The following is a 114,743-nucleotide window of genomic DNA, read 5'->3' as shown; positions in this document are numbered from 1 at the left end:
CACGCCTACGAGTCCGTGGGCACCGCCTTCCCCGGCGGGCGGGTACTCGCCTGCACCGCGTGCACAGTCCTCGGCAACACGGACGAAGAAGATCAGCCGGCGGCCATCGCCGGTCTCGCCACCGGCCGGGCACAGGACATCACGTTCGTCCTCGACCGGCTGACCGCCGCGACGCCGGCCTGGCGCCACGCCGGACTGATCGACCGTGGCCGGATCGGGATGGCGGGCCACTCCATCGGCGGCAACGCCACCGCGGCGACCATGGCCACCGACTCCCGGGTCGACGCGGGGCTCAACATGGACGGCACCTTCTTCGCGCCGGTACCCGCCGATGGCCTGAACGGGCGCCCGTTCCTGCTGCTCGGCACGCCCGCCCACAGCCCCGGCGGGGCCGACGTCACCTGGGATCGCGACTGGCGGAGCCTGGACGGCTGGAAGCGCTGGCTCACCGTCACCGGCACCGAGCACTTCGACTACAGCGACATCGCGGTGCTGGCCGACCAGGCCGGTCTCCCGGACACCGCCTCGCCGCTGCCGGGCGACCGGACCGCGCAGATCGTGCGCGACTACGTCGGCGCCTTCTTCGACCTGCACCTGCGCGGCATCGCGCGGCCGCTGCTGGACGGCCCGGACGCCGGCCATCCGGAGGTCGTCTTCCACCAGCCCTGACCCCATCGTGGTCATCGGCGGCCGCGCCGGGAATCCCGGACGGCGGCCGTGACGCGGGTGATCGCGAGTGCGCAGGCCAGGACGATCACCGCGATCATGGTCCGCCCGAGGTCGGGCATCCAGAGCAGGGCCTGGCCGAAATCGAAGCCCATCATGGCCGGCGTAGCAGCGACGCCGGCGACCAGGGCCGCGCAACCGGCGATCCATCCGAGGACGATCATCGGTACGCGACGCGCCCGGACCCGGCGCGGACGTACGACTCGGATCGACGACCAGATGACGGCCGCTCCGAGGATCCCGGCCAGGCCGACCGCACCGTAGAGGGTGGCGGTCAGAGCCGGGTCCCCGGCGGCCGGCCGGCCCGGGCTCGCGCCGCCGTGCGCCATCCGGGCCACCGCGAACGCCGCCTCGGCCAGCGGGCCGTCCATCGCGGGGCTGTAGCTGTTCGCCAGGACGACCACGCCGAGGCCGGTGCCGGGTGCCAGGATGACGTGGGCGAAGTATCCCGGGGCGGCGCCGGCATGCCAGACGACGCGGGTGCCGGTGTCGTCCAGCCGGCTGTCCCGCCAGCCGAGGCCGTACCGCCCGGCGCCGCCGGTGTCGGCCTGCCCGGTGTGCATCCGGGCGACGGTCTGCTCGGACAGGAGGCGGGTGCCCGCGTACCGGCCGCCGGCGAGGTGGGCGATCAGGAAGTGACTGAGGTCGTCGAGGCCGGCGGCGAGGTAGCCGTAGGGCACGCCCGACGTGTCGTAGGGCGCGTCGAAGCGGCGGGGACGGCCGAACCAGTAGCGGTGGCCGGCGGGCAGCCCGATCCGGTCGGCCTCGGCCGAGGTGGCGGCGCTGTCCGGCATGTCGAGCGGGTCCAGCACCGCCCGGCGCAGGTACGTGCCGAACGGCTGGCCGGTGACCGTCTCGACCAGCGCGCCCAGGACCATGTAGTTGGCGTCGCTGTACTGGTGTGCCACGCCGGGCGCGGTCGCCGGCCGGACTGTCGCGAGGTCACGGACCGACCTGGCGAGGCCCTCGGGCGTGTTGTCGAACCGGTCCGTGCGGCTGGCCCACCGCGGCAGCCCGCTGGTGTGGGTGAGCAGGTGCCGCACGGTGATCCGCTCGGCGGCGTCGTCGTCGGCGAGCCGGAACCAGGGCAGGTGGCGGCGCACGGGGTCGTCGAGGCTCATCCGGCCGGTCTCGACCAGCCGCATCACCGCCGTCGCGGTGACCGGTTTGGAGACCGAGCCGAGCAGGAACGGGGTGTGCGCGGTGATCGCCGCACCGTCGCCGTCGACGCCCCACGTCGCCTGCCGCACGATCCGGTTGCGGTCGACCAGGGCGTACGCCAGCCCGGGGATCCGGTTCTCCTCGCGGTGCCGCTGAAGGTACGCCTCGATGCGGTCGCCGGCGCCGGTCGCCGGCGTCCCGGCGTGGGCGGGCGTGGGCGCCGTGATGACGGCGCACGTCGCGGCGAGCAGCACAGCCAGCGTTCTCGTAGTCCGCATCACTACCTCCATAACCATATGGCCGTATGGTTATCACGTATACCGTACTGCGATATGGTTATGCAATGGCTCGCACCGCGGATCATGAAGCGCGCCGTCGCCAGGTCGCGGCGGCGGTCGAACAGCTGGTGGCGACCGAGGGCTTCGGAGCCGTCACGGTGGCCCGGACCGCGACCGCCGCGGGCATCTCGGTCGGCCTGGTGCAGCACTACTTCCCGACCAAGGACGACATGCTGCTGAACGCGTTCACGCACGTTCGCGGCCGGATCGAGGAGCGGGTGCTGGCCGACGCCGACCGCGCCGACAAGGCCGGCGCCCGGATCGAGGACATCCTCCTCGGCGTCCTCGTCGAGCTGCTGCCGCTCGACGAGCGCCGGCGCCGCGAGTGCCGGGTCGAGCTGGCCTTCACCGGCCGCGCGGTGGACAACCCGCGGCTGGCGGACGCCCTGGGCCGGAGCAATGCCCAGGTCCGGGGCCGGCTGGCGCAGGCGGTGCACAACGGCAAGGAGTGCGGCGAGGTGCTGCCGGACGTCGACGAGGCGGCGGCGGCCGCACGCCTGCTGGCCATGCTCGACGGGCTCAAACTGCACGCCTACAGCGATCCGGCCGCGATCACGCCGGCGGCGGCGCGTGCCGCCCTGGCGGAGCAGCTGAGCCGGGTGTTCACCGGCCCGTGCCACCACCGCGCCGGGTGACCGTTGCTACCGCCCGGAGCGGCCCGCCTCGCGGAGCCGGTCGGCCAGGGCCGTGACCTCGCCGCGGAGTTCGTCCGGGGTTTCGATGGTGAAGTCCCAGCCCAGGCCGGCGAGCATCTGCGCCGTGCCGTCGAGTCGCTCGGCGCGGGCGGTCAGCCGTACGCCGTGAACCGCCTGCGTGAGCGTGGCGACCGTGGGCGGGATGCGCCGCCGGGCCTCGTCCATACCGGTGTGCAGCAGCACCGACACCTCGTGCCGCCAGGCGCCGGCGGCGAGCCCGGCGGCGACGTGGGCGCCCGGGTCGAAGCCGGTCGGTGCCTCGAAGGTGCCGTCGAGCACGACGGCCGCGCTGACCCGGTCCAGGCGGAACGTGCGTACCGCGTCGCGGTCGTGGTCGTGCCCGGTGATGAACCACTTGCCGCCGTGGAAGACCAGCCCGTACGGATCCAGCCGGCGCTCCACCCCGGTGGCCCCGGGCTTGGCGTAGGTGAAGGTGACCGGGTGGCGGTCGCGGGCGGCGCCGGCCAGCGTGAGCAGCGTGCCGGTGGCCGGCTGGGAAGCGGCCGGCGCCGGCCGGTTCGCCGCGAAGTCGAGCGTGGCCAGCAGGGCGTCGGTGCGGGCCCGCAACGCTCTCGGCAGCACCCGCTGGATTTTGGCGAGGGCGGTCTCGCCGGCGGTCACGGTCGCGGTCAGGCCGCTGCGCCGGCCGGCGACCAGACCGAGCAGTACGGCGACGGCCTCGTCGTCGGTGAGCATCAGCGGGGGCAGCCGGTAGCCGGGTGCGAGCGCGTAACCCCCGTAGCGTCCGCGCCGGCCCTCGACCGGGATGCCGAGGTCGGCGAGGTGTGCCGTGTAGCGCCGGACGGTGCGCTCGTCGACACCCAGCTGCTCGGCCAGATGGCCGACCGTGGCGCCGGCGGGGCTGGCCTGGAGCAGCTCGAGCAGGCCGAGCACCCGGCCCAGCGATTGTGGCATGGGCCACACTCTATACCGGGCGGAACCTGCCCGGTATTCGGCCTACCGTTCTTCTCATGACGACATACGTGCTGGTACCGGGTTTCTGGTTGGGTGGCTGGGCGTGGGACGCGGTGGCCGCGCCGCTGCGGGCCGAGGGGCATGAGGTGCACCAGTTCTCGCCCGTCCTGGACCGGGGCACCACGGCGGCCGACCACATCGAACAGCTGGTCGGTGTGCTGCGGGACCTGGAGGACGTGGTACTCGTCGGGCACAGCTACGGCGGCATGGTGGCCACCGCTGCCGCCGACCAGGCTCCGGAGCGGGTGGCGCGTCTGGTCTACGTCGACTCCGGACCGCTGCCCGACGGCATGTCGCAGGCCGACTTCGACGGGTCGCGGCCGCAGCCGGTCGACGGCATGCTGCCGGTGCCCGAGGAGGCGCCGCCGATGGCCGAGGGCTTCGACTGGGCGGTGGTCCGCGAGCACGGCCGGCCGCAGCCGGCCGCCACGGCCACCGACCCGGTGCATCACGGGGCGGGGTGGCAGGCGGTGCCGCGTACGGCGATCATGTGCTCGTTCACCGAGGCGCAACTGCGTGAGCTGGCCGCAAGTGTGCCGGCGTTCGCGTTGATGGTCGGCGGCGACTGGACGTACCAGGAGCTCAAGACCGGGCACTGGCCGATGTTCTCGGAGCCGCGGGCGCTCGCGTCACTGCTGCTCACGGCGGCCTGAACGGGCGTTCTGGTATCGACGTGCGTCGAGGGGTGCGGCTCGCGTACAGTCCTCGGGTTGTGATCAGATTTTCGCACCGCCCTCTGGCGGTGGTGGCGCTCGGCGCCACCCTGTTGTCGGCCGGCGCCTGCAACACCTCGGACAGCAATTCTGGCGCGGCGGGCGCTTCGGCGTCCGCCGCGAGCAATACCGCTGAGATCTGCAAGTCCAGCGGCGAAGCCGCCCGGACCGCGGTCATGGGCTTGCTCGGCAAGATCGCCGTCATCGCGAAGGGCAACGACGCGCCCACCGATGCCGAGATGACCGAGCTCTACCAGAGCACCTTCGGCGCCCTGCGGGACGACCTCAACAAATCGAGCGCCGAGGCGACCGATCCCGAGTTCGCCGTGGTCCTCAAGGACATCGCCGCCGAGGCCGGCAAGCTCGCCACGGCCGCCGACCCGGTCGCGCTGGGTAACGAGGGCTTCCAGACAGCGCTCGGCAAGCTCGAGACCCACTGCCCGAGCGATTCCCGTTCGTCGGCCGCCCCGAGCGGCGCTCCCGGTGGTGCCGCCGGCGCCGCGGTCGGTGCCAAGGGCAGCGCCTGCGAACTGCCGGTGACCTTCTCGGCCGCCGAGAAGTGGCAGCCCAAGAAGGTCGAGGTCGACGAGGGCGACCCGCTTGCCGAGCTGGCTCGTAAGGGCTCGCTGCGGATGGCCTGCGAGATCAACGGCCGGCCCGCCGGGCTCACCGCGTTCGTGCGGGTGTGGATCGATCCGAAGGGCACCACCGCCCGCAAGGCGCTGAAGCAGATCCTGACCGGGGCGAAGACCCGCAAGGTCACCTACGCGAAGATCAAGCTCGGTGGGCGCGACGGGGTGGAGCTCAGCTATCAGCTCTTCTCGGAGCTGCTGGAGGAGTACAGCGACCGGCAGGCGTTCGCGGTGAAGACGCCGGGTGGTGTGGTGGTCGTGGAGCTGAGCGGCCTGGGCGGCGACGACCCGGCCGTGCAGGCGGCGTACGACCTGGCCAAGAGCACGCTGACGGTCCAGGCCTGACCGGGGTCAGGGCAGTACGACGCAGCGGCGGCAGCGGGCCTCGTAGGTGTAGGTGCCGTCGTCCGGCAGCGCGGTCGACGGCGCCAGCTCCCGGATCATCGGCTTGCCGCTCTCCAGGACCTGGGTGTGCGTCGCGTCCAGGGAACGGCACACGTCGCACACCGCCCGCCGGTAGATCACCCTTTCCGGTGCCAGTTCGAACAGGGCTCGTACCGGTGCGAACAGCTGACCCCGGTGGTCCAGGTCGATGCCGGCGACCACCACCTTGATCCCGCGGCGGACCGCGACACCGAGCACGGCGATGTCGTCGACGGTGAACATGTGGATCTCGTCGACGCCGATCACCTCGGCCTCGCCGTCGGCGGCGCCGGCCAGGGAGTGCACCTTCACGGTTTCCAGGCTGCCGCCGGAACGGGACGTCACCGAGGTGTCCCGGCCGTGCCGGGCCGACTGGTAGACGCAGTGCGGGATGCCGGCGTGCTGCAGCGGAGACAGCAGGCTGATCATCTCCAGCGACTTGCCGCCCTTCATCGGGCCGAGGATCACGGTCAGGTCCATGCCGCAGACCGTGCCACCGATCATCCGCGGAGTCGACACCGGCCACCCACCCGGAGACAACAACCACACCGTGCGAGCTTCGTGGTTCAGCCGTCTGCCGTGACGGACGCCCGCAGGTGGTCGAGGGCCGCGGCGCGCACGCCGGCCATGACCGGCTCGCCGGTCAGTGCGGTGGCCCGGACCGGAACGTGCCGGGGCAGCCGGGCCGTCGCCGCACCGATGTCGCCGAGCAGTGCCGGGCCCCACGAGCCGCCCACGACGACCTCCTGCGGATCGGCGAGCGCGATCACCGCGGCCACCACGCCGGCGACGGCCGTGCCGATGACCTCGCGCGTGGTGGCGCCGCTGCCGAGCAGCCGGCCGACGTCGATCGCCGTCGAGCCGTGGCGGCGCAGACCCAGTTCGCCGAAGAGCTCGATGAACCGGACCGCGCGCCCGCCCGGACCGGCGGTCACCAGGTGGGCGATCTCGCCGGTCAGCCCGGACCGCCCGCGCCGGATCTCGCCGTCGTTGACGATCGCGCAGCCCAGGCCCTCACCCAGGTACAGATAGGCGAAGTCGCGCAGGTGCTCGGCACCGGCGCTGTCGCGCTCCGCCGAAGCGGCCCAGTTCACGTCGTTGTCGACGACGACCGGCCCACCGGCGAAGGGTGCGAGGACGGCGACCGGGTCCAGCTCGCCGACCAGGAACGGCGCGTCGGGCAGCTGGACCAGGCGGCCGGTCGCGCGGTCCACCGGGTCGGCGGCGCTGACGACGGTCGCCCGGACCGGGTGGTCAGCGGCGTCGCGCACCTCGGCGGCCGCCGATCTCAGCGCGGCGGCGACGTGGTCCGGCCGGGCGGGCCGGTCGACCTCCCGCATCGTACGAGCGAGAGCGTCGCCGTAGACGTCGAGGCACTCGGCCACGACACCCTCCGGAGCGATGGTGACCGCCAGAGCGACACCCACCGCCGGAGCGAGCGCGTAATACGAACCCACCCGGCCGCGGCCACGCCCGCCAGGGGTGCGCTCCCCGGTGTCGGCGACGAGCCCGCGCTCGGTCAGCCGCCGCACGCTCTCACCAGCGGTCGGCTTGGAGATGCCGATCTGGGCGGCCAGCTCGGCCCGCGTCAGCCGGCGGTGCCGCATCAGTGCCCGCAGCACGTGCACGTCGGTCACCGACCGGACCAGGTCCAGTGACGGCTTGGCGGAGTCCATGTGCCGATTCTAGTCAGGGCTCTTGTCTTGAAGAGAAGGGTCGTCTACGTTTTCAAGTAAGGAGAGCTGACTTGAAAGGGACTGCCATGACCCTGCCGCATTGGGAAGAGACGCCTGCCGATCTGCGTGCCGCGACCCGCGAGATCAAGGTGGCGTTGCGCGAGCGGATCGCGGCGTCCGGCCGCACCGTCGACGAGGTCTTCGCCGTGGTCGAGCGGCGCGTGCAGGCCGCCATCGACGACATCGCCGCCGCCCGCCGCCGCGGCGAGACCGTCTGGCCCGTGATCGACTACGCCGACATCGCCGCCGGCACCGTCACCGCCGCCCAGGTCGAGCAGTTGCGCCGTCGGGGCTGCCTCGTCGTGCGTGGCCACTTCGACCGCGATCAGGCCTTGCGATGGGATCAGGACATCGTCGACTACGTGGAGGGCAACCGCTTCTTCGAGGATTACCGGGGCCCCGGCGACGACTTCTTCGGCAGCGTGGGCTCCAAGCCCGAGATCTACCCGATCTACTGGTCACCCGCCCAGATGCAGGCCCGCCAGAGCGAGCGCATGGCGACCGTGCAGGCCTTCCTCAACAGCCAGTGGAAACACGAGTCCGACGGCGTCCAGTGGTTCGACCCGACCCGTGACTCCCTCTACCCGGACCGGATTCGCCGCCGCCCCGAGGGCGCCGACTCGGCCGGGCTCGGCACCCACCTTGACCCCGGCACCCTCGACCTGTGGATGACACAGGCCTATCAGCAGGCGTTCCGGCACCTGTTCGACGGCAGCGTCGAGCAGTATGACCCGTGGGACGCCGCCCACCGCACCACCGGCCCGCAGTATCCGGGCTCCACCATGTGCTCGGCCTTCCGCACCTTCCAGGGCTGGACCGCCCTGTCCGACATGGACCACGACCAGGGCGTGCTGCACACCGTGCCGATCCCCGAGGCGATGGCCTACCTGATGCTCCGCCCGCTGCTCAGCGACGTCCCCGACGACGACATGTGCGGCGTCACCGTCAACCAGGTCTTCCCCGCCGGCCACAAGTGGCACGCCCCGCTGATGGAGGCCCTCGCCGGCATCCCCGACGTCAAGGCCGGCGACTCGGTCTGGTGGCACTGCGACATGATCCACAGCGTCGCTCCGGTCGAGGCCCAGAAGGGCTGGGGCAATGTCATGTACATCCCGGCCGCACCCTGGTGCCCGCGCAACGAGACCTACGCGGCTTCGGTTCGCGACGCGTTCCTCAAGGGCGAGAGCCCCAGCGACTTCCCGGCCGAGCACTACGAGCGCGACTGGCCCAATCGCTTCCAGCCGACCGACCTCAACGACATCGGCCGGCGTGGTCTCGGCCTTGGTTGAGGCCACTTTCCTCGCCTGGCCGGAGCTTCTGGCCGCGGGCCAGCACGAGAAGGCCGAGCATGGATGCCGCGGCACCGGCGACGATGAGCAGCGCCATCGGCACCGCGGTGTGCTCGCCGCCGAGGCCGGCGATCGGCGCGATCGCGCCGGCGGCCACCCACTGGACGAAACCGAGGATCGCGGAGCCGGTGCCCGGGTGCTCGGGCACCTCGGCGGAGGCGAGGGCGCCGCCGTTGGGGCCGATGAGGCCCTGCGCGGTCATGAGCACGAGGAAACAGACGACCGCCAGCAGCAGCGGTGTGCCGAACCAGAGCGAGCCGGTGAGCATCGCCACACCGGCGGCGAGGGCGGCGATCTGGCCGACCAGGATGACCTTGCGGGTGTCGACCCGCCCGGCCAGGCGGGCGGCCACGAGCGCAGCCACCGTCATGCCGGCGGCGTTGGCGGCGAAGTCCACCGAATAGGCGACCGGCGACATCCCGTTCATCGACTGCAGCACGAAGGCCGAGGTCGCGACGTAGGCGAACAGTGCGCCCATCGCCGAGCCGCTGACCACCAGATATCCGACGTACCGGCGGTTGGCGAGGACCTGCCGGCCCGCCACCGCGAACGCGCGCAGTCCGCCACCGTGCCGGCGTTCGGGTGGCAGCGACTCGGGCACGGCGGCGAGCGCGGCTACCACCATCGCCACCCCGAGCGCGGCCACCGTCCAGAACGACATCCGCCAGTGCGACAGCTGGAGGATGACCGCGCCGATCAGCGGACCGGCGATCGGGGCGATGCCGCCTACCCCGGCGACCACGTTCAGCAGGCGTACCAGGCGGGCGCCGGTCGCCAGGTCGACGATCACCGCGCGGCCAATCACCATGGCCCAGCCACCACTGAAACCCTGGACGAACCGGGCGGCCATCATGACGCCGATCGACGGGGTGAGCGCGCAGACGACGGAGGCTGCCGCCATCAGCACGATCGCGGCGATCAGCGGCCGGCGGCGGCCGCGCTGGTCGGAGACCGGTCCGCCGACCAGCTGGCCCAGTGCCATGCCGACGAAGAACGTCGTCAAGGTGAGCTGGACCTGCGTCGCCGTGGCCGACAGGTCTCCGGCGACCTGCGGGAACGCAGGGACGTACATGTCGGTGGCGAGCGGCGCGATCGCGGTCAGGAAGATGACGGTCGCCACCAGGCCCGAGGTGACCCGGGCCTGGCGACGGTCACGTTCCGAGGGCATCCCCGCGCCGGCCGTGTGCGGTGCGAGCCGTGCGGAGGTCACGGCTGCAGCAGGACCTTGATGGCTTCCCGCCGGTCCATGGCCCGATAACCGTCGGCGGCCTGGTCGAGCGGCAGGGTGAGATCGAAGACCTTGCCGGGGTCGATGGTGCGGTTGGTGATCAGGTCGATCAGGTGGGGCAGGAAGCGGCGTACCGGGGCGGGGCCGCCGTGCAGGTGCACGCCGGAGAAGAACAGCTCGTCGCCGGGAAGGGAGACGTCGTGGGCCACGCCGACGTAGCCGACGTGCCCGCCCGCGCGGGTGGACTGGATGGCCTGCATCATCGACTCCTGGGTGCCGACCGCCTCGATCACCGAGTGGGCGCCGAGCCCGCCGGTGAGTTCCTTGATCCGGGCCACACCCTCGTCGCCGCGTTCGTTCACGACGTCGGTAGCGCCGAACTCCAGCGCGAGCTTCTGCCGGGACTCATGTCGGCTCATCGCGATGATCCGTTCGGCGCCGAGCTGCTTGGCGGCCATGACGCCCAGCAGGCCGACAGCCCCGTCGCCGACGATCGCCACGGTCTTGCCCGTGCCCGCCTGAGCGGCGACGGCGGCGAACCACCCGGTGCCGAGCACGTCGGAGGCGGCGAGGAGGCCAGGGATCAAATCTCCGGACGGCGTCTCCGCGGTGGGGACGAGGGTGCCGTCGGCGAGGGTGATCCGGGCGTACTCGGCCTGCGCTCCACCGGGGGCGGCGGACTGGGCCTGCACGCAGTGGGTGTGGTAGCCGGCCCGGCAGATCTCGCAGGTGTTGTCAGAGGCAAAGAAGGAACCGACGACGAACTGCCCCGGACGCACGTTACGGACGTCGCTGCCGACCTCCTCGACGAAACCGACGTACTCGTGGCCCATCGGACGCGGTTCATCGACCCGTTCAACGCCGCGGTAGGGCCACAGGTCCGACCCGCAGACGCAGGTGGCGGCCAGACGGATGATCGCGTCGGTCGGTTGCTCGATCCGCGGATCCGGGCGCTCCTCGACGCGAACCTCACCGGGGGCGGTCATGACGGCAACACGCATGAGCGAAGCTCCTTGCAGATGGTGGGTGTCGCCATCCAGCAAAGCGCCGCAGCGCCGCACGAGGAAGTCACCGGTGATGGGTGTACTGCCAGTACATCCCAGATCAGCACCGCGCGGCGATCTCCCCGCGCCGGCCGCTTCGTGGGTCGAGGTTTGCTTGCCGGTCCCGCTTCGTCGGGTACGCGTGACCGGCGTCCCGCCGAAGCCGACGCGTGCCCGCTCTCCCCGCGCGAGCTGGGCTTTCCGTCACCGCCCCAGCGCGGCCGCCGGGAAACACCAGTCCGTCCCGCTGCGCGAGTACCGGGCGCGGTGGCTCGCCACGCGGCCGGGCTGTCTGCCGCGGGGTTTGCGGGCCGGGGCGGCGCGTGCGAACGACCTGGCCGCGGACGGGCGGGCCGTAGGGGCCGCGATTGCCCGCGTTTGCCGCCGTAATCGCCGGATGATGGTGTTTCCCGGCGGTCGCGCTGGGGCCGTCAGGGGAAGCTTGGCTTGCGCTGGGAGGGCGGGGACGGGGTCGGCTTCGGCGGGACGACCGGTTACGCGTACCCCGAAGAAGCGGGACCGGCAAGACCAGGCTGAGTGGGCACTGCTGGCCGTGATCAGCAGGCCCGGCCCAGGAAGGGCTAGCCCACGTCGGCCGCGACGCGGGCTAGCCCACGTCGGATGCGACGCGGTCGTAGACGTGGCGGATGAATGCGCGCATGTCCGCGCAGTGCACGGATGGGGCGCGGAAGCCGACGCCGGGGCGGTAGCGGTGGGCGTAATGGCCGCCGCCGCAGAAGGCTACGGCGGGGCAGGCCTGGCATTCGTCGGACAGGGCGGCCCGGCCGATCTGGCGGGCCACGATGCCGGGGTCGTCCAACGCGGCGTCGAGTTCGTCGCGGATCACGTTCAAACCGGTGGCGCAGGCGCCGGGGTAGGCGCTCTTGAGCGCGTCGACCTGTTCGATCGCGCCGTCCGACTCGACGACCAGTACGCCGGATGGGCTGAGCCCGATCTGCTCGCTGCGGCTGTCACCGCCGAGTACCAGGCTGATCGTGTCGTCGAAGAGGCGGATCCGCACCGGCGAACGGTCGGCGTACCAGCGGTCGAAGACGGCGATCAGCCAGCCGGCGTACGGCGTCGCGCCGGGCGGCCTGGTCGGCGGATGTTCCCAGTTCAGGTGCGGGAGCAGCAGGTCGATGGCCGGTGGGTCGAAGGTGAGCAGCTGCTCGTAGCAGGCGATCGGGTCGGTGCCGGGGTCGACTGTGCACAGCAGGCCCGCGTACGCGGCGCGGTTCTCCGGCCTGCGCAGCAGCTGGAGGCCGCGCGCCACCGCGGCGAAGCTGCCGCGCCCGGTGCGGGTGCGGCGGTGCCGATCGTGGTCGGCCGGCGTGCCGTCGACGCTGACGCCGACGCTGATGCCCTGCTCGACCAGCACCGCGACGGTGGGCGCGTCCAGCAGAACGCCGTTGGTCTGCATGCTGAACTCGACCCGGCAGCCCGGCGGGAAGACGTCGCGCGCGGCTCGGACGAGCCGCGCCAGCTCGGCCGGGCCGTAGAGCAACGGCTCGCCGCCGTGCAACACGATCCGTACGCCGGAGAGCCGGTGCCGCCGTGCGTGGCCGGCGAACCGGGCCAGAGCCGCGTCCCGCACCGCGTCGGACATGGTGCGCGGCCGGTCCCGCCAGCTCTGGTCGGCGAGCTCGTAGACGTAGCAGTAGTCGCAGGCGAGGTTGCACCGCTGGTGAACCTTCAGGACCAGCTCACGGAAGGGAACCGGCGCGTGGCCCGCGGCCCGCAGCGCGGCGACGTCGAGTTCGGCGTACGGCCAGGGCGCCGCCCGCGCGTGCGCCGCCCGGATGTCATCGACGAGTACGGCCCGGCCCGCGGCGGGACGTGAGCCGGCCTTCATCCCGCCATCGTATTCCGGACCCGTCACCCGAGGTTGTGACCCCGGCGCGCGTTTTCCGGCCCCGATGACCGGGCACCGTTCGACGGTGATGAACACCGGGGACCTGATGGACGGGCGGTTCCGGCTGCGTGAGCAGCTCGGCGCCGGCGGTATGGCGGTGGTCTGGCGTGCCCACGACGAGGTCCTCGGCCGCGACGTGGCGCTGAAGGTGCTTTCCGCGGACCTGGCCCAGGACCCGGCGCTGCTGGCCCGCATTCGCGACGAGGCGCGAGCGGTGGCCCGGTTGCGCCACCCGAACGTCGTGGACGTGTACGACTACGGCGAAGTGCCGGGCCCGCAGGGCCGGCCGTTGCCGTACGTCGTGATGGAGGTGGTCGAGGGCCGATCGCTGTCACGGCTGCTCACCGCCGGTGCCCTACCGTGGCGGCTGGCGGTCCTGATCGGCGCGCAGGTCGCCGCGGCGCTCGCCGCCGCACACGAGCGGGGCGTGGTGCACCGGGACGTGAAGCCGGGCAACGTGGTGGTCGGCGGCGCCCGGGTCAAGCTGGTGGACTTCGGCATCTCGGCGGTGTCCGGCGACGACGACCGCAGCGCCGGCCTGCTGCTCGGCACCCCGGCCTACCTGGCCCCGGAGCGCCTGGAGAAAGGGGTCGTACGCCCGGAGACCGACGTGTACGCCCTGGGCCTGATGCTCTACCGGGCGCTGGCGGGCCACCTGCCCTGGCAGGCGTCGACGACCACCGAGATGCTCATCGCGCATCGCTACCAGGAGCCGGACCCGCTGCCTCCGATCGTCGGCCTGCCGGACGACGTGGCCGCCCTGTGCCGGCGGTGCCTGGACAAGAGCCCCGACCGGCGTCCCGGTGCCGCCGAGGTCGCGACGGTGCTGGCCGCGGCGGCCGGCCTCAGCCTGGACACGCTGGCACTTCCCGGCGCGCCGACCGGCACCGCACTGCCGGACGATGAGGTGCCGACGCGGACCGTTGTGCTGGCCGGCGCCGCCGCCTCCCGGGCGCTGGCCACCCGGCTCGCCGCCGCGGCACGGCGCTGGCGGGAGCTGCCGCACCGCCGCCGGATCGGTGTCGCGGCGGGCGCCGCCGCGTTGCTGCTGATTCCGGCCGCCGCGGTGACCCTGTCCGACAGCCCACCCGGCAAGCAGGTGAACGCCGGCGTTCCGGCCGCCGCTCCGCGACCCGCTGAACGGGCGCCCGAGTGCGCCGTGGGCTACGTGGTCTCCGGGACCACTGACGGCCGGTTCACCACAAAGGTCAGCATCGCCAACACCGGAACGGTGGGGATATCGGCGGCAATTCTCACCTTCGCCCTGCCCGGCGGGCAGCAGCTGCGTTCCGGCGCGCCCGGCACCTGGCGGCAGAACGGCCGCGAGGTCTCCGCGCAGGTGGGCGATCTCGCGGCCGGGGGCAGCCGCACGGCCACGTTCCGCGGTACGTACCAGGCGGTGAACGCCCTTCCGGACCGGTTCGAGCTCAACGGGACGACCTGCCAGGCGGCCCTGTCCGTGGCGGGGGTGACCACCAAGCCACCGACCACCCGGACCGTCGTCCGGAGCAGCGAGAGCCGCGAGAGCAGCGGGAAGGACGCCGCTAAGGAAGAGGGGAAGAAGAAGGAAAAGGCGGAGAAGAAGGAAAAGGACGAGGACGAGTAGCCGTCTGACGTCCGCTTGCTGACAGCTGCCTTGACCAGCCCCGTCGCGGGTTCCCATGAGGGCATGACCAGGTTTGCTCGCCGGTCCCGCTTCTTCGGCGGGACGCCGGGCGCGCGTACCCCGAAGAAGCCGGACCGGCAGGCGGAGCTCGACTCAAAGGGGTCTTAAACCCTGATCTCCGGGCCGCACTCTCCCCGGCTGTTGCAGACGTGGAAGCTGCGGAACTTGGAGTTGGCGCTGACCGGGCGCTTGTGCCAACAACCGGCACCCCCGAAGGCCATTACGCTTCCGCCGATCTCCTGACCGGGGACGACGGATTCGGTGTACCAGACCTTTCCCCACGCCACGCTGGGTTGCACGCACACCTGTGCGATGTCCGGGGTGACGGTACCCCGTACCCCGTAGACGGACTGTTCCGCGGCTGAGGCCGGGAGGGCTGTGGCGAACACCGAGACCGCCGACGCCGTGATGGTCACCGACAGCATCGCCAGGGCTCTGGAGCGACTCCGAAGCATGTTTACCTCGCCCGTTTGGGCGCTGCCGCCGACAGCGGGCGCCGGTGACGCGGACTCTATGAAGCGAGGCTCCGCGACGCCGGCCCGTATAGAAGGTCTCTATGCCGGTGCTAGCAGGACTTCTTGAAGACCGGCAAATGGAGAGTGCGTGACTTCTTCGACTTGACCTCGGTGACCTTGACCCGGCTGAACACCTTGCGGCAGTCGGACAGCCGCACCCGGTTGAACTTCAGCTTCACCTTGGTCTTCTCGTAGTTGGCTGCCGCGCAGTCCGGAATGCAGGTGTTGACGTTCTGCACGGCGGTGGCATAGCCGGTGCTCCTGGTCAGCGAGGACCAGCGCACGTTGCTGAAGTGGACGTCCTTGTAGGGACGGAAGTTTTTCGGCTTGATCTTGATCTTGTCATAGTCGTAGTCGACGACCACGCCGGGCTTGGCCGCGGCTTCAGCCGGGCCGGCCACGGAGATACCGGTGAGCGTCAGGGCGGCTGCCGTCGCGACAGCGGCAAGGCGGTGCGGTTTCACAGATCTGTCCCCCGTATCGATGCGATGTCGGGGGCCAGTCTTCCGATCATGACGCGGTGTGGCCGGGAAGCTGCGGACCGTGGCACGAATCCGGGGGCTGCTCGCTGGCGTCCACGATGCCGTAACGAGCCATGATCTCAGCCCGCCGGGAACGGTTGACCGCGCGCACCCGGCGGCCGACGAGCAGCCCGTCGATCAACGTCCACACGCCCAGGCCGCCGAGCGTGAACAGCATCGCCACCGAGCGGCCGGTGTCGCCGAGATAGAACCGGTGCCCGCCGAGGACGCCGGTCACGCACCACAGGGCGTACGCCACGCTCGGATCCTTCTTCACCGACTCGTACTCGAACTCGGCGCGGAGCACCTGGTACTTGAGTGCGGTGCCGGGCTCGCTGCTCATCCGGGCAACGATAGCGATCTGGGGCGGGATGCCGAGATGTTCGTCAAGAAGTGTCACAGAACGCCGGGCTGTCTTGACTCAAGTGTGAAAGCAGAGCGAAGGGAGAACCGAGTGACCCGGGCCGAGGAGTTCGAACAGCTGCGGCCGCTGCTGTTCGCGATCGCGTACCGGATTCTGGGCAGCGTCAGCGAGGCCGAGGACGCGGTCCAGGAGACCTGGCTCGGCTACCAGGATTATCCGGCGGAACCCGAGTCGGCCAGGGCGTTCCTGTCCACCGTGGTCACCCGGACCTCGATCAACGTGCTGCGCTCCGCGCGGGTGCGGCGGGAGACGTACGCCGGGCCGTGGCTCCCCGAACCGCTGCTGGCCGACCCGTACCAGGATCCGGAGCGGTCCGCCGAGCTGGCCGACTCGGTCTCGATGGCGGCCCTGTTGCTGCTGGAGCGGCTCAGCCCTCTCGAACGGGCGGTCTTCGTGCTCCGGGAGGTCTTCGCCTTCGGCTTCCCCGAGATCGCCTCGGCGGTGGGCCGCTCGGAGTCGGCGTGCCGGCAGCTGGCGGTGCGGGCTCGCCGCCACATGGACGCCGGCCGTCCCCGGTTCGAAGCCGACCGGAGGGAGCGCGAGCAACTCGCCGATCGCTTCTTCGAGGCGTTCCGGGAGGGTGACCTGGACGCGCTCCGCGAACTCCTCGCCGCCGATGTGCAGATGACCAGCGACAGTGGCGGCAAGGCGCCCCAGCTGCCGAAGCCCGTCGTCGGCGTCGACAACGTGGCCCGGGTCCTGGTGGCGGTCGCCGAACCGCTGGCCCGCATCGGCGTCGTCGTGGACCCGCGGCCGGTGAACGGCCAGCCGGGCGCGATCCTGCGCGACCGGGACGATCGGCCCTTCAACACCTTGGCACTCGACATCCTCGACGGGCAGATCCAGGCGATCCGCATCGTGATCAATCCCGACAAGCTCGGGCACCTCGGGCCGGTGGGGGATGCCTGGGCGCTCTCCCGCGCGTTCAACCAGGCCCGCCGTCCCACCAGTGAGAAATGAACTAGGGAGTGACCGTATGGACCTCAACGTCTGGCTGTGGATCGTGGCCGGCTTTCTGGCGACGATCCTGTTGATCAGCACATCCAAGATCTTCGTGCCCCGGGAGAAGATAGCCGCGGCCGGTGGTCACGCCGCGCAATGGGTGCTGGACTTCAGCCCGGGCGCCCTGCGAGCGATCGGAACCCTGGAGATCCTGGCCGCGGCGGGACTGATCCTGCCCGCCGTGCTCGACATCGCGCCGGTCCTGGTACCGGTCACGGCCGTCTGCGTGGCGTTGCTGTTCGCCTGCGCCGCGGCCATGCGCCTGCGCCGTGGTGAACGGGCGACGATCGCGCTGGACCTGGTCTATCTCACTCTGGCCGTCTTCGTGGCGTGGGGCAGGTTCGGTCCGGAGTCGTTCACCGGGCTGGCCAGTTAATCGACTCGAGGAACTCCCGTACGGCGACGACCATCAGGCCGAGCACGGCTATCGAGTCGGTGAGCGGGCCGGGGACGTACAGGCCGTGGTCGGCCTCGTCGACCTCCAGCACGTACCGGGAGAGGTCGCGCGCCAGCTTGCCGTTCCAGCTCTCGTCGGCGGTGCCGCCGACCAGCAGGAACGGTGCCTTGGCCCGGCGCAGGGCGGTGGTCACCCACGGTGCGTGCAGCAGCGGCGTGAGCCACACCGCCGGCATCGAGCGCTCGGCGGCCAGCACCGCGGCGTTCGTGCCGAGCGACTTGGCGATCAGCAGCGGCCGGCCGCCGAGCGTGTCGAGCAGCGGGCTGACCTCGCCGGCCACCCAGTCCTCCAGCTTCGGGTCGAACATCGTGGGCGGTTGCTCTGACCAGGAGTGCCGGTGCACCTGAGCGCCGAGCCGTTCGGCGACGTCGCCGGCGTACATGGTCAGCGGTGCCCCCGGCCCGAACATGCGGCCCGGAATCACGACAGCGTCAGCCATGTCCGGAACGCTACCGGGCGTCCGCCTGGCGGAGCGAGCCGAGCGAGAAGCCGAGTTCGGCGAGCAGCGCCGCGCCTCGCGGGGCGTGCTCGCCGCCGGCCAGCACCAGGCTGCGGGCCGCCTGGTAGCGGCACCCAGCCGCCTCGAACGCCGCCGCGGTGGCCAGCACGCGTTCCACGTCACCGTCGAGCAGGGCCTGGGCCCGCGCCACCATGGCCTCGGCGACCGGATTGCCGGCCACCGTCGCCCGGGCCGCCATCAGCCGCTCACCGGCGGACGGGAGGCCGGCGAGCACACCGGCTTCGGCGCGCAGCGCCACGTACCAGTGCAGCCAGATCCAGGTCACCCACTTCCACACCTCGTCGGGTTCGGGTGCCAGCCGTTGCGCGGCCTGAATCGCCTGGCCACGGTGCAGCAGCAGCATCGCGTCGAACACCGGCCCGTAGCCGAGGTCGCGGCCCGGTGAGGTGCCGACCCGGTCCAGGATGGCCGTCCATTCCCGGTAGGCGTCGTCGTCGCCGCACAGCCCGTGGATCATCGCGGTGCCGGCCACCGCCGGACCCAGGTACGACCGGACCGGGCTGCCGGCCCGCTGCCACGCGTCACGGAAGCGCAGGCTGCTGGCGCGTACCTGCTCGGCGTCGCCGGCCAGCGCACCGGTCATCAGCAGCCAGTTGGTGGCGCGGTGACCGACCTCGGCCAGCAGCGGATGATCGGCGAGCTGCCGTGACCAGCGGCGGGCGCCCGCCAGGTCGCCGGCGCCGAGGGCGGTCTCGGTGGCGTCACCGAGCGCGTCGAGCACCTCGTTGCTGCCGGCCGGGGTGGCCGGTGCGGCCGCCAGCAGGGTGATCCGGCGCCGGGCCGTCGCCGCGGTGCCGAACGTGTCGCCGGCCCAGCTGTGTGCCCCGGTCAGCGCACCGAGCGCGGCGGCCTCGGCGAGCGGGTCGCCGGTGCGGTGGGCCAGGTCGACGGCTCGTTCGGCGTACGCGATGGTCTCCGGCACGGCGTTCTCGGCCGGACCCTGGGCGGAGCCGAACGCGTCGGTGAGCACCGCGGCCTCGGCGAGCGCGACCGCCGCCCGGGCGGCCGGGTCCTCACCGGCCAGTTCCCGCGCCTGGTCGACGAGCGCGACCACCTCGTGGTGCGGCGGGACGCGTTCGAACTTGCCGGAGAACCGGTACGTCTCGGTGGCCGCGGTCGCCAGGTCGCCGGCCGCGCCCGCGGTGTCGCCGGCCAGGCGGGCGGCGGCCGCGGCGGCGAGCCGCAGCCGGTGCATGTCCTCGCCGCGCATCCGCAGTCCGGCCACGGCCGCCGCCTGCCGCAGCATCGCCGCGGCGGTGACCGGGTCGGCCGCCAGCGCGGCCGCCTGCTCGAATCGCTGCTGGGACTCACTGATCGACGTACGGGTGAACGTCAGCTCCGCCAGCAGCCGGGCGAGACGGTACGCGTCCCCGCGACGCCCCGGCTGCTCACCCGCCCAGGCGAGCGCCGCCCGCAGGTCGTCGGCGACCCGGTCGAACCGGGCCCGCCAGTCCGGACCTCCCGTGCCAAGCCCGTCCGCCTCCTCCAGGCACCAGCGCAGATGCCCGCTCCGGGCGTCGTCCAGCTCACCGCTCCCGGCGAGCTGCTCGGTCCCGTACTGGCGGATCGTCTCCAGGGCCCGGTACTCGGTGCCGCGTTCGGTGGCGGTCACCGTCAGCAGGCTCTGCTCGGCCAGCCGGGCCAGCCCGTCCACCACGACGCCCGGCGCGGATCCGGTCACCCGGGCCACCACCGGTACGGTGAACGGCGCCACGAACACCGACACCCGGCGCAGCAGTTCCCGGTCCTCCGGTTCCAGCAGGGCGTGACTCCAGTCCAGCGCCGCCCGTACCGAGCGGTGCCGGTCGTCGGCCCGTGGTCCACCGGCGAGCAGCCGCAACTGGTCGGCGAGGCCGGCGGTCAGCCCGTCCGGGCCGAGGGTGGGCCAGCGGGCGGCGGCCAGTTCGATGGCGAGGGCCATCCCGTCGAGCCGCGCGCAGACCGCGGCGATGTGGTCGCGCAGGCCCGGCGGGGGCGGTCCGCCGACCGAGGCCGCCCGGTCCAGGAACAGCGCGACCGCGTCCGAGTCGCCGTCGGCGCCCAGCGACAGCGGCGGCACCGGGTACACCCGCTCGAACGGCACCATGAGCCGGGCCCGGCTGGTCGCCAGCACGGTCACCCGCGGGCAGGCCGCGAGCAGCCGTTCCAGGAACGGGGCGACGCCGTCGCGTACCTGCTCGCAGTTGTCCAGCACCAGCAGGGCCCGCTGGTCGCCCAGCGCGGCGGCCACCGATTCGTCCAGGCCCTGGCCGGGCTGCTCGCCGACGCCCAGCGCGCCGGCGACCGCGGCCGCGACCATGCCGGGGTCGCTGACCGGCACCAGGTCGACGAACCACACGCCGTCCGGGTGGTCCCCGGCGGCGCCGGCGGCCACCGCCAGGGCGAGCCGGGTCTTGCCGACCCCGCCCGGCCCGACGGCGGTCACCTGCCGATGCTTCTTGATCATTTCGGTGAGGGCGGCCCGCTCCGGCAGCCGGCCGATGAACGAGGTCAGGGGCGCCGGCAGCACCGGCGCGGCGGCGCGGCCGGCCGAGGTGGGCACGGACGCCCGCTGCGCGAGCGCCCGCCGGTCCGCGACGTTCAGCTTGCGCAGCAGCGAGGAGACGTGGCTTTCGACGGTACGCACGGAGATGAACAGCCGCGCCCCGATCTCGGCGTTGCTCAGGTGCTGTCCCACCAGCTCCAGCACCTCGGCTTCACGGGCCGAGACCTCTTCCGTCGTCACCATGGCGCCGATTCTTCCGTACCCTGTCTCGCCTTTGATCCGTGCTCCTTTCCGTGCTCGGCACGGATGCCAGGCGGGCATCGCCCGGCGAGGCTGATCCCATGAACGAACTCCGCTCCGACGCCCGATCCTGGTCCTCGTCGATCGCCCGGCTGCTGCGCAACCCGGTGCTGCGCCGGGTCCTGCCCGCCACCCTGGTCTCCGCCCTCGGTGACGGCATGAGCATGGTCGCCGTGGCGTGGCTCGCCGTGCAGATCGCGCCACCCGGGCAGGCCGGCATCTGGACCGGGCTGGCCGTGGCGGCGTACGCGCTCCCGGCTCCGCTGGGGGTGATCCTGCTGGCGCGGCCGATGCGCACGTTGCGCGCATCGCAGCTGATGGCCGCCGACGCGGCCCTGCGGTCGGTCGCGCTGGGCGCGGTCGCGATCCTGGCGATCACCGGCACGCTCAACCCGATGGTGTACGTGCTACTGCTGGCGGTCTCCTCGGTGCTGCACGCGTGGGGGAGTGCCGGGGCCTACACGCTGATCGCGGAGCTGCTGCCGGACGAGGAGGACCGGGTCACCGGCAACTCGTTGCTGTCCACGTTCGCCCAGGGCTCGTTCGTCATCGGCCCGGCGCTGGCCGGCGCGCTGACCGCGGTGACCGGTCCGGGCTGGGTGATCGGTCTGGACGCGGTGAGCTTCGCGGTGCTGGCCGTCGCCGCCGCGTCGGTCGCCGCCCGGCCGGACGGCGGCGCCGCGGTGCAGCCGTCCGAGTCCACGGCCGGGGCCTGGCGCACCATCGCCGACCGGCCCCGCCTGCTCGGGCTGCTCGCCGTCACCTGCGTGTTCTTCTTCCTGTACGGCCCGGTCGAGGTGGCCCTGCCGATCCACGTCGCACACGGGCTGCACGGCTCGCCCGGTCTGCTCGGCCTGTACTGGACCGTCTTCGGCGTCGGCGCGACCATCGGCGCCCTCGGCGCTTCGCTGCTGCGGCGCCGGCCGCCGTGGCAGGTCGTGGTCGTCATCATCATCGGCTGGGGTGCCGCGCTGCTGCCGGTCGGTCTGACCGACGCGATCTGGCCCGGCATGCTCGGACTCGCGTTCGGTGGGCTGATCTACGGACCGTTCACCGCCATCTCCACCGCGCTGTTCCAGAGCAGCGCCCCGCCGCGGGCGCTGAGCGGGGTGCTGGCCGCCCGTACCGCGTTGACCACCCCGTCGACCGCGCTCGGCACGCTGGTCGGCGGCCCGATCGTCACCGCCGTCGGCGGTCGCGTCACCCTGCTGCTGTCCGGTCTGCTGACCGTGGCGCTCGGCGTGGCGGTCGCGGCCGTCCTGCGTCTGACCCGGCACAGCCGCCTTGCACCGGATTCGAATCATTGAGAGAGTCCGATGAATGTCCGGGCGGCACGTCATGCGGGGATGACCGATGCGGGATGAGCGTTGGGAGGCGTTGCGGCGCCTCGGCGACGACAGCGAGGCGCTGTTGCGCACCGCACGCGCGGCGGCTCAGGCCCCGGCCGAGCCGGGGACCGACGCGAGCGGCTCGGTGACCGCCACGCTCGATGCCGACGGCCGGGTGACCCGGGTCGCGGTGGCAGCCGACTGGCGTCGTCGAGTCGATGCGGACCGACTGGCCGAGGCGGTCGCCGAAGCCGTGCGCGATGCCTCGATGCGGCGGCTGGCCGCGTGGGGCACGGTGTTCGGCAGTGACGCCGACGGCGTTCCCGCCGCGACGCCGGATCCCGCCGAGTCCCAGCAGCGGCTGCCGGAGCCGGGTGACGACCTCAACGCCGCGCTGACCGGACTGCTGGAGTTGTTCGAGGCGGTCGAGCGCGGCATCGACGAGGTCTCCGAAGGGCTCCGGACCACGCTCGACGCCACCCACACCGGGCGCAGCGCCGACGGTTACGCCGGGGTGTCGCTGAGCGGCGGCGGTGACGTGCTCTCGGTGCGTCTCGACCCGGCCTGGCTGCGGGAGGCGCCCGCGGCCGACATCGGGCGGCAGGTCGTGATGGCCTTTCATTCGGCGTACGAGCTGGTCGCCGCGCATGGTGTGCAGCGGCTCATCGCGGACAGCGCGCTGGGCGAGGTGCAGCGCGCGGTGCAAGATCCGGTCGGTCTGGCGCGCCGCCTGCGGATCGATGGGGAGGGCTAGCCGGATGACGCTCAAGGCCGCCCTCGACGCGTTGCGCACTGATGCGGCGTCGTGGGATCGCGTTGCCGAGGTGACCGGACGGGCCGGTTTCGAGGCGGGGAACCTGACCCTCGGTGCGGAGGACCTGTCCTGGGCGAGCCTGCCGAGCGGGCTGCTGGACACGTACACCGAGCTGCAGGACAAGGTGGTCCGGCTGCTGGACGAGGCGACCGGGGTCTATCGCGATCTGAGCGTCACCCTGGACCGGGTGACCCATGCGTACGAGGTGGACGACGAGAAAGCCGCGCGGCGGTTCGAGGGAGTGTGGGACGTCCGTGACTAGCACGATCAGTTCCGGCACCGAGGCCGCGCTGCTCGCGCGGATCCGATCGACGCTGGACCGCATCGACGCCAAGACCGTCGAGTTGCGGCTGGCCGTCGACAGCGGGATGCGGTTCGTCCCGCCGCCGTTGCGGAACCGGGTGGCCGCCGGCTGGCCGGACTTCTGCGCGCTCATGCGGCGCATCTGGGACAACCTCACCACGATCCTGTCCAACATGGGCTCGCCGTACCGGCTCTACACGACCGCCAACGCCTGGAGCGACCGCGTCGGTGTGCCGGTCAGTGGTCAGGTGCAGACCGCCGAGGCGGGGCTGCTTCTGGTGGACGACAACTGGGACGGGGACGCGGCGGACGCGTACCGGCAGATGCTTCCTCTCCAGAAGGCCGCCCTGGACAAGATCAAGTCCACGATCACCGACGGCGTCTCCACCGCGCTGATGACGGTGGCGGCGGGCATCGTCGCCTTCTGGGCCGGACTGGTGGGTGCGGCGACCGCGCTGGCCGTCGGCATCCTGGGCGCTCTGTCCTCCACCGCGACGATCATCGGGATGCCGGCCGCGCCGTTCATCGCGTGCGGAGCCGCCGCCACCGCGTGCGTCTCCATGATCGGTGCCGCGGAGGTCCTGAAGGCGTTGTGCTCGACGGCTAACAGCACGCTGCGCCAGAAGTTCGACGACACCGGGTTCCACGGGGGCCACTGGCCGCCGGCGGTGCGGGGCTGACCTCGGATGACGGCCACCCGCTCCAGCGGCGCGAGCAACCGGGTCCTCGGCTCGCTGACGATTCTCCTGATCCTGGCCGACGCGGCTTTCATCGTGATCTGCTCGATCGTCTGGCGGGCGTACCGGGACGGGTCGATCGCCGCGGCGGACGCCGCGGCCTTCACCCTGCTCGGGGTCTCCGCCGCGGTGAGCGCGGCCATCCTGGCCGTCGCGGCGACCGCCCTCTTCCGGGGCGCCCGGGGTGACCGGCTGGCTCAGGCGGCGACCGGGCTGGCGGGACTCCGGCTGGTCGGTCTCGCCGTCGCCGTCGCGGTCATCGCCGTCACCCTCGGTTTCTCGGCGGTCGCCGGGCCGGCCGAGACGTTCGCGATCATCCTGGCCGGCGGCGAGGCGCTGGCGGTACTGCTGGCGACCGGTGTGGCGCTGCGCCGCACTCGCCATGCGGGGTGAGCCCGAGCCCGGTCAGACGATGCCCCCGTTGGCCCGCAGCAGCTGGCCGTTGACCCAGCGGCCCTCGGGCCCGGCCAGGAACGCGACCACCCGGGCGATGTCGGCCGGGGTGCCCAGGCGCTCCAGCGGCGGCTGCTTGGCCATCCGGTCGACGGTCTGCTCGTCCTTGCCGTCCAGGAACAGCTCGGTCGCGGTCGGCCCGGGTGCCACGGTGTTCACCGTGATGTCGCGTCCCCGCAGCTCCCGCGCCAGGATGAGGGTGATCGCCTCCACCGCGCCCTTGCTGGCGGCGTAGGCGCTGTAGGTGGGCAGCCGCAGCCCCAGCACCGACGAGGACAGGGTCACGATCGCCCCACCGTCACGCAGCCGCCGCGCTGCCTCCCGCGCCACCACGAACGTGCCCCGGATGTTCGTACGGTGCAGCTCGTCGAGCTCGGCGAGATCCAGCTCGGCGAGCGGGGCGAGCGACATCCGCCCGGCACTGTTCACCACCACGTCGACGCCGCCGAAGGTGGACTCGGCGAGGTCGAACATCGCGGCCACGGCCTTCTCGTCGGCCACGTCGGCCTGAGCGATGACGGCCCGCCCGCCCGATCGGATGATCTCCGCGGCGACCTCGTCGGCCGCGGTCCGCGACCCGGCGTAACCCACCACGACGTCGAGCCCGGAAGCCGCGAGGGTGGTGGCGATGGCACGCCCGATGCCCCGGGAAGCTCCGGTGACGACTGCTACACGCTGCTCGGTCATGGATCCATCTCCTGATATCGGTGATACGTGCTTCGCGTATCGGCGATAACATCACCGTATCACTACTATCGCGTTGGCGTATCATCGATTCTGTGACGACAGACACCGTGCGTGCGGCGATGCTCGACGCGGCCGAGAGGCTGCTGGCCGCTTCCACCGACTACGACATCTCCACCCGCGCGGTCTGCGAGGCCGTCGGCGTCACCCAGCCCGTGCTGTATCGGATCTTCGGCGACAAGCAGGGGCTGCTCGACGCGGTCGCCGACGCCGGCATGGAGCGCTACGCCGCACAGAAGGCAGCGCTCGAGAAGACCGGTGACCCGATCGCCGACCTGACCGCCGGGTGGGACGACCACATGGCGTTCGCCCGCGACCACCCGGCGCTCTACCAGCTGATGTTCACTCCACGGCCGGAGTCCGGCGCCGCCACCTACCGGCGCGTGCTCGATCTGCTCGAAGCCACCCTGGTGCGCTGTGCCGCGGTGGGCGCCCTCACCACCGACCCGGCGAACGCGGCCCGGCTGATCCTGGCGGCGAACGTGGGCGTGGCCCTGAGCCAGATCGCCCGGCCGAGGCTCTTCAGCGATCCACGGCTGTCCCACGAGGCCCGGGACGCGGTCTTCGCCGCCGTCCTGACCGAACCGTCCCCGCGCGGCCAGGCCGACCCGGTACGCGCCGCGGCCCGGCAACTGCGGTCGCAGCTCGCCCTCTCCGGCACCACCGCGCTCGAGGACGCCGAAGCGGCTCTGCTCGACCGCTGGCTGGACCGCATCGCCGCCGAACCGTAGGGATCCGGGTCAGGAGCCGTCGCGGTGCAGCAGGAGCCAGGCGTCCGCGGGGAACAGCTTGCGCGCCATTGTCCAGGTGAAACGGGAGTAGTACGGGCGAGCCGCAGCCTCGTCGATGATGCGGGGATCGTTCACCCGGTGGTCGCGGCCCTTCCAGCGGATGGTGCACTCGCCCGCTGCCAGCACGTTGCGGGCCCAGTTCGTGCCGGCGCCCCACGGCAGGTTGATGATGAAGCTGTCCGGTGTGGCGATGACCGCCACGGGCACGGTCAGGCTCCGGCCGGTGACGCGCCCGCGATGGTGCACCACCGCCCAGATCGGGAACCAGCGCCGCCCGGCCAGCACCCGGACGGCCGGTGCGGTGGCGCGGGCGAGACGCCAGGACGTGTTCTTCGGTACGGCCGATGCGGAGGAGGTCATACCTCGATCCTCCACTGCCGACCGTGGTGTCCGCGTCACGGTGATCCGGCAGGCCCGATGGCGGAATTCCGTCAGTCCGGGGTGTGCCGCAGCGCGTACGCGACGGCGTCGGTCCGGCCGCGCGCGCCGATCTTGCGGTAGAGATTCGCCAGATGGCGCTCCACGGTGTGCACCGCGATGCCCAGCCGGCGGGCGATCTCGCTGTTGGAGTCGCCGGCTGCGAGCAGTCGCAGAACTTCGCCTTCCCGGGGTGTCAGCATCTGCGCCGCGGTACCGGCCGCTGGGCGGCTCACCCGACCGGTCGTCACGAATTCGGTGACCAGCCGGACATCCGCGGCCGGGTCCTCCAGGAACAGCGTCGGGGTCGAACCCGGCCGTTCCACCAGCCGCGCGTCCGGCAACCCGCCGGTCAGGCGCCGGGCGACCTCGACCGGGATCTGCTGCTCACCCTGGCGATGCAGGACCAGGGTGGGCGCACGCACCCGACCCAGTTCCGCGGTGACGTCGATGTGTTGTGCCGCCTCGAACCACGCCTTGGCCACCGGCGCGGTGGTCGCCGTACGGAACGCCTCCGCGGTCCAGCGCCCCGACGGCGCCGAGTCCCAGCCCAGCCAGGCGGTCGCGGCCGCGTCGGCGAACAGCCCCCAGTCCTGGTCGACCAGGGAGAGCAGGGCCTGGGTCTGCGCCGGGCGCATGGCCTCGCGCAGCCGCGGCGCCCCGCCGAACAGCACCATCCGCTCCACCCGGCCGGGCTCGCGCGCCGCGAAGGCGATGGCGGTCGCGACCGAGTGGTAGTAGCCGAGCAGCGAGGCCCGCTCGATGCCGGCGTCGTCCAGCACGGCCTGGAGGTCGCGCAGGTGGGCGTCGACGCCGAGGTCGGTCAGGTCGATCCTGCGATCCGAGCTGCCGGTGCCCCGGCCGTCGTAGAGCACCACGGTCAGGTGCCGCGACAGTCCGAGGTAGGCCGCGCGTACGACCGGGATCCGCCACTGCGCGACGATGTTGCTCAGCGACGGCATCCAGACCAGCACCGGACCGCGCCCGAAGACCTGATAGCCCAGCGTCACACCGTCGCCGGTACGGGCGAAGCGCACCTCGGGCAGGTCGTCCACCACGCCAGTATCGCCTCCCCGCACCCGCGTCATCCGTGACGGGTGAGGACAGTCCGGCCGGTGGCGGGCACGCTCGCAGCCATGGCGGGGGTGACCGAGGCGGATCTCGACCGGATGGTCGGGCGGCTCTTCCTCGACACGCGCAGGCAGCGGTCCGCCTTCTGGGTGCTGCTCGTCCTCGCGGCGATCATCGCGACCGCCGGCGTGGTGGCCGATTCGGACGCCACGGTGATCGGCGCCATGATCGTCGCGCCGCTGATGACCCCGATCCTGGGCACCGGCTTCGGGCTGGTCCTCGCCGACCGCCGGCGGATCCTGGCCAGCGCCCTGCTCGTGGTCAGCGGCGCGGTGCTGGTCGTCCTGATCGGCTTCGGGCTGGGGCTGCTGGTGGCCGGTCCGGTCGTCGCGGACACCAACTCGCAGGTCGCCGGCCGGGTGCACCCGGAGCTCATCGATCTGGTGGCGGCCCTCGCGACCGGCGCGGTCGGCGCGTTCGCCCTGGTGCGTTCGGACGTCTCGGACACCCTGCCGGGAGTGGCGATCGCGATCTCGCTGGTCCCGCCGCTGGCCGTGGTCGGTCTGACCCTGGAGTCGGGTGCACCCAGGCAGTCCGCGGGTGCGCTGCTGCTGTTCGCCACCAACGTCGCCGCGATCATCGCGACCGCCACCGCCGTGCTGATCGGCTACCGGGTGCGCTACGCGGCGATCAGAGCGGGCCGGCCGGTCGGGCGGCTGCGCCCGCTGACCTTGGCCGTCGTGGGGCTGGTCGTGGTTCTGGTGGCGATTCCGCTCACCCTCAGCAGTGCTCAGGTGTTCCGCGATCAGGCGATCGTGTCGGCCGCGCAGCCCGTGGCGGAACGCTGGGCCCGGTCGCGGTCCTGGGACGTCGTCAACGTGACGGTCCAGCAGGGAGTGCTGCGGGTGACGGCTGCCGGACCACCGCCGCCGGCCGACGACACGTCGTTGCGGCAGGCGCTGGACGACGCGGGGCTCGCCGATGTCCCGGTGCGGCTCTCGCTCGTCTACGGAGAAGCCCGCGATCTGCCCTGACTGGATATCGGCAGACTGCAATACGCTCGGCGGTCATGCGGAACCCGCCTCGGTGGACAGTGCAGTCGATCCCCGGCCAGTCCGGCCGGACCGCCGTCGTGACCGGCGCCAACAGCGGCATCGGCTACCACACCGCCCGCGAACTGGCCCGCCGCGGCGCCCACGTGGTGCTGGCCTGCCGTGACCCCGCGCGCGGCGGCGCCGCCCTCGACCGGATGCGCGGCGAGGTGCCCGGCGCTCACCTGGAGCTGCGCCGGCTGGACCTGGCCGATCTGTCGTCGATCCGGGCGTTCGCCGCCGGGTGGGACCACGACCGGCTCGATCTGCTGGTCAACAACGCCGGGGTGGCGATGGTCCCGTACGCGGTGACCGCCGACGGGTTCGAGTCGCACTTCGGCATCAATCACCTCGGTGGCTTCGCGCTGACCGGTCTGCTGCTGCCGCGCCTGCTCGCCGCGCCCGATCCCCGGGTGGTCACGGTGAGCAGTGAAGGGCAGCGCTATGCCCGCTTCGACCTGGGCAACCTCAACGCCGAGCGCCGCTACCGGGCGTCCGACGCCTACGTGATGTCCAAGCGGGCCAACCTCTATTTCGCCGTGGAACTGCAGCGCCGGGTGGACGCCGCCGGGCGGAAGCTGCGCAGCATGGCCGTCGCGCCCGGGCTCACCCGTACGAACGTGCTCACCGGCGGCGTGCACCGCAGCAGGGGGCGTCTCTACGCGGCGGCCCTCGGCCTGATCATGCGGGTGGCCTTCCGGCCGGGTCCCGAAGGGGCGAAGACCTCGCTGTACGCCGCGACCACGCCCGACCTCCCCGGCGGCAGCTACATCGTTCCGGACGGGCTGCTGCAGTTCTGGGGCGAGCCCACCCGCCGTACGCGCGAGCGCGCCATCCACGACACCGACACCGCCGCTCGCCTGTGGGAACTGTCCGAACGCCTCACCGGGGTCAAGTATCAATAAACCGCCTATATCCTGCTAAAGCTGTGCAAAACTTCTGGAATGCTCTGGTGGGGAAAACGCCGTGCGCCGCTCTGGGCCCGGCTCGGTGTCGTCTTCGGAAGCCTGCTCCTGGTGCCGGCCGGCGGCGCCCTGGTCGCGGCACGGGCGGGGCTGGCCGGGCATTCCCCGGCGCAGGCGATCCCGGCGGGTGCGCTGAACCTCCTGCTGGTCGGCATCGACCCACGCGGTACGCACATCGCGCCACTCGCCGACACGATCATCGTGGCGCACATCCCGGCGGACCGGCGCGCCGCGTATCTCTTCTCGCTGCCGCGCGACCTGGTGGTGCGGATCCCGGCCTTTCCCCCGACCGGCACACCCGCGACCCGCGGCAAGATCAACGGAGCGATGGCGCTGGGCAGCCGGACCAGCACCGGCGAGTACCGCCCCGCCCAGGGCTACGAACTGCTCGCCCGGACGGTCGGTGACGTCACCGGGATCAGGCGGTTCGACGCCGGCGCGATCATCAACTTCGGTGGCTTCCGCAAGGTGGTCGACGTGATGGGCGGCGTCCGGATGGTCATCGACCAGACCGTCGTGTCCGAGCACCGCAAGCCGGACGGGAGCCCGCGGGACCGCCTGCCGTCCTGCCAGGCGCACCAGAAGTGCCTGCGCCCGTACACCGGGCCGCAGAAGGTGTACTCGCCGAGCGACCGGCCGGTGCGCCTGGAGGGCTGGGAAGCCCTCGACTACGTGCGGCAGCGCTACGGACTGCCCCGCTCCGACTACGACCGCCAGCGGCACCAGCGGCAGTTCCTCCGGGCGGTGGTGAAGCGGCTCAGCCAGGATCCGGGCATGTTGCTGAAGGTCGCCGGCGCGGCCGGCGACTCGTTGACCTTCGTCGGTGGCGGGCGCACCATCGCCGACTGGGCGACGGCGCTGAAGCGGATCGACGCCAACGACATGACGACGGTCGGCCTGCCCGGGCAGGCGCTCTTCGAGGGCGGCACGTATCGGGGCGAGCGGTTCCCGGTGCGGGTCGGCGCCTTCTTCACCGCCGTCGCCGAGGGCCGGGTGGCGCAGTTCCTGCTCGACCACCCCGGCATGGTCACCCTCGACAGATAGTGGGGCGGCCGCGATGCACAGCATCGGGGTTACCCGAAAGGAACGAGATTGTCCCTTCCCGACCTGACGACGTACGCGCCGCACCGGTCGACGCCGGACGCCGACTTCGAGGGCACCGCTGTGCCCGGCCTGCACGCTGACTTCTTCCGCCGCCCGGACGGCGACCGGATCGCCTCGGTCGGCCGGTATTCCTACCGGGGCCGCGAGGTGCTGATCGCGTGGGGCTACGTCGATGAGCAGCACTGCCGCCGGCACGCGGTGCACGACCCCACCCGCGGCTGGCAGCCGGTCGTCGAGGGCTGCCCGGACGTGCGAATCGTGCGCGCCGGGGACGAGGTGGTCGGGCTGGAGGTGCGTACCCCGGAAGGGGAGTGGCTGCGCGCCGGCGAACTCACGCCCGGCCGGTGATCAGGAACCGCATCCGCACCTGGTGATCGGGTGGAACAGCAGATGCAACTCGCCCTCCAGGTCGAGCCGGCGGATGCCGATGCCGTAGACCGGTTCGAGGACCTCGGGGTCCAGCACGTCGGCGGCCGGCCCGGCCGCGACCACCCCGCCGGTGCCGAGCAGCACGAGGTCGTCGCAGTAGCGGGCGGCCAGGTTGAGGTCGTGCAGCACGACGATCGAGCAGGTGCCCAGGCCGCGGACCAGGCGCAGGATCTCGTGCTGATAGCGGATGTCCAGGTGGTTGGTGGGCTCGTCGAGCAGCAGGTGGGTCGCCTCCTGGGCCAGGGCCCGGGCGATCAGCACCCGCTGCCGCTCCCCGCCGGAGAGCCCGGCGAACGGCCGGGCCGCCAGGTGGGTGGCGCCGACCCGGGTCAGGCAGCGGGCGGCGATCTCGTGGTCGTCGCGGCCGGTGCGCTGGAAGGCCGACAGATGCGGATTGCGGCCGAGCAGCACCATCTCGGCCACGGTCAGCGCCGTCTCGCCGCCGGTCTCCTGCACTACGACGGCCATCCGGCGGGCGGCCTCGCGCGGGGTCAGGGTGCCCAGTTCGCCGCCGTCGACGGTGACCTTCCCGGTGGAGCTGCGCAGTGCCCCGTAGAGCAGGCGCAGCAGGGTGGTCTTGCCGCTGCCGTTCGGGCCGATCAGGCCGAGCACCCGGCCGGGGCGAGCGGTGACGGTGACGCCGTCGATGACGGGGCTGGCGCCGTAGCGCCAGGACACCCCGGACGCCTCGATCACGCCGGCGCCTGGAAGCGCTCGACGATCCTCTCCAGACCGTCGACGGACAGCGGGGACGGCGGCTCGGTGAAGTTGAACAGCTGGGTCATGACGTTGCCGTCGCTGACGGCCTTGAGTTTCGCCGCGCCGGGCAGCCCGGTCACCGCCGCCTCGACCGCCTTCGGGTCGCCGTCGCTGTGCAGCAGGATCAGCACGTCCGGGTTGCGGCCGAGCAGCTCCTCCAGGGTGACCTCGAAGACCCGCTCGTTGCTGCCGGCGAACACGTTGGTGAACCCGGCCGCCTCCAGCTGCGGGTGCGCCATGCTCGTCGAGCCGTACGCGTACGTCACGCCCCCGCCGACCGTCGGGTAGAGAACGGCCGCGGTGCGCGTACCCCGCTCGGTTCTGATCCTGGACATGCGCTCCTTGAGCGCCGTGATCGCGCGCGCCGCTTCGGCCTCGCGGTCGAAGACCTTGCCGTAGGTCGTCATCTGCGCGTAGATGTCGTCGAAGGCCGGCACGGCGGTGGCGCCCGGGCAGAGCGCGGGTTCTTCGAGCAGCGGGATGTCCACGGCGGCGAGGGTGTCGCGGGAGAGGTTGTCGACCTCGCCGAGCACCAGGTCGGGCTGCTGGCTGATCACCACCTCCTTGGAGATCTGGAGGTGGCCGCTGGTGTCGGTCCGGTCGGTGAGCAGCGGGATCCGGTCCAGCTCGGAGAGAGTCGCGGCGTCGTAGTACTCCGCAGGGTACCGCCCGGCCCGCGCGGTCACCCGGTCCATCACGCCGAGCGAGTGCAGGTAGGGGACGGCCGCGCTCTTGAGCAGCACGACCCGTTCCGGCGCCTTGTCGAAGGTGACGGCCACACCGCAGTTGTCGACGGTGACCGTGCCGGACGGCTCACCGGTGGCGGCAGCGCCGCATCCGGCGAGAAGCAGGAGCGAGGCGGCGGCCGGGAGTGCCTTCATGTCAGATTCCCTTCGTGGCGTGCAGGCGGCGGATCAGGACCAGCAGGAAGGGTGCGCCGAGCAGGGCGGTGATGATGCCGATCGGGATCTCCTGCGGTGCGAGCAGTACGCGGGCGATCACGTCGGCCCCGAGCAGCAGGATCGCGCCGAGAAGCGCGGCGACCGGCACCACGCGGACGTGCGGGGCGCCGACGAGGCGGCGGGCCAGGTGCGGGACGACGAGCCCGACGAAGCCGATGCTGCCGGAGGCGGAGACCAGGACGCCGACGCAGAGCGAGACGATCACGAGCAGGCGTACCCGGAAGCGGTCGGGGGAGACGCCCAGCGTGTGTGCGGTCTCGTCGCCCACGGCGAGTGCGTCGAGCTGCCGGCCCACGACGGTGAGGTAGGCGACGGTGCCGCCGATGACGAGTGCGGCGACCGCCAGCAGCGCGTCCCAGCGGGCCAGGCTCAGCGAGCCGAGCAGCCAGAACATCACCGACCGGGCGCCTTCCGCGGACCCGGAGGCGAAGATCAGGAAGCTGGTGGTGGCGTACAGGGCGTAGCCCACGGCGACGCCGGCCAGCAGCAGCCGGACCGAGGTGACCCGCCCGCCGCCGCGGGCGATCAGGAAGACCAGCAGGGAGGCGGCGAGGGCGCCGAGGAACGCGCTGGTGGGCAGGGCGTGACTGCCGAATGCGGCGCCGGCACCGAACAGGATGGCGGCCGCGGCGCCGCTGGAGGCGCCGGAGTTGATGCCGAGCAGGTACGGGTCGGCGAGCACGTTGCGCACCATCGCCTGTAGTGCCACACCGCAGACCGCCAGGCCGGCGCCGACCAGCATGCCGAGCAGTACGCGCGGCAGCCGGACCTGCCACACGATGGCTTCCTGCGGCGGCGTCCATGTCACCGTGCCGGCGCCGGACAGCTGGTGGCCGATGATCCGGGCGACGGTGACCGGGCTGATGGCGACCGCCCCTGTGCCGACCGCGATCAACCCGGTGGCGAGCAGCCCGGCGGCCAGGCCGAGCAGCCAGAGGGCGGTCCGTCGCTGCTGCACGCCGACCCCGAGCACGTCGGTGGACAACCTGAGCCCCTTTTGCTGTTGCCAATGATGTGCAACAACCTAACAGTGCGGATCATGGGGCGTCAGGCGCGGGTGACCCGGCGCGAAGAGCCGGGTCACCCGCGAAGGGGGGTCAGCTGCCGCTGATGGTGAACTGGGAGCCCGGCTGGATGACGATGTTGCCGTCGGCCGAGTTGGTGATCGTCACGTTGGACAGGACTGCGTTGCCGCGGGCTCCGGACATCGCCAGGATGCCGGCGCCGTTGTTCGACTTGTCGATCTTCACGTTGGTGATCTGGACGTTCGGCATGTTGCCGCCGCCGTTCTTGAACTGGATGCCGTCGTAGGTGGAGTCGATGATGTCGGTGTCGCGGATCGTCACCCCGACGATGTCCTTCGTCGACGGGAACAGCGTGATCGCCCCGAACTCCTGGTCCTCGTTCCAGAACGCGCCACCCGTACGGTAAAGGCCGTTGTTGGCCAGCAGCGTCGTGCCGGAGAAGGGCAGCGGGCTGTGGTCGGTGGCCAGCATGATGCCCGGGTAGTTGGCGGTGTCGGACACCAGGTTGTTCTGCGCCGAGTTGCCGTAGCCGCCGTAGATCGCGATGCCGTTGGCCCGCCACGGCAGCTGGATGGTGTTGTTCAGGAAGTGGTCGTTGTGGTTGATGTCCACCGACTGGTCCTTGACGTACGGGTTGGCCCAGATCGCCAGGGCGTCGTCACCGGTGGTACGGAACGACGAGTTGAACACCCTCGAGTTGCGGGTGCCGTTGGAGAAGTTGATGCCGTCGGCGAACGTGTTGCGGATCCGCATGCCGGTGAACTCGAGGCCGTCGCCCGGGTTCCAGTAGGCCGGCGTGTCCGAGTAGTCGCGGCCCACCCAGGCGCCGACGTTGACGTGCTCGATCCACACGTTGCTGATCTTCGTGTTCTTGCCGAACCGGCCGTTGAGGCCGTGTCCTCGGTTGGCCCGGTTCTGCGTGTTGCCGAAGATCGCGATGTCGGAGATCTGGGTGTTGTCGTCGATGTCGAAGCCGACGTTGCCCTCGTGCGGGTGGTTGATGTTGCCGGTCACCTGGTGCGGCTGGGTGTTGGAGTAGAGCTGCGAGTGCCACATGCCGGCGCCGCGGATCACGACGTTGCGGATGCCCTTCTGGTTCCACTGCCCGCGGGTGGGGTCCGGCGAGAGGATCTTCTGCTCCTGCCGCCACTGGCCGGCCGGGATCCAGACGCAGCTGATCACGCCGTTCTCGTCGTCGGTCACCGCGCGCTGGATGGCGGCGGTGTCGTCGAGACCGTCGTTGGGTACCGCGCCGTACTGGGTGATCGAGGTGCAGCCGGCCGGCTGTGACGCCGCCGGTGCCACCTGCTCCAGGTCGATCAGGTCGATGATGTAGAACGCCGCGCTGTCGCCCGCGTCGCGCTGCAACTTGAACCGGGTGCCCGCCGGGTACGACGCGGACAGCAGCGCGTGCGACTCGTCGAAGAGCCGCCGGGCGTCGGGACCGGGGGTGTTGGACAGCGACTCGGTGTCGTCGGTGGTGCCGTACAGCCAGCTGTTGCGCGACGACAGGGTCAGCTTGCGGTTGAAGACGTCGTTGACGTAGAGGCTGATCGTCGCCTCCTGGCCGCCGCCGGAAGCGGAGTCCGGGATGGAGTTGCGTACGACGATCGAGTTCGCCTGGTTCGTGGAGGTGAACTCGACGAACTGCCCGGTGCTGTTGAGCCGCACCGACTGGCGGCCGGACGACTCGGTACCGAAGTTGGTGTGCCCGAAGGTGCGCAGCGGGTCGGTCTGCACCAGCGCGCCCTGGTAACGGGCGGCCTCCGCCTCGTACTCGGTGTACGGCACCGCGGCGCCCCGGCCGACCACGAGCGGCCGGGCCAGCGTGTTGTTGTTCTCGTTGGTCTCGGCGACCGCGCCGGCCGAGTCAGCCGTCGCGGTGGCGGTGGCACCGCCGCTGGTCGCCGTCCAGGTGCCGCCGATGGTGACGGTCGAGGTCGCGCCGGCCGCGATCGCCGGGGTGGCCCCGGTGAGGGTCGTGCCGCCGACGACGAGCCGGGTGGTGCTGGCGCCCGCTGTGCTCGTACCCCGGTTGGTGACGGCGACGGCGAAGCTGACCGCCGCGCCCACCGCGGGGTTGGCCGGGTTGGTGTTGATCGCGGTGACCTGGAGGTCCGGGCCGGGGGCCTGGGCCACGACCAGCTGGCTGCCCGCGGTGTAGGTGTTGTTGTCGTTGTTCTGCTCGGCGACCGTGTTGGCCGGGTCGGCCACGGTGGAGACCGTGTAGCTGCCCTGCGCCTTGGCGCCGACGTTCGCCGACACGGTGGCCGAGGCGCCCGCGGCGAGCGCGGGCACGTCCGCGCTGCCGGCGACGGTCCCGTTGAGCCGGAAGTCGGCCTTGCTGGCGGGGGCCGCGGCGGTGCCGTTGTTCTTCACGACGGCACTCAGCGTGATCGCGGTGCTTTCACTGGGCGTGGCGGGCGACCAGGTGGTCGAGGTGACGATCAGGTCCGGGTTCGGCGCCCAGGCGCCGATCACCTGGAGGTCGGCGACCTGGCCGCCGGGAGCGCCGGTGTTGCTGAAGAACTGCAGGCGTACGTCCGACGCGCGGCCACTGACCGGGATGGTCACCGTGTTCTGGTTGGTGGACGGGTTGAAGCCGTAGTCGGCGCGGGCCTTGAGTTCGGCGAACCCGGTGGCGGTTCCGGCGCGGCCGAGCACCTGGATGTTCTGGGTACGCGGGCCCCATACCGGGTCCGGGTTGAGCTTCACGACGATTCCGGTGATGTCCGCGTCGGAGCCGAGCTTCACGGTGAGCGTCGACGGGAAGCCGGCGGACTCCCAGTAGCTGGTCGGGCTGGCGTCGTTCGCGTTGGTGGCCACGAACGTGTGCACAGACGACGAGGCCTCGATCGCCTTGTTCGCCGCGAGGTTGCTGCCGGTCGGCGGGTCCGGATCCGGGTCGACGGGGCCGGCTACGCCGTACACCTCGAGTTCGGCGAGCTGCCCGGCCGGCCAGCCGGTGTTGGCCGTGATGTGCACCCGCACGTAGCGGACGCTCGCGGCCGCGAAGTTGATCGTCACGGCGTTGCCGGTGGCCGGATTGAACACCCGCCCGGCGGAGGCGGAGAGCGTGCTGAAGGTCGAGCCGTTGGCGCTGCCCTGCACGCTGAGCGTCTGCGTACGGGTGGCCCAGGCGGTGGCCGGCGGCAGCTTCAGCACCACCTGGTCGATGCTGACGGTGCTGCCGAGATCGACCTGAACCCACTGCGGGAAGACGTTGTTCGGGCTCTCCCAGTAGGAGTTCGGGTTGCCGTCGCTGACGGCGGAGGCCGGCTGCGCCCCGAGCGAGCCGCTGGCCGAGGCCGCTTTTCCGGCCGCCAGGTTGGGGCCGCCCGCGGCATGGGCGGCCGGCGGTGACATGCCGAGGCTGATCAGGCCGGCCGCGAGGGCCGCGGCGATCAGCCGTCTACCGAATCTGGTGAGCGTCATGGGATCCGTCCTGTGCTTCGGGGCGCACGGCAGCGCGGCACCAGGCCTGCGTCCTGCTGCGCGAGAGGGGGATTCTTCCGGTGGCTGTAGTGTAAAATTTCGTTGTCTTGCCCAGTTTTTGCGGCAAGGGGCATTCAATGTTTCAGATGTGTCACTGGTTCGTCAACGTTGTGGCAGCGCTCGCCGGCTCGGCGCACGAAAAAGCCGGCCGTCGATGCGTCGACGGCCGGCTCGGAAGCGCCTGATCCCTACGTGCCGGGCGTACCCAGGCGGATGATCCCCGGCTCATAACGCCCTTCGCCCAGCCACCGCGCCATGTCGTCGGCGAGCCGGCGCAGCCGGCGCGGATCGAACTCGTCGTCCGGAGCCTCGAACGGCAGCCGGGCGACGGCGAAGACGCGCGACAGCAGCCCGGTACCGCCGCGGTCGACCATGGCCAGCTCGCCGTCGCCGGCGACACCCCACGCGGTGCCCGGCCGCTCGGCGATGACGACCGCACCGAGGTACGCCGTGAGCAGCTCCACCGTCACCCGGTACCACGGCTCGAACGGCACCCGGCCGCGCCGGATGTCGCCGCTGCTCTGCACGCCGTAGTACGGGATCGCAAGCGCGGGTCCGGTGTCCGCGAAGGTGCTCCGGAAGCGGTCGGGTGTCTCCCGCAGCCGGGCCCACACCTCGTCCAGCGAGCGCCGGGACCGGTCCATGGGCACGCCGGTCATCCGGTGCAGCAGGTCGATCCGCCCCGCCATGTCCGCCGGCCAGGCCGCCAGCGTCCGCTCATCGGCGACGCTGAGCCGCGGGTCGTCCCCGGTGGTCAGCGCCGCCACGCCCAGCTTCTCGACCAGCCGCACCACGTACGGCCGCTGCCGTGGCAGGCTGTACTCGTAATACCGCTGGTACACCTCGCGGGCCTCGGCGAGCCGGCCACGCGCGACGAGCACCCGCCCGTGCAGCTCTCCCTCATGGCCGGGGTACGGCCGGCGGCCGGCCGCCTCGACCGAACGCCCCTCCTGCCAGCGGGCCAGCATGGCGTCCACGGAGGGCAGCGCGTCCAGAGCGGGCAGCACCTGACCGGTGACGACCTCGGCGAGCGCCGCGTCGTCGGCCAGATCGAGCGTGCTGTACACGGCGGTGACGTGCTCGCGGTCCGGCAACGTCAGCCGGACCCCGGCCGTGATGCTGATCATGTGCTGGCCCGGCTCCCGGCCGAACCCGTGGTCCAGGGTGATGACGTGGGTGAGCTCGGCGTCGGCGACCCGGGTCAGTTGCCAGCCGTCGCGCTGAAACCCGGGCGCCAGATCGCCGACGGTGCCCGCCGCCCGGTTCATCGCGGTCATCCACGGGCGCTGCTCCTTCGCCGCCGCGTCCCACCAGCGCCGCAAAATCGAGGTCAGGCGCGCGGCCGGCACGCCGGGCGCGTCGATCTCGACGATCTCCCGCTCGACGTGCTCGACGGAGGTGACACCACGGACCGTCGGGAGGAACTCGACCGCTTCCGCGACCAGGTCCTCCCGATCCGACGCGACGACCTCCTCGAAGAGGAGCACATGCGACACCGGGCCGCCGCGCTGCTCACTGATGTGCCACTCGTCATCCACGGCGGTCAGTATGCCGTCACCCCTCGTCGGGCAGCTGCCCCTTGGCGTCGTCGTAGCCGGCCGGCGCGGGCGCCTCGGCCGGGGTGTAGATCACCCGGATCACCCCGGTCGGGAACACCTCGGTCGCCGTCACCTTCAGGTGGTACGCGGTGTCACCGTCGTCGAACAGCCGTTTGCCCTTGCGCGCCGCCACCGGGTGCACCAGCAGCCGCAACTCGTCGATCAGGCCGGCCGCGAGCAGCTGCTGCACCACCGAGACCGAACCCGGGATCAGGATGCCCCTGACGCCGGCGTCGGCCTTGAGCGCGGTCACCGCCTTGACCAGATCCCCGTCGATCAGCTCGCAGTTGCGCCAGGAGAACTCCAGCCGCTGCCGGGACACGACGACCTTGCGCATGTCCCCGATCTTCTTGGCGAACGGCGCGTCCTCGCCACCGGCCGTCTCCCGGTCGGGCCAGGCGCCGGCGAAGCTGTCGAACGTCTCGCGGCCGATCAGCAGCACGTCAGAGGTCTCGTAGTCCTCGGTGACGGCGCGGCCCATGTTGTCGTCGAAGTACGGGAAGTGCCAGTCCGGGTCGATCTCGGCGACCCCGTCGGCGGTGATGAACAGCGTGGAGATGACCTTCGCCATTGTCGTGGTCCCTTCGCATCAGGTGGTTTCGGTGGGTAGACCGCGGCCACCTCCGAAACTAATCGGCCGCCGGTGAGGAGATCACGCCGTACGCAACGCCTCGGTGGGTGAGAGCCGCGCCGCTCGTACCGCCGGATAGAGGCCGGCGCACCCGCCGATCAGCACGGCCGCGATCAGGCCCGCGCCGACCGCGCCCGCCGGCACCAGGGTGGGCCAGCCTCGTACCGTCGCCACCGCGTAGGTGATCGCCGCACCCAGGGCCACCCCGGCCGCGCCGCCGCCCGCGCCCAGCAGCAGCGACTCCACGAGGAACTGCGCGGCGACGTGCCGCCGGGTGGCGCCCAGCGCACGGCGCAGGCCGATCTCGCCGCGCCGCTCCAGCACCGAGATCACCAGTACGTTGGCGATGCCGATCCCGCCGACCAGCAGCGCCACCGCGCCGAGGCCGAGCAGCAGCACGGTGGCGCCGTCGGTGACAGCGAGCCGGGCGGTGAGCGCCTCGGACGGCCGGCTCACCGCGACCTCCTCGGGGTGGGCCGGGTTGGCCGCCCGGCCGAGCAGACCGGCCACCTCGCTGGTGCGCTCGGTCCGGGCCCGCACGAAGATCCGGGTCGGGTTGCCCTCGTACCCGAAGTCGGCGGCCGCCACCGGAGCGCCGATCAGCGCCGACGTGTCCAGTTCGGGGGCGAGCTCGACCGGCGCCATGATCCCGACCACGGTGTACCAGCGCTCGTCGAGATAGATCCGCGGATGGCCGGTGACGTCCCGGATGCCGAGCGAGCCGGCGGCGTAGTGGCCGAGCACCACCGCCGGGTAGCGGGCCAGCGCCGCGTCCAGGAAACGTCCGTCCACGAGCGTGCCGTCGAGGGTGGTGAGCAGTGCCGGATCGGTGACGCGTACCGCCAGCCCGCCGGTCCGCCCGCTGGGAATCCGATCGTTGCGGTAGACCGGCACGTCGAGCATCGCGGTGGCCGCCGAGGAGAGCACCCCATCGGTACGCGCGACGGCCGTACCCGCGGTGACCGGCAGCTCGGCCTCCTCCCCGCGAAGCGTCTTGCCGTTCGCCACGGTCAGCAGGTTGGTGCCCACCCGGTCGATCTGTGCGAGCACGTCGGCCTGACTGGACCGGGTGACGCCGAGCACCGCCACCATGGCGGCGATGCCGATCGCCACGCCCAGGATGGACAGCGCCGCCCGGCCGGGCCGCGACCGCAGGCCCACGGTGCTCACCGGCAGCAGGTCGGCGACCCGGAGACGGGATCTCACGACACACCGCCGCTGTCCTGCACCACCAGGCCGTCGCGCAGTTCGATGCGCCGCCGCATGGCACCGGCGACCCGCTCGTCGTGCGTGATCACCACGATGGTGACGCCGTCGTCGTTGAGCTCGCGCAGCAGGTCGACGATCTCCGCGCCGGTGACCGAGTCGAGGTTGCCGGTGGGCTCGTCGGCGAGCACCACGGCGGGTCGCCCGACCAGCGCGCGGGCGATCGCCACCCGCTGCCGCTCACCGCCGGACAGGTGTGCGGCGGGGAAACCGGCGCGGTGACCGAGCCCGACGCGTTCCAGGGCGGTGTCCGCGGCCCGCCGGCGTTCGGCGGCCGGCACCCCGCGATAGAGCAGCCCGGTCGCCACGTTGTCCGCCGCGGTCAGGCGTTCCAGCAGGAAGAACTGCTGGAAGACCACCCCGAGGCGGTGGGCGCGCACGCCGGAGAGCTGCCGGTCGCGCATCTTCTCGACGGGGAGGCCGGTGATGCGTACCGAGCCGCCGGACGGCCGGTCCAGACCGGCGGCAAGGTTGAGCAGCGTGGTCTTCCCGGAACCGGACGGCCCGGCGACGGCGACCAGTTCGCCGCTGTGCACGGTGAGGGTGACGCCGCGCAGCGACTCCACCGGCGGGGTGCCGGGGTAGACCTTGCGGGCGTCGAGAAGCTCCAGGACGGCGGTCATGAGGCCGGCACCTCCACCGACTGACCCTCGGTGAGCCCGCTGGTGATCTCCACCTGGCCGGTGCTCTCGTCGAAGCGGCCCGGCTCCACCGCCACGATCTGCCCGCCGGCCAGGCGGACCTGGTAGCCGCCGCCGGACCGGGCGAGCAGCGCGGCGATCGGGATCAGCAGCACGTCGTCGCGGGTGCCGGTGATGATGTCGACGTTCACCGGTGCCTGGTCCAGGCCGAAACCGCGAGGTACGCGGACCGCGATGGTGAGCGGGACCGTGGCCAGATCCGGGTTCGCGGACTGCGGCGGGCCGTTGCCCTCCTCCTCGTCGGTGGCCGCCGCCACCTGGCCGACCTCGGTGACCCGTCCGGGAATCGCGTCCACGTCCGGCAGAGATACCTCGACCTCGTCGCCGGCCCGTACGCTGCCGCGCTCCGAGGTGTCCAGCTGGGCGATCACCGCCCGGTTCGTCGACGTTCCGGTCAGGACCGTCGCTCCGGGTGCGACCGCGGCGCCGACCCGGACCGGCACCTCGGTGACCCGCAGCGGTGCGGGCAGGAAGACGACCTGGCCCTGGGTGAGGCGCCCGGTGCGCTGGTACGCCTTACGCCCCCAGGACGCCTCCCAGCGCCGGATCGCCGCGGCCGTCGCCGCGCTGAAGTGCCGGTCCACGGTCATCCGCCGGTCCGGGTCGAAGCCCATCGCGACCAGATTGCGTTCGAGCTGGCGTACGTCCGGGCCGTCGGTCATCCCGTACCCGAAGTCGCGGTAGGCCGGGACGCTGCCCAGCAGCAGCCGGACCGGCGCGTCGGCCACCCGGAAGAGGACACCGCCGCGGCGGATCGTGTCGCCCGGGCCGGGCGCCGCGGTCAGCACACCCGGTGCGCCCTGATGGTCGACCGTGTAGGAGCCGGCGTACCCGAGCACGCCGCTGATCTGGACGCGCTCGGTGAGCGTGCCGCGGGTGACCTCGGCGGTTCCGGTGGCGACCGTGACGGCGGGCGCCTCGGCGGCGTCCGGTCCGGACCGTGCGGCGTACGCCACGCCGGCGGCGAGCGGCGCGGCCACCGCGACCGCCACTACGGTGCCGATCCCGCGCCGGCGGCTCACTTCTTGCCTCCGCCGTTGTCGATCACCTTGATCGCACCGCTCCAGATGTGCCGGCAGGCCTCGTCCGCGGCGTTCCTTTTCGCTGACGGCCGTCCGTCGCTCAGCGAGGTGCCTCGCAGGTCGAACTCACCCTGGGCGTTCGGGTCCGGGAAGTCGGGGAAGCCGTGCTCGCGGAAGCACTTGGCGTACTCGGCCAGCTTGCGCAGGTCCTCGGCGGAGACCTGCTGCCGGGGGCGCTGCGCCGACGCCGGGATCCGCTCCTGGATCGACTCGCACGCCTCGATGATCTTCGGATACTTGGCCAGCTCCGATTTCCACTCGAATCCGCGCTCAGGCGGGTAGCTGATGTAGCCCTCGGAGCTGAGCTGCGGATCCGGCATCCGGGTGAAACCCTTGCCGCGCAGGCACTGGACCCACTCCTGCGCGACGGCGAGGGCCTGCTGCCGGCTCGCCGAGGCGGACGCCGACGGGTTGGCGGCCGCGGACGGGGAACCGGCGGAGTCGCACCCGGCGCCACCGGCTCCGGCCGCGAGCAGTGCGACCAGGAAGGCCGCGGACATCGTCGGACGCGGGCGGCTCATTTCTTGCCTCCATCCGGGCTGATCACCTTGATCCGGCCGTCCCAGATGTGCTTGCAGGCCTGGTCGGCGACGTCGATCTTCGCCTGCGGGATGCCGTTCTCCAGCGAGGTGCCCTCCAGGTCGAACTCGCCGTCCTTGTTCGGGTCCGGGAACTCGGGGATGCCGTTCTGCCGGACGCACTTGGCGTACTCGGCGAGCTTGCGCAGGTCGTCGGCGGTGATCTCGTCCTTAGGGCGGAACGCGTTCGGCGGGTACCGGTCCTCGATCGGCTTGCAGGCCTCGATGACGCCGGGATGGTTCCGCAGGTCGCCCTTCCAGTCGTACCCGTCGGCCATCGGGAAGGTCAGGTACCCGTCCGGGGTGAGCTGCGCGTCCGGCATCCGGGTCATGCCTTTGTCGCGCATGCACTTGACCCACTCCTGGCCGAGGGCGAGCAACTGCTGCCGGTCCGCCGAGGCGGACGGCGACGGATCCGGCGAGCCGGCGCGCGAGCCGATCGAACCGCATCCGGCCGCCCCGGCCGCGAGTATCGCGGTGATGAGCAGTGTGGAGCCTGTTCTCGTCATGGCTTCACGGTGGCCGCGTCAGCCCTCGAACTCGTCCGACCGGAGTCGGTCATCCGGCCGCCGTTGGTACCGCTGATGTAGCACCTGAGTCGGACGCCCCGCCCGGATCGACTTCCTACGATGGTGGCGTGTCCAGGTACGTGCCGCGCCACTTCCTGACCGACGCCGCACTGGCGCTGGCCCTGATCGTGCTGACCGTCGGGCCCGGGCTCGCCAGGGGATACCTGGCGCCCGTCAAGCTGGGTGACTCGCGTGACTTCCTGGATCGGACCGGCCTGCCGCTGGACGGCGTCTGGTGGCTGTGTGCGGCGCTGATCGCCGCCGGCTTGCTGATCCGCCAGCAGTGGCCGATCCCGGCGCTGGCCCTCGCCGGGGTCGGCACGTTCGGTCACCTGATGTTGCAGAGCAAGCTGGCACTCATCGATCTGGCGCTGCCGCTGGTGCTGTACTCGGTGGCCGCCGCGGCCCGCAGCCGGCGGATCTCACTCGCTCTTCTCGGGCTCACCGTGGTCCTGACCTACACCGCGATCCTGGGTGGCCGGTTGCACCACGAGCAGCAGCAGACCGCGATCATCGAGCAGGCCGCGCGGAAGCGGCTGGAGGTGGGCCAGACCGGTAAGACGCCGGTGGCCGGCAAGGTGATCGACGAGAAGTTGCCGGCACCGGTGCTCTCGCCCGAGCAGCTGGTCGACGCGGGCCAGCAGGGGATGGAGCAGATGCTGCTGCTGATCGTGGCGTTCGCGGTCGGCGACGCGATGCGCAGCCGGCGGGCGCACCTGGCCGCCGTCGAGCAGCGCACCGCCGATCTGGCCCGGGAGGAGCGGCAGCGGGCGGCGCTGGCGGTCGCGGCCGAGCGTGCCCGGCTCACCCGGGAGCTGCACGACGTGGTGGCACACGGGATGTCGGTGATGGTGGTGCAGGCGCAGGGCGCGGCCGCCGCGCTGGACCGGCATCCGGAGCGGGCCGCCACGGCGCTGCAACACGTGATCGAGGTCGGCCGGGCCTCGCTGGCCGAGATGCGGCAGCTGCTCGCCGCCGGGCGCACCGACCCGGCCGAGGACGCACGGCTCGCCCCGCTGCCGGGGATCGGCTCGGTGCCCGGGCTCGTCGACCAGCTGCGGTCCACCGGGATGCGGGTGGAGCTGTACGTCGACGGGGTTCCCGGGGTGGTGCCGGCGGCGGTCGACCTGTCGGCGTACCGGATCGTGCAAGAGGGGCTGACGAACACGCTGAAGCACGCGGGTCCGGGCGCAGGCGCGGCGGTGCGGCTGGAGTTCGAGCCCGATCGGCTGCGGGTGGCCGTGGCCGACGACGGGAGCGGCCTGGCGGACGGTGCGGACGGGCGGGGCAACGGGCTGCGCGGCATCGCCGAGCGGGTCGCGATGCTGGGCGGCACCCTGGAGACCGGGCACGGCGACGGCGGCGGGTTCCGGCTCCGCGCGACGCTTCCGCTGCGGGTGGACGGGCGCGAGCTGGTGGCGCGATGACCGTACGCGTGGTGCTGGTCGACGATCAGACGCTGGTACGCACCGGGTTCCGGCTGGTCCTGGACGAGGCCGGCGACATCGAGGTGGTGGGGGAGGCTGCGGACGGGTCGCAGGCCCTGGACGTGGTTATGCGTACCCGGCCGGACGTGGTGCTGATGGACGTCCGCATGCCCGGCGTGGACGGGATCGAGGCCACCCGGCGGATCCGTGCGTGCGCGTACCCCACCAAGGTGATCATCTTGACCACCTTCGACCTGGACGAGTACGTGCTCGCCGGTCTCCGGGCCGGCGCCAGCGGCTTCCTGCTGAAGGACGCGCTCGCCGCCGACCTGGTGTCGGCGGTCCGCGTGGTGGCCGCCGGCGAGTCGGTCGCCGCGCCCAGCGTCACCCGCCGCCTGATCGCGCACTACCTCGGCAGCGCACCGATCCGGCCGGCCGTCGCCGAGCGGCTCGCCGTGCTGACCGAGCGCGAGCGGGAGGTGCTGATCCTGGTCGCCCGAGGGCTGTCCAATCCGGAGATCGCCGCGGCGTTGTTCCTGTCCGAGAGCACGGTGAAGACACACCTCGGCCGCATCCTGGCCAAGCTCGACCTGCGCGACCGGGTACAGGCGGTGATCCTCGGCTACGAGTGCGGCCTGGTCGGCGCCGACCCGCCGGCGACGAGGTGAGCGGGTTCGGCGGCGCACGTTCCGGGTAGCGAAGGTGAACGTGCCGGCCGCCCCGAGGGAGCGAATACATGAGCGCAGCCGACGACTCGGGCTACATCGGCTGGCTGCGGGACAACTCCATGCTCGCCCACGCCGAGCGCACCGCCGGGCGGTTCTCCGGGGTCGGCAGATGTGGCAGAGCCCGTTCGCCAACCCCGATCCGGCGTGGCACGCTCGGTGCCGGTGCGCTGCGGCTGGACGCCAACGGTTTCCTCGGCGTGGAGAAGAGCCGTACGCCCGGGGCCCCGGCCTGGTCCACGCGCTGGCCACCGGCGACACCGAGTTCCTGCGCCTGACCCTCACCACCGCGCTGCGCGCCGGCCTGCAACCGATCCGCCTGGTGCACGCCCTCCAGAATCACGACGAGATGACCTACGAGCTGGTGCACTTCACCAGCAACCACGCCGCCGACCACTATCCGTTCCGTGGCGGGCAGTTCTCCGGCAGCGATCTCGCCGCCACCGTGCGCGCCGAGCTATCGAACGGCTCACCGGCCCACGCGCGGAGTACAGCCGAACCTTCACCACCAACGGGATCGCCACGATCATCGCCGCGTCGCTCGGCTACACCGATCCCACCGACCTGGACCCGGAGCAGATCGACCGGATCAAACGGGCGCACCTGCTGCTGGCCATGTTCAACGCGCCGCGGCCTGTACGGCTCGTTGCCGCGGCAGCTGCGTGAACCCGGCTCGTTCGTCACCGGCCTGCGCCGGATCCTGGACCTGCGATCCCGGTCCGGCATCGCCACCGCGACGCAGCTCGACGTCCCGGCCGCCTCCAGATGACCGTGCTGAACTTCGCCGCCCGGCCCGCCACCGGCTGGTTCACCTACACGCACCTGCCGCCGAACGCCACGGTGACCGACATGTCCACCGCGGCGGTGATCGGCGAGATCGACGCCCAGCACACCGTGACCGTGTCGCTGGGACCACACGAGGAACGATTCCTGGAGGTGTCCACGTAGGGGGAGCTAACTCCCCTGCGAATCGGGTGGCTCACCGGAGTGTCTGCGCGCCCCGATCGGCGAAGGCTTACCTGCATGACATCCACACCTGCCGAAATCCGCGCCGCCTTCCTGCTCTGGATGGGTGCGCTCGCCGCCGGCTGCCTCGAAGTAGCCCTGCACGACGTCGAGCCGTCCGGCCTCGCGATGCGGCTGACCATCTACGCGATCGTCGTCGCCGTGGCCCTGCGCATGCGGGCCGGCCGCAACTGGGCCCGGCTGGCGCTGGCGATCGGCCTGGGCGTGTTCGGCACCCTGTCGCTGGTGATCGAGCCGATCACCTGGCTGCTCGAGGGCCATGCCCTCCCGGACCTCGATCTGACCGGCGTGCTCACCGCGACCAGCCGAACGCTGCACGTGCTGTGCGTCTGGATCGCGGTGCCGCTGATGTTCACGCCGCGGGCCAACGCCTACTTCCGGCGGCGGCGCGGCGAGCGCGGCCGAGACCGCAGCCACGCCGTCGCCGCCGCGAGCACCGACTAAGGGCTTCCGTGGTCAGGGTCCCCAAGCGGTGATCTCGATTGGCCCACGCTCAATGCTGTCTGAACGGCCGCCAGACAGCACCCACGTTGGGCCAAGACCCTGACCACGAAGGAAACCATCCGGGGTACGCGTGACCGGCCGTCCCGCCGGAGCCGGCCCGTCCCCGCCCTCCCGGCGCGGGCTGTCCGCCGGGCCAGGCCCCAGCGCGGCCGCCGGGAAACAGCGCAACCCCGATGAGTCTCGCCCGCCCCGCCGGTCTTAGAGGTGAATCGATACCCGCGACACGGAGGGACGAGATGAGACGACTGCTCATTGCACTGACGGTGGCGCTGCTCACCGCGGCTCCGGCTACCGCGGCCTCGGCCGCGCCGGCGGACGACGGGCGACGCTCCTACACCGGCACGATCGGCGGCGCGGACTACCGCGTCGAGATGCCCGAGCGCTGGAACGGCACGCTGCTGCTCTACAGCCACGGCTACTTCCCGGCCGACTTCGGGCTGCCCCTGTTCGTGACCAACGCGGCCGAGAGCGAGCAGTGGCTGCTCGAGCACGGCTTCGCGCTGGCCGCGTCCCAGTACCAGAACGACGGCATCGGCTATCTGATCGAGCCGGCGATGCGGGACCAGCTGGCCCTGCTCGACTGGTTCGAGGCCGAGGTGGGCCGCCCGGAGCGGACCGTGGTGAGCGGGCAGTCGCTGGGCGCGACGATCGCCACCCTGCTCGCCGAACGCCATCCGCGGCGCTTCGACGGGGTGCTCACGCTCTGCGGTGTCTACGACCCGCTGAACACCTTCAACTCCGCCCTGGACATCAACTTCACCGTCCGTACGCTGCTCGCCCCGGGTGAGGACATCGACCTGGTGCACGCCGACGACCCGGTGGCCAGCCGCGAGGCGCTGATCGCCGCGGTCAACCGGGCGCGGGTCACGCCGGAAGGGCGGGCCCGGCTCGCCCTGGCCGCGTCGTTCGGCAACGTCACCGGCTGGTACCGGTCCCTGGAGCCGAAGCCGGCCGACCTGACCGGCTGGATCCAGCAGCAGACCGAGTGGATCACCTGGGCGAAGATCTGGGGCAACGGGCCGACCGCGTTCGCCGACATCGAGCGGGTGGCCGGCGGTAACCCGCTCGGCAACACCGGGATCGACTACGCCAAGCAGCTCAAACGGTCCAGCCAGCGGGAGGTCGTGCTTCAGGCGTACCGGGAAGCGGGTTTGAACTTGACCTCGGACCTGGCCGCTCTCGCGGCCGCGCCGCGGATCGCGCCGGAGCGCGACGCGGTCCGCTACATGTATCGCTACGGCGTGCCGACCGGGCGCACGCCGGCACCCGTGCTGTCGCTGCACACCACCGGCGACGGCGGTGCGCCGCCGGACCAGGAGCGCTGGTACGCCGAGCAGGTCGACGACCCGGCCGACCTGCGCCAGCTGTGGGTGGAGCGCGGCGGGCACTGCTCGTTCAGCGCGGCCGAGGAGGTCACCGCCCTGCGTGCCCTGCTGACGAAGCTGGACACCGGCCGGTGGCCGGACCTGCGTCCGAGCCGGCTCAACGCCGCGGCCGGCCGGTTCGACCCGCACTACCAGCAGGTTCTCGACCTGGGCGGCAACGGCAAAGCGGTGATGCCGCCGGCGTTCACGCGTTACCGTCCGCCGGTGACGTTGCGGCCGTCGCGAACGGGGTAAACGACATGCCGTGGATGCCCTCATCTTCGGTGTGATCGCCTCGAGCGCACTGGTTCTGGGCGCCGTCTTCGGCGCCCGGATCCAGCTGCCGAAACCGGTCCTCGCGATCATGCTGTCGTTCGCCGCCGGAGCGCTGATCACCGCGCTCTCGTTCGAGCTGTTCGAGGACGCGTACGAGCACGGCGGTATCTGGCGCGCGGCGATCGGCCTGATCGTCGGCTCCGTCGTCTTCACCGTCCTCAGCGCGTGGCTCGACCGCGCTGCCGAGGGCCGGCACCCGGAGTCGCACGGCAGCGAGAAACTCGACGTCGACGCCGCGGCCGAGGAGAAGGCGCCGAGCACCGCCTCGACCTCCGGGGCAGCCGGCCTGGCTCTGCTGGCCGCGGTCACCCTGGACGGCGTACCGGAGAACATCGCCCTCGGTGTGTCGCTCGGCCAGGGAACCGGCGGGCTGGCGTTGCTGGCGGCCATCTTCGTATCGAACTTCCCGGAGGCCCTGGTGGGCAGCGCGTCCATGCGCGCGCAGGGCCGCTCGCAGAAGTTCATCCTCGGCACCTGGTTCGCCTGCGCGGCGCTGCTCACTCTCGCCGTGGTGGTGGGTGCCGGGCCACTGTCCAACTCCGCACCGGAGACCATCTCCCTGCCGCTGGCGTTCGCGGCCGGCGCGGTCCTGGCGTCGCTCGCGGACACCCTGATGCCGGAGGCGTACGAGAAGGGCGGCCCGCTCGTCGCCATCAGCACCACGGCCGGCTTCGTGCTCTCCTTCGTCCTGGCGACGCTCTGACGCCTCTCCGGCACCAGGCTGCTGGTGATCTGATCACCAGCAGCCCCTCCGGCAGGTCAGTGCCGGGTGCGCCGGGTCAGCAGCAGACCGAGCGCGATCATGCCGAGCCCGAGAACGAGGTGCAGCCAGTCGTCCGCGGTGTTGACCGGGACGAAGTTCGCGGCGCTGTCCTGCCCGACGACCAGCCCGTACAGCCAGAGGACCAGATAGATCGCGCCGCCGCCGATCAGGTAGGCGCGGGCGCCGGACACGCTGCGGGCCAGGACCAGCCCGGCCGCGCCGAAGAGCAGGTGCACGATGTTGTGCAGGATGGACACCTGGAAGATGCCGAGCAGGTGTGCCCCGGAATGATGCCCGGCGAAGGTCATGTCACCGTAGTCGGTGGTCAGGCCCGGGATGAAGCCGGCCAGGCCGACCAGCAGGAAGGTGGCGGCGACGGCGAGCGCGGCAGTGCGTACCGGGCTGCGGGCCGACGTCACGCCGCCGGCAGTCGGGTTGATGGTCATCGCATGGTCCTCTCTAGGGGGACGGATCGGTTTCCCCGCCGATCCGTCGGCAAACCCATCGATAGCGATGCGCATGGGCCGGCGCCCGTTCGGGCGCCGGCCCTTCCGCGCGTCGCCGGTACGTCTACTCCATCGCGCCCTTGATCTTGTTGACCACGTTGGCGACACCCTGGGCGTGCGCGCCCGCCCCGGTGCCCGGCTTGCCCTTGCCCATCGACCCGTCGTAGGTGACGAACAGCTTCGGGTCCGGAGCCGGCCCGAGCGGCTTGTCGTCGGTGAGCGGCTGCGCGTCCGGCACGTACACGATGTCGCCCTTGCCGTTGAGCGCCGGACCGCGCGCCCACCGGCCCTCCCCGGCCGTGCTCTCCGGGTCGAAGCTGTAGAACGTGTGGTTGGCCTCCGGGTGCTCGTGCTCGGCGTTGGAGTCCTCGATGCCGTTCTCGGTGAAGCCGTCCTCGATCAGCTGCTCGATGCCGAGCAGCCACTGCTGCTGGTGGTACGTGTCACGGGCCAGGTTGAACTGGAGCATGTCCTTGACCCCGCGGTCGTCGGTCATGTTGTAGATCCGGCTGGTCTGCAGCCGGCTCTGCGCCTCGGCTGCCACGTTGGAGCGGAAGTCGGCGAGCAGGTTGCCGCTGGCCACGATGTATCCGGCGGTCCACGGCACGCCCTGGCTGTTCGTCGGCATCGGGCCGCCGCCGGTGACGATGGCGTGCTGCGGGTTCTGCCCGCCGAGCACCGCGGCGAGCAGCGGGTTGGCGGCCGCCGCCTTCTCGGTGGCCTCCGCGGGCGCGCCTTCCAGCAGCCGAGCCAGCATGGTCGTGAGCATCTCGACGTGACCGATCTCCTCGGTCGCGATGTCCATGATCATGTCCTTGTACTTGCCGGGCACCCGGCACGACCAGCCCTGCCACAGGTACTGCATCATCACGGTCATCTCGCCGAACTGGCCACCCACCAGCTCCTGCAGCTTCGCGGCGAAGAACGCGTCCGGCTTCTCCGGCTTGGCCTGGAACTGCAGGTAGTCCACGTGCTTGAACATCGGTTGCTCCTCTCGGGGGGTGCGGGGGAGTGCGGCACGAGCTCTGGCTACCCGGTTCTCCGGCCTTGCGGGGTCATTCGCGGCCTGGGTGGGCCGCCCGGCGCGGGCAACCCCCGGCGCATGGTGGTTCTCGATCTGGCAGTACCGCTGCGCGACCGGCTGGTACGGGTGGCCCCGTGGTTCGGTCCGGCCTTCGTGGCCGCGATCGCGTACGCCGACCCCGGCAACTTCGCCACCAACTTCACCGGCGGAGCGACCTTCGGCTACCAGCTGGTCTGGGTGATCGTCGCGGCCAACCTGATGGCCATCCTGATCCAGTCCCTCTCCGCCAAGCTCGGCCTGGTGACCGGCCGCGACCTGCCGCAGTGGTGCCGGGAGCGGCTGCCCCGGCCGGTCAACGCCGGGCTCTGGGTGCAGGCCGAGCTGGTCGCCATGGCCACCGACCTGGCCGAGATCATCGGCGGGGCGATCGCCCTGTACCTGCTGTTCGGCATCCCTCTGCCGATCGGTGGCCTGATCACCTGTGTGGTCGCGTTCGCGCTGCTCGGCCTGCACAGCCGTGGCGCCCGCCGGTTCGAGACCGCGATCACCGGGCTGCTCGGCGTGATCGCGCTCGGGTTCCTCTACACCGGACTGCGCTCCGGCGTCGACGCCCGGGAGGCCGCCACCGGGCTGGTGCCGTCCTTCGCCGGCACCGACAGCATGGTCCTGGCCACCGGCATCCTCGGTGCCACGGTCATGCCGCACGTCATCTACCTGCACTCCGCGCTGACCACCAACCGTGCGGTCAGCGACCGGCGACGCCGGGCCTCCGCTCTGCGCTACCAGCGGGCCGACACGATCCTCGCGCTCGGCGCCGCCGGCCTGGTGAACCTGGCCATGCTGCTGATCGCGGCGAGCCTGTTCCACGGCTCCGGGATCGCCGGCACGGACACCCTGGAAGGCATCCACCACGGACTCGGCGTGGTCCTGGACCAGCCGGCCGCCCTCGCGTTCGCCGTCGCCCTGCTCGCCTCCGGCTTCGCCTCGTCCAGCGTCGGCACCTACGCCGGGCAGGTGGTCATGCGCGGCTTCATCGGGCGCGGCATCCCGCTGACCCTGCGCCGCCTGCTCACCATGGCCCCGGCGATGATCGTGCTGCTGCTCGGTGTCGACCCGACCGTCGCCCTGGTCTGGTCGCAGGTGGTGCTCTCGTTCGGCGTGCCGTTCGCCCTGGTGCCGCTGATCTGGCTGACCCGGCGGCGGGACGTGCTGGGCGAGCACGCCAACCATCCGATCACGACAGCGGTCGCCGTCGTGGTGGCCGCCCTGATCATCGCGCTCAATCTGTTTCTGCTGAGCCGGACGCTGGGTTAATCCATCGAGATCCGGGAATCCGCCGCCGCATGTTTCGCTACAGCAGGCCGGCGCTGCCGGCGAGCGCGGCCGCCTCGGTCCGGCTCGACACCCGCAGCTTGCGCAACAACGTCGCAGTCAGGCGCTTGACCGTACGGTCGGACACGTGCAGCTCGTCCGCTATCGCCCCGGTCGACGCGCCGCCGGCGATCAGGCGCAGCAGCCGCCGGTCGGCCTCGTTGAGCAGATCCGCCGCCGGGTGGAGGGCCGGAGTGCCGGTCAGCGACGGCAACAGGCCCGCCGGCATCACCGCCCAGCCGTCCACCGCGACGAGCAGCAGCGGCAGCAGGCCGGCGGGTTCGCTGCTCTTCGGCAGGAATCCCACCGCACCGGCACGTAACGCCTCGACCGCCACCGACGGATCGTCGTCGCCGGACATCGCAAGCACCCGTACCCGTGGCGCCGCCCGCCGGATCGCGGTGATCGACTGGATGCCGCCGGGCCGTGGCATGTGGATGTCCGCCAGCACCAGGTCCGGCACCGCGTGCCGGACCAGGCTCACCGCGTACGCGGCGTCGCCGGTGCTCGCCACCACCCGAGCGCGGCCCTCGCTCACCTCGGGCAGCAGCAGCTCCAGACCGCGGACGAACAGATCATGGTCATCGATGATCGCCACCCGAACCGTTTTGCCCATGCCGGACGGATGCCCGCCGGAAGCCGACTCATGCGCCTGATCCGTCCCCGTCGTGCGCCCGATCCGGACATGTTTCTGGTACGCAGTGTCTGTCACGAGTTGCGGCCACCGATAGCGACGCTTACCGCGCTGGTCCGCGCGCTGGAGCAGGACCAACCGGAACCACGGCGCGGCGAACTGGCCCGGCTGGCCGCCGAGCACGCGGCGTACGCGCAGGCCATTCTCGGACAGGCGGCGTCGGCCGCGACCGGGCTGGCAGCGGCACCGGCGACCGCTGTCCCGCTGGCGGACACCCTGCCGGGCGTGGCCGCCACCGCCCCGTCCGAGCGGCTCGGCCTGCTGGTCAGCCGGGCCGCCGGTCAGTGGCCGGTGCATCCCGAGCACACCCGGCAGATCCTGATCAACCTGATCGGCAACGCGACCCGGCACTCCACCGGGCCGGTCCGGCTCGTCGCCCGCCGCTGGGGCCGCAGGCTGCGCCTGGCCGTCATCGACCCGGGTGCACCGACACCGGCACTGATGTCGGCGCTGAACCGCCGCACCCCACCCCTCACCGACCGCGGCCTGGGGCTCTGGGTGGTTCGCCAGCTCGTCGCCGCGCGCGGCGGCACGATCCGGGCCCGGGCGATGTCACCGGCCGGACTCTGCGTCGAGGTCGGGCTGCCGCGCTACCGCCGGTGACCTGGGCGGGCCACGGGTGGCCCCGGCGGGCCGCGCGGAGGGGAACACGACCCGCATGCCTTGCCTGATGCTGCGTACGCTCGTGGTGGCCCCATGGCTGCTCGCCCTGCTCATTCACGCCGACGCCGGCCCGCGCCCGGTCGTGCTCGCGCTGGCCCTGGTCTCGGTCTGGGCGGTCCCGCTGGCCCGCGACTGCCGCCGGACCCGAACGTCGTTCACCCCCTGAGGTGAGGCGAGTGGGGCCCGGGCACGCTACCGTTCGGTACGGGTCCGGGCGTGGCTGTGGTGGGGAGAACGCGTAGGTGATGGGCGGCACTGGCCACGATCGGCTTCCCACTGCGGGGATCGACGTCTTCACCGGTGGTGGGGAGGTCGGCCGGGATCTCGCCGCGGTGGACTGGGAGTCGACGCCACTGGGACCGCCGGCCGGCTGGCCGCAGAGCCTCCAGACCGCGGTCAGCATCCTGCTGTCCTCCCGGTTCCCGATGTGGATGGCGTGGGGACCGGAGCTGACCTTCTTCTGCAACGCCGCCTACCGCCGCGACACGCTGGGCCGGAAATATCCGTGGGCGCTCGGCCGGCGGGCGAGCGAGGTCTGGGCGGAGATCTGGGACGACATCGGCCCGCGGATCGCCACGGTGCTCGGTACCGGGCAGGCGACCTGGGACGAGGCGCTGCTGCTGTTCCTGGAGCGCTCCGGGTACCGGGAAGAGTCGTACCACACGTTTTCCTACAGCCCGCTGCGTGACGACGACGGCGCGCTCGTCGGCATGCTCTGCGTGGTCAGCGAGGAGACCGAGCGGGTCCTCGGCGAGCGGCGCATGGCGACCCTGCGTGACCTCGGCTCGGATCCCAGCGTGGTCCGCACCGAGCTGGAGATGCTCACCTTCGTCGGCCAGCAGCTCAGCCGTAACCCGCGCGACCTGCCCTTCACCCTGACCTACCTGTTCCAGGACGACGGCCGGGCCCGGCTGGCGGCGGCAACCGGCATTCCGGCCGGGCATCCGGCCGCCCCGCTCACCGTCGGGATCGAGGGTGCCGGGGAGGTCTGGCCGGCGGCGACGCTGGCCCGGGCTGAATCCGCACTCGTCGACCTGGACGACGCCGGTCTGCCCGGCGGTGACTGGCCGGAGCCGCCCACGCAGGCGCTGCTGGTGCCGCTGCTGCGACAGGGCGCCGCACCGTACGGCTTTCTGGTGGCGGCCCTGAACCGGTATCGCGCGCTGGACCATGCGTACCGGGGGTTCGTCGAGCTGGCCGCCGGGCACGTGGCGGCCGGGATCGCGAGTGCCCGCAGCTACCAGGCACAGCAGCGGCGGGCCGAGGAACTGGCCGAGCTGGACCGGGCCAAGACCGCGTTCTTCTCCAACATCAGCCACGAGTTCCGTACCCCGCTGACCCTGATCATGGGCCCGGTGCAGGAGCTGCGCGCCTACCTCGGCGACGCCAACGAGCGGGTCCGCGAAGAGCTCGACGTGATCAACCGCAACGCGCTGCGGCTCGGCAAGCTGGTCAACACCCTGCTGGACTTCTCCCGCATCGAGGCGGGCCGGATGCAGGCGCGGTACGAGCCGGTCGATCTGGGCGTCAGCACGGCCGAGCTGGCCAGCGCCTTCCGGTCGGCCGTCGATCGGGCCGGGCTGGCGTTCGAGGTGGACTGCCCACCGCTGTCCCCGGCGGTCTACATCGACCGCGGCATGTGGGAGAAGGTCGTCCTCAACCTGCTCAGCAACGCGCTCAAGTTCACCTTCGAGGGTTCGGTCCGGGTGGCGGTGCGCGCCGAGGAGGGTCAGGCGGTCGTCACCGTCGCCGACACCGGCATCGGTGTGGCGGAGAAGGAGATGCCCCGGCTGTTCGAACGGTTCCACCGCATCGAGAACGCCCGATCGCGCTCCAACGAGGGCAGCGGCATCGGCCTGGCCCTGGTGAAGGAGCTGGTGGCGCAGCACGGCGGCACGATCACCGCGGACAGCGAGGTCGGCAAAGGGACCGTCTTCACCATCCGGCTGCCGTTCGGCGCCGGTCACTTGCCGGCCGACTCGCTGGGCCCGGCCGCCGGGGCGGTCGCCGTGTCGGCCACCGCCGATCCGTACGTGCAGGAGGCGCTCCGCTGGCTGCCGAACGGCGTGGAGCGTCCCGAGGTGGCCTCGCCCGCCCCGGCGAACGCCAACCCGGTGAAGGTGCTGGTCGCCGACGACAACGCGGACATGCGCGACTACCTGGTCCGGCTGCTGCGCACCGCCGGGCACCGGGTCGACGCGGTCCGCGACGGCCAGGAGGCGCTGGTGGCGGTCCGCGTCGACACCTACGACCTCGTGGTCAGCGACGTGATGATGCCCCGCCTGGACGGTCTGCAACTGGTCGCCGCCCTGCGCGCCGATCCGCGTACCGCCGGCACCCCGGTGCTGCTGCTGTCGGCCCGGGCCGGGGAGGAGGCCTCGATCGAGGGCCTGGAGGCCGGCGCCGACGACTATCTGGTCAAGCCGTTTTCCGCCGCCGAGTTGCTCGCCCGGGTGCGCGCGAACGTCGAACTCGCCCGGCTGCGCACCCATCACGCCCGGTGGCGTACCGCGCTCGTCGACTCGCTCCAGGAGGCGTTCTTCGTCTGCGACGAGAACGGCGCGGTCATCGAGATCAACGCCGCGTTCACCGACATCCTCGGCTTCGGTCCGGAGGGCCTGCCGTACGCCCCGATCCATCCCTGGTGGCCGCGGGAGGAGGTCGACGCCGAGGCGTACCAGCTGGTCGCCGACGCCTTCGCCACCCTGCTGCGGCAGACCCACGGCAGCTACACCATCCCGGTGGACCACCGCGACGGGCACCGCCTGTGGGCCGCGGCCGCCTTCAACCAGGTGGTCGACCCGGACAACGGGCGCCGGGTCATCGTCGGCACCTTCCGTGACGTCACCGACGAGCACTACGCGATCCAGCGGGAGAGCGCGCTGGCCGGGCTCAGCCTGCGCCTGTCCGAGGCCGACGACCTCGCCGACGGCCTGCGCGGCGCCCTCGACGAGCTGCACGAGCTGTGGCACGCGAGGTACGTGCTCGCCGCGGTCTTCGAGGACGACTCCGCCGACCCCGCCGTGACCGCGACCGATCCCGGGCTGCGCTGGGCCGGGCTGCCTGAGGCGCGCCGGGAGACCCTCACCGCGCTGCGGGACCGCCCGCTGCTCACCCCGGTGGCCGAGCGGACGGCCGGCGCCGGGATCGTGCTGGAACATCCGCGGGGGACCCTGGTGCTCTGGGTCGAGCTGGGCGAGAAGCGCCCGTTCACCGAGCAGGACCGGACGCTGCTGGCCCTGCTCGCCGGCCACATCGGTCAGGGCCTGCGCCGCGTGCACCAGATCGACCAGCAGCGGGAGACCGCGCTCGCCCTGCAACGCGCCATCCTCGGCCCGGCCGAGCTGCCGATCGGTTTCGCCGTCCGCTACGAGCCCGCCACCCGCCCGCTCAAGGTCGGCGGCGACTGGTACGACACCGTGCGACTGCCGGACGGCCGGATCGGGATCGTGGTCGGCGACTGTGTCGGCCACGGTCTGCCGGCCGCCACGGTGATGGGGCAGCTGCGCAGCGCCTGCCGGGCCCTGCTGCTCCAGTTCGCCAGCCCGGCGCAGACGCTGACCGCCCTGGACCGGTTCGCCGCACAGCTGCCCGGAGCGCCCTGCGCCACCGTCTTCTGCGGTGTCCTGGACCCCGGCACCGGGCACCTGCGCTACTCCAGCGCGGGCCACCCGCCGGCGGTCGTGGTCGACGCCGCCGGCGCACCGCACCTGCTGGATCGGGGACAGTCCCGCCCGATCGCGGTCAGCTCCGACGGCCCCCGGACCGAGGCCGAGTTCACCGTCCCGCCCCGAGCCACCCTCATGCTCTACACCGACGGGCTTGTCGAACGCCGCCGGTACCCGGTCAGCGCCGGTATCGAGCGGGCCACGGCCGCCATCCAGGCCGGCCAGCGCACACCCGTCGAGGAACTCGCCGACGACGTGATGACCCGGCTGGCCCCGGCCGACGGCTACGACGACGACGTCGCCCTGCTGCTGTACCGCCACCCCGCGCCCCTGGAGATCGAGTTCCCCGCCGACGCGGCACGCCTGGCCCAGGTGCGCGGTGCCCTGCGCGGCTGGCTCGAGCTCTGCGGGGTCGACCGGATCATGGCCCAGAACGTGCTGGTCGCCGCCGGCGAGGCGTGCGCCAACGCCATCGAGCACGGGCACCGCGACGCGCCGGCCGGCCGGATCCGGCTGAGCGCGACCGCCACCGTCGAGGATTTGCGTCTGGTCGTCGTGGACAGTGGTCGATGGAAAATCCCGCAGTCCGCGCTGGACACTCACCGGGGGCGCGGGCTGATGCTCATGCGTGCTCTGATGCAGGAAGTCACCGTCACCACCGGCCTGGCCGGCACCACCGTTGAGATGCAGGCAAGGATCAGCCCATGACCACCCAGCTCAGCCTCACCACCGGTCCGCGCTCTGACGGAGTCATGGTTCTGACTCCTGTCGGCGAGATCGACATGAGCAACGCGGGCACTTTCGCGGCCGCCCTCGCCGAGGCGCTCGGGCGCGCCGGTAGCGATCAGCTGGTGGTCGACCTCACCCGGGTGGAGTACATCGACAGCGCCGGGCTGGCCGCCCTCTTCGAACACGTCGAACGTATCCAGCTGGTGGCCGGCCCGTTGCTGGCCCCGCTCCTGACCATCGCCGGCCTGGCCGACCTGACCACCGTCGAAGGCTAGATCTAGAGCAGTTCGGCGAGGGACACCGCCGGGTCGGCCAGCGCTTGCTCGTCGACCGCGCGGCCGGCCCAGCCGGCCCGGACCAGCGCCTGGATGTCGTCCTGTACCTCCCAGACGTCGGCGTTCAGGCCGGCCAGCACGTGGCCGCCGGCGACCCAGAAGGCCAGGAACGGCCCGGCCGGGTCGCCGCGGAGGACGACCCGCTCGTAGCCGCCGGTCTCCACCCAGCCCGCGTACTCCATGCCCCGCTCGTACTGGTCGGTAAAGAAGTACGGCACCCGGTCGTAGCGCACCGCCTCGCCGAGCATGGCGCGGGCGGCGGCCCGGCCGCCGTCCTGCGCGTTGGCCCAGTGCTCCACCCGGATCCGCCGGCCGAGCAGTGGATGCTCGATCGCTGCCACGTCACCGGCGGCGAAGATGTCCGGATCGCTGGTACGCAGGCCGGCGTCGACCACCACGCCGTTGTCGACGGCCAGCCCGGCGCGCTCCGCCAGTTCGGTGGCGGGCGTGACCCCGACGCCGGCCAGCACCAGGTCGGCGGGCAACTCCGTGCCGTCGGTGAGGACGACCGCGGAGTCGCGGATCTCGCGTACCGCCGCTCCGAACCGGAACGTCACCCCGTGCGCGCGGTGCAGGGCGGTGAAGACCTCGGCGATCTCGTCGCCGAGGATCCGGCGCAGCGGCGCCCGGTCCTGCTCGACCACGGTCACCTCGGCGCCGTGCGCGCGGGCCGCCGCGGTCGCTTCCAGGCCGATCCAACCGGCGCCGATCACCACGACCCGGCGGGCCGCGGGCAGGTCGTCCAGCAGGCGGTCGGCGTCGGGCAGCGAGCGCAGATACCGTACGCCCGCGTGTTCGGCCCCCGGCACGTCGAGGAGGCGTACCCGCGAGCCGGTGGCGAGCAGCAGCCGGTCGTAGGTGACGGACTCGCCGCCGGCCAGGATGACGGTGTGTGCGGCCGGGTCGAGGCCGGTCGCCCGTACCCCGAGTCGCAGGTCCACATCGTGTGCGGCGTACCAGCCGGCGTCGTGCACGTACGCCTTCTCCCGGGGCGCGGTGCCCAGCAGGTACTCCTTGGACAGCGGCGGCCGCTCGTACGGTCGCTCGCTCTCCTCCCCGATCAGCATGATCGGGCCGGTGTAGCCGGCCGCGCGCAACTCCTCGGCCGCCTTGGCCCCGGTCAGTGACGCGCCCACGATGACGTGCATCTCAGCTCACCTCTACCGCGACCAGCAGCACCAGCACCAGCGTGGCGACCGCGAACAGCCCGTGCCCGGCCACCACCGCGACCGGGAAGTGCGCTTCCGCGCGGTCGCCGTGCCGGGCCGGCAACCAGCGGGCGAACATCGCGAACCCGAGCAGCGCCACCGGCAGCAGCAGCCCGAAGGCCGTCCAGGCCAGCGTCCGGTTGTCCCACACCAGGTAGCCGATCCAGACCAGCAGCCCGATCACCGCCAGCGCGAAGTGGCCGAAGACCAGCCCCGGCGCCAGCCGGGACCCGCTGTCCGGATGGTGACCGCCTTTCGCGACCCAGCGGGCGAGCAGGACGAACCCTCCGGTTGCGGTGATCAGCCAGGTGATGAGTGCGGCGCCGGCCATCAGGAACCCTCCTTCGTGTGCTGCTGAATCGCCTCGGCGGCCACCCGCACTCCGTAGCGGTAGGCCAGTTCTCCGCCCAGATATCCGCCGGCGGTCAGTCCGGCCAGGCTTGCCGCGGACAACGCGAGCGGACCCCAGCCGACCGGTTCGCCGCCGGCTTGGTCGCTGGTCGCGCGCCAGAGAAACCCGATGGCGTACGCGACGACGACAGTCCCGTTGATCGCCATGTGAGTCACGGCGACCCGGAACACCCGGGTGCCCGCGCGCAGGGTGAGCAGGTCCAGGACACCGGCCAGCGCCGCCGCCACGGCGCCCAGCACCCCGATCCCGATCAGCCACCGCGCCCCCGTGACCAGGAATCCCGGGTCGCCCACCAGGTGGGAGGCGATGTCGAAGACGAAGCTGGCGATCCAGGCGCCGATCGGCACCGCGACGAGCGCCGGGTGCAGCGGGTGACCGTCCACGGTGACCTCCAGCATTTTCATCAACGACCGCTGGTGTTATTCACCATCCTGGACCCGGGCCACGTAAGATTTCCACTAACGAGGGTTGGTGATAATCGCTGATGGTGCACACACCCGATCCGTGGACCGCCGCCGCGGCACTGCTGGACTCCTCCCGCCGTGCCCTGTACGACGCCGTCCGCCGCGCCGGCCGCCCGGTCGCCCGCGACGAGGCCGCCGCCACCACCGGCATGTCCCGTGGCCTGGCCGCCTTCCACCTCGACAAGCTCGTGGACGCCGGCCTGCTCACCGCCCGCTACGAGGCACCCGGCGACCGCCCGCGCGGCCGCGGCCGTACCCCGAAGGTCTACGAGGCCACCGGCGACGGCGTCACCGTGACCGTGCCGGAACGCCGCTACCAGCTGATCGCCGAGATCCTCGCCGCCGCGGTCGACGACGACCCGGCGCACGCCGACGCCGCCGCCTCCCGGCACGCTCACCAGCGCGGCCACGACCTCGGCGCCGCCTGTGCCGCCGGGGGAGCGGCCCTGCCGGAGGCGCTGACCGGCCTCGGCTACGAACCGGAGGCCGCCGGTGGTGAGGTGCTGCTGCGCAACTGCCCGTTCCACGCCCTCGCCGGCGCGCACACCGCCCTGATCTGCGGCCTCAACCAGGCCTTCCTGGCCGGCCTGCTGACCGGTATGCGAGTCACCGACCGGCAGGCCGTCCTGGCACCGGACCCGGGCCGGTGCTGCGTGGCGCTGACCGGCACGGGAGGTGGGACGGGATGAGCAGCCTGCCGATCGCCGCGCACGCGCTGCTGTCCGATCGCCACTCCGCCGCCCTGGTCACCACCGGCGGATCGATCGACTGGTTGTGCTGTCCCCGGTTCGACAGCCCGTCGGTGTTCGGCCGGCTGCTCGACCCCGGGGCCGGCCACTGGTCGATCTCGCCGGCCGGCGAATACACCGGTACCCGCCGCTATCTCGACCGCACCCTGGTGCTGGAGACCACCTTTCGGACCGCTACCGGTGCGGTGAGCGTGACCGACGCGTTGACGATGGGGCCGGACAACCACGGGCACGAGCTGGGCCGTGGCGTACCGCACCTGCTGATCCGCAGTGTCACCGGGCTCACCGGGCAGACCGACATGAACGTGAGCTACCAGCCGCGCCCCGAGTACGGCCTGCTGCGGCCACTGCTGTCCCACGTCGACGGCGGGGTGACCGCGCGAGGCGGCGCCGAGTGGCTGGTCCTGTCCAGCCCGGTCCCGCTCGACCTGGCCGACTCCACCGCCACCGCACGGTTCACGCTCCGGGCCGGCGAGACCGTACGGTTCTCGATGCACCGCTCGACGCTGGAGGCGAAGCCGGCGCGGATCTGGTCGCCGGACGAGCTGGCGGACCGGCTGGCCGCGACGGTGGCGGCGTGGCGGTCCTGGTCGGACCTGCACCAGAACTACGACGGCCCGTGGCGTGACCTGGTACGGCACAGCGGCCGGGTCCTTCAGGCCCTGACCTTCCAGCCGACCGGCGCCATCGTCGCGGCCGCCACCACCTCGCTGCCCGAGCAGCCCGGCGGCGCCCGTAACTGGGACTACCGGTACTCGTGGGTGCGCGACGCCAGCTTCACCATGGAGGCCTTGTGGGTGGCCGCCTGCCCGGACGAGGCGAACGACTTCTTCGCGTTCCTGACCACCGCGGCGGCCGGCGCTGTCGGCGAGGGCACGCCTCTCCAGATCATGTTCGGGGTCGGCGGCGAGCACGATCTCACCGAGCGTACGTTGCCGCACCTGTCCGGCTGGCGCGACAGCCGCCCGGTCCGGGCCGGCAACGACGCCTGGCGGCAGGAGCAGATCGACGTCTACGGCGAACTGCTCGGTGCCGCCCACCGGCTCGCCGACCAGATCACCGACATGGACGACGACATGCGCGGTTTCCTGGTCGCGCTCGCCGACGCCGCCGCTCGCCGCTGGCGGCAGCCGGACCAGGGCATCTGGGAGGTACGCGGCGAACCCCGGCACTTCGTCTACTCGAAGGTGATGTGCTGGGTCGCGCTCGACCGGGCCGTGAAGCTGGCGGACCGCCTGCACGCCGGCGACCGGGTGGCGGCGTGGACCGCCGCCAAGGAGGAGATCCGGCGGGCCGTCCTGCGGGACGGCTGGAGTGACTCCGCCGGGGCCTTCACCCAGTACCCGGGCTCCGGCACCCTGGACGCGTCGAACCTGATGATGGCGATCGTCGGTTTCCTGCCCGCCGGCGACCCGCGCATGCTGGCCACCATCGAGGCGATCGCCGACCGGCTCACCGACGAGCGTGGGCTGGTCTACCGGTATCGCACCGAGGACGGGGTCGACGGTCTGACCGGGGGCGAGGGCACTTTCCTGTTGTGCACCTTCTGGCTGGCACACGCCCTGGCGATGGCGGGGCAGCCGGAACGGGCCCGGGAGGTGTTCGCGCGTGCCGCCGGTTACGCCAACGACGTGGGGTTGCTCGCCGAGGAGGTCGACCCGGACACCGGTGAGCTGCTCGGCAACTTCCCCCAGGCGTTCAGCCATCTCGGCCTGATCAACGCGGCCTGGGCCATTCAGCAGGCCGAACAGCGCCGGTGACAGCGATGGGCCGCGGCCGAACCGGCCACGGCCCATCAACTACTGTTCGTCACCGCACCCGGTCGAGCATGCGCTGCCAGCGGCTGCGCGGACGGCGTGCCTGAGCGATCTTGCGACCGCCGATCACACCGGCCGCGGTGACGGCCGCGAGCCCCAGAGCGGTGGCCGAGGCGACGGCGGGCCGCTTGCGCACGGTCTCGCCCGCCTGGGTGGTAGCGCTCTTCAGCCGCGAGCCGGTCAGCCGATCCTGGGTGGCGTCGACGTCGGTACCTGCGGCGATGTTCTGTCGGGCACCGACAGTGCTGTCGTAGGTGGTCATCGTGGCCTCCCTGGGTGTGACGGTTGTGGTTCCACCAGAGTTGTGCCCACTCTCGGCCGGGCTAACCCTCACCAGCTGATCATGAAGCGCCCGGCCGGTACGGTGTGTCGAAGCATCGGAGAGGGGCGGTACGCGATGGCGGTGCCCAGGCCGGGACAGCCGGTACGCGGTTCGAGCACCGGCCGCCCGCTGATGGCGGCACTCGACCTGTTCGGCCGCCGATGGAACCTGCGCATCATCTGGGAGCTGCGGCACGGCCCGGTCGGCTTCCGCGCCCTCCAGCAACGCTGCGACAACATGTCCTCCAGCGTCCTGCGGCAACGGCTCACCGAACTGCTCGGCGCCCACCTGGTCGAGCAGCAGCCGGACACCAGCTACTCCCTGACCGAGCTCGGCCACGGCGCCTACCGGGCCTTGCGCCCGCTCGGCAAATGGTCCGACGAGTGGGCCTCCGCCATGGCCGAGCAGACCGGCGACCGGATCTCGTCGTGAGCCGCCGGCGCGGCGGTCACAGCCGCGCCGGCGGCCACCGGCACGGCCGGCTCGGGTGTGGCTTTCGCCGCGACCGGCTCGCCCGGGATGGCGGCGATGCCGGCCAGGATGAGCGCGCCACCGACCATCTGCAGCGGCGTGAGCGCCTCATCCACCACCAGCCAGGCGAAGATCGAGGCGAAGACCACCTCGAGCAGGCCGACGAACGACGCGAGGCGCGAACCGAGCCGGCTCGATCCGAAGATCCCCGAGGCGTACGCGATCGCGGTGGCGAAGACCGCGACCACCGTCAGCGGCACCCACCACGGCGCCGACGAGCCGAGCAGGTGCACGTCCTCGAGGGTCACCCGGAGCGGCACCAGCCCGATCGCCCCGGCGGTGCCGAGGGTGAGGCCGCCCAGCAGCAGGCCGGTGCCGGCCAGCGCCACCGGGGGCAGACCGTCGGCGGGGCGCGCGGCGACCACGAAGTAGACCGCGCAGCCGATCGCGGCGGCGAACGCGAGCACGATGCCGATCGGATCGACCGCCTGCAACGCACCGGGGCCGATCACCAGGACCAGGCCGCCGATCGCGAGCGCCGAACCGAGGAGCACGGCCGGCCGCGGCATCCGCCGGGTGGCCGCCCACGCCCAGAGCACCAGCAGCAGGGGTGCCAGGTATTCCACCAGCAGCGCGGTGGAGACCGGGATGCGGTGGATGGCCGCGAAGTAGGCGAGCTGGGTGAACGCGACGGCGATGACGCCCATCCCGGCCACCCGCCAGCGCGCCCGCCACAGCGCGTCCCAGCGGCCGCGCAGCGACAACAGCACGAACGGCAGCAGCAGGGTCCCACCGAGCAGGGCGCGGGCGGTGACCGCGGCGGCCGGCGACCAGCCGGCCTCGAGCAGCGGTTTGATGAACGCGCCGGACGTGGCGAAGGTGGCCGCCGAGGTCACCGCGGCGACCAGGCCGACGGACTGCTGCGAGAGCTTCACGGCTATCCCCTGTCATGAGCTAAATTAGCTTCGTCCCTGACGCTAGGCCGGGTCCCGTGAGGAGTCAAATTGCTTTTTGCCCCTGACGCCGAGGAGGCGCTGGAGTTCGTCGTCGCACTCGTCAACACCGAGGCGGACGCGTCCCGCTCCGGCGCCGACGAACTCGTCACCGTCGACCAGCTCACCGACCTGCTGGCCCGCTACGGCTACTCGGGGCGCATCGACCGGGACCAGGCCGAGCTGGCGGCGGTCCGGGAGGCCCGCGGGCAGCTGCGCCGGGCGTGGACGCTGGGTCGGGACGACGCCGTCGAGGCCGTCAACCGCATGCTGCGCGAGGCCCGGGCGCTGCCGTACCTGACCCGCCACGACGGCTCGGACTGGCACCTGCACGCCACCGAGCCGGACGCACCGCTCGCCGAGCGGATCCGGGTGGAGGCCGCGCTCGCGCTCGTCGACGTCATCCGGACCAAGGAGACGGGCCGGCTCCGGGTCTGCGGCGCCGACGACTGCACCGGGGTCTTCCTCGATCTGTCCCGCAACGGTTCCAAGCGTTTCTGCAGCGTACGGTGCGGAAATCGGATGAATATGATCGCTTTCCGGGCACGGCGGGCGGAGAGCTGACAACCGGGAGCCGCCGGTCGTATCGCTGACTTCACAGTCTCCTTAGTGCTGTACGGCCTGCGGCGGAGCGGCGACTACCATGTCGGCGACGTCCCAGGCAGGTTCACCGCCGCACCCGCCCAAGGCGGAACAGCACCCGACAGCCTTGGAGATCGCGTGACCAGTGCTGACCTCGTCACCCTCCTGCGCCAGGCCGGTGTCGACGACATCCTGACGGACGCGGCGCACCGGTCGGCGTACGCGAGCGACGCGTCGCTGTACCGGGTGGTTCCGCAAGCGATCGTGCGGCCGCGCCACGACGAGGACGTGGCGGCGGCCCTGCGGGTGTGCCGTGAGCTGGGGGTGCCGATCACCGCCCGGGGCGCGGGCACCTCGGTGGCCGGCAACGCGATCGGACCGGGGCTGGTGCTGGACTTCAGCCGGCACATGAACCGGGTCCTCGAGGTCGACCCGGAGACCCGGACCGCGCGGGTGCAGGCCGGTACGGTGCAGGCCACCCTCCAGGCGGCGGCCAAGCCGTACGGCCTGCGGTTCGGCCCGGACCCGTCCACGCACACCCGCTGCACGATCGGCGGGATGATCGGCAACAACTCGTGCGGGTCGCGCACCCTCGGCTACGGCCGGACCTCGGACAACGTGGCGGCGCTGACGGCGTTCACGATCGACGGCGAGCAGCTGATCACCGGGCCGCGGCTGCAGGGCGCGGAGAAGGTCACACACGCGCTCCGCGAACTCATCGCCGCCAATCTGCAGACCGGCCGCACCGAGTTCGCCACCTTCGGGCGCCAGGTCTCCGGCTACGCGGTCGAGCACCTGCTGCCGGAGAACGGCTTCAACCTCACCGAGTTCCTGGTCGGCAGCGAGGGCACCCTGGCGGTGCTCACCGAGGCGACGGTGAAGCTGGTCGCCGACCCGGCGCACCGCACGCTCGTCGTGCTCGGCTACCCGGACTTCGGCACCGCCGGCGACATCATCCCGACGATCCTGGAGTTCAAGCCGACCGCCTGCGAGGGCCTCGACCACCGGATCTGTGACGTGGTCCGGAGCCGCCGCGGCCCGGACGCCGTCCCGCCGCTGCCCGGTGGCACGGCCTGGCTGATGGTGGAGATCGCCGGCGACGATCCGGACGAGGTCCGCGACCGGGTCTCCCGGCTCGTCGCGGCGGCCGAGGCGGTCGACTCCCTGATCGTCGAGGACACCGCGAAGGCCGCCCCGCTGTGGAAGATCCGCGAGGACGGCGCCGGGCTGGCCGGCCGCGCCCCGTCCGGGCTGCCCGCGCACGCCGGCTGGGAGGACGCCGCGGTGCCGCCCGCGCGGATCGGCGCCTACCTGCGGGACTTCGACGCGCTGACCGAGCGGCACGGGCTGTCCGCGATGCCGTACGGGCACCTCGGCGACGGCTGCGTGCACGTCCGCCTCGACTTCCCGCTGGACAAGCCGGGCGGCCCCGGTAAGTTCCGGGCGTTCCTGGAGGACGCCGCCGACCTGGTGGTCAGCTACGGCGGGTCACTCTCCGGCGAGCACGGCGACGGGCGGGCCCGCAGCGAACTGCTGAGCCGGATGTACTCGCCCGAGGCGATGACCCTGTTCCGGCAGATCAAGCACACCTTCGACCCGGACAACCTGCTGAACCCCGGCAACCTGGTCGATCCGGACCCGGTGGACGCCAACATCCGGGTCTCCCAGGCCCGGCCGGTCACCACCAAGCTGGCCCTGGCGTACCACCACGACGGCGGCGACTTCAACCAGGCCGTGCACCGGTGCACCGGCGTGGGCAAGTGCCGGGCCGACACCACGGTGCTCGGCGGGGTGATGTGTCCGTCGTACCTGGCCACCAGGAACGAGAAGGACTCGACCCGCGGGCGGGCTCGGGTACTCCAGGAGATGCTCGACGGGGACCTCGCGCCGGATTGGCGCTCGGAGGCCGTACACGATGCCCTGGATCTCTGTCTGTCCTGCAAGGGCTGCGGGTCGGACTGTCCGACCGGGATCGACATGGCGGCGTACAAGTCCGAGGTTCTGCATCAGAGCTTCAAGGGCCGCGTGCGGCCGCGCTCGCATTACTCGCTGGGCTGGCTGCCGCGCTGGTCGCGGCTGGCATCGCGGATGCCGCGCCTGGCTAACCTGATGACCAGCCTGCCCGGCCTGCGTGGCCTCGCCCTCTTCCTGGCCGGGGTCGACAAGCGGCGCAACATCCCGGCCTTCGCCGACAAGACCTTCCGGTCCTCCTACCAGCCGGTCGGGACCGGCAAGCCGGTGATCCTGTTCGTGGACAGCTTCACCGACCACTTCTCCCCGGAGATCGCACGGGCCGCCGTCGACGTGCTGGTCGACGCCGGTTACGCCCCGCGGATCACCAGCCGTACGGCGTGCTGCGGCCTGACCTGGATCTCCACCGGCCAGCTCGACGCCGCCCGCCGCATCCTCGGCAACACCGTCGCCGAGCTGCACGAAGCGGCGAAGCAGGGCATCCCGATCGTCGGCCTGGAACCGTCCTGCACCGGCGTTCTGCGCGGCGACGCGGTGGAGCTCGTCGACAACGACGCTGCCCGGGCGGTCGCCGAGGCGACCATGACGGTGGCCGAGCTGCTTGCCGCCACTGACGGTTACACCCCACCAAACCTCGACGGGGTACGGGTGATCGCACAGCCGCACTGCCACCACCACGCGGTGATGGGCTGGGATGCCGACGCCAGACTCCTCAAGCGGGCCGGCGCCACGGTGAAGCGACTCGGCGGCTGCTGCGGCCTGGCCGGCAACTTCGGCGTCGAACGCGGCCACTACGAGGTGTCGGTGCAGGTGGCCGAGCAGCAGCTGCTGCCCGCACTGGAGAAGGCCGAGGAGGGCGACATCCTGCTGGCCGACGGCTTCTCCTGCCGTACCCAGGCCACCGACCTGGCCGGCGCCGAGGGCAAACACCTGGTCCAGCTCCTCCAGGAGCACGGCCGCCGGGCGAACTGACGCCGCACGTCGCCTACCGGTCGTCGCGATCGTCTCGCTCGCGCCGTTCCAGCCGGAGTTCGCGCTGGTGGACGAGGTCTTCGCGGATGTCCTCCCAGTCCCGCCGGGCGTCGAGGGCGTCGCTGCGCTCGTCCAGGAGCCGGTCGCGTTCGTCGGCCAGCAGCTCCCGGTCGGTGAGGCGTTCGTCGCGCTCGTCGTCCGGCAGGTCGGTGATCAGGGCCGGGCTGACGTCGCTGATCTCCGCCAGCCACCTCAGGTACGGCGACGGCCGGAGCAGGGTGAAGGTCGTCTGCTGGCCGGCGCAGCGGTCCTGAGCGCGCAGCAGCACGCGCAGGTCGGCGACGTCGACGAATTCGAGCCGGGCGACGTCGACCACGACATGGCGGGTCCGGGCGGTGAGCCAGCCACCGAGCAGGTCGAGTCCGCGGTCAACGGCGGTGAGTTCCCCGGCGAGGACGACGGTCAGGGTGTCCGCGCTGCTGTGCCGGGCCACCGAGAGCAGGGGCTCGGTGCCGTCGGGCTCGTCGCCGTCGGATGGGTTCATGAGGTGTCCCGGAATGGGTCGAGACTCATGCAGGCCCCGACCACTTTACCGATGTCGCACGGCAGCGCACCCTAGCTGGTCGCCGCGGTTCGCACCATCCGCCACCCGCGTGTGACGAATTCCCCTTATCCTTCGGACCGTCTGACGGGCTCGTTAGCCTGGGTCGGGTGACTGCCGGCAAACCGCTTCGTGAGAATCGTGTCATCCGCAGCGCGGTGCTGCTGACCCTGTGCGGTCTGCTCGCCGGGCTGGTGGTCGCGGCCGCGTCGTTCCCGGCCGTCGCGATGTCCGGCCTGGCCGCCAAGGCCGGCTCGGAGGAGCTGGAAGAGCTGCCCACGGAGCTTGTCGCGCAGTCGTCTCCGCAGGTCTCGCGCGTCTACGCGGCCGACGGCCGGACACAGATCGCGGTCATGTACGACGAGTTCCGCAGCGACGTCCCGCTGGACAGCGTCTCGCAGCACATGCGGGACGCCATCGTGGCGGCCGAGGACCACCAGTTCTTCGAGCACAACGGCGTCGATCTGAAAGGCATCGCCCGCGCTTTCGTCAACAACAACCAGGGCGGCGCGCGGCAGGGTGCGTCCACGCTGACCATGCAATACGTGCGGATGGCGCTGGCCTATTCGGCGACCAATCCGCAGGAGGTCGTGAACGCCACCAAGGACACCGCGTCGCGCAAGCTCGCCGAGATGAAATACGCGATCCAGGTCGAGAAAGAACTGACCAAAGAACAGATTCTCGAGCGCTATCTCAACATGGCGCCGTTCGGCAACGGTGCGTACGGCATCAGTGCCGCCAGCCAGGTCTACTTCGGCAAGCAGCCGGCCGAGCTGACCGTGGCCGAGTCCGCCCTGCTGGCCGGCATGGTCAAGGCGCCGACCGCGTTCGACCCCACCACCGACACCGGTTATCCGCAGGCCCTGGACCGGCGGGACTACATCATCGGCAACATGCTGGAAATCGGGCAGATCACCGCCGCGGAGGCCGCCACCGCGAAGAAGGCCGGGATTCCCCGCAAGACCAAGCGCCCGACCAGCGGCTGCGTCTCGGTGGCGAAGAACCAGTGGGGCTTCTTCTGCGACTACTTCTACCGCTGGTGGCTGGGCCAGAGCGCGTTCGGCTCGACGGCGTACGAGCGGGACCGCCAGCTCAAGAGCGGTGGCTACCAGATCGTCACCTCCCTGGACGTCACCGCCCAGGCCGCCGCCCGCAAGGAGATCACCGAGCGGCAGAAGGACACCGACCCCAACGCGCTGATGCTGGCCGCCGTCGAGCCCGGCACCGGGGCGGTCCGCGCCCTCGCGGCGAACCGCAAGTTCAAGATCGACGACGCGGACGACCCGCAGAACCCGCTCTCCTCGAACCCGGAGCAGGCCGACGAGGGCATCCGCGGCACCTATCCGAACACCACCAACCCGATCATCACCGGCAGCGCGGACGTCGCCGGTTACCAGGCCGGCTCGGTGTTCAAGATGTTCACCATGGTCGCCGCGCTGGAGTCCGGCCTGGGCCTGGACACCACGATCTACTCGCCGCAGCGCTACAAGTCCGGCTACCTCGACTCGGCCGCCCCGCCCGGGTGCGGTGGCTACTACTGCCCGAGCAACGCCTCGGCCAGCGAGGCCGGCAACTTCAACATGTGGACCGCCTTCGGCCGGTCGGTGAACACCTACTTCGTGCCGCTGCAGGAACGTGTCGGCGCGGAGAAGGTGGTCGACGTGGCGAAACGGTTCGGCGTGCAGTTCCGGGCGTCCGACGACGCCACCCGGGCGAACGACCCGGAGCAGGCCCACGAGTGGGGCGCCTTCACCCTGGGCGTCTCCGCGTCCACACCGCTGGACATCGCCAACGCGTACGCGACCCTGGCAGCCGACGGCAAGTACTGCGCGCCGACCCCGGTCGAGTCCATCACCACGGCGGACGGCACCCGGGTCGACGCCGGCCGGCCCGACTGCGTCCAGGCGACCACCACCGGGGTGGCCCGCAAGGCACTCGACGCCGCCCGCTGCCCGGTCGGCGACCGGGCCCAGCTCGGCTCCTGCGCCGGCTCGACCGCGCCGCAGGTGCGCGGCGTGGTCGGCCACCCGGTCTTCGGCAAGACCGGCACCACCGACAGCGACAAGACCGCCGCCCTGGTGGTCGGTACGCGCTCGCTGGTGGTCGCCGGCTACCTGGCCAACCCGGACTGGGCCAGTCACACCGACCGCATGTCGCACAGCATCGTCAACCCCGCGGTGTACGAGACACTCGCCGACTACATGCGCGACCGGCCGGTCGAGGACTTCCCGGCGCCCTGACCGCGCCGATGATCGTCAGAGGTCGATAGGATCGGCGCAATGATCTGCGCTTGATCCGTGTACGTCAGAGATCCCGGGAGTGCTCCGTGATCAAGAGTGCGAACTTCTGGCTGGCCCTGTCGACCGGGACGGTGGGTGCCGTGACTGCCGCGGCCGAGCTGTCCGGCGCCGACAATCCGTCGGTGCTCACCGTGGCCCTCTGGTGCGTCACGGGCGCGGGTCTGCTCACCCTCGCGCTGCTGAACTACGTCCGGATGCGGTCGTCGCCGCCGGAGCGGGCGGCCGTTTCGGGATTCGTGCGGGCCGGCCGCGTTCATGGCGAGGTGACGGGCGCGCAGGTCGCGGATGTCCCGGCGGCCGGGGTCTCCGGCGTCGCCGTCGTCGAGCACGTCGCCGAGAACGGCCGGGTGGTCGGGTTGCGAATCGGCGATGGACGATCAGCCGGAGAGTGAACTCGTACCCCGTGGGTGGGTCGTCGCGGGCGTCCAGCGGTGGCTCGCCGAGGGTGGCACCGCGACCCTGCTCATAACCGGTGCTCCAGGCTCGGGGAAGACCACGGTGGCCGGTCAGCTCGCCGATCTCCCCGACGTCCGCTATCAGCACTTCTGTGACTGGCGGCGCGACTCCACGCAGAATCCGCTCCAGTTCGTGGCCGCGCTCGCCGAGGCGCTGGCGGCGGGTAGCGAGGCGTACGCCCGGGCGCTGCTGGACAGCACGTCGCAGTGGGGACATCGGTTCGAGGGCCGGGTCTATACCGGGTACGCCGGTTCCGGCTCCGTGCAGCAGGGCCTGGTCATCGAGAGAGTCGAACTGTCCGGGCTCTCCGCACACTCCGCGTTCGAGCAGATCATCCGGGTCCCGCTGCGACGGTGTGAGGTGACCGGGATCGTTCTCGTCGACGCCGTCGACGAGTCGCTCGCCTTTGACGAGCACCACAATCTGGTGAGCCTCCTGGCGCACGTGGCGAGGGAACCGGCACCCGGACTGCGGTTCATCGTCACCGCCAAGTCCGGCGAGGAGCGGGTACGGCAGCGGATCATCGCGGATCGCCTGGATCTGGTCGAGGACTGCCCCTACGAGGTGGATCCCGATCTCGTCTCCTACACCGAGGCGCGGTTGCGGCACGTGCCGGAGCAGGACCGATCCAGACTGGTCAGGAAGGCTGTGCGGGCGGCCGAGGGGCTCTTCCTGTACGCCCGTCACGTCACCGTCTCGACGGATGCCGCCGCCGGAACCCTGCCGGCGGGTCTCCCCGGCGTGTACCGCACGTACCTGTCCCGCGAGCTGGCGCCGGAGGTGAGCAGCTCGGACTGGCGGTTGCGGTATCGGCCCGTTCTGGGACTGCTCGCGGTCAGCCGGGGCGACGGTCTGAGCCCGGGCCAGATCTGCGGCGCGACCGGGCAGAGCGAGTCCGAGGTCGACGACGTGCTGCATATGCTGCGGCCGTTCGCGCCGGCCACCGCGACGGGGACCGTCCGCGTCTATCACCGCTCGTTCGCCGAGTTCCTGCTGAACGATGAGGTGTACCAGGTCTATCCGACCGAAGCCCATGCGCGGCTCGCCCGGTATCTCCTCGGCGAGGACCCGGTGCGAGATCCGTACGCGCTGGCTCACCTGCCGTTCCATCTGATGCACGGCGGCCTGCTCGCGCAGCTGGTGGAGACAGCTCGCTGCACGGAGTTCCTGGCGGCCCAGGAGAGCATCGGCGCTTCCGCGTCGGCAACGATTCTCCTGGCCGTCCAGGGAGCCCTCGGGGCCGGCGACGCGAGAACCGCAGTGGCGCTGCTGCTTTCCTTGGGCGAGCACAGCACGACCCCGGCGGAGTACCTGAGTCGCCATGACGTCGCGACCGCCGTGCGCTTGGCGGCGCAGCGGACGGGGGAGTCACGGACGCTGTCGGAGCTGCACATCGCCGCACACGCGGGAACCGGCCCGGACCGCTCCCGGATCCTGGACGACGTGCTCGAGCGCGGCCCAGGCCCGCTGACCGGCGACTTCGAGGACCTCGGTGCGGTACTGCTCAGCACGACGGCGGCCAGCGATCCGCAGCGCAGCTTGAGCGTCGCCGCGCGGGTGCTCGCCGAGTGGGGGCAGCCGGCGTTGGCCGCGCATCTGGTCTCGCGGCGGCTGTTCGCGGCGGCCCGCGTCACCTGCGCGGCGATCAAGGGCCTGCTCATGCGTGGTCGGGTCCGGCAGGGCGTCATCGACGCCGCGCTGGACAGCCGTGCATACCTGAAGGCGGTCGAGCTGTGCCGGGATTCCGCCGCCGAGTTGCAGGGAAAGCGGCTGGCGCCCTGGTCGGCCGGCTCCGAGTCGATGATCTACCGGGCCAAGGCGTTGGCCCTGATCGGCGAAATGGGCCAGGCGATGGCGCTCGTCGGCGAGGACGGTTCCGCCACCGGCCCGTACGCCCGTGCGTCGGTCCTCCTGGCTCATGCCGAGTACCGCGGCCAGCTCGAGGATGCTCAGGAGGCATCCCGTCTGTTCGACCGCGCGCTCGCCGAGAGCGAGTCCAGCCGGGCGGATGTGATCACTCAGCCCTGGTGCTGGCTCGCCGTGGCGGCCACCGCCCGCCGGCTCGGATACCTCACCCCGATGGGCGATGCGGTGGCGCGTGCCGGCATCGACCAGCGATCACGCGGGCTGCTCCAGCACGAGGGCGGGGATCGTCTTCATGACAGCTACTTCCATGGAGTATGCGCGCGCGGCCTCCATCTCGCCTCGGTGCGGGAGCTGGCGCTGCAGAACGACATCGATCGGGCGTTTGGCTATGCGGACCGCGTCATGCGACTGTCCGGGAGCGTGCCGGCCCGGATCGACAACGTGGACGGCTTCGAGGCGCTCACCGTGGTGGCCCGGGCGGCATGGCTCGCCCGGCGGCCGGAGGTCTACGAGATCTGCCTGGGCACGATCCAGGAATACTCGCATCAGCTGCGGCCCGCCTTCCGGGAGGTGGTGCACGCGCGGCTTCGGTGGGCTCTGGAGCCGGTCGGTGGTCCCGGCCTCCCCGAGGACGACGTCGGCGCGGCGGTGCGCGTTCTCCTGCACGATGCCTCGGCGAACACGAAGTCCATCCGGGAAGCGCTCGACGACGCGACCGGTGCCGCGCCGGAGCGGCGCACCATCGAATCGGACTGGACGATCATCTACGAACTGCCCTGGACGGGGCGGGATGCCGCGGTACCGACTCCCGCGCACGACGTCGACGCGCTTCGTACCAGGCTTGGTTCGCTGGCGGACGACCCTGAGATCACGAGCTGGGTGGACCTGAGCCAGCACTATTTCCAGATCGCGATGGACGCGGCACGTCTCGGAGCGGCCGACCTGGTGATCGACGGTGAACGGCGTGCGGGCGAGGCGTGGCAGGCGGCCCGGGATTCGGATACCGACAGTTTCTCCCTCCTCGGGAGGATGGACAGCTACCAGCGACAAGGACACCAGTACGGCCTCTACGGCTGGGACATCCTGGCCGACGAGAACAACGCCGATGTGATCACCCGGTTGTGCGAGCTCAGCGTCGAGGCCGCGGTCCACGACCACGCGGACACCAGTCGCACCATCCTCGACGAGGCGACGTCACTGGCCCAGCGGATCCAGTCCGCCGACCGGCAATCCCTTGCGGCACTGCACATCGTCATTGCCGGCCTACGGTCTGGCGGGATCGTCGCGGCCGACGCGCTCGATCTCATCACCCAGGGCCGCGAGAGCGGGCTGCTCGAGGTGCTCGCCGAACTTCGCGATGTCACCGACCACGCGGCCCGGCAGGGTCTCGTCATCCGGCTGGTGCTCGAACTCGCCCAGAACCCGGCCGCGGCCGTTCGATGCTGCGGCGTACTGGCACACATCTACCCCGGGCAGACCGAGGACATCCGGGCGGAGTTGCGCACGCGGCTGCGGGACCGTTCCGGGGACTAGCCGTCCCGGCTCAGGGCGCTCCGGGCAGGAAGCCCGCGCGGGCCAGCTCGCCGTACCAGCGGGCGCTGGGCTTCACCGTGCGGTGGAACGTCTGCCGGTCGACGGCGACCAGGCCGAAAGTGTGCGCCCAGGAGCCCCACTCATAGTTGTCCAGCAGGGACCAGTGCAGGTAGCCGCGTACGTCGACGCCGTCGGAGACGGCCCGGCCGAGGCCGGCGAGGGCCTGTTCGGTGTATTCGCGGCGTTCCCGGTCGTCGGCGGTGGCGATGCCGTTCTCGGTGACCAGGATCGGCACCGGCACCCGCTTCGCGGTGTGCCGGACCGCGGCTTCCAGCGCGCCGGGATAGAACTCCCAGCCGTTCTGGGTGCGGCGCGCCGCCGGGTCGGCCGGCAGCGGCCCGTCCGGGCCGATCACCACCCGGGTGTACGCCTGCACGCCGATGAAATCGTCCTCGCGGGCGGCGTCTAGGAACTGGTCCTCACGCGACCACGCCCACTCCTCGGCGTGGGACTCGGCGCCGGGCGCGGCGTGGAAGGTCTGGTTGGCGACGGTCCAGCCACTGGCCAGCGAACCCAACTCCGCACGGGCCGCGTGGTGGGCGGCGATCAGCGCCTCGGCGATCCGCTGGTCCGGCGGCGGCAGCGCCCCGGCGACCAGGTCCGGGGCGTCGTGGTGCAGCCGGGCCGCCACCATGGCCAGCATGTTCGGCTCGTTGATCGTCACCACCCACGGCACACCGTCGAGGATCGGCCGGACCGCGCGCACATAGCCGGCGAACCGCTGGATGCCGTCCGCACCGGTCCACCCGCCGCCGTGGCGGAACCAGGCGGGCGAGGTGAAGTGGTGCAGGGTGACCACCGGGGTGACACCGCGCTCCAGACAGCCGTCGATCATCCGCCGGTAGTGGTCGAGCGCCGCCCGGGAGATGTGGCCGGCCGCCGGCTCGACCCGGGCCCACTCGATGCCGAACCGGTAGGCGTTCAGGCCGAGGTCGCGCAGGATGTCGAGGTCCTCGCGCCAGCGGTGGTAGTGGTCGCAGGCGTCGCCGCTGCGTTCCGGCAGCGGCGAGCCGGGCAGGTTCTCGATGGCCCACAGGTCGCTGGCGGTGTTGTTGCCTTCCACCTGGTGCGGCGAGGTCGCGGCACCCCAGAGGAACGAGGGGGGAACGGGTACGGGCACGAATGATCCTTAACGGGTCTGGTCAACGAGGGCGGCGATGACGTCCGGGGTGAGGCCGAGACCGAAGGTGCGCAGGGTGATCAGCGGCATGCCGTCGACCATGCGCAGCAGTTCGGGGGCGATCTCGGTGGTCCGCCCGGCCCGGGCCTGCTGGAGGACCCGGCCGAGCAGCGGTCCGCCGACCGGGTGGGCGCGCCACTCGCCGACGGTGGAGGTGGCGGTCAACGGGGGCCGGAACCCGTCGCCGCCGGTGTGCAGTTCGCCGGTGAGGCGGATGTCCCGGGAGGAGGCGCCGACCCGGATCTCGTAGGTGCCGGCGTCGACGGTCCAGCGCTGGTGGCGTACGTCCCAGACGGCCAGGTCTCGCCCGGTGAGCGTGAGTGTCACGTGCCGCGCCTGCCCGGGCTCGATGTTGACCTTGGCGAAGCCGCGCAGGACGCTGCGCGGCCGGCTGGGCGCGGCCTCGGAGAGGCCGGTGTAGAGCTGAACCACCTCCTGCCCGGCGCGTTCCCCGGTGTTGGTGATCGTGCAGCCGATCTCCCAGCGCAGGTCGCCGATCTCGGTGATGCTCAGGTCGGAGTATTCGAAGGTGGTGTAGGTCAGGCCGTGCCCGAACGGGTAGGCGACCGGCACGCCGAGGGTGTCGAAGTGCCGGTAGCCGACGTAGACGCTCTCGCCGTAGACGACCTGCCCGTCACGACCGGGGAAGTGCAGGTGGCTGGGGTGGTCGGCCAGACGCAGCGGGATGGTCTCGGCCAGGCGCCCGGACGGGGAATGTACGCCGAGCAGCAGATCCGCGAGGGCCTCCCCGCCGGCCTGGCCCGGCAGCCAGCCCTCGAGGATCGCGCGGGCCTGGTCGCGCCATTCCGCCACCGACACCACGCCGCCGTTGGCCAGCACCACCACGATGTTCGAATTGACCTCGGCGAGCCGCGCGAGCAGGCGCAACTGGTCGCCGGGCAGCGCGATCGTGGCACGGTCGAAGCCCTCCGACTCGGCGTTCTCGGCGAGGCCGAGCACCAGCACCACGGCGTCCGCGCCCTGGGCCGCGTTGAGCGCCTCGGTGATCAGCTCCTCGGGGGAGGGGCCGCCGTAGCCGGGGGCGAAGGTGATGGCGTCGCCGAGCCTGTCGACCAGCGCCTCCAGGACGGACGACAGAGCGGTGGGCACCACCCGCGAGGAGCCGCCCCCCTGGTAGCGAGGAGTGCGGGCCAGCTCGCCGACCACCGCGAGCCGTCCCGGATCGACGAGCGGCAGGATGGCGCCGTCGTTCTTGAGCAGCACGGCCGCTTCGGTGGCGGCCTGCCGGGCCGGCGAATCGCCGGCTCGCACACCGGTGGACGAGCTGACTCGCTGGTGCAGCAGCGCGAGCCGGGAGCGGACCCGGTTCAGTACGGCCGCGTCGAGGGTGCCGCCGCGGACCGCCGAAGCGATCAGGTGATCGGTGCCGGTCGGCGGCATCTCCACGTCACAGCCGGCCCGGACCGCGGCGACCCGATCGCTGACCGCACCCCAGTCCGAGACGACCACGCCGTCGAAACCCCACTCGCCGCGCAGCACGTCGGTCAGCAGCCAGGAGTTCTCGCTGGCCGGCACCCCGTTGACCCGGTTGTACGCGCTCATCAGCGCCCACGGCCGGGCGGTACGCACCACATGCTCGAACCCGGCGAGGTAGACCTCGCGCAGGGCCCGCTCGTCGACCTCGGCGCTGATCCGCATCCGGTCGCTCTCCTGGTTGTTCACCGCGAAGTGCTTCACGCAGGCCCCGACTCCGGCCGACTGGATGCCCTCGACCATGGCGGCCGCGAGCACCCCGGTCAGGTGCGGATCCTCGGCGAAGTATTCGAAGTTGCGCCCGCCCAGCGGCGACCGCTTGATGTTCATGCCCGGACCGAGCAGCACATCGACCCCGAGCGCGCGGGCCTCGCTGCCGAGGGCCCGCCCGACCCGCCGCACCAGGTCCGGGTTCCAGGTCGAGCCGAGCGCCACCGCGGGCGGGTAGCAGGTCGCCGGGATGCTGTCGCCGATGCCGAGTGCGTCGCCGCCTTCGCGTGCCCGCCGGACCCCGTGCGGACCGTCCGCGAGGGTCAGCGCGGGCAGCCCGTCGTCGCCGGTGGTGTGCCAGGTGTCGCTGCCGGAGGTGAGCGCGGCGCGGCGGTCCAGATCCATGCGGACCCCTTCTGAACAGGGAGAACAACGAGCGTGAAGAAGAATCTACCACTTGGTAGATTTTTCGCTATGCTCGGTGCCGCACCGCGGTACACCGCCGTGTTTCCCCTTCACAACGAGGTGTTGTCCATGAGACGGACCCTGCGCATCGCCACCGGTGTGCTCGCGCTCGGCGCGCTCCTCGCCCTGAACGCGTGTTCCGACAGCGCCGGCGAGTCCGGCGAGAAGTCGAAGACTTTGACGATCGGCACCATGACGCCGGCCCGCAGCATGGACCCGGTCGATTCGGGCGGCGGAAGCATCCCCTTCTACCAGGCCGTCTACGACACGCTGATCAAGCGCGAACCGGACGGCAAGCTCAGCCCGATGCTGGCGAGCGCCTGGAAGTACGACCCGGCCGGTACGCGACTGACGCTCACGGTCCGCGACGGCGTCACCTTCGACGACGGCAAGCCGGTGGACGCGCAGGCGGTCAAGGCCAACCTGGACCGGTTCCGGGCCGCCGGTGCCGCCGAGAACGCGCAGGCGCTGAGCACGAAGTCGGTCGAGGTCGTCGACCCGAAGACCGTGGTCATCACGCTGAACGGGCCGGACCCGGCGCTGCTCGACAGTCTCTCCGACGCGTACGGGTTCATCGCCAACCCGGCGAAGTTCGGGCAGGACAAGCCGTTCGCCACCACACCGGACGGCACCGGGCCGTACCGGTTGAACGCCGAGGCCACCATGGCCGGCACGCAGTGGACGTTCACCCGCAAGGACAAGTACTGGGGACAGGCGCCGCCGTTCGACACGGTGACCATCCACGTCTTCGACAACGAGAACGCCATCGTCAACGGGCTCAAGACCAACCAGATCCGCGCCGCCGTGCTGCAGAGCGTCGACCAGCAGGTGGCCGCCACCTCCGGGACGCGGTTCAAGACCGCGATGCAGGAGATCGACCTCAAGCTGCTCAACATCTTCGATCGCAAGGGCGCCAAGGTTCCCGCGCTCGGTGATCCGCGGGTCCGGCAGGCGATCAACTACGCCATCGACCGGGACGTACTGGTCGAGCAGATCCAGCAGGGCCGCGGCACGGCGACCAGCCAGATGTGGGGCACCCAGGCACCCGGATACGTCAAGGAGCTGGACGGCTTCTACCGGCACGACCCGGCCAAGGCCAAGGCCCTGCTCGCCGAGGCCGGCTACCCCGGCGGCTTCAAGCTCACCCTGCCCCGGCTCACCGCCCTGGTCCCGGACTCCCTCGCCGAGGCGATGAAGTCCGACCTTGCCGCCGTCGGCATCACCCTCACCTGGGACGACCTGGACCGGGTCTCGTTCCTGACCAAGACGTTCCGCGAGTTCAAGTACCCCGGCGTGGTGATGAACGGCGGCCAGCCGGCCAAGGACTGGGCCACGGTCAGCGGCTCGATCCTGCCGAAGACCATCGCCAACCCGTTCGGTGACACCGACGCGACGATCCAGGACCTCACCGCGAAGATCCGGTCCGCCGAGCCGGCCCAGGCCGCGCAGTACACCCAGCAGCTCAACCGGCACATCGTCGAGCAGGCCTGGTACGTGCCGCTCTACCGGATGCAGTACCTGCACGTCACCGTGCCGACGATCACCGTCGTCCCGCAGGCCGGGCTCGCCGTACCCGCTCTGTACAACTACCAGCCAGCTGCCTGATGTTCGGATTCGTTCTGCGGAGGACGGGCGCGGGCCTGCTGCTCGTGCTCGTCATCTCCTTCGTCACCTATCTGCTGCTGTCGCTGCCGGACAACGACGTGGCCCGGACCCTGCTCGGGCCGGACGCGCCGGCCGAACTGGTCGAGGCCACGAACGCGGAGCTCGGCGTGGACCGGCCGGTGCTGGCCCAGTACGCCGACTGGCTCTCCCACGCCGTCCGCGGCGACCTCGGCACCTCCTGGTTCACCAGCGAGAGCGTCGGCACCGCCATTGCCGCCCGGCTCCCGGTCACGCTCAGCCTGATGCTCGGCGTCACCCTGCTGACCGCGCTGGTCGCCTTCGCGCTGGGCGTCTGGGCCGGGGTACGCCGCGGCGCCGCCGATCGGCTGGTCCAGGTCCTCGGTGTCCTCGGCTACGCCCTGCCGGGGTTTCTCGTGACCCTGGTGATCGTGCTGGTCTTCGCCGTCCGGCTCGGCTGGTTCCCGGCCATCGGCTACATCCCGATCACCGACTCGGTCGGCGGCTGGCTGTCCACGGTCACCCTGCCGATCGTGTCGCTGTCCATCGGCGCCGTCGCCGGCACCAGCCAGCAGGTCCGTTCCGCGGTGATCGAGGTGCTGCGCCAGGACTACGTGCGTACGCTGCGCTCCCGCGGCCTGCCCACCCGCAGCATCCTGTTCAAGCACGTGCTGCGCAACGCCTCGGCGCCCGCGCTCACCGTCCTCGGCATGCAGTTCGTCGGCCTGCTCGGCGGCGCCGTCCTGGTCGAGCAGATCTTCGGCCTGCCCGGCCTGGGCAGCATGGCGGTGGCCTACACGACCCGCGGCGACATCCCCGTGATCATGGGTCTGCTGATGGTCACCGTCGCCGGTGTCGTTCTCATCAACCTCGCCGTCGACGTGGCCATCGGCGTGCTCAACCCGAAAGCGAGGCGGGCGTGAGGCGGTTCCTGCGCAATCCGCTCGGCGTCCTGTCGGCCCTCGTACTCCTCCTGGTCATCGGCGCCGCGCTGGCCGCGCCGCTGCTCACCGACGTGCGTCCGGACGCGGCCGCGCTGCGCGACGCCTTCGGCGCGCCCACCGACGGCCATCCGCTCGGCTTCGACTCGGCCGGCCGCGACATCTTCGCCCGGCTGGTCCACGGCGCTAGAAACACCCTGGGCGGTGCGGTGCTCGCGCTGGCCGTGGCGGTCGCGCTGGGCATTCCCGCCGGGCTGATCGCGGGGTACGCCGGACGCTGGTTCGACGCTGTCGCCGGCTGGCTGGTGAACCTGGTCATGGCCCTGCCCGCCATGATCGTGCTGCTCGCCTCCCGCGCCGTGCTCGGTCCCACCGTCTGGGCCCTCATGATCATCCTCGGGGTACTTGCCGCGCCGAGCTTCTTCCGGCTGGTCCGCGGCATCGTCGTCAACGTGCGCGGCGAGCTCTACCTGGACGCCGCCCGGGTCGCCGGGCTGCCGGCCTGGCGGATCATCACCCGGCACGTACTGACCGTGGTCCGCGCCCCGATCATCATCCAGCTCGCCCTGGTCGCGGGCGTCGCCCTCGGCCTGCAGGCCGGCCTGGAGTTCATCGGCGTCGGCTCCAGCGGCAGCCTGCCCACCTGGGGCGCGATGCTCAACGAGGGCTTCCAGTACGTCCAGCGCGCCCCGCGGCTGATGCTCTGGCCCGGCCTCGCGCTCGGCCTGACCAGCGCGGCCCTGGTCCTGCTCGCCGCCGCGCTGCGCGACGCCCTGGAGGACCGGGCCACCGACCCGAAGCCCGTTCGCAAGACCATCGGGGTACGCCCGGCGCGGCTCGACGGGAAGCCGGAGCGGGCCGCCCTGCTCTCGGTCCGTTCGCTCGCCGTGTCCTACCGGCTGCCCGACGGCACCGAACGCGAGGTCGTCCACGATGTCGATCTCGACGTCGAACCCGGCCGGATCGTCGGACTCGTCGGCGAGTCCGGCTCCGGAAAGACCCAGACCGCCTTCTCGATCCTCGGCATCCTCCCCGAGGGCGGACGGGTCAGCGGCGGCAGCATCACGATCAACGGCCCCTCGGGCAGCACCGAGGTCGTCGGTCTGTCGACCCGTGACTGGCGCAAGCTGCGCTCCACCGTCGTCTCCTACGTCCCGCAGGAGCCGATGAGCAACCTCGACCCGTCGTTCACCATCGGTTCCCAGCTCATCGAGCCGATCCGGGTCGCCACCGGGGTGTCCCGCGCCGCCGCCCGGCAACGCGCCCTCGACCTGCTGCGGGCCGTCGAGATCCGGGACCCCGAGCGGGTCCTGCGCAGTTATCCGCACCAGATCTCCGGCGGCATGGCCCAGCGCGTCCTGATCGCCGCCGCCATGGCCGGTGACCCGCGACTGCTGATCGCCGATGAGCCGACCACCGCCCTGGACGTCACCGTGCAGGCCGAGATCCTCGCCCTGCTGCGCCGGCTGCAACGTGAACGTGGCCTCGGTGTCCTGCTGGTCACGCACAACCTGGGCGTGGTGGCTGACCTGTGCGACAGCGTCGCCGTCATGCGCCAGGGCCGCGTCGTCGAGGCCGGCCCGGTCGCCGAGGTGCTCGGCGCGCCGCGGCACGACTACACGCGCTCGCTGGTCGAGGCGGTCCTCGACGAACTGCCCCTCAGGGAGTCCCGATGACCACATCTGCGCTGCTACGGCTCGACCAGGTCCGGGTGAGCTTTCCCGGCAAGGGCTGGCGGGCCCGTCCCACCGAGGTGCTGCGCGGCATCGATCTGGCCGTCGATGCCGGACAGACCCACGGCCTGGTCGGCGAGTCCGGCTCCGGCAAGACCACCATCGGCCGGGCCGTCCTCGGGCTCGTCCCGGTCGCCGCCGGCGCCATCCACCTCGACGGCGCGCCGATCCACGGCCTGACCCCGCGCCGGCGCCGCGCCCTGAGCCGCGACATCCAGGTGATCTTCCAGGATCCGTACACGTCGCTGAACCCGGCACGGCCGGTCGGTGACACCCTCGCCGAACCGCTCTACGGCCAGGGACAGCGTCCCCGCGAGGCCCGCGGGCGGGTGGCCGGTCTGCTGGAACGCGTCGGACTGCCGGCCGACGCCATGCACCGGCTGCCCCGCGAGTTCTCCGGCGGGCAACGCCAGCGGATCGCCATCGCCCGGGCTCTCGCCATCGCGCCCCGGCTGATCGTCTGTGACGAGCCGGTGTCCGCCCTGGACCTCACGACTCAGCGCACCGTGCTGGACCTGCTCCAGGAGATCCAGCGGGACACCGGTGTCGCGTACCTGTTCATCTCCCACGACCTGGCCGTGGTGCGGCACGTCAGCCACGTCGTCTCGGTCATCCGGCACGGCGAGATCGTGGAGACCGGGCCGGCTGAGCGGGTGACCGCGGAACCGCGGCACCCGTACACCCGGCGTCTGCTGCTGTCGGCGCCGGTCGCCGACCCGGAACGGCAGCGACTGCGGCGGGAAGCCTACGAGCGCGAGTTCGCGGGGGAGCGCGGATGAACCCGCCCGTCGTGCCCGTGCCGCAGCGGATCACCTGGACCGCCACCGCGCGGCACCTGGAAGGCGGTGTCCTGCGCGTCTGTGGCCCCTCGCCGCTCGTCGACCGCGTCGCGGACCTCGCTGCCCGGTGCGCCGGGGTGAAGGTGCTGCTCGCCGGACCGGATGACGCCGACGTACTCGTCGACGTCGACCCTTCCTGGCGACCCGATCCGGCATGCGGCGTACCGGCCGGGCTGGATCCGGGCCTCGGCGACGACGAATGCTTCGAGATCGACCGGCGCACGGTCCGGGCCGCCACCGAGGCCGGCGCCTACCGGGCGCTCACCGTGCTCCTGCAGGCCGTCACGCCGGACGGACTTTTGCTCTGCACCGCGGCCGATGCACCGGCGCTGCGCTGGCGCGGCCTCACACTGGACGTGGCGCGGCACTTCCTGACCGTCGCCGAGCTCGAGTCCATCGTCGATCTACTGGCCTGGTACCGGCTGAACGTGCTGCACCTGCACCTGACCGACAACCAGGCCTGGCGGCTGGAGATGCCGGGCCGGCCCGCACTCACCCCGGCCGGCTCCGGCAGCTACACCGCCGCCGACATCGCCGGACTGGCCGAGTACGCGCGCCGGCGGCACATCACGCTGCTCCCGGAAATCGACATGCCGGGACACGTGCGGGCCGTGCTCACGGCGTACCCCGGATTGGCCGGCGAACAGGCGGCCGCGCTGCCCGGGCTCGGCCACCTGCGGCCCGGCGTTCCCGCCGCGGTGGAGTTCGCCGAGGAGGCCGTGGATCTGCTCTGCTCACTGGTGCCGACGCCGTATGTGCACGTCGGCGGGGACGAGGCGTTCAGCATGGACCCGCGGGAGTACGCCGCGTTCGTCCGGCTGCTGCACCGGCGGGTGCACGCCAACGGCAAGCGGCCGGTGGCCTGGCAGGAGGCCTCCCGGGCCCGCTCCTTCACCGCCGGTGACGTGCTGCAACAGTGGATCTCCCCGGGCGACGCGCCCGGGCCGGAAGTGCTCGATCGGCTGCCGCCTGAGTACGCCGGGTTCCGCGACGTGCTGGCGGCGACGTTCGACGAGGCGCCGCAGGACCTGCCCCGCACGATCGCCGACGGCGCCTCGGTGCTGCTGTCGCCGAGTTACCCGTTCTACCTCGACCGCCGGTACGCCGAACCGTCCGCCGACGCGTCCCAGGAAGCGCTGATGTCGCGTCTCGGGCACGCCGGCTATCCCGCGGAGCGTACCTCCGTGCTTTATGACTGGGTCTGGGATGACGTGCCCGGCATCGCCGGCGCCCAGGCGGCCCTCTGGGCCGAGACGATCGATGACTTCGCCGATCTGGCCGCGTTGCTGCTGCCGCGCCTGCCGGTGCTGGCGGAGCTGATGTGGAACCGGCAGCGGCAGCCGTGGCCGCGGGTCGCGGCCCGGATCGCCGCGCACGCGCGGGTCTGGAACCGGCTCGGATTGAGCGGCTACTACCGTTCGGTTGACGTTTTTCCCGAGGAGACGCTGTGACCCAGACACCGGAACGCCTCACCAAGGGCGAACGGACCCGCCGGCGGATCCTGCACACCGCTCTGGAGATCTTCGCCGAGCGCGGGTACGCCGGGGTGTCGCTGCGCGAGGTCGCCTCCCGCGCCGGCATCACCCACGCCGGGCTGCTGCACTACTTCACCGGCAAGGACGACCTGCTGCTGACCATGATGATCGAACGGGACCGGGCCGAGATAGAGGCGATCCGGAGCTATGTCGCGGCCGGCACCGGACCGTCGTCGGTCGAGCAGATCATCGTCCGGTGGATGATCCGGGACATCGCCCGCAACCAGAGCCGCCCGGACATCGCACCGCTGTTCGTCAAACTCTCCACCGAGGCGACCGAGAGCGGCCACCCGGCGTACGACTACTTCCGCGGCCGCTACATCCGGCTGCGTGAGACGCTTGCGCGCGGATTCGCGTACGAGTTCGCCGCCGCCGAACCGCCGGTGGAAGGTCGCGATCCGGGGCTGTGCGCGCAGCAGTTCATCGCCCTCGCCGACGGGTTGCAGGTGCAGTGGCTGCTGGACCCCGAGTCCACCGACATGGTCGCGTCGCTGCTCGACTACCTGGGCATCCTCGGCATCGACGCGGAGGGGTGGGCGGACATCGCGGTGCCCGAGGACCGGTCGGCATGACCATCCTCCTGATCTTCGCGGCCGTCGTGGTTCTTCTGGTGCTCGGCGTCTGGCTGGCGTTCCGGCTCAGCCCCTGGCCGCTGGTCCTGATCATCCGGCACATGCCCGCTCTGTCCGGGGAAGGCATCAACGAGCGGCTGGAGCCGTACGTGCCCGACGGGGTCGTCAGCGTCCTCGACGAACGCTACGACCCGGCCGACCGGGACGGCTTCCTCGACGTGTTCCGGCCGGCCGGACCGGCCGGCGCGCTGCCGACGATCGTCTGGGTGCACGGCGGCGCCTTCATCGCCGGTACGCGCGTCGACCTGCGCAACTATCTGCGGATCCTCGCCGGCCGTGGGTTCACGACGGTCGGGATCGAGTACTCGCACGCCCCGGAACGGCGGTATCCGACACCGGTTCTCCAGGTGACCGCGGCCCTGGCGCATCTTCAGCGCAACGCTTCCCGGTTGGGCGTGGACCCGGACCGGATCGTGCTGGCCGGGGACTCGGCCGGAGCCCAGATCGCCGCACAGACCGCACTCGCGCTGTGTGACCCGTCCTTCGCCGCGAAGGCTCAGCTGCCCATCATCGCGCCGCCGGTCGGTATCCGCGCCACCGTGCTGGCGTGCGGTCCGTACGACCTTCGTCTGCCCGACTACCAGGGCGAGTACGGCCGGTTCCTGAAGGCGATCATGTGGGCGTACACCGGGAAGAAGAACTTCCAGGACGACCCGCGCTTCGCCTACGCGTCCCTGCCGCAGCAGGTCACCGGTCAGTTCCCGCCGGCCTTCCTGACCGTGGGCAACGGTGATCCGTTGCGCCGGCACTCGGTGGCGCTGGCCGAGGCGTTGCGCGCTCAGGGCGTGCCGGTGGACGCGCTGTTCTACGCCGACGATCACCAGCCGCTGCTCGACCACGAGTACCAGATCGACGTCGGCACCGAGGCGGGAGCGGCGGCGCTGGAACGCATCGTCGCGCACGTCGAGGCGTACACCAGCGACCGCGACCGCCGCGCGGCGCGCTAGGCCTGGCGCGGGCGATCGTGACCCAGTTAGATGGATGCATGGCCGACCGCCCGATGGGGCATTCCCCAGCATGTCTTCCGTCCTGCTGAGTCGCGCCGCGGGTGCCTGGCTGCTGTGCGTCTCGCTCGCGGCGTGCAGCGCCGCCGACGTCACCCAGGCCTCACCCGCCGGATCGTCACCAGCGCCGGCCGTCACCGCCACCTCCGATCCGGCCGCCGGCCGGGGAATCCCGTCCGCCGCGCTGCTCCAGCCGCAGGACCTGCAGGGTGCGGAGGGGGAGCCGCTGGAACAGGGCGAGCTGGCCTACGTACGACCGCTGCGCCCGTGCGGCGACGACCCGTATCCGAGCGACGACACCCGCACCGACGCGATCGCCTTCCGGTTCGTCATCTATCCCACCGCCGGCACCGGCGCCGCCCCGGCCGTGGTCACCGAGTTCATCGGGCGGCACGCGCCCGGCGGTGCGGCCGAGCAGTTCGACGAGGTGAGCACGGCGCTGAAGCGGTGCCCGGGCGGGCTGGGCAAGGGCGAGCGGCGGTGGACGGTCCTCGACACGGGACTCGCCGGCGACGAGTCGGTCCTGGTCCGCATCGATCAGAAGGTCAGTTACGCCGATGAGGAGCCGAGTGTGGTCGGGCACTATGCGGCGCTGGCCCGCTCGGCCGACGTGATCGTCACGGTGACCGACCTGGGCTGGGAGAACACGGGTGGTTCCGAGAAGCTGGTGCGAGACCTGCTCGGCAAGGCGGTCGAACGGTCCGGCGCGATCAGCTGATAAGGCTGTGCTGGAGACTGTCCGAAGTGCACCATGGTGGCGTACCCCAAGCCGAGCTGAGGGAGCAGACCCATGTGCATCGAGCCGGGCGCCCATGCCACCCCGAGCAATGCCAGCCTGACCCGCCGAGCGGCACTCGTCGGAGGTGCCGCCCTCGCCGCCTCCGCCGCCCTGCCCGCACCGGCCCAGGCCGGGCAGCGGCATGGCCTGCGCGACCTCACCTATCCGCTGGGGCCGGCGTTCCCGGCGTTCGCGCCCGGTGAGGAAGCGAGCCGCCGCACCGTCACCACGATCGAGGACGACGGGTACTACATGCAGGAGTGGCGGGTCATCGAGCACATCGGCACCCATGTCGACGCGCCCGCCCACTTCACCCGGGGCGGCCGGGTGTCGACCGAGCTGCGCCCCAGCGAGCTGATCGTCCCGGCCGTGGTCATCGACATCGCCGACCGGGCACGCCGGGACGCCGACACGGTCGTCACCGTGAACGATCTCCGCGGGTTCGAGCGCCGGTACGGCCGCATCCCGAAGGGCGCGGCCGTGCTGATGTACTCCGGCTGGGGCGCCAAGGTCGGCGACCCGGACGCGTACCGGGGCACCGACGCCGCCGGCACGCTGCACTTCCCCGGCTTCAGCCCGGACGCCTGCGAGTGGCTGCTGCGCCATCGTGAGATCGGCAGCCTGGGCGTCGACACGCTCAGCATCGACCCGGGCAACTCGGCCACATTCGAGACCCACCTGATCCTCACCGGCGCCGACCGCTACGGCCTGGAGAACCTCGCCAACCTCGATCGCATCCCGAGGCAGGGCGCCACCATCTTCGTGGGCCTCATCCCGTACGAGGGCGGCTCCGGCGGCCAGGCACGCGTTCTGGCCACCTGGTGACCCGGGGGTTGATCAGCCCTCGCTGCAATCCCCGACCGTATTCCTGTGCAGGAACCTGCTTTGCAGCATGCCGACGCGGAGCACCTGACCGGCACTACTCAGAACGACCACACTGATCTCGGTGGTCCGCATCGAGTCGGCGACGGTGACCAACGATATGAGTGCGTCCTCGGAAAGCTTCCGAAGCCCGGACCGGTCCATGATCCACGCCCCTACCGGGTCGTGAAAGATGATCGCCTCCGTGGTCCAGGCCGGCTCGCCGAAGGGATTCAGGCCGAATGCGCCGACCACGTCGATGTCCAGGGACGAACATGGCGGCATGTCACCGGGCAACAGGGCGATGGCCCGGCCGTGGTTGATGACGATCAGCGAGGTCAGGGTCGACATGGACCGGTTCTGAATGGTCAGCAGCCCGGCATCGGGTGACCATGGTGCGTCCCGCCACGCCAGCCGTGAGGCGAAACGTTGCTCGAAGCGCTGGGTCTCCTGATGCGTGGAGATCGCGGCGCGACGGGTGGCGTCACGTTGATCCCGGAGCGCGAGAAGCGCGAGCCAGAGCCCCGGAACGCTTATCAACACGGCCGTGATCGACGTCCAGGTCTGTACGCGAACCATCAAGTCGGCACGGGAGTCGCCTCGGCCTCTGCTGGCCCGCGCAGTCGTGGAGGACATTTCCACCTCGCCGAGGAAGAGGATTCCATGGGTGATGTGGACGAGATTATGGACGCGCGCTGAATCCACTCTGGAAATGCTCTGACAGATGGTTGGGTAGTTCCCGGAAGATTGCTGGACGCAGCGATGGTGGGACGCGGTCGGGCAGCGCCGATCCGGCCGTGATGGAACCATGGTGATATGACGCCTGACGAGCACGCCGTGCGCGCTGAGGAACTCGCTGCCGAAGCCGAGGAGCTTTACGCCGACCTCCGCCGCGATGTCGAAGCGGGTGGCGCCGTCGACGACACGTTGTGGAGGTTCCTGGACACCACGATCAGCCTGGGCAACCTGCACGCGTCGGCCGCCCAGCGGCCCGCTCCGGCATGACCCCGGCGCCGCTTACGGAGCGGGTCGTTGCCGCACCTGGGTCGGCGGCGCGAGCTGCACCGTCCAGGTCCGGGCGGTTCCGACGACCGCGATGGCCCGGCAGAGGAGTTCGCAGCCCAGCTGCGGCGTTCCTTCCGCGAAGCCGCGGTTGATGAAGTTGACCGCCTTCGGGTGATCGCCTGCTTCGAGAGCGTTCTCGAGCCCGGCGGTCAGGACCGCCGCGAGCGCGGCCTGGAAACTGTCCGCCCCTCTCTCACGAAGGGTCTTGGCGGGCTCGCGCGACGTTGATGCGGTGACCGTGGGCGGGGCTAACACAGAGGTCGTTCTCCTCGGATGTCGGTGTTGCTCGGTGATGCCAGCCGTACACGAACGCGGCGGAAAATCAGATCGCCCGGCGCTCAACGGTGGAGGTTGTCCTGCAGCACGCCCGGTGGGCGTCGACGAACTGATCCACTCGTACTCTACCCGCACTTCACCCAGTGGTGCGGCCGCAGACTCGGGACGGTGGCCAAGCGCTCGTCGAGGTGTGACGTGGATCGCGTATCTGGGTTTGGGCGTTGAGCGGCGAAATCTGTGATAGGTTTGCTCCGTTGCAGTTTTGATTTCCGTAGACGTTTCCAGCGCCTGAGGGGTTATCTCAACCTTTCCAGGCGCTTTTTCGTTTGTCGTGTCGGTTCGGCGCGGGCGATCAACGCGGCGGCGTAAGGTCCGCACAGTGCGGACTTGCACAGCCTGCTAAGGAGCAGACATGGCTACAGGTACCGTGAAGTGGTTCAACGCTGACAAGGGTTTCGGCTTCATCAGCCAGGACGACGGCGGCGCTGACGTCTTCGCCCACTTCTCAGCGATCGCGTCGAGCGGCTTCCGCAGCCTCGACGAGAACCAGCGGGTGGAGTTCGACATCACCCAGGGCCAGAAGGGCCCGCAGGCGGAGAACATCCGCCCGCTCTGATCCACACTTTGCGAACGGCGGCCCGACTGGTTCAGCGGGCCGCCGTTCGGCGTTTCCCCAGGCTTTCCGGCTGGGGGTGAGCGGCGGCCCTACCGATCGCGATCGATGCGTGCCTACCATCACAGCGGTCGGGCTTAGGGGGAACGCATGTCGATACGTCGCTCAATCGCCGTCGTCCTGTCCACGCTCCTCGCCGGGACGCTCACCGTCACACCCGCCGAGGCGGCCACCGGCGGGCTGCCGGGCCGCCACTCGTTGCGGGCGCCGGTCACCGACGAGAACTTCTATTTCGTCATGGCCGACCGGTTCGAGAACGGCGACACCGCGAACGACACCGGCGGGCTGCCGGACGACCCGCTCGTCTCCGGGTTCGATCCCACCCGCAAGGGCTTCTACAACGGCGGCGACCTGAAAGGTCTGCTGCAGCGCATCGACTACATCCAGGGACTCGGCACCACCTCGATCTGGCTGACACCCAGCTTCAAGAACAAGCCGGTGCAGCCCGAGGACGGCCCGTCGGCCGGCTACCACGGCTACTGGATCACCGACTTCACCCGGATCGACCCGCACCTGGGCAGCAACGAGGAGCTGCGTGCGCTTGTCGACGCGGCCCATGCGCGCGGCATGAAGGTCTACTTCGACATCATCACGAACCACACCGCCGACGTGATCGGGTACGGCCAAGGCGCTCGCATGCCCTATGTGAGCAAAGACGTCTCGCCCTACCGAACTGCGGCCGGCGCGCCGTTCGACGATCGGGACTTCGCCGGGAAACCGACATTTCCTGACTTAAGTGCGGAAATCTCCTTCCCGTACACGCCAGTGCTGGACGCCGCCGAGCGTGACCTCAAGGTGCCGGCCTGGCTCAACGACGTGACGCTCTACCACAACCGCGGTGACACCACGTTCGTCGGCGAGAACTCGTACTACGGCGACTTCTTCGGCCTCGACGACCTGTTCACCGAGCATCCTCGGGTGGTCCGCGGCATGATCGACATCTACAAGACGTGGATCGCCGACTTCGGCGTCGACGGATTCCGGATCGACACGATGAAGCACGTCGACGACGCGTTCTGGCAGCGGTTCGGCCCCGAGGTGCTGGATTTCGCGCGGCAGCAGGGCAAGCGCGAGTTCTTCATGTTCGGCGAGGTCTTCGACACCAGCCGCAGCTTCACCTCGCAGTACACCACCCGGAACCGGATGCAGGCGGTCATCGACTTCCCGTTCCAGGACGCGGCCCGTAACTTCGCCTCCCGCAGCCGTCCCACCAGCGAACTCGGGCAGTTCTTCGCCGCCGACGACTGGTACACCGACGCCGACTCGAACGTGTACCAGCTGCCCACCTTCCTCGGTAACCACGACATGGGCCGGATCGGCAACTTCGTGGTGACCGACAACCCCGGCGCCGGCGACACCGAGTGGGTCGCCCGGGACCGGCTCGCCCACGAGCTGATGTACTTCTCCCGAGGCAACCCGGTCGTCTACTACGGCGACGAGCAGGGCTTCACCGGGCCGGGCGGCGACCAGGACGCCCGGCAGACGATGTTCGCGAGCCGGGTACCGGAGTATCTCGACGACGACCTGCTCGGCACCGGCGCCACCCACGCGCAGGCCAACTTCGTACCCACGCATCCGCTCTACCGGACCATCAGCGATCTCGCGGCGCTCACCAAGAGACACCCCGCGCTGCGCGACGGGGCACACCAGCACCGGTACGCGAGTGACGCCGCCGGCGTCTACGCCTTCTCCCGCATCGACCGCGGCCAGCAGCGCGAATACGTGGTCGCGCTGAACAACAGCGAGCAGGCGGCTACCGCCGCCATCCCGACCTACGTCGGGAGAGGCACATTCGAGCGGGTGTACGGCAGCGGGCCGTCAACCGTGAGATCGGGAGCCGACCGTACGCTCAGCCTGACCGTTCCGCCGCTGTCGGCGATCGTGTACGCCTCCGGCGGCCGGATCCCGAAGTCGAAGGCCGCCCCGGCCGTCACACTGGCCACACCCGCTCCCGCCGCCGAGTCGCGCGGCCGCATGCGGGTCGAGGCGAGCGTCGCCGGCTCCTCCTTCTACGAGGTGACCTTCTACGCCCGGACCGGCAGCGGTTCCTGGACGCCGATCGGCACCGACGACAGCGCCCCCTACCGGGTGTTCCACGACGTCAGCTCACTACGGGCCGGCACCCCGGTGCAGTACCGCGCCGTGGTCCTGGACAACGGCCGGCACACCGCCACCAGCCAGTCGCGCAGTGCCCGCGTGCCGGCGCCGAACCTGACCATCGAGGCACCGGTCGAGGGCAGCAACGTCCGCGGCCGCGTCGAGGTGCGGGCCGTGGCCGATCCGGAACGCGCCACCCACGTCGTCCGCTTCGAGCGCAGCGTGGACGGTGGGGCGTGGACGCCTCTCGGCACCGACAGTTCGTCGCCGGCGTACACCGCCTTCGACGACCTGGCCGCGCTGAACCTCGCCACCGGCACCCAGGTCCGCTACCGGGCGGTGCTGCGGGAACCGGACGGCACCACGGTGACCAGCGCGGTACGGACCGTCCGGTATGCCGGGCCACCCCTTGAGGTCGCCACCCTGCGCTACCTGCGGCCGGCCGGCGACTACGACGGATGGGGCCTGCACCTGTGGGGTGACGCGGTCGACCCCGCCCTGCTGGCCACGATCGCCTGGGACCGGCCGATGCCGCCGACCCGGATCAAGGACGGCTGGGCCGAGTACGACATCGCGCTGGCCGACGACACCAAGCCGGTCAACTTCATCATGCATCTGCCCAGCGGCGACACCGTGCCGACCACCCGCGAGCCGGGCGGCGACCGGTCCTTCCTGCCGATCGACCATCCCGAGGTGTGGATCAAGCAGGGTGATCCGGTGGTCTACACGAGCCCGCCGCCCACGGGCTAGCCGCTTTGTCTTGACCTCGCCGACGGGCTGCCGATAGCGAACGTGTCAGTCCGCCGAGAGGAATCCGTCATGAGGACCGCTGAAGCGTCGATCGCGGCGTCGCTGGATGCCGACGACGCGATCGACCTGGTGCTGCGCGATCGGCTGGTCACGCCGCACTACCAGCCGATCGTCGATCTGGCGAGCCGCTCGGTCGTCGCCGTCGAGTCGCTGGCGCGCGGGCCGGTGGGCTCGGCGCTGGAGAGGCCGGATCAGCTGTTCGACGCCGCACGCCGGGCGGGACGGCTGGGTGCGATGGACCTGCTCTGCACCGAACGTGCCGTCGAGTGCGCCCTGTCCTCGGCGACCCCGCCGCCGCTGTTGTTCTGCAACGCGGAACCGGCCGTCCTCGATCAGCCGTTCTCACCGCGGCTCCTGGAGCTGGTGCTCGGCGAACTGCCGTTCCGGATGATTCTGGAGTACACCGAGCGTGGTCTGCCCACCGTTCCCGGCGCGCTGCTGCGCGTGGCCGGCACGGTCGAGGCGTGCGGAAACGGGATCGCCCTGGACGACGTGGGCGCCGATCCCATGTCGCTGGCCTTCCTGCCGATCATCGAGCCGGAGGTGATCAAGCTCGACATGCACCTGCTGCGGAACCCGCACGCACCCGCGACGCTGGAGACCTGCCGGATCGTCCGGGCGGCCGCCCGGCGTACCGGAGCCGTGGTGATCGCCGAGGGCGTCGAGACGGAGGCCGACCTGCGGACGGCGCTGGCCCTGGGGGCCACCTGGGGACAGGGCTGGCTGTTCGGGCGCCCGGTGCCGATCGAGGCACTGGACCTCAGCGGGGCGGCGCGGTTCGAGGCGCTACGGCCGTCGCGCCCCGGTTTCCACCAGCCCGCCGGGACCCCGTTCGAGATCGCGGCCGCTCGCGGGGCGCCTCGTGCCGGCACGGTCGACGCGGTGGTGGAGGCGGTGACCCGCATGTGTGCCGCCGTCGGCCCGGACGACGCCGCGGTGGTGGTCGCGTCGTGCGACGACCCGGAGGTCGTGGCCCGGATCCGGCGGGTCCTGGACACCGTGACCTCCCCGGGCGCGTACGTCGCCGTGACCGATCCGGCGCCGGCGCAACCGGCCCCGGCCGAGATCGCCGTGGCCGTCATCGGCACCGACGGCGCGGAAGCGGTGTGCCTGCGTACCCCGGCGCCCGGAACGGATCAGGGCGAGCTCGTCCGGAGCGGCAACCTGCCCACGGTGGCGGCCGTCGGCCGTGCGCTGCTCAAGCGGCTGGCCTGAGGTTCACTCCTTCGGCTTCTTCGATCTCTTCGGCTTCGGCGACTTGGTGGGCTTGGCCGTCTTCTTCGCGGTGGGAGAGGACGGCGACACGGTCACCGAGGCGCAGTAACGGGCGACGTTCTGCTCGCCACCGGCGGCGGCGTACAGGTCACGCCGGTCCCGGCCGTTCATCGGATGCCCGCCGGCCTCGGCCGTTTTCCACGCCGTGCACCAGCTGGCCCGCGACGGCGTCAGGGTGGCCGTCGGCGCCGATGGCCTGGGGGTGGGGGTGGGTGTGGTTGTGGCCGGCGCCGGTCCGGGCCGCGTGGGACTGGTGCCGGGCGGGCTGGTGCCGGGCGCCGGAACGCCGAGCCCGGAGAACAGGCGGTGCGCGCTCTGCTGAAACCCGGCGGGCAGATCTCCGGTGCGTGCCGCCACCGCGGTGCCGCTGGCGCCCAGGAGAACCAGCGCTGTCCCGACGGTCACAGCGAGCCTCCGTGTGGGCCCTGACGCCGGGACCGCCGGGACACGGGGCACCGACGCGGCCTGGCGGCGTTCCGCGGCGAGCGCGGCGACCATCGCCTGCTCGCCGTTGAGTTCGGCCGCGGTGGCCGGGGCCCGTACGGCCTCGAGCAGGTGATCCAGGCCGGGATTGCCCGGCCCGGCCCGATCACCCGCGACCAGGCGCTCGGTCTCGTCGCGGCCGAGCCGTTCGGCACGCCGTGCACGGATCGCACGGAGCAGGCGTCGCATCCGGTTACACCCCCTCAGTGGCTTCGTGACGCAGGAATTCCGCCGCCCGGCCGCGGACCTGCGGATCGGCGGCCAGCCGGCGCAGGCCGCGCATCGTCGCGATCCGTACCGCACCGCGGCGTTTGCCCAGCACCCGGGCGGTGGCGGCGACGTCGAGACCGGCCACCACCCGTAGCATCACGGCTTCCGCCTGATCGGCGGGAAGGGCCGCGACCCGGCTCAGCGCCCAGGCGGTCTCCGAGCCCTCGATCACCTCGGTGGCGGCGTCCCGGCCCGCCGGGCCCGCGTCGACCGTCTCGGCCGGGTCCTCGAGGCGCCGGCCGGCCCGCCGGAGTTCGTCGATGCCGCGGTGCCGGGCGATGCGGAACAGCCAGGCGCGGAAGGCGGCCGGGTCGCCGGTGAACCGGTCCAGGTCACGGGCGGCCTGGAGCCAGGTCTCCGACGCGGCGTCCTCAGCGGCGTCACCGGCGAGCACCCGTAGATAGCGCAGCACAGCGGGGTGCAGCGTACGCCACAGTACGGCGAATCCAAGCTCGTCACCCGCCCGCGCCGCGATCAGCGCGGCGGCGAGTTCGTCATCCGTCGGCAAACGAGGCCCCCCTCAGCAACAGGGGAGCACGCTACCCGCCGGGCGGTGAAGCTACATCGCGGATGTATCACGAATGTACGCCCATGAATATGCCACTCACCTAGCTTCCCCTCGTCGTATGTCGACAGACGAAGGACGTGGGCATGGGGAGAATACGGGGCGCGCTCATCGCGGCCTTGGCGCTGACGCTCGTGGCGGGCTCAGGTGCCGTGGGCTACGTGATGACGCGAGACGACACCGCACCTGCGGCATCGGCCCAGGCCGACGACCGTCCAGCGGCGGACGAACCGGGACTGCTGGACCGGATGCGCGGTGCGGCCGAGGAACTGGTGGGCGCCGGGGACGGCCGGTCGCGGGCCGAGCCGGTCAGCGCCGGCCTGGCGGTCAACGAGGCGGCGCCGGCCGCGAAGAAGTGGCCGGCGCAGAAGCGGGTACGTGAGATCACGTCGAAGCGGAACGCCAACGGCACCGTCTACCAGCTGTCCGACGGCCGAATGCAGGCGGAGATCTCTCCGGTGCCGGTGAACTACCGCGACGGCGGCCGGTACCGGCCCATCGACACACGGGTGCGGCCGACCGGCGAGACCGGCTACGTGCAGGGCAACTCGACGAACACCTTCACCAGCCTGTTCGGTGACACGAGCGACAACCTGGTGCGGTTCGTGAAGGACGGCCGGACGGTCGAGCTCGGCCTGCCCGGTGCGGCTCGCGGCGCGACGCCGAAGGTGTCCGGTTCCACGGTCACCTACCCGGGTCTGATCGGTGGTGCCGACCTGATCTACGACGTCAGCTCGACCGAGCTGAAGGAGAAGATCCTCCTCAAGAAGGCCCCGTCGGGTCCGGCGTCGTACACGTTCTCCCTGGACACCACGGGCCTGACGGCGTTGCCGCAGCAGGACGGGTCGATCGCGTTCCAGAACGCGGCCGGCGCGACCGTGCTGACCATGCCCGCCCCGTACATGTACGACAGCGCCGGCACGACCAGCACGAAGGTCACGCAGCGGGTCGCCGGGTCGACGATCACGGTGACCGCGGACTCGGCCTGGCTGGCGGACCCGGCCCGGAAGTACCCGGTCGTGGTGGACCCGACGATCAAGGTGCAGCCGGTCCCGGCCGACGCCCAGGACGTGATGATCTCGTCGGGCGCCACGACCACCAACTACAACAGCTCGTACGAGCTGCGGGTGGGCACGGACGCGACGGCGGCGTGGCGGTCGCTGCTGAAGTTCGACACCGGCATGGTGCCGGCCGGCACCACGATCGACGACGCTCAGCTCCAGCTCTACTACGACTCGTCCTACCACGCGTACGGCTACGACGTGCCGATGGAGGCTCGCAAGATCACCTCGGCGTGGTCGGAGACGACCGCCACGTGGGCGAACATGAACGCCAACATCGCGGCCGAGCCGGTCGGCAACATCGTCACGGTCGACGACGGGGACAGCAACACCGCCGCGGCGGGCACCTGGACGGCCTCGACGAACACCGCGTTGATCGCGAAGGCGATCGGCGGCGACTACCGGGTCAACAACGACGCGACGACCGGGCACACCTACACCTACGTGCCGACCATCACCGAGGCCGGGAACTACCTGGTCGAGGTGCACTACGTCGGCGAGAACGACCGGGCGGCGAACGCGCCGTACACGGTGCACTACAACGGCGGCTCGAAGGCGTACACCGTCGACCAGACCACCCCGGTCGCCGCCGGCGGCTGGAAGACCCTGGGCGTGCATCCGTTCGCGGCCGGCACCACCGGCCGGGTCGTCCTGGGCGACGTCGCGAACAAGGCGGTGATCGCCGACGCGGTGCGGTTCACCAAGGCGAACACGGTCAAGGCGAACAGCAAGTCGAGCGTGTGGTCCGCGTTCCCGGTGCGCAACGTCGTGCAGGAGTGGGTCAACGGCGCGGCCAACAACGGCCTCATGATCAAGGCGGTAAACGAGGCCGACAAGGGTCGCGGCGGCGCGATCTTCCAGGCCTCGGAGTACGCGTACAACAACGCCCGCCGCGACGCGAACCTGCCGAAGCTGGTGGTCACCTACGGCAAGCCGGGCGTCCCGGTGAACCCGCCGACGACCATCACCGCGACCGGTGCGCTGCTGGACTGGCCGGCCTACTCCGGCACCGACATCGCCGAGTACCAGGTGCACCGCAGCGTCTACCAGACCTGGACGCCGTCCGCGGCGACCCTGGTGGCGCCGGTGGCGAGGGGCACGACGACCTTCCAGGACACCACGGCGTCGCCGACACCGGCGGCCGAGACCGACATCATGAAGCGCAAGTTCTTCTACTACATGGTCGCCGTCAAGACCACCGACGGGAAGATCATCGCCGGTCCGACCGTGCCGGCCATGCTGCCCAAGGCCGGGCAGATCACGAAGATCTTCCGGAGCGGGGTGACCGACACGACGCTGTCGGCGACCCAGCCGGCGGCGAACGTCAACAGCTACGCCGGCGACCCGTACGTCTCACCGGGCAACAACTCGTCGACGTACGGCGACACCCGCGGCCTGGTCAAGTTCCCGATCTCCGGGGTACCGGCGAACGCGCAGGTCACCGACGCACAGCTGCGGATGTGGAACGTCGGTCTCTACCCGGGCACGGACACCGACGAGTACGTCGACGTGCACCGGCTGACCCGCGCCTTCGACCAGACCAAGGCGACCTGGAACACCAGCGACGGCACCACCGCATGGACGAAGGCGGGCGGTGACTACGACGCCACCGCGCTGTCGGCGAACAGCACCTTCACCAACGATCCGAAGTGGATGACCTGGGACGTCACCACCGCGGCCAAGTCCTGGGTGACGACACCGTCCGGCAACCACGGCGTACTGCTCAAGCAGCGCGACGAGGCCGCCGCCACGGCGCGGGCGATGCTGCTGGCCGCCGAGACGGCCGAGCCCATGCTGCGCCCGACGCTCGAGGTCACCTACCTGGAGCAGACGCCGGAGTCGACGTACTACGCGGCGCAGCTGCCCGAGGGCGCACCGCCGGCGACGACGTTCACCACGCCGGTGTCGGTCTCGAACCCGACGCCGACGGCCTGGAAGGCGGCCGACTGGCAGCTGTCGTACAAGTGGGCACGGGCCAACGGCGAAGCGGTGAGCGGCTCAACCGCGGTCACCGCGCTGCCCGCGGACGTCCCGTCCGGCGGCACGGCCGACCTGACCGCGACGGTCACCACCCCACCGTCGACGACGGAGGGCAACAAGAAGACCGACTACACGATCAGCTGGGAGCTGCAGAACAAGACCACCGGGCAGACGCTGTCGCAGACCGCGTCCATCGCGCCGCTGGCGCAGAAGGTCGCGGTGGTCGAGGCCACCTCGGACCAGCTCGGCCTGGAGGACTTCTACTCGTACGCGGGGAAGAACACCGGCGCCGGCGGCAGCCTGATGAACAACCTGTACGCCGGTAACACGGTGTGGCAGTACAACGCCTTCAGCAACCCGTCGCGGGGCCTGTCGTCGTTCGCCCGGCTCTCCTACAACTCGCTGGACACCACCGACACGGTCTCCGGCTTCGGCTGGTCGTTGCAGGCGTCCACGATGATGCGCCTGGGCAGCCCGCTGGACTTCCACCCGAACCCGAAGCCGACCACGGTGACGTTCACCGACGGTGACGGCACCAGCCACCGGTTCAGCCTGGACCAGGCCACCGGCACCTGGGTGTCGCCCAAGGGCGTGCACCTGTACCTCGAGCAGAAGGCCGGGGTCGACTGCAAGCCGAACACCCAGGAGTCGCAGGCCTGGTCGCTGACCCGCCCGGACCGCACCCGGTTCTTCTACGACTGCGAGGGCTACCCGACCTCGACGGTGGACAAGAACGGCAACACCATGCTGTTCACCTACGAGGAGCGCAAGAGCAACAACGCGCCGACCAAGTTCCTCCGGTACGTCACGGACCCCGAGTCGCGGCAGACCATCACCATCGACTACTGGGCCAAGGGCGAGAACTTCGAGTACATCAACGACACCACCTGGACCCGGGCGTCCGGCACCGGTCTGACCAACCCGAAGATCATCGACCACGTCAAGACGATCAAGGATGTCGCCGGGCGGACGCTGTACTTCACGTACACCGACAAGGGCCTGCTCGGTGAGCTGATCGACGGCTACGGCTCGACCGACGGCACGCCGAAGACGTTCAAGTTCCAGTACGACATGACCCAGGGGAACAAGAACGTCAAGCTGGTCAAGGTCACCGACCCGCGGGGCAACGCGACGAACCTGGTCTACCACTACCCGTCGACCGGCGACGACCCGCAGTGGCACTGGCGGACCAAGTCGTACACCGACCGGCTCGGCGGGCTGACCCAGTTCGCGTACACCGACCCGGACGGGCCGCAGGGCCGCAACATCAACACCGTCGTCACCGACGCGGAGAACAACAAGACCACCTACAACCATGACGGGTACGGCCGGCCGTACCAGGTGACCAACGCCAAGAACGAGGTCACCAAGCTGGTCTGGGACGACCAGCACAACGTGACGTCGCTGACCGAGGCGAACAGTGCGGTGTCGACCTGGCGGTACGACGCCAAGACCGGTTACCCACTGGAGATCAAGGACGCGCTCGCGGTCAAGAACAACCACGCGGGGACCGTCCTGACCTACCAGACGCAGCTCAACGGGTACGTGGCCGACCTGGCCACGAAGACCAGCCCGGAGGGCCGCAGGTACTCGTTCACCTACACGACCGAGGGCGACCTGGCCACGGTCACCGACCCGACCGGTGCCGTCACCACCAACACCCACGACACCTGGGGCCGGCTGCTCACGGCGAAGGACGCCAACGGCAACGAGACCAAGTTCGATCTGTACCACGCCAGCGGATACCCGCAGAAGATCATCGACGCGAAGCTGGTGGCGTCGGCGTTCGTCTACGACGCCCGCGGCAACGTGACCGAGGTCAGGAACGACAAGCAGGCGAAGACCACTCAGACGTACGACACCTTCGGGCGTCCGAAGGATCGGGTCGAGCCGGTCGACGCCGCGAACAACCGCTACCTGACCATCAAGGCGTCGGTGTACGACGCGAACGACAACATGCTCACGGCGTACGCCGCCAACGGCACGACGACCACGTCGGTCTTCGACAAGGCCGACCAGGTGATCGAGTCGGTGATGCCCAAGGACGAGTCGACGAGCGCCGAGCGCAGGTCCACCTACACCTACGACAAGGTCGGCAACCTGCTCACCGAGACGGAGCCGCAGGGCAATCTGACGGCGACGGCCGGCGACTACACCACCACTACCAAGTACGACGCGATCTACCAGCCGATCGAGATGGTCAACGGCAAGGGTCAGAAGGTCACCGCGGTCTTCGACAACGTCGGCAACCTGTTGACGCTGGTGGATGCCAAGAAGAACGCCACGGCCGACACCACCGACTTCACCACCAAGTACGAGTACGACCTGCTGCACCGTGTGGTGAAGACGACGGACGCGGCCGGCAAGTTCACCACCGTCCGCTACGACAAGGACGGCCTGACGGTCGGTAGCACGGACGCCGACGGCAACGAGTCGGTGGCGGCGTACAACGCCCGCGGTGACCTGATCGAGTCGAAGGTTCCGCACACCCGGGACACCTCCGGCGCCGTCACCTACCGCACGACGAAGTACGAGTACGACCCGGTCGGCAACCAGACCAAGGTGATCACGCCGCGGGGCGTCGCGTCGGCGAACGCGGAGGACTTCACCGCGGTTAAGGTCTACGACCCGCTGAACCGGGTCAAGGAGGTCTGGTCGCCCTACGACCCGGGCGACAGCCGGTACAACAAGCCGGACAAGACCCTCTACGAGTACGACTCGGTCGGCAATCTGGAGAGGGTCAGCGCCCCGGCGTCGGAGGGACAGTCGGTCCGGAACGTCACCGACTACACCTACTACGACAACGGGTGGACGAAGAGCTCGACCGACTCGTGGGGCATCGTCAACAAGTTCGACTACAACGACCTGGGCCAGCAGACGAAGAACACGCTTAGCTCGGCCGGTGGTTCGGTCACCCGGACGATGACCTGGGACTTCTACCCCTCGGGTAATCAGAAGGGCCGCTCCGACGACGGCGTGCCGGTCGGCAAGGACGTGGTCCTGGTCGACAGCTCCGACTCCAACAACACCGCCACCCAGGGCACCTGGACCAGCGGCGCGGCCACCGGCCAGTACGGCTACGACGTCTACACGGCTCCGGCCGGCAGCGGCGCGGCCCAGTACAACTGGCAGCTGAACATCCCGCGGGACGGCACCTACCAGGTGTTCGTGTACTACCCGCAGGTGAGCGGCGCGGCCACGGACGCCAGGTTCACGGTCACCCACTCCGGCGGCAGCACGGTGAAGACGGTCAACCAGACCGCGAACCCCGGCACCTGGGTCAGCCTCGGTAGCTACACCTTCACCGAGGACGCGCCCCAGAAGATCACCTTGACCGACCAGGCGACCGGCAAGGTGGTCGCGGACGCGGTCAAGCTGGTCCGCGACAGCGGCACCGAGACCGACAACGAGAAGAAGGAGTTCACCTACCGGTACAACGCGAACGGGTTCATGACAGAGGTCAAGGACCTCAGCGGCGCGAAGAGCGACACGTACCGCATCTCCTACGACGACGTCAATCAGATCAACAAGATCGAGGAGGTCGCCGCCGGCGCGGTGAAGAACACCACCGCGCTGACCTACGACGACAACGGCAACCCGCTCACCACGACCCACGACCTCACCTGGTCGAAGGTCGAGTACGACGCGCGGGACATGGTCACCAAGGTGACGAACGCCGACTCGCCCACCGCCGGCAACCAGCAGATCTCCACGTTCACCTACACCGCGCGTGGCGAGCTGCTCAAGCAGGTCAAGCCGAACGGCAACACGGTCGACCTGGCGTACTACCTGGACGGCGCGGTCAAGCACCAGGTGGAGAAGACCTCCGCCGGAACCCTGGTCGCGGAGCACAGCCTGGAGTACGGGCCGAACGGCACCCCGTCGAAGGACGTCCTGAAGTTGATGAACGCCGACAACACGTCGGACTACATCGACAACACGTACACCTTCGACTACGACCCGCAGGACCGGATCGCCAAGCTCACCAAGTCCGGGGACAGCTCGGCCACCGAGGCGTACGTCTACGACGCGAACAGCAACGTCGTGTCGGAGACTGCCGGAGGCGTCACCACCACCCACAAGTACGACCGCAACCGGCTGCACTCCTCCACCGCGAGCGGGCTGACGTCGACGTACAACTACGACCCGCTGGGCCGCCTGGACACCGTCTCGACCGGTGGGCAGCGGACGCAGAAGCACTACTACGACGGCTTCGACCGGACGGCCAAGACGACTTCCGGCACCGGGGCCACCGCCAAGTCCACCACCTACGTCTACGACCCGTTCGACCGGACGGTGTCGCAGACCTCGGACGGCAAGACGACCGCCTTCACCTACCTGGGCATCGACAACCAGGTGCTGCGCGAGGAGGTGGCCGGCAAGGCGGACAAGTCCTACCAGTATTCGCCGTGGGGTCAGCAGCTGACCCAGATCAAGCACAAGGACGACGGCGCGAAGGAGTACTCGCAGTACACCTACCGGCCGCGCGGCGACGTCATCGCGATCACCAAGGAGGACGGCAAGACCCGCGCCACGTACGGCTACACCGCGTACGGCAGCGACGACAAGTCCCAGTTCACCGGCGCGGACAAGCCCGCGAGTGAGGGAGAAGAGGAGGAGCCGTACAACGCGTTCCGCTTCAACGCCTCCCGGTGGGACGCCGGCTCCGGCACGTACGACATGGGCTTCCGCGACTACGACCCGGGCCTGAACCGGTTCCTCACCCGGGACTACTACGGCGGCGCGCTGTCGGACATGGGCCTGGCCATGGACCCGTTCCTGAACAACCGGTACTCGTTCGCCGGTGGTAACCCGATCAGCTTCGTGGAGCTGGACGGTCACCTGTTCGGGATGTCTTGGTCGGACCTCGGGCACGCGACGCTGGACGTGGTCGGCATGGTGCCGGTGGTCGGCGAGGTCGCCGACGTGGCGAACGGCATCTGGTACATGGCCGAGGGCAACTACGTCGACGGTGCGATGTCGCTCGCCTCGGCGATTCCGCTGGCCGGCAACGTGATCGGCGCGGTCAAGATGGCGAAGACCGCGGACAACGTCTACGACGCGTACAAGGCCACGGACAACGCCACGGACGTGGCCAAGGCGGCCACTCCACCGAAGGCTCCGGACACGCCGAAGGCCCCGGACGCCGGCGACGCACCGGCCACGCCCAAGGCGGACACGACGAACACGCCGTCGAAGTGCAACAGCTTCGTGCCGGGAACCCGGGTGCTGCTCGCCGACGGTGGCAGCAAGCCCATCGAGGACCTGCAACTGGGCGACCGGGTGCTGGCCACCGACGTGGAGACCGGGGAGAACCAGGCTCGTCCGGTCACCGACGTCCGCAACCACGCCGGGGTCAAGAAGCTGGTCACGATCACCGTCGACGACGACGGCGAGACCGGCAGCTTCACCTCCACCGCCGCACACCTGTTCTGGTTGCCCGACGTTGGCCGCTGGGTCGAGGGCGCACAGCTCAAGCGGGGCATGTGGCTGCAGACCGGATCCGGCACCTGGGTCCAGATCACCGCGATCAAGAAGCACACCCGCACCGAGCGTGTGCACAACCTGACCGTGGACGGCCAGCACAACTACTACATCCTCGCCGGCGACGCGTCCCTGCTGGTGCACAACTGCCCGGGCGGCGTCGACGCCAACGGGAACAAGTGCAACTGCGTCAACGGGGCGCTGCGTGGACCGGGTGGCAAGTTCGCGAAGAACCCGGCCACACCCCCCAAGCCGCCGTCGAGCGGTGTTCATGGCAACTCGCTCAACAGCTCGCGTCCGACCGTTCTGTACATGTTGACGGATGCCAAGACCGGGGACTTCCTCAAGTGGGGTATCACCAGCGAACCGAATCCCATGGACCGATACACGAAGAAGTTCTTGAAGGGAAAGAACCTGGAGATCATCGCCCGAGGAACTCGTAGAGACATGGAGAAGGCGGAGAGGTTCCTCACCTCGCGATGGCCGGGGCCGCTGAATAAGGAAAAACACGCTGGTACGCTGCCCGCATTCAGTCCCGGGCCTCTGGACGGGAGGTAGCGGTGGAAGACGGCGATGATTGGGAGCCACTCTTCGTGGGCTCGGTGATAGGGGGGAGTTCCCCGGACAACCGTGCCAGCAGGGCTGCCGTGTCGGCTCTGGCGCGAGAGGTCGGGCGCCTTCCCTGGGAGTTCGTTTCCGAGGAGACCGGGGTGGACGTGGCCTTTCATATCCCCGGGCCACTGCTGCAACCCGACTACGCGGGAATCAGAACGGGGTCGGTGTCCAGGAAACAGCGCCTCATCGCCGTTCAGATAGCCGTCCCGGCGGACATCACGAGCAAGTCCGACGAGGAGACGTTGCGGTTGTTGGCGGAATACCTCGTGTCCGGAGTGGAAATCGCCCGGGACGCCGTGGCACGCCGTAAAGGTATGCCGCCCGTGATGCAAGCGGTGACCCTGGCGCGACTCGCACATGAGGCCATAACGGAATAAGGCGGCACTGATGTGATGGCCCTCGCCGCCCCCGTCGGCGAGGGCCATCCTACGAAGACGGTGAAATAGGTGGCGCGCGGACGACAGCTCAGGATCTGTCTGCAGCCGGAGGACCGGCCGGAGATCGACCGGTACGTCCGGCCGCGCAACGCCTGCACGCGGGCGAGATCACTCTCCGGATGAACCCGCCCGGCTCCCGGCGGTGACCGTGTAGCGTTCTGCCGGCCATTTCTGTTACTCCATCCGGCGGCCGGACCAAATGACAATGCTCACTGCGCCAATGCCCGGTTGTCGTGTTGAGACTCGCTGGCCGGCGTCCTAGCCTGGGCGCCTGCAATGCGGCAGGGAAACCGGGGTGGGGTCGATGAGCGGTGTGCGGGAGGGTGATCTGCCCGACCGTCCGCTGTCGGTGAAAGTCGATGCCGGCGGCACGACGGGGGAGAACGCGTGGATCGGCGCGGTGTCCGAGTTGGAACGGTCGCTGGAGTCGGCCGTTTCCACCGAATCATCACCTTTCAACCTGGCGGTCACCTACTTCATATCCGGACGGACCTATGCGCCTGGATTCCGGGGTATGCGGGTCGGATTCTATCTCTCGAAGTACCGCACCCTGGTGATTCAAATCGTGCTTCCGGCGTCCCCGCCGGAGGACGGCGCCCGCGCGGAACTGCTCCGGGTTCTCGGCCCGGCCGTCGACCGGGCGGAGGCCTGGGGTCGCCGCAAGCGCCTGCTGGACGGCGAGCTCACGGCAGTGCGAACAGCACTCGCCGAGGTGTCCCGGGAAGAGATGAACGAGCGTGACTGACCCGTTCGGCGAGCTAATGCGCGTCGCCCATAAGCCGGCCGGTCGCTGACCGGCTGCATCGATGGCCCTCGCCGCCCTCCCCGTCGGCGAGGGCCATCCCTATGGCTGGAGGCGAGCGGCCCGACCCACAGCGTTCCGGCGGTGGTTTCTGTTACTCGGAATGGGCGTCTGACCGCTTGATAATGCTCACTGCGCGATTCTCCCGCTTCGCGTTGATCTCTCCTGCTTAGCTACCTAGCCTGGTGGCCGATCAAGGGGGAGATAGATGTCCATCGAGGTCCGTCTACTCGGGCCGGTGGAGTTACGGGGAGACGACGGCCTGGCCGATCCGGGCCCGGCCAAGCGGCGGGCGGTTCTTGCCGCGCTGGCCCTGGAAGCCAACCGGCCGGTGCGGCTGAACCGGCTCACCGAGCTGCTCTGGACCGGCCGGCCACCGGCGTCCGCGGTCGCGAACATCCGCAATCATGTCGCGGCGCTGCGGCGTACGCTCGGCAACCGGATCGTCTCGCGGCACAGCGCGTACCAGCTGAATCTGGCGCCGCACGAGCTGGACGTGACCGAGTTCCGCCGGCTCGCGGAGGGCGGGCGCGGCGCGCTCGCGATCGGCGAGGCCGGCCGGGCCGAGCCGGATCTGGCGGCGGCGTTGCGCCTGTGGCGTGGACCGGCCGGCCACGGGCTGCCCCGCGGGACGCTGGACGTGCTGCTCGCCGGGCTGGAGGCGGACCGGCTGCGGGTCCTGGAGGATCTCGTCGAGGCCCGGCTGAAGCTGGGGTACACCGGTGAGCTGGCGCCGATGCTGCGCGATCACCTCGCCGCCCATCCGTTGCGGGAGCGGGCGTGGGCGCAGCTCATGCTGGCGCTGTACCGCGCCGGTGACCTGGGTTCCGCGCTGGCCGCCTACCGGCAGGCGCAGGCGACCCTGCACGCCCAGCTCGGCGTCGACCCGGGCAGCGAACTGGCGGCGCTGCACGTGGCGATGCTCGAACGCGCGCCGCGGCTCGACCTGCCGGCCCGGCAACCGGATCGTCCGCGCCGGATCGCCGGGGCGGAGGTGCCCCGGGAGCTGCCCCCGGACCCGCCGTTCCCGGGCGGCCATCCGGACGAGTTCGCCGCCGTGCTGGCCGCCGCGCGCCCGTCGCCGGAGGAGCGGGCACCGGCCGCGGTGGTCGTGCACGGTCCACCGGGCAGCGGCAAGTCGGCGCTGGTCACCCGGGCCGGGCACCGGCTGATGGACTCCTTCCCGGACGGGCAGATCTTCGCGGTGGCCCGGCCGGACGTGTCCGCGTCCGATCTGCTGGGCCGGGTGCTGCGGGCGCTCGGTGTGCCGGCCGGCGAGGTGCCCGGGCACGCCGACGAACTGATCGGCCGCTACCGGTCGCTGCTCGCCGCGCGCCGGGTGCTGATCGTCGTGGACGGGGTGACCGACGCCGGGCAGGTACGGCTGCTGATCCCGGCGTCACCCGGCTCCGCGCTGCTGGTGTCCAGCCGCCGGCCGCTGCCGATGCCGGGCGTGCCGCACGTCGCGTTACGGGCGCCGGACCGGCTCGCCCGCCCCGCCAGGCGAGCCCGGTAGTACGACGGCGCGCCCGGCCGACGGGTACGCCTGGTTACGCCCGGCCCGCGCCTTCTGCTCGGCGGTGGGCATCCAGTCCGGCGGCTGGGTGGTGTTGACCTGTGCCACGTCGTACACGCGTGTCCTCCTCCGGTGGTCATCGCATCGACGTAGCTCGTACCCCGCTCCGGGTTATCGAAGCGCCGGCGCGGCGGCCGGTATCCGGCCGTCCACCGGCAGCGCCGGCACGTCCACCGGGATGGTCTCCGGGTACTTCAGGCCGGCTCCGGTGTTGAGGACGAGCACGTCGTCCGTACCGGAAAGGAATCCGGACTCGCGCAGCTGCCGCGCCGCCGCCAGGCAGGCGCCGCCCTCCGGGCAGATGAACGTGCCCTCGTCCGCGGCCACCCGGCGCTGTTCGGCGAGCAGGTCCGCGTCGTTGACCGCGATCGCGGTGCCGCCGGTCGCCCGCACCGCCTCGAGCACCAGGAAGTCGCCCAGGGGCTTGGGTACGGTGATCCCGAACGCCACTGTCCGCGCGTCCGGGAACGGCTCGCTCTCGTCGCGACCGGCCCGGAACGCCTCCACGATCGGCGCGCAGCCCTCGGCCTGCACCGCGATCAGCCGGGGCAGCCGGTCGCCGATCCAGCCCAGCTCCTGCATCTCGCGCAACGCCTTGTAGATGCCGATCAGGCCGACACCGCCGCCGGTCGGGTAGAGGATCGCGTCGGGCACGGTGAAGCCGAGCTGCTCGACGATCTCGTACCCCATGGTCTTCTTGCCCTCGATGCGGTAGGGCTCCTTGAGCGTCGAGACGTCCTGATAGTCGCCGCGCTCGGCGACCGCCGCGGCTACCAGCCGGCCGGCGTCGCCGATCAGGCCGTCCACCAGGTACAGCTCGGCGCCGGTCGCGACACACTCGGTCCGGCTGATCGCCGGAGCGGCCACCGGCATGGCGATCAGGCAGCGCAGGCCGGCGCGGGCGGCGTACGTCGCCCAGGCCGAGCCGGCGTTGCCGTTGGTCGGCATGGCCACCCCGGTGACTCCCAGCTCGGCCGCCCGGGACACGCCGACGGCGGCGCCGCGCGCCTTGAACGAGCCGGTCGGCACCAGCCCTTCGTCCTTCATCGTGAGGCGGGGCAGGCCGATCCGGTTGCCGTAGCGGGGCAGCGGCACGATCGGCGTCATGCCCTCGCCCAGCGAGACGATGTTCGCCGCGTCGCGTACCGGCAGCATCTCCCGGTATCGCCAGAGCGTGGACGGCCGCCCGGCGAGCGCCTGCGGGGTCAGCGTCCGTGCCGCCCGCTCGATGTCGTAACGCGCGAGCAGCGGTGCGCCCGCCTCGCTCAGACCCTGGACGACGTCGGCGTCATACCGTTTTCCGGTTCGGGAGCATTCCAGGTGCGACAGCGCGGAGATCATTCCGGCAAGCGTACGCCGGAAGGGCATCACCGAACCGGTTCCGGGTATCACCACGTGGTGGCCGACACCGCTCAGCGCACCGTCACCGCGGACAACCTCGGCGCGTGGCTGCTCAAGGGCAACGCCGACCACACCGACCTGCGCGGCCGGTTCGCGCGGGAGCCGCGTGTCGGGCGCTGGTGCGTGCAGCCCAGCTATCGGGTGCGGCTGATGGGCGCCGGCCAGCCGGTGTTGTTCTGGGGCAGCGGCAGCCGGCACCGGGACGTGGCCTACGGCATCTGGGGTCTGGGCACCCTTACCGGACCGGCTCGCCAGGAGGACGACGGATCCGGCTGGTGGGTTCCGCTGGGTCTGACGATCGCGCCGCCGGACGAGTGGATCCGCCGGGAGGTGCTGCGGGCGCACCCGGAGCTCGCCGATCTGGAGGTGCTGCGGCAACCGCAGGCCGCCAATCCGTCGTTCGTGACCCGGCGCCAGTTCGCGGTGATCCTGGCGGAGTTCGCTCCGGGATCACCGTCCGGGCGCAGGGGACACGCCCGGACGGTGACCGTCAGGCCGGTTCGAAGCCGGTCAGGTGCAGCGCGAACGCCCTGATCGAACCGGTGTCGGCGCGGGCCCGGTCGGCGACGCGGAAGGTCCACGTCCCGTCGGCCGGGGACACCCGCAGTGACGCCAGCGGATCGTCCGGCCGCCACGTCCCGGTGTACGGCGCACTGGTCGACAGCACCGACGCGAACGGCGCGGCCGCGGCGTCGTCGAACACCACCTGGCACAGGTTGTTCCCACCGCCGCCGCTGCGGGAGAACAGCGTCGCGGTCCGGCCGCCCGGTGCGGTGAGCGTGCCGATGAGGTCCCCGACGAAGGTGTGGTCGATGCCCACGGCCGGCGAGGCGATGTCGGTGGAGCAGGCCGTGCCGTCGATCGAGAAGGTGAGCGACGAGGCGTAGCCGACCCCGCTGACGTCCACGGTCGCCGCGGCGCCGGTAGGGTCGTTGTCCGGGATCGGGACCGGCGGGCCGCTGTAGGCGAAGTCCCGTACCGTCGCCGACGGTTGTCCGGTCGCCACCACCACGGTGCTGTTGGTCGGCGATAGAACGCCGGCGAACGTGATCCGTACCGACAGGGTGACCGGCCGGCCGAGCGGATATCCGGCGGCCAGCTTCAGGGTGTAGTCCCTCGACTTCGACGCGCCCGCGGCGATGTTGCCGTACGACCGGGAACGCGGCGTCAACGTCGCCTGCGGGTCGTCCGAGTCCACCACCACGTTGACGCCGGTGGCCGTGCCGTCGCCGACGTTCGTCGCCGGCAGCGTCACGGTCGCCTGCTCGCCGGGTTCCAGGAACGCGTCCCCGTCACCGGTGGTCGGGGTGACCACCGGTGTCCCGGCCCGGACGAGCGGCTGCGGTGTGGCGCCGGTGTTGCGCAGCACCAGGTCGGCGCGGATCACGCCCTTGCCGCTGCGGTTGTCGTATCCGGCCGGGGCGAGGTCGAGAGCGGTGCCGGTCAGGGCGGCCCGGATCTCGGCGTCGGTCATCCCCGGGTTGCCGGAGAGGGCCAGCGCGGCGATCGCGGCGGCGTGGGGTGCCGCCGCCGAGGTGCCGAAGAACGGCGTGAAGTCGGGGAGCGTGGTGGACACCCCGTCCGCGGCGGTGATGTCCGGCTTGGCCCGTACCGTGCCGCCGGTCGAGGAGAAGTCGCCGGGCGTGATCGGCGTGCCGTCGGCGTTGAAGAAGATCCGGCGCGGCCCGTCCGAGGTGAACCGTTCCGGCTTGGACTGCCGGGTGTGCACGTCCGGGTACGGCCCGGCCGGGTTCGGCGGATCGCCGTCCTCGAGATCGAACGGCAGCGGGTCCTTCGCCGGCGTCGCGGCGACCGAGAACGCGCGCTCCGCGGCGCTGTGCCCACGGCTCACGCCGGGGGTGGAGAACCCTTTGAGCCCGTCGGCCGAGTCGACGAACCGGCCGCGGAACACGGTGAGCTGGAAGTACCGGTCGGCTCCGGCGAACTTCACGGCGGCGAGCCGCTGGCCGCTGCCGGAGTCGGTGGCGAGGATCTCGAACGGGTCGTCGTCGCCGTCCTGCACGTCCTGCGAGAACCCGGAGACGTTGCCGGCCGAGTCGAGCAGGTACAGGTCGTAGTCGTTCGCCGAGCCCAGCAGCGGGTCGGCCCACCACAGCGTGGTCACCCGGTCGGCGCTGTTCGGCGACAGCGGGTTGAACACCTGCACGCCCGGGCCCGGGTCGAAGTCGTGTGCGGTGCCGGCGAACTTCCCGACGCCGCGGCCCGAGTCGACGAAGTCGCCCTCCCAGTTGCCGGAGGTGCCGTCCAGGGTGTTGCCCTCGTTGCCGGCGGAGCTGAAGTAGAAGGCCCCGTCGGCGGTGACCGCGTTGACCGCCTGCGCCGGGAGCCCGTCCTGGAAGGGGCTCTCGTGGTAGTACACGACGTCGTCGACGATGATGTCGCAACCGGCGGTGAAGCGCAGCGCGCGGATGTTCTCCGCGAAGCTCACCTCGCTGGTGAACGCCGTGGCGAAGCCGAGCCGCGCGTTCGGCACCAGGTCGTGGATGATCTCCAGCATCGCGGTGCCCTCGTCGCCCGAACCCTCCTGGCCGGGCAGCACGTCGACGTCGGCCGGCAGGTCGCCGGTCGCCTGCGAATCGGCGAGCGAGTCCACCCCGTCGGAGAGGGCGCAGACCTTCACGCCGGTGCCGGTCACCCGGTAGCGGGCGCGCGCGGTGTCGGCGGCGTGCGTACGGTCGCCCTCCGACACCACCGAGCCCGCAGCGGCCGCGGCGACTCTCGGCGCGGCCCGTACGGCCTTCTCGATCCGCGCGGCTTTGGCCTCCTTCGACTCGGCGGCCGGTTCGCGATCCGGATCGGTCTGCCGGCCGCTGATCAGGCCGTGCTCCACGTTGACGCCGGTCACGTCGGACCATCCGGCGATCGTCGGCAGCGCGGCGAGCGGTGCCTCGACGAGGACCGTCCCGGTCGCCGGTGAGGGGAAGCGGATCCCGGCGCCGGCTTCCCGGAGCCGGGCGAGCAGGTCGTCACCCACCTTCTCGGCGTGCACCTGGACCTCGGTCGTACCCGATGGGGAGACCTCGATCCCGGTGCTGAGTTTCGGCAGCGCGCTCGCGGCCACCTTGCCGCCGCGCTTGCGCAGCTCGACGGCGAGGCGGCTGTCGAGCTTGCGTTCGGCCGGGGTCATCGACTTCTTGAGCTGCTGGAGCGCCGCGATCTGCGCGAAGGCGCGGGATTCCGGATCCGCCGGTGCTTTGGCGCCGGCGCCCGGGGTGGTGAGTCCCACGATGGTGGCGCCGATCGCGAAGACCGTCACCGAGCGCCGGAGCGTGCGTCTGAATGCGTTCAACGCCGAATCCCCCCACTGACATTCGTCGATTCGATGTCTGTGGATGTTACGGCGTGGCGATCGTCCCCGCTACGAGCGAACGGCCGGTGCCGCGTCGCCCGCGTTCATTCACCTCCGGGACACGAACGGTTGTCATGCGGCACGCCTGCGCGCGCCAGGATGAGGACGACCTTGATCGATGGTGGTGATTGCGATCATGATGCTTCTCATCCTGGGAGTCCTGGCAGCGTGGGTCGGCGTCGTCCTCGCCGCGCTGGAGAGTCCGCACGTGCGCAACCGGGCCCGGGTCGAACGGTCCAGCATCGCGCTGCTCGTCGTGACCGGCGTCTCGGTGGCGGCCGGCGCCGGGCGGGCGCTCCTGAACTGGATCACCGTGTGACCGTTCCGGGCCGTACACCCGTGGTTCGGCCGCCGGTCAGTTCGGCCCGCTAGCGTCCTGCGTTCCGGATCGGGCCGACAGGAGCCGTCATGCGAGAACACGTGCCGCAACCGGTGCGGAAGATCCTTTCGCCGCTGCGCCGAGGTGGCGCGCGCCTGCTCCGGAGCGGGATGCACCGGGTCATGCGTATCGCAGGCCCGGCCGGTGACTTCGGCTACGTGTTCGTCGTCAGCTACGGCCGGTCCGGCTCGACATTGCTGATGGGCCTGCTCAACGCGATTCCGGGCTACCGGATCCGGGGCGAGAACTACAACACCCTGTACCGGCTGTACCAGGCCGACGCCGCCGTGGCGAAGGCGTGCGAGAAGTTCGCCGGCACCGAGGATCTCAGCCCGCAGAGCTCCTGGTACGGCACCCCACGCATCCGGGCGCACGGCTACCGGGCGGACCTGATCGCCGCCTTCGTGAACAACGTGCTGCGCCCGGAGCGCGGCGACCGGGTGCTCGGCTTCAAGGAGATCCGCTACACCCCGCTGCACATGACCGATCTGGACGCGTACCTGACCTTTCTCCTCGAAGCCTTCCCGCGCGCCCGGATCATCATCAACCACCGCGACCCGGCCGCCGTCGCGCGCAGCGCCTGGTGGGCCGACGTCCGCGACGCCGAGACCAAGATCCGCGACGCGGACGAGCGCCTGCTGGCCATCCCGGCGGACGACCGCCACTTCCACTTCTTCTACGACGAGATCGACGAGAGCCTGGACAACATCCGCGCGCTGCATCGCTTCCTCGGCGAGAAATTCGACGCTGCCGCGGTGCGGCAGGTGCTGGGCACGCGCTACAGCCCATACCCAGCCGCCGCCCAAACAACTAAGCCGGCTTCTTCGGGGTACGCGTAACCGGCGTCCCGCCGAAGCCGACCCGTCCCCGCGCTCCCGGCGCGGGCCAGGCTTGCCCTCACCGCCCCAGCGCGACCGCCGGGAAACAGCACCACCTGACGGTCACGGCGGCGAACGCGGGCAATCGCGGCTCGCCTTGCTTGGCCCACGCTCAATGCAGTCTCAACGGCCGCCAGACAGCACCCACGTTGGGCCAAGACCCTGACCGCGAAGGCTCTCTAGATGTGATGTCCAGCCAGGTTGTTCAACCGGGTGATGGGTGCCAGCTTGCCGATCGCGGTGTGGGGCCGGTGGTGGTTGTAGTCGTGCAGGAAGCCGGGTAGGGCAGCGCGGCGGGTTTTTTCG

General features: G+C 71.2%; 102 protein-coding genes (1 of these 102 running past the window's edge). 58 read left to right on the top strand and 44 right to left on the bottom strand.

Annotation, left to right across the window (positions count from 1 at the left end):
* A protein-coding gene (locus tag I4J89_RS21995) for an alpha/beta hydrolase family protein (protein WP_196415907.1) crosses the window boundary here: on the top strand, positions 1–669 show its 3' portion. It extends 507 nt beyond the left edge of the window; only the last 669 of its 1,176 coding nucleotides appear in the window; its start codon lies off the left edge, out of view; it ends in the stop codon at positions 667–669.
* Between the two features lie 11 nt (positions 670–680).
* Here the strand turns inward: I4J89_RS21995 and I4J89_RS21990 are convergent, their stop codons facing one another.
* Positions 681–2,165: a serine hydrolase domain-containing protein gene (locus I4J89_RS21990; protein ID WP_196415906.1), complete on the bottom strand. Its 1,485-nt coding sequence runs from the start codon at positions 2,163–2,165 to the stop codon at positions 681–683.
* Positions 2,166–2,230: 65 nt separating this feature from the next.
* Between I4J89_RS21990 and I4J89_RS21985 the strand changes: the two genes are divergently transcribed.
* Positions 2,231–2,860, top strand: a complete 630-nt coding sequence (locus I4J89_RS21985; protein ID WP_196415905.1) for a TetR/AcrR family transcriptional regulator — start codon at positions 2,231–2,233, stop codon at positions 2,858–2,860.
* 6 nt (positions 2,861–2,866) lie between these two features.
* On the opposite strand, the gene I4J89_RS21980 is transcribed toward I4J89_RS21985, so the two are convergent.
* Complete coding sequence (locus I4J89_RS21980) at positions 2,867–3,835, bottom strand: helix-turn-helix transcriptional regulator (RefSeq protein ID WP_196415904.1); 969 nt, start codon at positions 3,833–3,835, stop codon at positions 2,867–2,869.
* 56 nt (positions 3,836–3,891) lie between these two features.
* Here I4J89_RS21980 and I4J89_RS21975 point away from each other — a divergent pair, with 56 nt between their 5' ends.
* Both I4J89_RS21975 and I4J89_RS21970 read left to right on the top strand, forming a co-directional pair.
* Positions 3,892–4,548: an alpha/beta fold hydrolase gene (locus I4J89_RS21975; RefSeq protein ID WP_196415903.1), complete on the top strand. Its 657-nt coding sequence runs from the start codon at positions 3,892–3,894 to the stop codon at positions 4,546–4,548.
* Positions 4,549–4,607: 59 nt separating this feature from the next.
* On the top strand, positions 4,608–5,585 hold the full coding sequence (locus I4J89_RS21970; RefSeq protein WP_196415902.1) for a lipoprotein: 978 nt from the start codon (positions 4,608–4,610) through the stop codon (positions 5,583–5,585).
* Between the two features lie 6 nt (positions 5,586–5,591).
* Here I4J89_RS21970 and I4J89_RS21965 read toward each other — a convergent pair whose 3' ends face one another.
* Complete coding sequence (locus I4J89_RS21965) at positions 5,592–6,167, bottom strand: thymidine kinase (RefSeq protein WP_230859379.1); 576 nt, start codon at positions 6,165–6,167, stop codon at positions 5,592–5,594.
* A 62-nt stretch (positions 6,168–6,229) separates the two neighbouring features.
* Positions 6,230–7,339 (bottom strand): ROK family transcriptional regulator, encoded by a 1,110-nt coding sequence (locus I4J89_RS21960; protein ID WP_196415901.1) that lies wholly within the window; start codon positions 7,337–7,339, stop codon positions 6,230–6,232.
* A gap of 86 nt (positions 7,340–7,425) precedes the next feature.
* Here I4J89_RS21960 and I4J89_RS21955 point away from each other — a divergent pair, with 86 nt between their 5' ends.
* Positions 7,426–8,688 (top strand): DUF1479 domain-containing protein, encoded by a 1,263-nt coding sequence (locus tag I4J89_RS21955; RefSeq protein ID WP_196415900.1) that lies wholly within the window; start codon positions 7,426–7,428, stop codon positions 8,686–8,688.
* On the opposite strand, the gene I4J89_RS21950 is transcribed toward I4J89_RS21955, so the two are convergent.
* From I4J89_RS21950 to I4J89_RS21940, 3 genes are all read right to left on the bottom strand, one after another.
* On the bottom strand, positions 8,651–9,958 hold the full coding sequence (locus I4J89_RS21950) for a multidrug effflux MFS transporter (RefSeq protein WP_309238412.1): 1,308 nt from the start codon (positions 9,956–9,958) through the stop codon (positions 8,651–8,653). The two genes, I4J89_RS21955 and I4J89_RS21950, sit on opposite strands and share 38 nt — an antisense overlap.
* Complete coding sequence (locus I4J89_RS51270) at positions 9,955–10,977, bottom strand: zinc-dependent alcohol dehydrogenase family protein (protein ID WP_196415899.1); 1,023 nt, start codon at positions 10,975–10,977, stop codon at positions 9,955–9,957. Before I4J89_RS51270 ends, I4J89_RS21950 begins: the two co-directional genes overlap by 4 nt.
* A 649-nt stretch (positions 10,978–11,626) precedes the next feature.
* Positions 11,627–12,871 (bottom strand): FxsB family cyclophane-forming radical SAM/SPASM peptide maturase, encoded by a 1,245-nt coding sequence (locus I4J89_RS21940; RefSeq protein WP_196415898.1) that lies wholly within the window; start codon positions 12,869–12,871, stop codon positions 11,627–11,629.
* A gap of 88 nt (positions 12,872–12,959) precedes the next feature.
* On the opposite strand from I4J89_RS21940, the gene I4J89_RS21935 reads away from it, so the two are divergent.
* On the top strand, positions 12,960–14,537 hold the full coding sequence (locus I4J89_RS21935; protein WP_230859404.1) for a serine/threonine-protein kinase: 1,578 nt from the start codon (positions 12,960–12,962) through the stop codon (positions 14,535–14,537).
* A gap of 164 nt (positions 14,538–14,701) precedes the next feature.
* On the opposite strand, the gene I4J89_RS21930 is transcribed toward I4J89_RS21935, so the two are convergent.
* The 3 genes from I4J89_RS21930 to I4J89_RS21920 form a co-directional block, all read right to left on the bottom strand.
* On the bottom strand, positions 14,702–15,052 hold the full coding sequence (locus I4J89_RS21930) for a hypothetical protein (protein WP_196415896.1): 351 nt from the start codon (positions 15,050–15,052) through the stop codon (positions 14,702–14,704).
* A 110-nt stretch (positions 15,053–15,162) separates the two neighbouring features.
* Positions 15,163–15,576 (bottom strand): hypothetical protein, encoded by a 414-nt coding sequence (locus I4J89_RS21925; RefSeq protein ID WP_196415895.1) that lies wholly within the window; start codon positions 15,574–15,576, stop codon positions 15,163–15,165.
* Positions 15,577–15,622: 46 nt separating this feature from the next.
* Complete coding sequence (locus I4J89_RS21920) at positions 15,623–15,976, bottom strand: TM2 domain-containing protein (RefSeq protein WP_196415894.1); 354 nt, start codon at positions 15,974–15,976, stop codon at positions 15,623–15,625.
* 111 nt (positions 15,977–16,087) lie between these two features.
* Between I4J89_RS21920 and I4J89_RS21915 the strand changes: the two genes are divergently transcribed.
* Both I4J89_RS21915 and I4J89_RS21910 read left to right on the top strand, forming a co-directional pair.
* The gene (locus tag I4J89_RS21915) at positions 16,088–17,017 is read left to right on the top strand and encodes an RNA polymerase sigma-70 factor (RefSeq protein ID WP_196415893.1); all 930 of its coding nucleotides are present in this window, start codon (positions 16,088–16,090) and stop codon (positions 17,015–17,017) included.
* A gap of 16 nt (positions 17,018–17,033) precedes the next feature.
* A complete protein-coding gene (locus tag I4J89_RS21910; protein ID WP_196415892.1) occupies positions 17,034–17,435 on the top strand; it encodes a DoxX family protein in 402 nt (133 codons plus the stop codon).
* On the opposite strand, the gene I4J89_RS21905 is transcribed toward I4J89_RS21910, so the two are convergent.
* Together I4J89_RS21905 and I4J89_RS21900 are read right to left on the bottom strand one after the other, a co-directional pair.
* A complete protein-coding gene (locus I4J89_RS21905; protein ID WP_196415891.1) occupies positions 17,416–17,955 on the bottom strand; it encodes an alpha/beta hydrolase in 540 nt (179 codons plus the stop codon). The two genes, I4J89_RS21910 and I4J89_RS21905, sit on opposite strands and share 20 nt — an antisense overlap.
* Before the next feature lie 10 nt (positions 17,956–17,965).
* The gene (locus I4J89_RS21900) at positions 17,966–20,764 is read right to left on the bottom strand and encodes an ATP-binding protein (RefSeq protein WP_196415890.1); all 2,799 of its coding nucleotides are present in this window, start codon (positions 20,762–20,764) and stop codon (positions 17,966–17,968) included.
* Between the two features lie 98 nt (positions 20,765–20,862).
* Between I4J89_RS21900 and I4J89_RS21895 the strand changes: the two genes are divergently transcribed.
* Genes I4J89_RS21895 through I4J89_RS21875 form a run of 5 tightly spaced genes read left to right on the top strand, consistent with a single transcriptional unit; the run spans position 20,863 to position 24,396 of the window.
* Positions 20,863–22,128 (top strand): MFS transporter, encoded by a 1,266-nt coding sequence (locus I4J89_RS21895; RefSeq protein ID WP_196415889.1) that lies wholly within the window; start codon positions 20,863–20,865, stop codon positions 22,126–22,128.
* Positions 22,129–22,174: 46 nt separating this feature from the next.
* A complete protein-coding gene (locus I4J89_RS21890) occupies positions 22,175–22,903 on the top strand; it encodes a YbaB/EbfC family nucleoid-associated protein (RefSeq protein ID WP_196415888.1) in 729 nt (242 codons plus the stop codon).
* A 4-nt stretch (positions 22,904–22,907) separates the two neighbouring features.
* Positions 22,908–23,225, top strand: a complete 318-nt coding sequence (locus I4J89_RS21885) for a hypothetical protein (RefSeq protein WP_196415887.1) — start codon at positions 22,908–22,910, stop codon at positions 23,223–23,225.
* Entirely contained in the window at positions 23,218–23,946 is a 729-nt protein-coding gene (locus I4J89_RS21880; protein WP_196415886.1) for a hypothetical protein, read from the top strand. The genes I4J89_RS21885 and I4J89_RS21880 overlap by 8 nt, the downstream gene beginning before the upstream one ends.
* Positions 23,947–23,952: 6 nt before the next feature.
* Positions 23,953–24,396: a hypothetical protein gene (locus tag I4J89_RS21875; RefSeq protein ID WP_196415885.1), complete on the top strand. Its 444-nt coding sequence runs from the start codon at positions 23,953–23,955 to the stop codon at positions 24,394–24,396.
* A gap of 12 nt (positions 24,397–24,408) precedes the next feature.
* On the opposite strand, the gene I4J89_RS21870 is transcribed toward I4J89_RS21875, so the two are convergent.
* On the bottom strand, positions 24,409–25,143 hold the full coding sequence (locus tag I4J89_RS21870; RefSeq protein WP_196415884.1) for an SDR family oxidoreductase: 735 nt from the start codon (positions 25,141–25,143) through the stop codon (positions 24,409–24,411).
* Between the two features lie 92 nt (positions 25,144–25,235).
* Between I4J89_RS21870 and I4J89_RS21865 the strand changes: the two genes are divergently transcribed.
* Positions 25,236–25,931 carry a TetR/AcrR family transcriptional regulator gene (locus I4J89_RS21865; protein ID WP_309238411.1) on the top strand — a complete coding sequence of 232 codons (696 nt, stop codon included), beginning with the start codon at positions 25,236–25,238 and terminating at the stop codon, positions 25,929–25,931.
* Between the two features lie 9 nt (positions 25,932–25,940).
* On the opposite strand, the gene I4J89_RS21860 is transcribed toward I4J89_RS21865, so the two are convergent.
* Both I4J89_RS21860 and I4J89_RS21855 read right to left on the bottom strand, forming a co-directional pair.
* Positions 25,941–26,351 (bottom strand): PNPOx family protein, encoded by a 411-nt coding sequence (locus I4J89_RS21860; protein ID WP_196415883.1) that lies wholly within the window; start codon positions 26,349–26,351, stop codon positions 25,941–25,943.
* Positions 26,352–26,422: 71 nt separating this feature from the next.
* Positions 26,423–27,463 (bottom strand): alpha/beta fold hydrolase, encoded by a 1,041-nt coding sequence (locus I4J89_RS21855; RefSeq protein ID WP_309238410.1) that lies wholly within the window; start codon positions 27,461–27,463, stop codon positions 26,423–26,425.
* Between the two features lie 81 nt (positions 27,464–27,544).
* On the opposite strand from I4J89_RS21855, the gene I4J89_RS21850 reads away from it, so the two are divergent.
* From I4J89_RS21850 to I4J89_RS21835, 4 genes are read left to right on the top strand one after another with little or no spacing between them, the layout of a single operon-like run.
* Entirely contained in the window at positions 27,545–28,513 is a 969-nt protein-coding gene (locus I4J89_RS21850; RefSeq protein WP_196415881.1) for a DUF389 domain-containing protein, read from the top strand.
* Positions 28,514–28,548: 35 nt separating this feature from the next.
* A complete protein-coding gene (locus I4J89_RS21845) occupies positions 28,549–29,475 on the top strand; it encodes an oxidoreductase (protein WP_196415880.1) in 927 nt (308 codons plus the stop codon).
* Between the two features lie 39 nt (positions 29,476–29,514).
* The gene (locus I4J89_RS21840; protein ID WP_196415879.1) at positions 29,515–30,579 is read left to right on the top strand and encodes an LCP family protein; all 1,065 of its coding nucleotides are present in this window, start codon (positions 29,515–29,517) and stop codon (positions 30,577–30,579) included.
* A gap of 48 nt (positions 30,580–30,627) precedes the next feature.
* Positions 30,628–30,987, top strand: coding sequence for a hypothetical protein (locus I4J89_RS21835; protein WP_196415878.1), 360 nt, complete (start codon positions 30,628–30,630; stop codon positions 30,985–30,987).
* On the opposite strand, the gene I4J89_RS21830 is transcribed toward I4J89_RS21835, so the two are convergent.
* The 11 genes from I4J89_RS21830 to I4J89_RS21780 all read right to left on the bottom strand — a co-directional run bounded on the left by I4J89_RS21830 (position 30,988) and on the right by I4J89_RS21780 (position 43,674).
* Complete coding sequence (locus tag I4J89_RS21830) at positions 30,988–31,764, bottom strand: ABC transporter ATP-binding protein (RefSeq protein WP_196415877.1); 777 nt, start codon at positions 31,762–31,764, stop codon at positions 30,988–30,990. It lies immediately after the preceding gene.
* Complete coding sequence (locus tag I4J89_RS21825) at positions 31,761–32,708, bottom strand: ABC transporter substrate-binding protein (protein WP_196415876.1); 948 nt, start codon at positions 32,706–32,708, stop codon at positions 31,761–31,763. The genes I4J89_RS21830 and I4J89_RS21825 overlap by 4 nt, the downstream gene beginning before the upstream one ends.
* Before the next feature lies 1 nt (position 32,709).
* Positions 32,710–33,774 carry a FecCD family ABC transporter permease gene (locus tag I4J89_RS21820; RefSeq protein WP_196415875.1) on the bottom strand — a complete coding sequence of 355 codons (1,065 nt, stop codon included), beginning with the start codon at positions 33,772–33,774 and terminating at the stop codon, positions 32,710–32,712.
* 112 nt (positions 33,775–33,886) lie between these two features.
* Positions 33,887–37,249, bottom strand: coding sequence for a CARDB domain-containing protein (locus I4J89_RS21815; RefSeq protein WP_196415874.1), 3,363 nt, complete (start codon positions 37,247–37,249; stop codon positions 33,887–33,889).
* 248 nt (positions 37,250–37,497) lie between these two features.
* Positions 37,498–38,847: a hypothetical protein gene (locus I4J89_RS21810; RefSeq protein WP_196415873.1), complete on the bottom strand. Its 1,350-nt coding sequence runs from the start codon at positions 38,845–38,847 to the stop codon at positions 37,498–37,500.
* A gap of 16 nt (positions 38,848–38,863) precedes the next feature.
* On the bottom strand, positions 38,864–39,478 hold the full coding sequence (locus I4J89_RS21805; protein WP_196415872.1) for a dihydrofolate reductase family protein: 615 nt from the start codon (positions 39,476–39,478) through the stop codon (positions 38,864–38,866).
* An 81-nt stretch (positions 39,479–39,559) separates the two neighbouring features.
* Positions 39,560–40,744: an ABC transporter permease gene (locus I4J89_RS21800; RefSeq protein ID WP_196415871.1), complete on the bottom strand. Its 1,185-nt coding sequence runs from the start codon at positions 40,742–40,744 to the stop codon at positions 39,560–39,562.
* A complete protein-coding gene (locus I4J89_RS21795) occupies positions 40,741–41,427 on the bottom strand; it encodes an ABC transporter ATP-binding protein (protein WP_196415870.1) in 687 nt (228 codons plus the stop codon). Before I4J89_RS21795 ends, I4J89_RS21800 begins: the two co-directional genes overlap by 4 nt.
* Complete coding sequence (locus I4J89_RS51555) at positions 41,424–42,527, bottom strand: efflux RND transporter periplasmic adaptor subunit (RefSeq protein ID WP_196415869.1); 1,104 nt, start codon at positions 42,525–42,527, stop codon at positions 41,424–41,426. The genes I4J89_RS21795 and I4J89_RS51555 overlap by 4 nt, the downstream gene beginning before the upstream one ends.
* Complete coding sequence (locus I4J89_RS21785) at positions 42,524–43,108, bottom strand: hypothetical protein (RefSeq protein WP_196415868.1); 585 nt, start codon at positions 43,106–43,108, stop codon at positions 42,524–42,526. Before I4J89_RS21785 ends, I4J89_RS51555 begins: the two co-directional genes overlap by 4 nt.
* The gene (locus I4J89_RS21780) at positions 43,105–43,674 is read right to left on the bottom strand and encodes a hypothetical protein (RefSeq protein ID WP_196415867.1); all 570 of its coding nucleotides are present in this window, start codon (positions 43,672–43,674) and stop codon (positions 43,105–43,107) included. The genes I4J89_RS21785 and I4J89_RS21780 overlap by 4 nt, the downstream gene beginning before the upstream one ends.
* Positions 43,675–43,802: 128 nt before the next feature.
* Between I4J89_RS21780 and I4J89_RS51550 the strand changes: the two genes are divergently transcribed.
* The 8 genes from I4J89_RS51550 to I4J89_RS21745 all read left to right on the top strand — a co-directional run bounded on the left by I4J89_RS51550 (position 43,803) and on the right by I4J89_RS21745 (position 49,819).
* Positions 43,803–45,161, top strand: coding sequence for a sensor histidine kinase (locus I4J89_RS51550; protein WP_196415866.1), 1,359 nt, complete (start codon positions 43,803–43,805; stop codon positions 45,159–45,161).
* On the top strand, positions 45,158–45,829 hold the full coding sequence (locus I4J89_RS21770; protein ID WP_196415865.1) for a response regulator: 672 nt from the start codon (positions 45,158–45,160) through the stop codon (positions 45,827–45,829). The genes I4J89_RS51550 and I4J89_RS21770 overlap by 4 nt, the downstream gene beginning before the upstream one ends.
* A 68-nt stretch (positions 45,830–45,897) precedes the next feature.
* The gene (locus I4J89_RS21765) at positions 45,898–46,164 is read left to right on the top strand and encodes a hypothetical protein (RefSeq protein WP_196415864.1); all 267 of its coding nucleotides are present in this window, start codon (positions 45,898–45,900) and stop codon (positions 46,162–46,164) included.
* A 368-nt stretch (positions 46,165–46,532) separates the two neighbouring features.
* Positions 46,533–46,655 carry a hypothetical protein gene (locus tag I4J89_RS50895; RefSeq protein ID WP_255521729.1) on the top strand — a complete coding sequence of 41 codons (123 nt, stop codon included), beginning with the start codon at positions 46,533–46,535 and terminating at the stop codon, positions 46,653–46,655.
* The gene (locus I4J89_RS21760; protein WP_196415863.1) at positions 46,652–46,834 is read left to right on the top strand and encodes a hypothetical protein; all 183 of its coding nucleotides are present in this window, start codon (positions 46,652–46,654) and stop codon (positions 46,832–46,834) included. Before I4J89_RS50895 ends, I4J89_RS21760 begins: the two co-directional genes overlap by 4 nt.
* Positions 46,835–46,909: 75 nt before the next feature.
* Positions 46,910–47,356, top strand: a complete 447-nt coding sequence (locus I4J89_RS21755) for a hypothetical protein (protein ID WP_196415862.1) — start codon at positions 46,910–46,912, stop codon at positions 47,354–47,356.
* A 296-nt stretch (positions 47,357–47,652) separates the two neighbouring features.
* Positions 47,653–49,035 carry an alpha/beta hydrolase gene (locus I4J89_RS21750; protein WP_196415861.1) on the top strand — a complete coding sequence of 461 codons (1,383 nt, stop codon included), beginning with the start codon at positions 47,653–47,655 and terminating at the stop codon, positions 49,033–49,035.
* Between the two features lie 10 nt (positions 49,036–49,045).
* On the top strand, positions 49,046–49,819 hold the full coding sequence (locus tag I4J89_RS21745; RefSeq protein WP_196415860.1) for a ZIP family metal transporter: 774 nt from the start codon (positions 49,046–49,048) through the stop codon (positions 49,817–49,819).
* 56 nt (positions 49,820–49,875) lie between these two features.
* On the opposite strand, the gene I4J89_RS21740 is transcribed toward I4J89_RS21745, so the two are convergent.
* Positions 49,876–50,325 carry a DUF4383 domain-containing protein gene (locus tag I4J89_RS21740; RefSeq protein ID WP_196415859.1) on the bottom strand — a complete coding sequence of 150 codons (450 nt, stop codon included), beginning with the start codon at positions 50,323–50,325 and terminating at the stop codon, positions 49,876–49,878.
* Between the two features lie 124 nt (positions 50,326–50,449).
* Positions 50,450–51,367 carry a manganese catalase gene (locus I4J89_RS21735; RefSeq protein ID WP_196415858.1) on the bottom strand — a complete coding sequence of 306 codons (918 nt, stop codon included), beginning with the start codon at positions 51,365–51,367 and terminating at the stop codon, positions 50,450–50,452.
* A gap of 120 nt (positions 51,368–51,487) precedes the next feature.
* Between I4J89_RS21735 and I4J89_RS21730 the strand changes: the two genes are divergently transcribed.
* The gene (locus I4J89_RS21730) at positions 51,488–52,723 is read left to right on the top strand and encodes an Nramp family divalent metal transporter (RefSeq protein WP_196415857.1); all 1,236 of its coding nucleotides are present in this window, start codon (positions 51,488–51,490) and stop codon (positions 52,721–52,723) included.
* A 37-nt stretch (positions 52,724–52,760) separates the two neighbouring features.
* On the opposite strand, the gene I4J89_RS21725 is transcribed toward I4J89_RS21730, so the two are convergent.
* The gene (locus I4J89_RS21725; RefSeq protein ID WP_196415856.1) at positions 52,761–53,396 is read right to left on the bottom strand and encodes a response regulator; all 636 of its coding nucleotides are present in this window, start codon (positions 53,394–53,396) and stop codon (positions 52,761–52,763) included.
* Positions 53,397–53,426: 30 nt separating this feature from the next.
* On the opposite strand from I4J89_RS21725, the gene I4J89_RS21720 reads away from it, so the two are divergent.
* From I4J89_RS21720 to I4J89_RS21705, 4 genes are all read left to right on the top strand, one after another.
* A complete protein-coding gene (locus I4J89_RS21720) occupies positions 53,427–54,077 on the top strand; it encodes a sensor histidine kinase (RefSeq protein WP_230859378.1) in 651 nt (216 codons plus the stop codon).
* Between the two features lie 67 nt (positions 54,078–54,144).
* Complete coding sequence (locus I4J89_RS21715) at positions 54,145–54,303, top strand: hypothetical protein (protein WP_196415855.1); 159 nt, start codon at positions 54,145–54,147, stop codon at positions 54,301–54,303.
* A gap of 79 nt (positions 54,304–54,382) precedes the next feature.
* Positions 54,383–58,513 (top strand): SpoIIE family protein phosphatase, encoded by a 4,131-nt coding sequence (locus I4J89_RS21710; protein WP_196416082.1) that lies wholly within the window; start codon positions 54,383–54,385, stop codon positions 58,511–58,513.
* The gene (locus I4J89_RS21705; protein ID WP_196415854.1) at positions 58,510–58,809 is read left to right on the top strand and encodes an STAS domain-containing protein; all 300 of its coding nucleotides are present in this window, start codon (positions 58,510–58,512) and stop codon (positions 58,807–58,809) included. Before I4J89_RS21710 ends, I4J89_RS21705 begins: the two co-directional genes overlap by 4 nt.
* Positions 58,810–58,811: 2 nt before the next feature.
* Here the strand turns inward: I4J89_RS21705 and I4J89_RS21700 are convergent, their stop codons facing one another.
* Genes I4J89_RS21700 through I4J89_RS21690 form a run of 3 tightly spaced genes read right to left on the bottom strand, consistent with a single transcriptional unit; the run spans position 58,812 to position 60,893 of the window.
* The gene (locus I4J89_RS21700) at positions 58,812–60,017 is read right to left on the bottom strand and encodes an NAD(P)/FAD-dependent oxidoreductase (RefSeq protein ID WP_196415853.1); all 1,206 of its coding nucleotides are present in this window, start codon (positions 60,015–60,017) and stop codon (positions 58,812–58,814) included.
* A gap of 1 nt (position 60,018) precedes the next feature.
* A complete protein-coding gene (locus tag I4J89_RS21695) occupies positions 60,019–60,408 on the bottom strand; it encodes a hypothetical protein (RefSeq protein ID WP_196415852.1) in 390 nt (129 codons plus the stop codon).
* Positions 60,408–60,893 (bottom strand): DUF2231 domain-containing protein, encoded by a 486-nt coding sequence (locus I4J89_RS21690; RefSeq protein ID WP_196415851.1) that lies wholly within the window; start codon positions 60,891–60,893, stop codon positions 60,408–60,410. Before I4J89_RS21690 ends, I4J89_RS21695 begins: the two co-directional genes overlap by 1 nt.
* Before the next feature lie 80 nt (positions 60,894–60,973).
* Here I4J89_RS21690 and I4J89_RS21685 point away from each other — a divergent pair, with 80 nt between their 5' ends.
* Both I4J89_RS21685 and I4J89_RS21680 read left to right on the top strand, forming a co-directional pair.
* Complete coding sequence (locus tag I4J89_RS21685) at positions 60,974–61,642, top strand: helix-turn-helix transcriptional regulator (protein WP_196415850.1); 669 nt, start codon at positions 60,974–60,976, stop codon at positions 61,640–61,642.
* A complete protein-coding gene (locus I4J89_RS21680) occupies positions 61,639–63,462 on the top strand; it encodes a glycoside hydrolase family 15 protein (protein WP_196415849.1) in 1,824 nt (607 codons plus the stop codon). Before I4J89_RS21685 ends, I4J89_RS21680 begins: the two co-directional genes overlap by 4 nt.
* Positions 63,463–63,511: 49 nt before the next feature.
* Here I4J89_RS21680 and I4J89_RS21675 read toward each other — a convergent pair whose 3' ends face one another.
* The gene (locus I4J89_RS21675; RefSeq protein ID WP_196415848.1) at positions 63,512–63,781 is read right to left on the bottom strand and encodes a hypothetical protein; all 270 of its coding nucleotides are present in this window, start codon (positions 63,779–63,781) and stop codon (positions 63,512–63,514) included.
* A gap of 135 nt (positions 63,782–63,916) precedes the next feature.
* Between I4J89_RS21675 and I4J89_RS21670 the strand changes: the two genes are divergently transcribed.
* Positions 63,917–64,273: a winged helix-turn-helix transcriptional regulator gene (locus I4J89_RS21670; protein ID WP_196415847.1), complete on the top strand. Its 357-nt coding sequence runs from the start codon at positions 63,917–63,919 to the stop codon at positions 64,271–64,273.
* Here I4J89_RS21670 and I4J89_RS21665 read toward each other — a convergent pair.
* Positions 64,186–65,247 (bottom strand): EamA family transporter, encoded by a 1,062-nt coding sequence (locus tag I4J89_RS21665; RefSeq protein WP_196415846.1) that lies wholly within the window; start codon positions 65,245–65,247, stop codon positions 64,186–64,188. The genes I4J89_RS21670 and I4J89_RS21665 overlap by 88 nt on opposite strands.
* 69 nt (positions 65,248–65,316) lie before the next feature.
* Between I4J89_RS21665 and I4J89_RS21660 the strand changes: the two genes are divergently transcribed.
* On the top strand, positions 65,317–65,868 hold the full coding sequence (locus tag I4J89_RS21660; protein WP_196415845.1) for a CGNR zinc finger domain-containing protein: 552 nt from the start codon (positions 65,317–65,319) through the stop codon (positions 65,866–65,868).
* 156 nt (positions 65,869–66,024) lie between these two features.
* On the top strand, positions 66,025–68,829 hold the full coding sequence (locus tag I4J89_RS21655; RefSeq protein WP_196415844.1) for an FAD-binding and (Fe-S)-binding domain-containing protein: 2,805 nt from the start codon (positions 66,025–66,027) through the stop codon (positions 68,827–68,829).
* Positions 68,830–68,842: 13 nt separating this feature from the next.
* Here the strand turns inward: I4J89_RS21655 and I4J89_RS21650 are convergent, their stop codons facing one another.
* The gene (locus tag I4J89_RS21650) at positions 68,843–69,373 is read right to left on the bottom strand and encodes an STAS domain-containing protein (protein WP_196415843.1); all 531 of its coding nucleotides are present in this window, start codon (positions 69,371–69,373) and stop codon (positions 68,843–68,845) included.
* 167 nt (positions 69,374–69,540) lie between these two features.
* On the opposite strand from I4J89_RS21650, the gene I4J89_RS21645 reads away from it, so the two are divergent.
* The 3 genes from I4J89_RS21645 to I4J89_RS21635 all read left to right on the top strand — a co-directional run bounded on the left by I4J89_RS21645 (position 69,541) and on the right by I4J89_RS21635 (position 75,585).
* Positions 69,541–71,670 (top strand): transglycosylase domain-containing protein, encoded by a 2,130-nt coding sequence (locus I4J89_RS21645; protein WP_373688151.1) that lies wholly within the window; start codon positions 69,541–69,543, stop codon positions 71,668–71,670.
* 86 nt (positions 71,671–71,756) lie between these two features.
* On the top strand, positions 71,757–72,122 hold the full coding sequence (locus I4J89_RS21640; protein WP_196415842.1) for a hypothetical protein: 366 nt from the start codon (positions 71,757–71,759) through the stop codon (positions 72,120–72,122).
* The gene (locus I4J89_RS21635) at positions 72,100–75,585 is read left to right on the top strand and encodes a P-loop domain-containing protein (RefSeq protein ID WP_196415841.1); all 3,486 of its coding nucleotides are present in this window, start codon (positions 72,100–72,102) and stop codon (positions 75,583–75,585) included. The genes I4J89_RS21640 and I4J89_RS21635 overlap by 23 nt, the downstream gene beginning before the upstream one ends.
* A 10-nt stretch (positions 75,586–75,595) precedes the next feature.
* Here I4J89_RS21635 and I4J89_RS51545 read toward each other — a convergent pair whose 3' ends face one another.
* Together I4J89_RS51545 and I4J89_RS21625 are read right to left on the bottom strand one after the other, a co-directional pair.
* On the bottom strand, positions 75,596–76,765 hold the full coding sequence (locus I4J89_RS51545; protein WP_196415840.1) for a glycoside hydrolase family 1 protein: 1,170 nt from the start codon (positions 76,763–76,765) through the stop codon (positions 75,596–75,598).
* Positions 76,766–76,774: 9 nt separating this feature from the next.
* Positions 76,775–78,934: a glycoside hydrolase family 3 C-terminal domain-containing protein gene (locus tag I4J89_RS21625; RefSeq protein ID WP_196415839.1), complete on the bottom strand. Its 2,160-nt coding sequence runs from the start codon at positions 78,932–78,934 to the stop codon at positions 76,775–76,777.
* A gap of 129 nt (positions 78,935–79,063) precedes the next feature.
* Here I4J89_RS21625 and I4J89_RS21620 point away from each other — a divergent pair, with 129 nt between their 5' ends.
* The 9 genes from I4J89_RS21620 (at position 79,064) to I4J89_RS21580 (ending at position 88,904) form a co-directional block, all read left to right on the top strand.
* On the top strand, positions 79,064–80,599 hold the full coding sequence (locus tag I4J89_RS21620) for an ABC transporter substrate-binding protein (protein WP_196415838.1): 1,536 nt from the start codon (positions 79,064–79,066) through the stop codon (positions 80,597–80,599).
* Positions 80,599–81,540, top strand: coding sequence for an ABC transporter permease (locus tag I4J89_RS21615; protein WP_196415837.1), 942 nt, complete (start codon positions 80,599–80,601; stop codon positions 81,538–81,540). The genes I4J89_RS21620 and I4J89_RS21615 overlap by 1 nt, the downstream gene beginning before the upstream one ends.
* Complete coding sequence (locus I4J89_RS21610; protein WP_196415836.1) at positions 81,537–83,234, top strand: dipeptide/oligopeptide/nickel ABC transporter permease/ATP-binding protein; 1,698 nt, start codon at positions 81,537–81,539, stop codon at positions 83,232–83,234. The genes I4J89_RS21615 and I4J89_RS21610 overlap by 4 nt, the downstream gene beginning before the upstream one ends.
* Complete coding sequence (locus I4J89_RS21605; RefSeq protein ID WP_196415835.1) at positions 83,231–84,070, top strand: ATP-binding cassette domain-containing protein; 840 nt, start codon at positions 83,231–83,233, stop codon at positions 84,068–84,070. Before I4J89_RS21610 ends, I4J89_RS21605 begins: the two co-directional genes overlap by 4 nt.
* A complete protein-coding gene (locus I4J89_RS21600) occupies positions 84,067–85,581 on the top strand; it encodes a family 20 glycosylhydrolase (RefSeq protein WP_196415834.1) in 1,515 nt (504 codons plus the stop codon). Before I4J89_RS21605 ends, I4J89_RS21600 begins: the two co-directional genes overlap by 4 nt.
* Complete coding sequence (locus tag I4J89_RS21595) at positions 85,578–86,237, top strand: TetR/AcrR family transcriptional regulator (RefSeq protein WP_196415833.1); 660 nt, start codon at positions 85,578–85,580, stop codon at positions 86,235–86,237. The genes I4J89_RS21600 and I4J89_RS21595 overlap by 4 nt, the downstream gene beginning before the upstream one ends.
* Positions 86,234–87,244 carry an alpha/beta hydrolase gene (locus tag I4J89_RS21590; protein WP_196415832.1) on the top strand — a complete coding sequence of 337 codons (1,011 nt, stop codon included), beginning with the start codon at positions 86,234–86,236 and terminating at the stop codon, positions 87,242–87,244. Before I4J89_RS21595 ends, I4J89_RS21590 begins: the two co-directional genes overlap by 4 nt.
* Positions 87,245–87,314: 70 nt before the next feature.
* Positions 87,315–88,019 carry a hypothetical protein gene (locus I4J89_RS21585; protein ID WP_196415831.1) on the top strand — a complete coding sequence of 235 codons (705 nt, stop codon included), beginning with the start codon at positions 87,315–87,317 and terminating at the stop codon, positions 88,017–88,019.
* Positions 88,020–88,091: 72 nt separating this feature from the next.
* A complete protein-coding gene (locus tag I4J89_RS21580; RefSeq protein WP_196415830.1) occupies positions 88,092–88,904 on the top strand; it encodes a cyclase family protein in 813 nt (270 codons plus the stop codon).
* A gap of 12 nt (positions 88,905–88,916) precedes the next feature.
* Here the strand turns inward: I4J89_RS21580 and I4J89_RS21575 are convergent, their stop codons facing one another.
* Together I4J89_RS21575 and I4J89_RS21570 are read right to left on the bottom strand one after the other, a co-directional pair.
* Positions 88,917–89,912 (bottom strand): hypothetical protein, encoded by a 996-nt coding sequence (locus I4J89_RS21575; protein WP_196415829.1) that lies wholly within the window; start codon positions 89,910–89,912, stop codon positions 88,917–88,919.
* Positions 89,913–89,957: 45 nt separating this feature from the next.
* On the bottom strand, positions 89,958–90,260 hold the full coding sequence (locus I4J89_RS21570; protein WP_196415828.1) for a hypothetical protein: 303 nt from the start codon (positions 90,258–90,260) through the stop codon (positions 89,958–89,960).
* A 433-nt stretch (positions 90,261–90,693) separates the two neighbouring features.
* Between I4J89_RS21570 and cspE the strand changes: the two genes are divergently transcribed.
* From cspE to I4J89_RS21555, 3 genes are all read left to right on the top strand, one after another.
* On the top strand, positions 90,694–90,897 hold the full coding sequence (cspE, locus tag I4J89_RS21565) for a transcription antiterminator/RNA stability regulator CspE (RefSeq protein WP_196415827.1): 204 nt from the start codon (positions 90,694–90,696) through the stop codon (positions 90,895–90,897).
* 147 nt (positions 90,898–91,044) lie between these two features.
* Positions 91,045–93,801 carry an alpha-amylase family glycosyl hydrolase gene (locus tag I4J89_RS21560; RefSeq protein ID WP_196415826.1) on the top strand — a complete coding sequence of 919 codons (2,757 nt, stop codon included), beginning with the start codon at positions 91,045–91,047 and terminating at the stop codon, positions 93,799–93,801.
* 69 nt (positions 93,802–93,870) lie between these two features.
* A complete protein-coding gene (locus I4J89_RS21555) occupies positions 93,871–95,076 on the top strand; it encodes an EAL domain-containing protein (RefSeq protein WP_196415825.1) in 1,206 nt (401 codons plus the stop codon).
* A 3-nt stretch (positions 95,077–95,079) separates the two neighbouring features.
* Here I4J89_RS21555 and I4J89_RS21550 read toward each other — a convergent pair whose 3' ends face one another.
* Positions 95,080–95,808, bottom strand: coding sequence for a hypothetical protein (locus I4J89_RS21550; protein ID WP_196415824.1), 729 nt, complete (start codon positions 95,806–95,808; stop codon positions 95,080–95,082).
* Between the two features lie 4 nt (positions 95,809–95,812).
* Entirely contained in the window at positions 95,813–96,397 is a 585-nt protein-coding gene (locus tag I4J89_RS21545) for an RNA polymerase sigma factor (protein ID WP_196415823.1), read from the bottom strand.
* A 143-nt stretch (positions 96,398–96,540) separates the two neighbouring features.
* Here I4J89_RS21545 and I4J89_RS21540 point away from each other — a divergent pair, with 143 nt between their 5' ends.
* The 4 genes from I4J89_RS21540 (at position 96,541) to I4J89_RS21525 (ending at position 108,349) form a co-directional block, all read left to right on the top strand.
* Positions 96,541–105,537, top strand: coding sequence for a golvesin C-terminal-like domain-containing protein (locus I4J89_RS21540; RefSeq protein ID WP_196415822.1), 8,997 nt, complete (start codon positions 96,541–96,543; stop codon positions 105,535–105,537).
* A gap of 2 nt (positions 105,538–105,539) precedes the next feature.
* Positions 105,540–105,971, top strand: coding sequence for a hypothetical protein (locus tag I4J89_RS21535; RefSeq protein WP_196415821.1), 432 nt, complete (start codon positions 105,540–105,542; stop codon positions 105,969–105,971).
* Between the two features lie 364 nt (positions 105,972–106,335).
* The gene (locus tag I4J89_RS21530; RefSeq protein ID WP_196415820.1) at positions 106,336–106,776 is read left to right on the top strand and encodes a hypothetical protein; all 441 of its coding nucleotides are present in this window, start codon (positions 106,336–106,338) and stop codon (positions 106,774–106,776) included.
* 265 nt (positions 106,777–107,041) lie between these two features.
* Complete coding sequence (locus I4J89_RS21525) at positions 107,042–108,349, top strand: AfsR/SARP family transcriptional regulator (protein ID WP_196415819.1); 1,308 nt, start codon at positions 107,042–107,044, stop codon at positions 108,347–108,349.
* Here I4J89_RS21525 and I4J89_RS21520 read toward each other — a convergent pair.
* Complete coding sequence (locus I4J89_RS21520) at positions 108,302–108,466, bottom strand: hypothetical protein (RefSeq protein ID WP_196415818.1); 165 nt, start codon at positions 108,464–108,466, stop codon at positions 108,302–108,304. The two genes, I4J89_RS21525 and I4J89_RS21520, sit on opposite strands and share 48 nt — an antisense overlap.
* 54 nt (positions 108,467–108,520) lie before the next feature.
* Entirely contained in the window at positions 108,521–109,750 is a 1,230-nt protein-coding gene (locus I4J89_RS21515; protein WP_196415817.1) for a threonine synthase, read from the bottom strand.
* A 57-nt stretch (positions 109,751–109,807) separates the two neighbouring features.
* On the opposite strand from I4J89_RS21515, the gene I4J89_RS21510 reads away from it, so the two are divergent.
* Positions 109,808–110,344, top strand: coding sequence for an EVE domain-containing protein (locus tag I4J89_RS21510; RefSeq protein ID WP_309238409.1), 537 nt, complete (start codon positions 109,808–109,810; stop codon positions 110,342–110,344).
* Here I4J89_RS21510 and I4J89_RS21505 read toward each other — a convergent pair.
* On the bottom strand, positions 110,301–113,120 hold the full coding sequence (locus I4J89_RS21505) for a S8 family serine peptidase (RefSeq protein ID WP_196415816.1): 2,820 nt from the start codon (positions 113,118–113,120) through the stop codon (positions 110,301–110,303). The genes I4J89_RS21510 and I4J89_RS21505 overlap by 44 nt on opposite strands.
* A gap of 196 nt (positions 113,121–113,316) precedes the next feature.
* Here I4J89_RS21505 and I4J89_RS21500 point away from each other — a divergent pair, with 196 nt between their 5' ends.
* Positions 113,317–113,499: a hypothetical protein gene (locus I4J89_RS21500; RefSeq protein ID WP_196415815.1), complete on the top strand. Its 183-nt coding sequence runs from the start codon at positions 113,317–113,319 to the stop codon at positions 113,497–113,499.
* Positions 113,500–113,681: 182 nt separating this feature from the next.
* Positions 113,682–114,398: a sulfotransferase family protein gene (locus I4J89_RS21495; protein ID WP_196415814.1), complete on the top strand. Its 717-nt coding sequence runs from the start codon at positions 113,682–113,684 to the stop codon at positions 114,396–114,398.
* Positions 114,399–114,743: the final 345 nt, after the last annotated feature.

The organism is Actinoplanes aureus (genome assembly GCF_015704865.1).
Lineage (GTDB): Bacteria > Actinomycetota > Actinomycetes > Mycobacteriales > Micromonosporaceae > Actinoplanes > Actinoplanes aureus.
The sequence above is the reverse complement of the archived record's forward strand: the minus strand, read 5'-3'. Positions and strand labels throughout refer to the sequence as shown.

Excerpts from the sequence above, each read along its gene's own strand:
- I4J89_RS21785 (WP_196415868.1), bottom strand. The coding sequence starts at position 43,108 with ATGAGCCGCCCGCGTCCGACGATGTCCGCGGCCTTCCTGGTCGCACTG.
- I4J89_RS21890 (WP_196415888.1), top strand. The coding sequence starts at position 22,175 with ATGCGGGATGAGCGTTGGGAGGCGTTGCGGCGCCTCGGCGACGACAGC.
- I4J89_RS21715 (WP_196415855.1), top strand. The coding sequence starts at position 54,145 with ATGCTGCGTACGCTCGTGGTGGCCCCATGGCTGCTCGCCCTGCTCATT.
- I4J89_RS21695 (WP_196415852.1), bottom strand. The coding sequence starts at position 60,408 with ATGGCCGGCGCCGCACTCATCACCTGGCTGATCACCGCAACCGGAGGG.
- I4J89_RS21670 (WP_196415847.1), top strand. The coding sequence starts at position 63,917 with ATGGCGGTGCCCAGGCCGGGACAGCCGGTACGCGGTTCGAGCACCGGC.
- I4J89_RS21860 (WP_196415883.1), bottom strand. The coding sequence starts at position 26,351 with ATGACCTCCTCCGCATCGGCCGTACCGAAGAACACGTCCTGGCGTCTC.
- I4J89_RS21495 (WP_196415814.1), top strand. The coding sequence starts at position 113,682 with ATGCGTATCGCAGGCCCGGCCGGTGACTTCGGCTACGTGTTCGTCGTC.
- I4J89_RS21845 (WP_196415880.1), top strand. The coding sequence starts at position 28,549 with ATGCGGAACCCGCCTCGGTGGACAGTGCAGTCGATCCCCGGCCAGTCC.
- I4J89_RS21965 (WP_230859379.1), bottom strand. The coding sequence starts at position 6,167 with ATGATCGGTGGCACGGTCTGCGGCATGGACCTGACCGTGATCCTCGGC.
- I4J89_RS21650 (WP_196415843.1), bottom strand. The coding sequence starts at position 69,373 with ATGAACCCATCCGACGGCGACGAGCCCGACGGCACCGAGCCCCTGCTC.
- I4J89_RS21555 (WP_196415825.1), top strand. The coding sequence starts at position 93,871 with ATGAGGACCGCTGAAGCGTCGATCGCGGCGTCGCTGGATGCCGACGAC.
- I4J89_RS21870 (WP_196415884.1), bottom strand. The coding sequence starts at position 25,143 with ATGACCGAGCAGCGTGTAGCAGTCGTCACCGGAGCTTCCCGGGGCATC.
- I4J89_RS21560 (WP_196415826.1), top strand. The coding sequence starts at position 91,045 with ATGTCGATACGTCGCTCAATCGCCGTCGTCCTGTCCACGCTCCTCGCC.
- I4J89_RS21600 (WP_196415834.1), top strand. The coding sequence starts at position 84,067 with ATGAACCCGCCCGTCGTGCCCGTGCCGCAGCGGATCACCTGGACCGCC.
- I4J89_RS21895 (WP_196415889.1), top strand. The coding sequence starts at position 20,863 with ATGAACGAACTCCGCTCCGACGCCCGATCCTGGTCCTCGTCGATCGCC.
- I4J89_RS21675 (WP_196415848.1), bottom strand. The coding sequence starts at position 63,781 with ATGACCACCTACGACAGCACTGTCGGTGCCCGACAGAACATCGCCGCA.
- I4J89_RS21985 (WP_196415905.1), top strand. The coding sequence starts at position 2,231 with ATGGCTCGCACCGCGGATCATGAAGCGCGCCGTCGCCAGGTCGCGGCG.
- I4J89_RS21765 (WP_196415864.1), top strand. The coding sequence starts at position 45,898 with ATGAGCGCAGCCGACGACTCGGGCTACATCGGCTGGCTGCGGGACAAC.
- I4J89_RS21720 (WP_230859378.1), top strand. The coding sequence starts at position 53,427 with ATGCGCCTGATCCGTCCCCGTCGTGCGCCCGATCCGGACATGTTTCTG.
- I4J89_RS21540 (WP_196415822.1), top strand. The coding sequence starts at position 96,541 with ATGGGGAGAATACGGGGCGCGCTCATCGCGGCCTTGGCGCTGACGCTC.
- I4J89_RS21760 (WP_196415863.1), top strand. The coding sequence starts at position 46,652 with ATGACCGTGCTGAACTTCGCCGCCCGGCCCGCCACCGGCTGGTTCACC.
- I4J89_RS21685 (WP_196415850.1), top strand. The coding sequence starts at position 60,974 with ATGGTGCACACACCCGATCCGTGGACCGCCGCCGCGGCACTGCTGGAC.
- I4J89_RS21750 (WP_196415861.1), top strand. The coding sequence starts at position 47,653 with ATGAGACGACTGCTCATTGCACTGACGGTGGCGCTGCTCACCGCGGCT.
- I4J89_RS21705 (WP_196415854.1), top strand. The coding sequence starts at position 58,510 with ATGACCACCCAGCTCAGCCTCACCACCGGTCCGCGCTCTGACGGAGTC.
- I4J89_RS21635 (WP_196415841.1), top strand. The coding sequence starts at position 72,100 with ATGGACGATCAGCCGGAGAGTGAACTCGTACCCCGTGGGTGGGTCGTC.
- I4J89_RS21990 (WP_196415906.1), bottom strand. The coding sequence starts at position 2,165 with ATGCGGACTACGAGAACGCTGGCTGTGCTGCTCGCCGCGACGTGCGCC.
- I4J89_RS21920 (WP_196415894.1), bottom strand. The coding sequence starts at position 15,976 with ATGAGCAGCGAGCCCGGCACCGCACTCAAGTACCAGGTGCTCCGCGCC.
- I4J89_RS51270 (WP_196415899.1), bottom strand. The coding sequence starts at position 10,977 with ATGCGTGTTGCCGTCATGACCGCCCCCGGTGAGGTTCGCGTCGAGGAG.
- I4J89_RS21930 (WP_196415896.1), bottom strand. The coding sequence starts at position 15,052 with ATGCTTCGGAGTCGCTCCAGAGCCCTGGCGATGCTGTCGGTGACCATC.
- I4J89_RS21605 (WP_196415835.1), top strand. The coding sequence starts at position 83,231 with ATGACCACATCTGCGCTGCTACGGCTCGACCAGGTCCGGGTGAGCTTT.
- I4J89_RS21780 (WP_196415867.1), bottom strand. The coding sequence starts at position 43,674 with ATGACGAGAACAGGCTCCACACTGCTCATCACCGCGATACTCGCGGCC.
- I4J89_RS21625 (WP_196415839.1), bottom strand. The coding sequence starts at position 78,934 with ATGGATCTGGACCGCCGCGCCGCGCTCACCTCCGGCAGCGACACCTGG.
- I4J89_RS21585 (WP_196415831.1), top strand. The coding sequence starts at position 87,315 with ATGTCTTCCGTCCTGCTGAGTCGCGCCGCGGGTGCCTGGCTGCTGTGC.
- I4J89_RS21500 (WP_196415815.1), top strand. The coding sequence starts at position 113,317 with ATGATGCTTCTCATCCTGGGAGTCCTGGCAGCGTGGGTCGGCGTCGTC.
- I4J89_RS21940 (WP_196415898.1), bottom strand. The coding sequence starts at position 12,871 with ATGAAGGCCGGCTCACGTCCCGCCGCGGGCCGGGCCGTACTCGTCGAT.
- I4J89_RS21730 (WP_196415857.1), top strand. The coding sequence starts at position 51,488 with ATGGTGGTTCTCGATCTGGCAGTACCGCTGCGCGACCGGCTGGTACGG.
- I4J89_RS21910 (WP_196415892.1), top strand. The coding sequence starts at position 17,034 with ATGGACCTCAACGTCTGGCTGTGGATCGTGGCCGGCTTTCTGGCGACG.
- I4J89_RS21525 (WP_196415819.1), top strand. The coding sequence starts at position 107,042 with ATGTCCATCGAGGTCCGTCTACTCGGGCCGGTGGAGTTACGGGGAGAC.
- I4J89_RS21700 (WP_196415853.1), bottom strand. The coding sequence starts at position 60,017 with ATGCACGTCATCGTGGGCGCGTCACTGACCGGGGCCAAGGCGGCCGAG.
- I4J89_RS21590 (WP_196415832.1), top strand. The coding sequence starts at position 86,234 with ATGACCATCCTCCTGATCTTCGCGGCCGTCGTGGTTCTTCTGGTGCTC.
- I4J89_RS21740 (WP_196415859.1), bottom strand. The coding sequence starts at position 50,325 with ATGACCATCAACCCGACTGCCGGCGGCGTGACGTCGGCCCGCAGCCCG.
- I4J89_RS21875 (WP_196415885.1), top strand. The coding sequence starts at position 23,953 with ATGACGGCCACCCGCTCCAGCGGCGCGAGCAACCGGGTCCTCGGCTCG.
- I4J89_RS21905 (WP_196415891.1), bottom strand. The coding sequence starts at position 17,955 with ATGGCTGACGCTGTCGTGATTCCGGGCCGCATGTTCGGGCCGGGGGCA.
- I4J89_RS21805 (WP_196415872.1), bottom strand. The coding sequence starts at position 39,478 with ATGGCGAAGGTCATCTCCACGCTGTTCATCACCGCCGACGGGGTCGCC.
- I4J89_RS21900 (WP_196415890.1), bottom strand. The coding sequence starts at position 20,764 with ATGGTGACGACGGAAGAGGTCTCGGCCCGTGAAGCCGAGGTGCTGGAG.
- I4J89_RS21935 (WP_230859404.1), top strand. The coding sequence starts at position 12,960 with ATGAACACCGGGGACCTGATGGACGGGCGGTTCCGGCTGCGTGAGCAG.
- I4J89_RS21710 (WP_196416082.1), top strand. The coding sequence starts at position 54,383 with ATGGGCGGCACTGGCCACGATCGGCTTCCCACTGCGGGGATCGACGTC.
- I4J89_RS21620 (WP_196415838.1), top strand. The coding sequence starts at position 79,064 with ATGAGACGGACCCTGCGCATCGCCACCGGTGTGCTCGCGCTCGGCGCG.
- I4J89_RS21580 (WP_196415830.1), top strand. The coding sequence starts at position 88,092 with ATGTGCATCGAGCCGGGCGCCCATGCCACCCCGAGCAATGCCAGCCTG.
- I4J89_RS21725 (WP_196415856.1), bottom strand. The coding sequence starts at position 53,396 with ATGGGCAAAACGGTTCGGGTGGCGATCATCGATGACCATGATCTGTTC.
- I4J89_RS21825 (WP_196415876.1), bottom strand. The coding sequence starts at position 32,708 with ATGAAGGCACTCCCGGCCGCCGCCTCGCTCCTGCTTCTCGCCGGATGC.
- I4J89_RS21815 (WP_196415874.1), bottom strand. The coding sequence starts at position 37,249 with ATGACGCTCACCAGATTCGGTAGACGGCTGATCGCCGCGGCCCTCGCG.
- I4J89_RS21680 (WP_196415849.1), top strand. The coding sequence starts at position 61,639 with ATGAGCAGCCTGCCGATCGCCGCGCACGCGCTGCTGTCCGATCGCCAC.
- cspE (WP_196415827.1), top strand. The coding sequence starts at position 90,694 with ATGGCTACAGGTACCGTGAAGTGGTTCAACGCTGACAAGGGTTTCGGC.
- I4J89_RS21690 (WP_196415851.1), bottom strand. The coding sequence starts at position 60,893 with ATGAAAATGCTGGAGGTCACCGTGGACGGTCACCCGCTGCACCCGGCG.
- I4J89_RS21795 (WP_196415870.1), bottom strand. The coding sequence starts at position 41,427 with ATGACCGCCGTCCTGGAGCTTCTCGACGCCCGCAAGGTCTACCCCGGC.
- I4J89_RS21960 (WP_196415901.1), bottom strand. The coding sequence starts at position 7,339 with ATGGACTCCGCCAAGCCGTCACTGGACCTGGTCCGGTCGGTGACCGAC.
- I4J89_RS21850 (WP_196415881.1), top strand. The coding sequence starts at position 27,545 with ATGGCGGGGGTGACCGAGGCGGATCTCGACCGGATGGTCGGGCGGCTC.
- I4J89_RS21975 (WP_196415903.1), top strand. The coding sequence starts at position 3,892 with ATGACGACATACGTGCTGGTACCGGGTTTCTGGTTGGGTGGCTGGGCG.
- I4J89_RS21980 (WP_196415904.1), bottom strand. The coding sequence starts at position 3,835 with ATGCCACAATCGCTGGGCCGGGTGCTCGGCCTGCTCGAGCTGCTCCAG.
- I4J89_RS21550 (WP_196415824.1), bottom strand. The coding sequence starts at position 95,808 with ATGCGACGCCTGCTCCGTGCGATCCGTGCACGGCGTGCCGAACGGCTC.
- I4J89_RS21735 (WP_196415858.1), bottom strand. The coding sequence starts at position 51,367 with ATGTTCAAGCACGTGGACTACCTGCAGTTCCAGGCCAAGCCGGAGAAG.
- I4J89_RS21530 (WP_196415820.1), top strand. The coding sequence starts at position 106,336 with ATGAGCGGTGTGCGGGAGGGTGATCTGCCCGACCGTCCGCTGTCGGTG.
- I4J89_RS21515 (WP_196415817.1), bottom strand. The coding sequence starts at position 109,750 with ATGATCTCCGCGCTGTCGCACCTGGAATGCTCCCGAACCGGAAAACGG.
- I4J89_RS21955 (WP_196415900.1), top strand. The coding sequence starts at position 7,426 with ATGACCCTGCCGCATTGGGAAGAGACGCCTGCCGATCTGCGTGCCGCG.
- I4J89_RS21840 (WP_196415879.1), top strand. The coding sequence starts at position 29,515 with ATGCTCTGGTGGGGAAAACGCCGTGCGCCGCTCTGGGCCCGGCTCGGT.
- I4J89_RS21770 (WP_196415865.1), top strand. The coding sequence starts at position 45,158 with ATGACCGTACGCGTGGTGCTGGTCGACGATCAGACGCTGGTACGCACC.
- I4J89_RS21885 (WP_196415887.1), top strand. The coding sequence starts at position 22,908 with ATGACGCTCAAGGCCGCCCTCGACGCGTTGCGCACTGATGCGGCGTCG.
- I4J89_RS21755 (WP_196415862.1), top strand. The coding sequence starts at position 46,910 with ATGACATCCACACCTGCCGAAATCCGCGCCGCCTTCCTGCTCTGGATG.
- I4J89_RS21615 (WP_196415837.1), top strand. The coding sequence starts at position 80,599 with ATGTTCGGATTCGTTCTGCGGAGGACGGGCGCGGGCCTGCTGCTCGTG.